Annotated in this window: 107 protein-coding genes (2 of these 107 cut by a window edge); 92 read left to right on the top strand and 15 right to left on the bottom strand. The window is 35.3% G+C overall.

Translation table 11 applies throughout. The features are described 5' to 3' along the window. The 22 genes from prfA to BP18_RS02195 all read left to right on the top strand — a co-directional run. Positions 1–720, top strand: partial view of a peptide chain release factor 1 gene (prfA, locus tag BP18_RS02300; RefSeq protein ID WP_007720731.1) — the 3' portion only. Its footprint begins 357 nt before the window's first position; 720 of the gene's 1,077 nt are visible here — the last part of the coding sequence; its start codon lies off the left edge, out of view; it ends in the stop codon at positions 718–720. Beyond that, complete coding sequence (gene prmC / locus BP18_RS02295; RefSeq protein WP_029276522.1) at positions 710–1,558, top strand: peptide chain release factor N(5)-glutamine methyltransferase; 849 nt, start codon at positions 710–712, stop codon at positions 1,556–1,558. The genes prfA and prmC overlap by 11 nt, the downstream gene beginning before the upstream one ends. Before the next feature lie 61 nt (positions 1,559–1,619). Then, on the top strand, positions 1,620–2,639 hold the full coding sequence (locus tag BP18_RS02290) for an L-threonylcarbamoyladenylate synthase (protein ID WP_407921343.1): 1,020 nt from the start codon (positions 1,620–1,622) through the stop codon (positions 2,637–2,639). Between the two features lie 63 nt (positions 2,640–2,702). Then, on the top strand, positions 2,703–3,947 hold the full coding sequence (locus BP18_RS02285; RefSeq protein WP_029276526.1) for a serine hydroxymethyltransferase: 1,245 nt from the start codon (positions 2,703–2,705) through the stop codon (positions 3,945–3,947). Positions 3,948–4,073: 126 nt separating this feature from the next. After that, positions 4,074–4,703 (top strand): uracil phosphoribosyltransferase, encoded by a 630-nt coding sequence (upp, locus tag BP18_RS02280; RefSeq protein ID WP_007720720.1) that lies wholly within the window; start codon positions 4,074–4,076, stop codon positions 4,701–4,703. Positions 4,704–5,471: 768 nt separating this feature from the next. Beyond that, positions 5,472–6,215: a F0F1 ATP synthase subunit A gene (gene atpB / locus BP18_RS02275; RefSeq protein WP_007720715.1), complete on the top strand. Its 744-nt coding sequence runs from the start codon at positions 5,472–5,474 to the stop codon at positions 6,213–6,215. A gap of 68 nt (positions 6,216–6,283) precedes the next feature. Beyond that, complete coding sequence (gene atpE / locus BP18_RS02270) at positions 6,284–6,496, top strand: F0F1 ATP synthase subunit C (protein WP_007720713.1); 213 nt, start codon at positions 6,284–6,286, stop codon at positions 6,494–6,496. Positions 6,497–6,602: 106 nt separating this feature from the next. Continuing rightward, on the top strand, positions 6,603–7,118 hold the full coding sequence (atpF, locus tag BP18_RS02265; protein ID WP_051669211.1) for a F0F1 ATP synthase subunit B: 516 nt from the start codon (positions 6,603–6,605) through the stop codon (positions 7,116–7,118). Next, the gene (gene atpH / locus BP18_RS02260; RefSeq protein ID WP_029276531.1) at positions 7,105–7,647 is read left to right on the top strand and encodes an ATP synthase F1 subunit delta; all 543 of its coding nucleotides are present in this window, start codon (positions 7,105–7,107) and stop codon (positions 7,645–7,647) included. Before atpF ends, atpH begins: the two co-directional genes overlap by 14 nt. 24 nt (positions 7,648–7,671) lie before the next feature. Further along, the gene (gene atpA / locus BP18_RS02255) at positions 7,672–9,219 is read left to right on the top strand and encodes a F0F1 ATP synthase subunit alpha (protein WP_029276533.1); all 1,548 of its coding nucleotides are present in this window, start codon (positions 7,672–7,674) and stop codon (positions 9,217–9,219) included. A 15-nt stretch (positions 9,220–9,234) separates the two neighbouring features. Further along, entirely contained in the window at positions 9,235–10,149 is a 915-nt protein-coding gene (locus tag BP18_RS02250; protein WP_029276535.1) for a F0F1 ATP synthase subunit gamma, read from the top strand. An 18-nt stretch (positions 10,150–10,167) separates the two neighbouring features. Next, on the top strand, positions 10,168–11,574 hold the full coding sequence (gene atpD / locus BP18_RS02245; protein ID WP_029276537.1) for a F0F1 ATP synthase subunit beta: 1,407 nt from the start codon (positions 10,168–10,170) through the stop codon (positions 11,572–11,574). 13 nt (positions 11,575–11,587) lie between these two features. Further along, the gene (locus tag BP18_RS02240) at positions 11,588–12,010 is read left to right on the top strand and encodes a F0F1 ATP synthase subunit epsilon (RefSeq protein ID WP_007720699.1); all 423 of its coding nucleotides are present in this window, start codon (positions 11,588–11,590) and stop codon (positions 12,008–12,010) included. A 277-nt stretch (positions 12,011–12,287) separates the two neighbouring features. Next, the gene (locus BP18_RS02235; protein WP_007720697.1) at positions 12,288–12,521 is read left to right on the top strand and encodes a DUF1146 family protein; all 234 of its coding nucleotides are present in this window, start codon (positions 12,288–12,290) and stop codon (positions 12,519–12,521) included. A gap of 139 nt (positions 12,522–12,660) precedes the next feature. Beyond that, positions 12,661–13,971 carry a UDP-N-acetylglucosamine 1-carboxyvinyltransferase gene (murA, locus tag BP18_RS02230; RefSeq protein WP_035050208.1) on the top strand — a complete coding sequence of 437 codons (1,311 nt, stop codon included), beginning with the start codon at positions 12,661–12,663 and terminating at the stop codon, positions 13,969–13,971. Between the two features lie 260 nt (positions 13,972–14,231). Next, a complete protein-coding gene (gene mreB / locus BP18_RS02225) occupies positions 14,232–15,224 on the top strand; it encodes a rod shape-determining protein MreB (protein ID WP_007720690.1) in 993 nt (330 codons plus the stop codon). A 28-nt stretch (positions 15,225–15,252) separates the two neighbouring features. Beyond that, complete coding sequence (locus BP18_RS02220) at positions 15,253–15,456, top strand: DNA-directed RNA polymerase subunit beta (protein ID WP_007720687.1); 204 nt, start codon at positions 15,253–15,255, stop codon at positions 15,454–15,456. Positions 15,457–15,554: 98 nt separating this feature from the next. After that, entirely contained in the window at positions 15,555–15,947 is a 393-nt protein-coding gene (locus BP18_RS02215) for a hypothetical protein (protein ID WP_029278381.1), read from the top strand. Between the two features lie 200 nt (positions 15,948–16,147). Next, positions 16,148–16,483 carry a single-stranded DNA-binding protein gene (locus BP18_RS02210; RefSeq protein ID WP_029278383.1) on the top strand — a complete coding sequence of 112 codons (336 nt, stop codon included), beginning with the start codon at positions 16,148–16,150 and terminating at the stop codon, positions 16,481–16,483. A 401-nt stretch (positions 16,484–16,884) separates the two neighbouring features. Next, positions 16,885–17,754, top strand: coding sequence for a 3D domain-containing protein (locus BP18_RS02205; RefSeq protein WP_035050206.1), 870 nt, complete (start codon positions 16,885–16,887; stop codon positions 17,752–17,754). A gap of 185 nt (positions 17,755–17,939) precedes the next feature. Beyond that, positions 17,940–18,656, top strand: coding sequence for a response regulator transcription factor (locus BP18_RS02200; RefSeq protein ID WP_029278441.1), 717 nt, complete (start codon positions 17,940–17,942; stop codon positions 18,654–18,656). Beyond that, complete coding sequence (locus tag BP18_RS02195) at positions 18,653–20,059, top strand: ATP-binding protein (protein ID WP_407390754.1); 1,407 nt, start codon at positions 18,653–18,655, stop codon at positions 20,057–20,059. Before BP18_RS02200 ends, BP18_RS02195 begins: the two co-directional genes overlap by 4 nt. A gap of 84 nt (positions 20,060–20,143) precedes the next feature. Here BP18_RS02195 and BP18_RS02190 read toward each other — a convergent pair whose 3' ends face one another. The 3 genes from BP18_RS02190 to BP18_RS02180 all read right to left on the bottom strand — a co-directional run bounded on the left by BP18_RS02190 (position 20,144) and on the right by BP18_RS02180 (position 23,832). Next, positions 20,144–20,710 (bottom strand): hypothetical protein, encoded by a 567-nt coding sequence (locus BP18_RS02190; RefSeq protein ID WP_007720671.1) that lies wholly within the window; start codon positions 20,708–20,710, stop codon positions 20,144–20,146. Positions 20,711–20,740: 30 nt separating this feature from the next. Next, positions 20,741–21,496 carry a hypothetical protein gene (locus BP18_RS02185; RefSeq protein WP_007720669.1) on the bottom strand — a complete coding sequence of 252 codons (756 nt, stop codon included), beginning with the start codon at positions 21,494–21,496 and terminating at the stop codon, positions 20,741–20,743. 182 nt (positions 21,497–21,678) lie between these two features. After that, positions 21,679–23,832: an LTA synthase family protein gene (locus BP18_RS02180; RefSeq protein WP_007720668.1), complete on the bottom strand. Its 2,154-nt coding sequence runs from the start codon at positions 23,830–23,832 to the stop codon at positions 21,679–21,681. 291 nt (positions 23,833–24,123) lie between these two features. Between BP18_RS02180 and BP18_RS02175 the strand changes: the two genes are divergently transcribed. Beyond that, entirely contained in the window at positions 24,124–24,762 is a 639-nt protein-coding gene (locus tag BP18_RS02175) for a VanZ family protein (RefSeq protein WP_007720666.1), read from the top strand. Between the two features lie 368 nt (positions 24,763–25,130). On the opposite strand, the gene BP18_RS02170 is transcribed toward BP18_RS02175, so the two are convergent. After that, positions 25,131–26,240 (bottom strand): diguanylate cyclase, encoded by a 1,110-nt coding sequence (locus tag BP18_RS02170; RefSeq protein WP_035050203.1) that lies wholly within the window; start codon positions 26,238–26,240, stop codon positions 25,131–25,133. A 442-nt stretch (positions 26,241–26,682) separates the two neighbouring features. On the opposite strand from BP18_RS02170, the gene BP18_RS02165 reads away from it, so the two are divergent. The 7 genes from BP18_RS02165 to ybaK all read left to right on the top strand — a co-directional run bounded on the left by BP18_RS02165 (position 26,683) and on the right by ybaK (position 32,257). Next, positions 26,683–26,988 carry a hypothetical protein gene (locus BP18_RS02165; RefSeq protein ID WP_007720662.1) on the top strand — a complete coding sequence of 102 codons (306 nt, stop codon included), beginning with the start codon at positions 26,683–26,685 and terminating at the stop codon, positions 26,986–26,988. Continuing rightward, complete coding sequence (locus tag BP18_RS02160; protein ID WP_007720661.1) at positions 26,989–27,195, top strand: helix-turn-helix transcriptional regulator; 207 nt, start codon at positions 26,989–26,991, stop codon at positions 27,193–27,195. It begins immediately after the preceding gene. A gap of 173 nt (positions 27,196–27,368) precedes the next feature. After that, the gene (locus BP18_RS02155; protein WP_007720659.1) at positions 27,369–28,280 is read left to right on the top strand and encodes an EamA family transporter; all 912 of its coding nucleotides are present in this window, start codon (positions 27,369–27,371) and stop codon (positions 28,278–28,280) included. Positions 28,281–28,723: 443 nt separating this feature from the next. Beyond that, complete coding sequence (locus tag BP18_RS13000; protein ID WP_081835490.1) at positions 28,724–28,864, top strand: DUF3953 domain-containing protein; 141 nt, start codon at positions 28,724–28,726, stop codon at positions 28,862–28,864. Positions 28,865–29,583: 719 nt separating this feature from the next. Continuing rightward, a complete protein-coding gene (locus BP18_RS02145) occupies positions 29,584–29,919 on the top strand; it encodes a hypothetical protein (protein ID WP_007720655.1) in 336 nt (111 codons plus the stop codon). Between the two features lie 491 nt (positions 29,920–30,410). Next, positions 30,411–31,589: a class I SAM-dependent rRNA methyltransferase gene (locus tag BP18_RS02135; protein WP_007720651.1), complete on the top strand. Its 1,179-nt coding sequence runs from the start codon at positions 30,411–30,413 to the stop codon at positions 31,587–31,589. Positions 31,590–31,768: 179 nt separating this feature from the next. Next, entirely contained in the window at positions 31,769–32,257 is a 489-nt protein-coding gene (gene ybaK, locus BP18_RS02130) for a Cys-tRNA(Pro) deacylase (RefSeq protein ID WP_007720649.1), read from the top strand. Positions 32,258–32,384: 127 nt separating this feature from the next. Here ybaK and BP18_RS02125 read toward each other — a convergent pair whose 3' ends face one another. Together BP18_RS02125 and BP18_RS02120 are read right to left on the bottom strand one after the other, a co-directional pair. Continuing rightward, complete coding sequence (locus tag BP18_RS02125; RefSeq protein WP_007720648.1) at positions 32,385–32,933, bottom strand: 5' nucleotidase, NT5C type; 549 nt, start codon at positions 32,931–32,933, stop codon at positions 32,385–32,387. A 21-nt stretch (positions 32,934–32,954) separates the two neighbouring features. Beyond that, the gene (locus tag BP18_RS02120) at positions 32,955–34,226 is read right to left on the bottom strand and encodes a BaiN/RdsA family NAD(P)/FAD-dependent oxidoreductase (RefSeq protein WP_029276746.1); all 1,272 of its coding nucleotides are present in this window, start codon (positions 34,224–34,226) and stop codon (positions 32,955–32,957) included. Positions 34,227–34,418: 192 nt separating this feature from the next. Here BP18_RS02120 and BP18_RS02115 point away from each other — a divergent pair, with 192 nt between their 5' ends. The 4 genes from BP18_RS02115 to BP18_RS02100 all read left to right on the top strand — a co-directional run bounded on the left by BP18_RS02115 (position 34,419) and on the right by BP18_RS02100 (position 40,911). Next, positions 34,419–35,276 (top strand): GRP family sugar transporter, encoded by an 858-nt coding sequence (locus BP18_RS02115; RefSeq protein WP_007720646.1) that lies wholly within the window; start codon positions 34,419–34,421, stop codon positions 35,274–35,276. Between the two features lie 33 nt (positions 35,277–35,309). Next, entirely contained in the window at positions 35,310–36,686 is a 1,377-nt protein-coding gene (locus tag BP18_RS02110; protein ID WP_007720645.1) for an amino acid permease, read from the top strand. Positions 36,687–36,884: 198 nt separating this feature from the next. After that, entirely contained in the window at positions 36,885–37,586 is a 702-nt protein-coding gene (locus BP18_RS02105) for an ABC transporter ATP-binding protein (RefSeq protein ID WP_007720644.1), read from the top strand. Between the two features lie 13 nt (positions 37,587–37,599). Then, on the top strand, positions 37,600–40,911 hold the full coding sequence (locus BP18_RS02100) for an ABC transporter permease (protein ID WP_035050200.1): 3,312 nt from the start codon (positions 37,600–37,602) through the stop codon (positions 40,909–40,911). A gap of 370 nt (positions 40,912–41,281) precedes the next feature. Here BP18_RS02100 and BP18_RS02095 read toward each other — a convergent pair whose 3' ends face one another. Beyond that, on the bottom strand, positions 41,282–41,785 hold the full coding sequence (locus BP18_RS02095; RefSeq protein ID WP_029276749.1) for an FUSC family protein: 504 nt from the start codon (positions 41,783–41,785) through the stop codon (positions 41,282–41,284). 158 nt (positions 41,786–41,943) lie between these two features. Here BP18_RS02095 and BP18_RS02090 point away from each other — a divergent pair, with 158 nt between their 5' ends. From BP18_RS02090 to BP18_RS12520, 8 genes are all read left to right on the top strand, one after another. Beyond that, a complete protein-coding gene (locus tag BP18_RS02090; protein ID WP_029276751.1) occupies positions 41,944–42,906 on the top strand; it encodes an aromatic acid exporter family protein in 963 nt (320 codons plus the stop codon). A 228-nt stretch (positions 42,907–43,134) separates the two neighbouring features. After that, entirely contained in the window at positions 43,135–44,280 is a 1,146-nt protein-coding gene (locus BP18_RS02085; protein ID WP_007720640.1) for an ABC transporter substrate-binding protein, read from the top strand. Positions 44,281–44,362: 82 nt separating this feature from the next. Then, the gene (locus tag BP18_RS02080) at positions 44,363–45,241 is read left to right on the top strand and encodes a branched-chain amino acid ABC transporter permease (RefSeq protein ID WP_029278471.1); all 879 of its coding nucleotides are present in this window, start codon (positions 44,363–44,365) and stop codon (positions 45,239–45,241) included. Between the two features lie 9 nt (positions 45,242–45,250). After that, entirely contained in the window at positions 45,251–46,225 is a 975-nt protein-coding gene (locus BP18_RS02075) for a branched-chain amino acid ABC transporter permease (protein ID WP_029278469.1), read from the top strand. Then, positions 46,222–46,995 (top strand): ABC transporter ATP-binding protein, encoded by a 774-nt coding sequence (locus tag BP18_RS02070; protein WP_007720637.1) that lies wholly within the window; start codon positions 46,222–46,224, stop codon positions 46,993–46,995. The genes BP18_RS02075 and BP18_RS02070 overlap by 4 nt, the downstream gene beginning before the upstream one ends. A 2-nt stretch (positions 46,996–46,997) precedes the next feature. Further along, a complete protein-coding gene (locus BP18_RS02065) occupies positions 46,998–47,702 on the top strand; it encodes an ABC transporter ATP-binding protein (protein ID WP_029278468.1) in 705 nt (234 codons plus the stop codon). A 3-nt stretch (positions 47,703–47,705) separates the two neighbouring features. Then, entirely contained in the window at positions 47,706–48,365 is a 660-nt protein-coding gene (locus BP18_RS02060; protein ID WP_029278467.1) for a CBS and ACT domain-containing protein, read from the top strand. A 259-nt stretch (positions 48,366–48,624) separates the two neighbouring features. After that, complete coding sequence (locus tag BP18_RS12520) at positions 48,625–48,795, top strand: hypothetical protein (protein WP_155860452.1); 171 nt, start codon at positions 48,625–48,627, stop codon at positions 48,793–48,795. Here BP18_RS12520 and BP18_RS02055 read toward each other — a convergent pair. Continuing rightward, entirely contained in the window at positions 48,787–49,746 is a 960-nt protein-coding gene (locus tag BP18_RS02055) for an IS30 family transposase (protein WP_035050197.1), read from the bottom strand. The two genes, BP18_RS12520 and BP18_RS02055, sit on opposite strands and share 9 nt — an antisense overlap. Before the next feature lie 68 nt (positions 49,747–49,814). Here BP18_RS02055 and BP18_RS02050 point away from each other — a divergent pair, with 68 nt between their 5' ends. From BP18_RS02050 to BP18_RS02040, 3 genes are all read left to right on the top strand, one after another. Further along, positions 49,815–49,976 (top strand): hypothetical protein, encoded by a 162-nt coding sequence (locus BP18_RS02050; protein WP_156097216.1) that lies wholly within the window; start codon positions 49,815–49,817, stop codon positions 49,974–49,976. A 29-nt stretch (positions 49,977–50,005) separates the two neighbouring features. Continuing rightward, on the top strand, positions 50,006–50,923 hold the full coding sequence (locus BP18_RS02045) for a glycosyltransferase family 2 protein (RefSeq protein ID WP_231549413.1): 918 nt from the start codon (positions 50,006–50,008) through the stop codon (positions 50,921–50,923). Positions 50,924–51,538: 615 nt separating this feature from the next. Then, positions 51,539–52,516 (top strand): DUF1002 domain-containing protein, encoded by a 978-nt coding sequence (locus BP18_RS02040; protein ID WP_029277088.1) that lies wholly within the window; start codon positions 51,539–51,541, stop codon positions 52,514–52,516. A 324-nt stretch (positions 52,517–52,840) separates the two neighbouring features. Here the strand turns inward: BP18_RS02040 and BP18_RS02035 are convergent, their stop codons facing one another. Then, positions 52,841–53,809: a Gfo/Idh/MocA family protein gene (locus tag BP18_RS02035; protein WP_029277086.1), complete on the bottom strand. Its 969-nt coding sequence runs from the start codon at positions 53,807–53,809 to the stop codon at positions 52,841–52,843. Positions 53,810–54,015: 206 nt separating this feature from the next. Here BP18_RS02035 and BP18_RS02030 point away from each other — a divergent pair, with 206 nt between their 5' ends. Next, entirely contained in the window at positions 54,016–54,537 is a 522-nt protein-coding gene (locus BP18_RS02030) for a hypothetical protein (RefSeq protein ID WP_029277084.1), read from the top strand. Between the two features lie 215 nt (positions 54,538–54,752). Further along, the gene (locus BP18_RS02025; RefSeq protein WP_029277082.1) at positions 54,753–55,208 is read left to right on the top strand and encodes a VOC family protein; all 456 of its coding nucleotides are present in this window, start codon (positions 54,753–54,755) and stop codon (positions 55,206–55,208) included. Between the two features lie 350 nt (positions 55,209–55,558). Here BP18_RS02025 and BP18_RS02020 read toward each other — a convergent pair whose 3' ends face one another. Beyond that, a complete protein-coding gene (locus BP18_RS02020; protein ID WP_029277080.1) occupies positions 55,559–56,572 on the bottom strand; it encodes a PTS sugar transporter subunit IIC in 1,014 nt (337 codons plus the stop codon). A 140-nt stretch (positions 56,573–56,712) separates the two neighbouring features. On the opposite strand from BP18_RS02020, the gene BP18_RS02015 reads away from it, so the two are divergent. The 5 genes from BP18_RS02015 to BP18_RS01995 all read left to right on the top strand — a co-directional run bounded on the left by BP18_RS02015 (position 56,713) and on the right by BP18_RS01995 (position 62,558). Further along, positions 56,713–57,504 carry a M15 family metallopeptidase gene (locus tag BP18_RS02015; RefSeq protein WP_029277078.1) on the top strand — a complete coding sequence of 264 codons (792 nt, stop codon included), beginning with the start codon at positions 56,713–56,715 and terminating at the stop codon, positions 57,502–57,504. Between the two features lie 44 nt (positions 57,505–57,548). Continuing rightward, positions 57,549–58,184, top strand: a complete 636-nt coding sequence (locus BP18_RS02010; RefSeq protein WP_029277076.1) for a glycoside hydrolase family 73 protein — start codon at positions 57,549–57,551, stop codon at positions 58,182–58,184. A 143-nt stretch (positions 58,185–58,327) separates the two neighbouring features. Beyond that, positions 58,328–59,041: a beta/alpha barrel domain-containing protein gene (locus tag BP18_RS02005; protein WP_035050194.1), complete on the top strand. Its 714-nt coding sequence runs from the start codon at positions 58,328–58,330 to the stop codon at positions 59,039–59,041. Further along, a complete protein-coding gene (gene pbp4, locus BP18_RS02000; RefSeq protein ID WP_231549412.1) occupies positions 59,007–61,109 on the top strand; it encodes a penicillin-binding protein PBP4(5) in 2,103 nt (700 codons plus the stop codon). The genes BP18_RS02005 and pbp4 overlap by 35 nt, the downstream gene beginning before the upstream one ends. A gap of 102 nt (positions 61,110–61,211) precedes the next feature. Further along, the gene (locus BP18_RS01995; RefSeq protein ID WP_029277070.1) at positions 61,212–62,558 is read left to right on the top strand and encodes a hemolysin family protein; all 1,347 of its coding nucleotides are present in this window, start codon (positions 61,212–61,214) and stop codon (positions 62,556–62,558) included. A gap of 201 nt (positions 62,559–62,759) precedes the next feature. Here the strand turns inward: BP18_RS01995 and BP18_RS01990 are convergent, their stop codons facing one another. Then, positions 62,760–63,455 (bottom strand): hypothetical protein, encoded by a 696-nt coding sequence (locus tag BP18_RS01990; RefSeq protein WP_007720620.1) that lies wholly within the window; start codon positions 63,453–63,455, stop codon positions 62,760–62,762. 353 nt (positions 63,456–63,808) lie between these two features. Between BP18_RS01990 and BP18_RS01985 the strand changes: the two genes are divergently transcribed. The 17 genes from BP18_RS01985 to BP18_RS01905 all read left to right on the top strand — a co-directional run bounded on the left by BP18_RS01985 (position 63,809) and on the right by BP18_RS01905 (position 86,579). Further along, positions 63,809–64,384, top strand: a complete 576-nt coding sequence (locus tag BP18_RS01985) for a xanthine phosphoribosyltransferase (protein WP_007720619.1) — start codon at positions 63,809–63,811, stop codon at positions 64,382–64,384. Between the two features lie 170 nt (positions 64,385–64,554). After that, a complete protein-coding gene (locus tag BP18_RS01980; protein WP_029277068.1) occupies positions 64,555–65,112 on the top strand; it encodes a DUF2179 domain-containing protein in 558 nt (185 codons plus the stop codon). Between the two features lie 145 nt (positions 65,113–65,257). Next, positions 65,258–66,379 carry a 5-(carboxyamino)imidazole ribonucleotide synthase gene (purK, locus tag BP18_RS01975; RefSeq protein ID WP_007720617.1) on the top strand — a complete coding sequence of 374 codons (1,122 nt, stop codon included), beginning with the start codon at positions 65,258–65,260 and terminating at the stop codon, positions 66,377–66,379. A 15-nt stretch (positions 66,380–66,394) separates the two neighbouring features. Beyond that, the gene (gene purB / locus BP18_RS01970; RefSeq protein WP_007720615.1) at positions 66,395–67,693 is read left to right on the top strand and encodes an adenylosuccinate lyase; all 1,299 of its coding nucleotides are present in this window, start codon (positions 66,395–66,397) and stop codon (positions 67,691–67,693) included. A 229-nt stretch (positions 67,694–67,922) separates the two neighbouring features. Next, positions 67,923–68,822 carry a DMT family transporter gene (locus BP18_RS01965; protein WP_007720613.1) on the top strand — a complete coding sequence of 300 codons (900 nt, stop codon included), beginning with the start codon at positions 67,923–67,925 and terminating at the stop codon, positions 68,820–68,822. Between the two features lie 350 nt (positions 68,823–69,172). Further along, positions 69,173–69,823, top strand: coding sequence for a GntR family transcriptional regulator (locus BP18_RS01960; protein WP_007720611.1), 651 nt, complete (start codon positions 69,173–69,175; stop codon positions 69,821–69,823). Between the two features lie 239 nt (positions 69,824–70,062). Next, entirely contained in the window at positions 70,063–72,315 is a 2,253-nt protein-coding gene (gene pcrA, locus BP18_RS01955; protein ID WP_007720608.1) for a DNA helicase PcrA, read from the top strand. Between the two features lie 215 nt (positions 72,316–72,530). Continuing rightward, entirely contained in the window at positions 72,531–74,552 is a 2,022-nt protein-coding gene (gene ligA / locus BP18_RS01950) for an NAD-dependent DNA ligase LigA (RefSeq protein ID WP_007720606.1), read from the top strand. A gap of 4 nt (positions 74,553–74,556) precedes the next feature. Further along, entirely contained in the window at positions 74,557–75,666 is a 1,110-nt protein-coding gene (locus BP18_RS01945; protein ID WP_007720602.1) for a CamS family sex pheromone protein, read from the top strand. A 349-nt stretch (positions 75,667–76,015) separates the two neighbouring features. Next, positions 76,016–77,527, top strand: a complete 1,512-nt coding sequence (gene fadD / locus BP18_RS01940; protein ID WP_007720597.1) for a long-chain-fatty-acid--CoA ligase FadD — start codon at positions 76,016–76,018, stop codon at positions 77,525–77,527. Between the two features lie 336 nt (positions 77,528–77,863). After that, positions 77,864–79,069: an acyl-CoA dehydrogenase FadE gene (gene fadE / locus BP18_RS01935; RefSeq protein WP_007720595.1), complete on the top strand. Its 1,206-nt coding sequence runs from the start codon at positions 77,864–77,866 to the stop codon at positions 79,067–79,069. A 34-nt stretch (positions 79,070–79,103) separates the two neighbouring features. Beyond that, entirely contained in the window at positions 79,104–80,399 is a 1,296-nt protein-coding gene (locus BP18_RS01930; RefSeq protein ID WP_029277065.1) for an acetyl-CoA hydrolase/transferase family protein, read from the top strand. Positions 80,400–80,435: 36 nt separating this feature from the next. After that, on the top strand, positions 80,436–82,694 hold the full coding sequence (gene fadB / locus BP18_RS01925) for a 3-hydroxyacyl-CoA dehydrogenase/crotonase FadB (protein ID WP_029277063.1): 2,259 nt from the start codon (positions 80,436–80,438) through the stop codon (positions 82,692–82,694). 62 nt (positions 82,695–82,756) lie between these two features. Continuing rightward, a complete protein-coding gene (locus BP18_RS01920; protein ID WP_007720584.1) occupies positions 82,757–83,944 on the top strand; it encodes a thiolase family protein in 1,188 nt (395 codons plus the stop codon). Between the two features lie 144 nt (positions 83,945–84,088). Then, positions 84,089–85,000 (top strand): LysR family transcriptional regulator, encoded by a 912-nt coding sequence (locus BP18_RS01915; RefSeq protein WP_007720581.1) that lies wholly within the window; start codon positions 84,089–84,091, stop codon positions 84,998–85,000. Positions 85,001–85,017: 17 nt separating this feature from the next. Beyond that, entirely contained in the window at positions 85,018–86,100 is a 1,083-nt protein-coding gene (locus BP18_RS01910; RefSeq protein WP_231549411.1) for an acyl-CoA dehydrogenase family protein, read from the top strand. A 53-nt stretch (positions 86,101–86,153) separates the two neighbouring features. Further along, complete coding sequence (locus BP18_RS01905) at positions 86,154–86,579, top strand: PaaI family thioesterase (RefSeq protein WP_007720576.1); 426 nt, start codon at positions 86,154–86,156, stop codon at positions 86,577–86,579. A 78-nt stretch (positions 86,580–86,657) separates the two neighbouring features. Here BP18_RS01905 and BP18_RS01900 read toward each other — a convergent pair whose 3' ends face one another. After that, a complete protein-coding gene (locus BP18_RS01900) occupies positions 86,658–87,398 on the bottom strand; it encodes an alpha/beta fold hydrolase (protein WP_007720574.1) in 741 nt (246 codons plus the stop codon). A 208-nt stretch (positions 87,399–87,606) separates the two neighbouring features. On the opposite strand from BP18_RS01900, the gene gatC reads away from it, so the two are divergent. The 10 genes from gatC (at position 87,607) to BP18_RS01850 (ending at position 98,068) form a co-directional block, all read left to right on the top strand. Further along, positions 87,607–87,912 carry an Asp-tRNA(Asn)/Glu-tRNA(Gln) amidotransferase subunit GatC gene (gene gatC, locus BP18_RS01895; RefSeq protein WP_007720571.1) on the top strand — a complete coding sequence of 102 codons (306 nt, stop codon included), beginning with the start codon at positions 87,607–87,609 and terminating at the stop codon, positions 87,910–87,912. A 1-nt stretch (position 87,913) separates the two neighbouring features. After that, positions 87,914–89,368, top strand: coding sequence for an Asp-tRNA(Asn)/Glu-tRNA(Gln) amidotransferase subunit GatA (gatA, locus tag BP18_RS01890; RefSeq protein WP_029278353.1), 1,455 nt, complete (start codon positions 87,914–87,916; stop codon positions 89,366–89,368). A 15-nt stretch (positions 89,369–89,383) separates the two neighbouring features. Then, positions 89,384–90,814 carry an Asp-tRNA(Asn)/Glu-tRNA(Gln) amidotransferase subunit GatB gene (gene gatB / locus BP18_RS01885; RefSeq protein WP_007720564.1) on the top strand — a complete coding sequence of 477 codons (1,431 nt, stop codon included), beginning with the start codon at positions 89,384–89,386 and terminating at the stop codon, positions 90,812–90,814. A 30-nt stretch (positions 90,815–90,844) separates the two neighbouring features. Beyond that, the gene (locus BP18_RS01880; protein ID WP_007720562.1) at positions 90,845–91,900 is read left to right on the top strand and encodes a diacylglycerol kinase; all 1,056 of its coding nucleotides are present in this window, start codon (positions 90,845–90,847) and stop codon (positions 91,898–91,900) included. A 308-nt stretch (positions 91,901–92,208) separates the two neighbouring features. Continuing rightward, positions 92,209–93,585, top strand: a complete 1,377-nt coding sequence (gene rlmD / locus BP18_RS01875) for a 23S rRNA (uracil(1939)-C(5))-methyltransferase RlmD (RefSeq protein ID WP_007720561.1) — start codon at positions 92,209–92,211, stop codon at positions 93,583–93,585. A gap of 199 nt (positions 93,586–93,784) precedes the next feature. Then, a complete protein-coding gene (locus BP18_RS01870) occupies positions 93,785–94,444 on the top strand; it encodes a DNA alkylation repair protein (protein WP_007720559.1) in 660 nt (219 codons plus the stop codon). A 307-nt stretch (positions 94,445–94,751) separates the two neighbouring features. Further along, on the top strand, positions 94,752–94,901 hold the full coding sequence (locus tag BP18_RS12700) for a hypothetical protein (protein WP_007720557.1): 150 nt from the start codon (positions 94,752–94,754) through the stop codon (positions 94,899–94,901). Positions 94,902–95,560: 659 nt separating this feature from the next. Further along, on the top strand, positions 95,561–96,640 hold the full coding sequence (locus BP18_RS01860) for a S66 family peptidase (RefSeq protein WP_007720550.1): 1,080 nt from the start codon (positions 95,561–95,563) through the stop codon (positions 96,638–96,640). Between the two features lie 387 nt (positions 96,641–97,027). Then, complete coding sequence (locus BP18_RS01855) at positions 97,028–97,747, top strand: pseudouridine synthase (RefSeq protein ID WP_029278350.1); 720 nt, start codon at positions 97,028–97,030, stop codon at positions 97,745–97,747. Positions 97,748–97,786: 39 nt separating this feature from the next. Beyond that, complete coding sequence (locus BP18_RS01850; RefSeq protein WP_007720544.1) at positions 97,787–98,068, top strand: DUF503 domain-containing protein; 282 nt, start codon at positions 97,787–97,789, stop codon at positions 98,066–98,068. Positions 98,069–98,272: 204 nt separating this feature from the next. On the opposite strand, the gene BP18_RS01845 is transcribed toward BP18_RS01850, so the two are convergent. Beyond that, positions 98,273–99,112 carry a glycosyltransferase family 8 protein gene (locus tag BP18_RS01845; RefSeq protein ID WP_007720541.1) on the bottom strand — a complete coding sequence of 280 codons (840 nt, stop codon included), beginning with the start codon at positions 99,110–99,112 and terminating at the stop codon, positions 98,273–98,275. Between the two features lie 221 nt (positions 99,113–99,333). On the opposite strand from BP18_RS01845, the gene BP18_RS01840 reads away from it, so the two are divergent. The 4 genes from BP18_RS01840 to BP18_RS01830 all read left to right on the top strand — a co-directional run bounded on the left by BP18_RS01840 (position 99,334) and on the right by BP18_RS01830 (position 101,548). Then, a complete protein-coding gene (locus BP18_RS01840; protein WP_007720539.1) occupies positions 99,334–99,756 on the top strand; it encodes a VOC family protein in 423 nt (140 codons plus the stop codon). 235 nt (positions 99,757–99,991) lie between these two features. Next, entirely contained in the window at positions 99,992–100,162 is a 171-nt protein-coding gene (locus BP18_RS12515; protein ID WP_007720535.1) for a hypothetical protein, read from the top strand. A gap of 32 nt (positions 100,163–100,194) precedes the next feature. Beyond that, positions 100,195–100,623: a DUF1801 domain-containing protein gene (locus tag BP18_RS01835; RefSeq protein ID WP_007720527.1), complete on the top strand. Its 429-nt coding sequence runs from the start codon at positions 100,195–100,197 to the stop codon at positions 100,621–100,623. A gap of 55 nt (positions 100,624–100,678) precedes the next feature. After that, on the top strand, positions 100,679–101,548 hold the full coding sequence (locus BP18_RS01830; RefSeq protein ID WP_007720524.1) for a DegV family protein: 870 nt from the start codon (positions 100,679–100,681) through the stop codon (positions 101,546–101,548). A gap of 260 nt (positions 101,549–101,808) precedes the next feature. Here BP18_RS01830 and BP18_RS01825 read toward each other — a convergent pair whose 3' ends face one another. Then, entirely contained in the window at positions 101,809–103,158 is a 1,350-nt protein-coding gene (locus tag BP18_RS01825; RefSeq protein ID WP_029278348.1) for an MATE family efflux transporter, read from the bottom strand. 222 nt (positions 103,159–103,380) lie between these two features. On the opposite strand from BP18_RS01825, the gene BP18_RS01820 reads away from it, so the two are divergent. From BP18_RS01820 to BP18_RS01800, 5 genes are all read left to right on the top strand, one after another. Beyond that, positions 103,381–104,643, top strand: coding sequence for a mechanosensitive ion channel (locus BP18_RS01820; RefSeq protein WP_029278346.1), 1,263 nt, complete (start codon positions 103,381–103,383; stop codon positions 104,641–104,643). A 332-nt stretch (positions 104,644–104,975) separates the two neighbouring features. After that, positions 104,976–106,466, top strand: a complete 1,491-nt coding sequence (locus tag BP18_RS01815; RefSeq protein WP_029278344.1) for a DUF1538 domain-containing protein — start codon at positions 104,976–104,978, stop codon at positions 106,464–106,466. After that, positions 106,459–107,127, top strand: a complete 669-nt coding sequence (locus BP18_RS01810; RefSeq protein WP_007725195.1) for a P-II family nitrogen regulator — start codon at positions 106,459–106,461, stop codon at positions 107,125–107,127. Before BP18_RS01815 ends, BP18_RS01810 begins: the two co-directional genes overlap by 8 nt. A gap of 344 nt (positions 107,128–107,471) precedes the next feature. After that, positions 107,472–108,596 carry a carbohydrate kinase gene (locus BP18_RS01805; protein ID WP_007725192.1) on the top strand — a complete coding sequence of 375 codons (1,125 nt, stop codon included), beginning with the start codon at positions 107,472–107,474 and terminating at the stop codon, positions 108,594–108,596. 93 nt (positions 108,597–108,689) lie between these two features. Further along, positions 108,690–109,193, top strand: a complete 504-nt coding sequence (locus BP18_RS01800) for a signal peptidase I (protein ID WP_231549410.1) — start codon at positions 108,690–108,692, stop codon at positions 109,191–109,193. Between the two features lie 772 nt (positions 109,194–109,965). Here BP18_RS01800 and BP18_RS01795 read toward each other — a convergent pair. After that, a complete protein-coding gene (locus tag BP18_RS01795; protein ID WP_029277029.1) occupies positions 109,966–111,285 on the bottom strand; it encodes an IS1380 family transposase in 1,320 nt (439 codons plus the stop codon). A 178-nt stretch (positions 111,286–111,463) separates the two neighbouring features. Between BP18_RS01795 and BP18_RS01790 the strand changes: the two genes are divergently transcribed. The 4 genes from BP18_RS01790 to BP18_RS01775 all read left to right on the top strand — a co-directional run. Beyond that, positions 111,464–112,114 carry a hypothetical protein gene (locus BP18_RS01790; RefSeq protein WP_007725185.1) on the top strand — a complete coding sequence of 217 codons (651 nt, stop codon included), beginning with the start codon at positions 111,464–111,466 and terminating at the stop codon, positions 112,112–112,114. Positions 112,115–112,236: 122 nt separating this feature from the next. Further along, positions 112,237–114,069, top strand: coding sequence for a hypothetical protein (locus BP18_RS01785; RefSeq protein ID WP_007725182.1), 1,833 nt, complete (start codon positions 112,237–112,239; stop codon positions 114,067–114,069). A gap of 286 nt (positions 114,070–114,355) precedes the next feature. After that, positions 114,356–115,033, top strand: a complete 678-nt coding sequence (locus BP18_RS01780; RefSeq protein WP_231549409.1) for a hypothetical protein — start codon at positions 114,356–114,358, stop codon at positions 115,031–115,033. Between the two features lie 183 nt (positions 115,034–115,216). Next, positions 115,217–115,343: the beginning of a metallophosphoesterase gene (locus tag BP18_RS01775; protein ID WP_029276775.1), read on the top strand. Its footprint extends 719 nt past the window's final position; 127 of the gene's 846 nt are visible here — the first part of the coding sequence; it begins with the start codon at positions 115,217–115,219; the stop codon falls past the right edge of the window.

Genomic DNA, 115,343 nt, shown 5'->3' with positions numbered 1-115,343 from the left:
GGAGACGAAGCACAGTTATTTGCTGGTACGCTATTTAATATGTATCAAAAATACGCTGATGCGCAAGGTTGGAAGACAGAAGTGTTAGATGCCAACATTACGGGTATCGGTGGATACAAAGAAATTACTTTAATGATTACTGGAGACAATGTTTATTCTAAATTGAAATATGAAAATGGCGCTCACCGTGTTCAACGTGTCCCATCAACGGAATCGCAAGGCCGTATTCATACATCCACAGCAACGGTAGTGGTTATGCCGGAAGCTGAAGAAGTTGAATTAGATTTACCTGATAAAGATATTCGGACAGATATCTATCACGCAAGTGGAGCTGGTGGACAGCACGTTAATAAAACAGCTTCTGCCGTTCGTTTGACGCATTTACCTACAGGGATTGCTGTCGCAATGCAAGATGAACGTTCGCAAATCAAAAACCGTGAGAAAGCGATGAAAGTATTGCGTGCTCGAGTATACGATCATATCCAACAAGCTGCTCAAAGCGAATACGATGCTGAACGAAAATCAGCTATTGGAACAGGGGATCGTTCAGAACGAATTCGGACGTACAATTACCCACAAAGTCGTGTAACTGATCACCGGATTGGTTTGACGATTCAAAAATTAGATCAAATTCTTTCTGGTAAATTAGATGAAATTATTGATGCGTTAGTTTTGAATGAACAAACAGCTAAAATGGAGCAATTGCAACATGAAGAGTAAGACAACGTATAGAGAAGTCCTGAAATGGGCTTCTTCTTTTTTAGAAACTTGTAAGAGAGAGCCCATTGCTGCAGAACTTTTACTAAGAGAACGCCAAAACTGGTCTAAAACAGACGTTATGCTGCATTTAAATGAAGAGATTCCTTCTGAGGTGAAGCATCAACTATTAAAAGACGTATCTGATCATGGCTCAGGAATACCCGTTCAACAGATAGTCGGGTATGGATGGTTTTACGACCGTAAGTTTAAAGTAACAAAAGATACCTTGATTCCACGACCTGAAACGGAAGAAATCGTGGATATTTTTTTGAAGGAAACCAGCATAAATCAAAAATTAGCGGTTTTGGATATTGGAACGGGAACAGGAATCATTGGCATTACGATCAAAAAAGAACGTCCACTTTTTGATGTCACTGCAACGGATTTGTCTTCTAAAGCATTGAAAGTGGCTAAAGAAAATGCGGAATCATTAAGTGCCGATGTACGGTTGTTAGAAGGCGATTTAACAGAACCAGTAAAAACGGAAACATTCGATGTTATTATTTCGAACCCGCCTTACATTTCAACTGATGAAGTTGGTTATATGGATGAAAGTGTTCTGCATTACGAACCACACTTAGCTTTATTTGCAGAAAACAATGGGTTAGCCATTTATCAAAGATTAGCTAAAGAGACGCCAGCTATTTTGAATCCTGGCGGAGAAATCTTATTGGAAATTGGATTTAAACAAGGAAAAAGTGTTCAGGAAATATTTCAACAAGCTTTTCCCAAGGCTGAAGTGACCATTGGAAAAGATATGAGTGGAAATGACCGATTGATTCGCGTTAAAACTTTCTAAAAAGAGTTAATACTAGCAACTAAATAAAATAAGTTTTCTTGAAATGAACGGAGGAATGATTGTGGAAACTATTATATATCGACCTTCAGAGGTGTTAAAAGCTGCTCTCAAACTGCAACAAGGTGAATTGATTTCTTTTCCCACAGAAACCGTTTATGGATTAGGAGCAGATGCCACAAATGAAGCGGCAGTAAAAAAAGTTTATTCAGCAAAAGGTAGACCGAGTGATAATCCACTAATCGTGCATGTCTCAGCAATCGAAGAAGTTGAGCAGTATGTAGTGGAAGTGTCTGAAGTAGCTAGTAAATTGATGGAAACGTTTTGGCCAGGTCCATTGACATTGATTTTCAAAGTTAAGGAGCAAGCTTTTGCACCTACTGCTACAGCTGGCCTAGACAGTGTGGCAATTCGTATGCCGGATAACGCATTAACCTTACAGCTGATTCGTGAAACTGGAAAACCTCTTGTTGGACCAAGCGCCAATACTTCTGGTAAACCAAGTCCGACAACTGCAGAACATGTTTTCCATGATTTAAAAGGAAAAATAGCAGGTGTGTTGGATGATGGCGAAACAGGGGTAGGGCTAGAATCAACCGTTTTAGACGTGACAGATCCAGCTAGACCCACAATTTTAAGACCAGGAGCGACAACTAAAGAAGCCTTGGAAAAGATTATTGGAACCGTCTATGTCGATCGCCATTTGATATCAAGTGACGAAGTGCCTAAAGCTCCCGGTATGAAATACAAGCATTACAGTCCGAATGAAGCCGTAGTAATTGTTGATGGGAAGCATGAAGTGTGGCAAAAAGCTATTGAAACCTATCAAAAACAAGGCGAAAAAGTTGGGCTGTTGGCAGAGCAAGCAATCGTTGACCACTTTCAAAAGAATGTGAGTGCAACCTATTCTTTAGGTGAAGATAAAAATGTCAAAGATGCTGCAAGATTGTTATACTCAGGACTAAGGTATTTTGAAAAAACAACTGCAACCGTGATTTTAGCTCAAGCTTATGCCGAAAATGGGTTAGGTGAAGCTTATATGAATCGGCTTAAAAAGGCAGCTGGGAATCATTTTTTTGAGTAACAGTAAAATAGCAAGATGATAAAGTAAGTGGATGTTAAAACTATTGAAGGATGTGGCCGGTAGATGAAGAACGATAACTATTTTGATAAAGAGGTATTCGATGCTATTGAAAAAGAAAGCAATCGTCAAGAGCAAAACATTGAATTAATTGCCTCAGAAAACTTTGTATCTGAAGCTGTACTAGCAGCCCAAGGAAGCATTCTAACCAATAAATACGCAGAAGGTTATCCTGGAAAAAGATATTATGGTGGCTGCGAATTTATTGATGTTGTTGAAAATCTGGCTATTGAACGTGCGCAAAAACTTTTTGGAGCAGACTATGTTAATGTTCAACCCCATTCAGGTTCTAGTGCAAATATGGCTGCTCTTAACGCTATTTTGACTCCTGGAGATACTGTATTAGGAATGGATTTAACACATGGCGGACATCTAACGCATGGGTCACCGGTAAACTTTAGCGGCAAAACTTATGATTTTGTTTCTTATGGTGTAGAAAAAGAAACAGAACAAATCGATTATGAAGTGATTCGAGCTTTAGCTGTTGAACATAAACCAAAATTAATTATTGCTGGAGCGAGTGCTTATTCTAGAAAAATTGATTTTGCACGATTTAGAGCAATAGCAGATGAAGTTGGAGCATACTTAATGGTTGATATGGCTCATATTGCTGGATTAGTTGCGGCAGGATTACATCAAAATCCCGTTCCGTATGCAGATATCGTCACTACAACTACGCATAAAACCTTAAGAGGACCACGTGGGGGTATGATTTTAGCTAAAGAAAAATACCGTAAAGCACTAAATAGTGCTATTTTCCCTGGAATTCAAGGTGGACCATTAGAACACGTTATTGCAGCTAAAGCTGTTGCCTTTAAAGAAGCATCTGCTCCAGAGTTTAAAAGTTATGCTGCTCAAATCATAAAAAATGCTAAAGCAATGGAAACCGTTTTAAATGCGTCTAAAGGTCATGTAATCAGTGGCGGAACAGATAATCACTTATTGTTATTTGATGTAACAAACTTTGGTTTGAATGGCAAAGAAGCAGAAGTACTCTTAGACAAAGTTAGCATTACTGTTAATAAAAATACGATTCCGTTTGAAACCTTAAGCCCTTTTAAAACAAGTGGAATTCGAATTGGGACACCTGCTATTACCACACGTGGGTTTGACGAAGAAGATTCTAAAAAAGTTGCAGAACTGATTATTGAAACATTGACAGCTAATGGGGATATTGAAAAAATGACCGCTATTCAAATGAAAGTTCATCAATTGACAGCTGACCACCCTTTATACGAGTCAAAAATGTAAAAAACTTTTAAAAAACAAAGAAGTAAGTAAAATATAAAAGAAAAGGGTCAAAAAGGTAGCACTAAGCGCGAATATCCTTTACAATAGAAATGTTTGAAAAATAATAAAAAATGAGGGCTGAATATAATGTCGAAAGTTCAAGTTATGGATCATCCATTGATTCAACACAAATTAACCATTCTTCGCGATAAGAATACCGGTACGAAAGACTTTAGAGAAGCAGTTAATGAAATTGCACGCTTGATGGCATTTGAAGTTTCTAGAGATATGCCTTTACAAGATGTAGAAATTGAAACTCCTTTAGTAAAATCGATTCAAAAAGAATTAGCTGGTAAAAAAGTTGCGATTATTCCAATTCTAAGAGCTGGATTAGGTATGGTTGACGGAATGTTAGATTTAATTCCTGCAGCAAAAGTTGGACACGTAGGAATGTATCGTGACCATGAAACATTAGAACCGGTAGAGTATTTTGTTAAATTGCCATCTGATATCAATGAACGTCAATTATTAGTGGTTGACCCAATGCTTGCCACAGGTGGATCAGCTATTGCAGCGATTGATTCATTGAAAAAACGTGGTGCTACAACGATTAAATTTGTCTGTCTAGTCGCAGCTCCAGAGGGTGTAGCAGCTTTAGAACAAGCACATCCTGATGTAGAAATTTATACGGCAGCATTAGATGAACGTTTAGATGAAAATGGCTACATCATCCCAGGTTTAGGTGACGCTGGCGATCGATTATTCGGTACAATGTAATACCAATAACAGAACAATTATATTTTACTTATAAGTGATACTAAAAAAAGTTTTGAACCCGAGTACTTTCGGTTCAAAACTTTTTTTTATTTATCTTTAGTAAGAGAACTTAAATTATAAAAAAATAACGAAATTATCATTCCATTCATTTTATTTAATGGATTTAAATGAAAAGCACAAAACTAATTAAATGAAATGACAAAAATGAGTAGGTTGTATTTTGCTTTTAGAAAACAAATACATATATCAAGGTATTTAAATAGGAAAAATAGCAAAAAAAGCGGATTTAGTGAAGGAAATAACAAATAAAAAAACTGATTAATATATTAAGACATAAAATAGCACCTTGAATTTGTCATTTGGATAAATGAGAATTAGACGAGAATGAAATTTGTCTAGTCAAAAAAACGTTCAGATTTTAGAATTTGAGCGATAATATTAATAGGGAAAACCGTTGAAAACGTTTAGTAGTAGTGATTTAATGAAAAATAAAATTGTTTTTCATTTTCTTTTGTATTTTAAATCGAATGGTGGTATGATAGCAAATGCCAGTGAAAAAAGAGAATTTATTTTAGGGATTAGTCAGTATTTTTTACATTCTAAAATGAATCGAAGTACATTTTACTTAATCCATTTGAATAGGAAAGAAAGCTAGTATATGCTAAAATGAGCATGTGAAATTAGTCGAAACAACAGTTTTCGCAAGACGTGTTTTTTAATTTCGCTGTTTGCAATTATAGATTTTAATTATGGAAAGAGGTGAACGTTGTGGATCACGAAAATCCGATTGTTACATTGTTTGGTTTAGATTTTAATGTCACCAATACAATCGTAACAGTATCAGCGTGCGTGATTGTGTTCTTGATTGCGTTTATTTGTACGAGAAATTTACAAGTAAAGCCAACGGGGAAACAAAATTTTATAGAATGGGTGGTTGATTTTACTGGGAGTATCGCTTCAAGTGCGATGTCCAAGAAACAATCAGAAAAATTCAGGCTATTAGGTTTTACTATTTTAACCTTTGTATTTGTTTCAAATATGATGGGACTGCCTCTAATGCTGATAATTGATGATTACCAAATGTGGAAAAGTCCGACTGCTGATCCAGTGATTACATTAACACTAGCAGCTATGGTAATCGTTATGACACATTATTTTGGAGTGCAAGAACAAGGAGTCAAAAACTACTTCATGAATAGTTTTGTTAGACCGGTTCCTTTCTTATTTCCAATTAAAATTTTTGAAGAGTTTACAAATACGTTAACTCTAGCTTTACGTCTTTATGGAAATATTTATGCAGGAGAAATATTACTTGGATTAATAGCTTCATTAGCTCAAAGCAAAGGAATATTCACTTGGATAGTTGGAATTCCTTTGGAAATGGCATGGCAAGGATTCTCCATATTCATCGGAAGCATACAAGCTTTTGTTTTTACAACATTGACGATGGTTTATCTTTCCCATAAGGTTGAACACGAAGAGAGTACAGAGCATACAAAAGAAGCATCTTAAGTTAATCAAACTAAGAACAGTTATTGAAGAAAAAATAAAATGATATTTATATAGGAGGAAAATGAATTATGGGTTTAATAGGAGCAGCAATCGCAGTAGCAGGTGCAGCAATAGGAGCAGCACTTGGTTCAAGTAAAGTTGTAGCAAAAACAATCGAATCAATCGCACGTCAGCCAGAAATGAAAGGTCAATTACAAACATTAATGTATATCGGGGTTGGTTTAGTAGAAGCCATTCCAATCATGGCAGTTGTTATCGCCTTTATCTTAGTTTTCCAATAAAAATAATTAAAATAATGAACGTTCAAAATTAACAGGTAGAGGAACACTAATCTCTCTGCCTGTTCTTTTAAAGCAACATTAAGGTTTAGGTGAAGGAGTGTGGGAAATGGGTAGTCCAATGGTTATAGGACAAATAACAGCTGGAGATTCAATCGTTACTTTAGTCTCATTTTTACTATTAATGCTGGTACTGAAGATGGTTGCTTGGAAACCTCTAATGGCAATGATGGAAAAAAGAGAACAGTTGATTGCAGGAAATATCGATGATGCTGAAGCAAAAAAGCTAGAGGCAGAGCGGTTACTTAAAGTGCAACAACAACAACTAGAAGATACACGTAACAGATCAAGTGCTATTATTGAACAAGCCAGAGATTCAGCTGACAAATTGGAAAGAGAACAATTGGCAGCTGCTAAAGCAGAAATAGCTCGATTAAAAGAAGAAGCAAAAAAAGCAATTGAGTTAGAAAGAAAACAAGCTTTGGCAAGTGCACAAAATGATATCAGTCGTCTTTCTCTTGATATTGCAGAGAAATTGATTGGAAAAGAATTATCTAATGAAGGGCATGCTGAATTGATAGAAGAGTATATTGAAAGGTTGGCGAATAGTAATGAAATTAAATAGAAATATGAACAATCGCCAAATTGCAGATACTTTTTATCAAGATTCTAAAGAAAAAGGCACACTTGAAGTTGCATTTGATAATATGATGGATGTTCGTCAAGTTTTAGAAGAAGTTCCTAATTTAGGATCAATTTTAGTAGATCCTCGTTTAGAAAAATACAAACGAGATCACATTCTTTCAGACTTAATTAAACAGTTTGGGATAAATACGCAAAGCTTTTTTCATATGCTGTATGATTACAATTTAATTAGTGATATTCGAGATGTCGTAAATGAATTTGAAAAAATTTATGATTACAAGAATAGAACAGTTGTTGCTAAAGTTTTTACGGCAGTCGAATTAACGGATGAACAAAAGGAACGTTTAATAGACGTTATGAAACAAAAATTAGATGCCAAAAAAGTATTATTGCATACTATTGTGGATAAACATGTTTTAGGCGGAGTCGTTATTGAAGCTGAAAGTCAAGTTTATGATGGCAGTATTCGTTCTAACTTAGAAGCATTAGAAAAGCAATTGATTCGATAAAAGAAGTTATGAGGTGAGTTATTTATGGGCGTAAAAGCAGAAGAAATTAGTTCACTAATCAAAAAGCAAATTGCGAGTTATCAAAGTGAATTAGTGATAGATGAAGTAGGAACAGTTAGCTACGTAGGTGATGGAATAGCTCGTGCTTATGGATTAGAAAATGCGATGTCAGGAGAACTGTTGGAGTTTGCTGATGGTACTTTTGGTATGGCACAAAACTTAGAAATAAACGATGTAGGGATTATAATCCTTGGAGAATTTACTGGTATTCGTGAAGGCGACATCGTTAAACGTACCGGTCGCATCATGCAAGTGCCTGTTGGAGAAGCAATGATTGGGCGTGTTGTAAATCCTCTTGGACAACCAATTGACGGTTTGGGAGAAATTGTTACAACTAAAACTCGTCCAATTGAAGCTGAAGCTCCAGGAGTAATGGATCGTCATTCAGTTAATGAACCGTTACAAACAGGTATCAAGGCAATTGATGCATTAGTACCTATTGGTCGTGGTCAACGTGAATTGGTTATTGGTGATCGTAAAACTGGGAAAACTAGTTTAGCAATTGATACGATTTTAAACCAAAAAGGGCAAGATACAATTTGTATTTATGTAGCAATTGGACAAAAAGAATCGACTGTCCGTAATCAAGTAGAAACATTGAAAAAACATGGCGCAATGGATTATACAATTGTAATGACAGCAAGTGCATCTCAGCCTGCTCCATTGCTTTATATCGCTCCTTATGCTGGATCTGCTATTGGGGAAGAATTTATGTACAACGGCAAACACGTATTGATTATTTTTGATGATCTAACTAAACAAGCCGCTGCTTACCGTGAATTGTCTCTCTTATTGCGTCGTCCACCAGGTCGTGAGGCTTATCCTGGGGATGTCTTTTACTTGCACTCACGCTTATTAGAACGTGCAGCGAAACTGAGTGATAAACTAGGTGGCGGTTCGATGACCGCTATTCCGTTTGTTGAAACTCAAGCAGGAGATATCTCTGCGTATATTCCTACAAATGTTATTTCTATTACCGATGGACAAATTTTCTTAGAAAGTGATTTGTTTTATTCAGGTATTCGACCAGCTATTGCAGCTGGACTGTCTGTTTCCCGTGTTGGTGGGGCAGCTCAAATCAAAGCAATGAAAAAAGTTGCTGGAACATTACGTTTAGACTTAGCGAGTTTCCGTGAATTAGAAGCCTTTACTCAATTTGGGTCAGATTTAGATGCAGCCACTCAAGCTAAATTGAATCGTGGCCACAGAACAGTAGAAGTTTTGAAACAAGGATTACACCAAACTATAAATGTTGAAAAACAAGTCATTATTCTATATGCTCTAACACACGGTTTCTTAGATTCAGTACCCGTTAGCGAATTAAGTCGATTTGAAGATGAATTGTATGATTTCTTAGATAATCAACATGCTGAAATTTTAACTGAAATCGTTGAAACTAAAGATTTGCCAAGAACAGAAAAATTGGATGCTGTTATCAATGAATTCATTACTAATTTTTTCACTAATTATATTGACTCTTCAACCGATACAAACAGTGGACAAACCAATTAAAGGCGGTGAAGAAGAATGACAGCCTCTTTAAATGAAATTACAAAAAAAATAAGTTCAACAAAAAAGACAAGTCAAATCACCAATGCTATGCAAATGGTATCAGGTGCGAAATTATCTAAAGCTGAAGATACAGCTGCTGGATTTCAAATTTATTCTCAAAAAGTAAGAGAAATCGTGACTCATTTAGCTCATAATCAACTTGCTTTAATTGAAAATAATATGATAGGCACAAATTCTCCATCTAATATCGACTTTCATGATATGTTGGTAGAACGTCCAATCAAAAAAACTGGATATATCGTTATCAGTTCAGATAAAGGGTTAGCTGGTGGGTACAACAGTTCAGTCATTAAATCAACAGTTGATATGATTACTAGAGACCATACTTCTCCAGAGGAATACGTATTTATGGCAGTTGGTTCAACAGCTGCTGATTTCTTTAAAGCCAGAGGAATGAATGTTGCATATGAGTTGAATGACATCAGTGACCAGCCTTCTTTTGAAGAAGTACGGACGATTGCCAGAACAGCAACAGAGATGTACAAAAATGAAGTTTTTGATGAGTTGTACGTTTGCTACAATCATCATGTAAATACCATTATGTTCCAGTATAGAGCAGAAAAAATGTTGCCACTATCAGATTTAGATGTGGCAGAAACAAAAGAGTACAAAAAAGATTATATTTATGAACCTTCTAAAGAAGAAATTTTAGATATTATATTGCCACAATATGCTGAAAGTTTAATATACGGAGCTATTTTAGATGCTAAAGCAGCTGAACATGCCGCGCGTATGACAGCTATGAAAGGCGCAACAGATAATGCTAAGACTATTATTGATGATTTAACAATTCGTTATAACCGTGCTCGTCAAGCTGCTATAACAGAGGAAATTACAGAAATCATTAGTGGTGCTTCAGCGTCTAAGTAAGTGAATGGAGGAAAATGAATGAGTATTGGTCATATTGTTCAAGTTATAGGACCTGTTGTGGATGTAGAGTTTCCCATAAACGATACTATGCCTGAAATAAATAATGCTCTCATTGTTGAAAAAAACAAGAGTGAAAATCAAACAGTTGTCTTAGAGACAGCACTATTGTTAGGAAATGGCGTTATTAGAACGATTGCAATGGAATCAACAGATGGATTACAACGTGGTATGAGTGTTATTGACACTGAAAAATCTATCTCTGTCCCCGTTGGTGAAGAAACGCTAGGACGTATGTTTAATGTTTTAGGAGAAACAATTGATCAAAAAGAACCATTCCCAGAGGACGCAAAACGTCTTCCAATTCATCGCAATGCTCCTACATTTGATGAATTAAGCAGCAATACTGCAATTCTTGAAACTGGAATAAAAGTTATCGATTTATTAGCTCCTTACTTAAAAGGTGGGAAAATCGGACTATTTGGTGGAGCCGGAGTAGGAAAAACCGTTTTAATCCAAGAATTGATTCATAATATTGCTGAAGAACATGGTGGAATATCTGTTTTTACAGGTGTTGGCGAACGAACTCGTGAAGGGAACGACTTGTATTTTGAAATGCAAGAGTCTGGCGTTATCAAACGTACAGCCATGGTGTTTGGTCAAATGAATGAACCACCTGGTGCTAGAATGCGTGTCGCATTAACTGGTTTAACAATTGCTGAATACTTTAGAGATGAAGTAGGACAAGATGTATTGTTATTTATTGACAATATTTTCCGATTTACTCAAGCAGGTTCAGAAGTATCTGCATTGCTTGGACGTATGCCTTCAGCTGTTGGGTATCAACCAACTTTAGCAACAGAAATGGGACAATTACAAGAACGAATTACTTCAACTAGCAAAGGATCTATCACATCTATTCAAGCTATTTATGTACCAGCAGATGACTATACTGACCCAGCGCCAGCAACTGTTTTCGCCCATTTAGATGCAACAACTAACTTGGAACGTAAATTAACTGAACAAGGGATTTACCCGGCGGTGGATCCATTAGCCTCAACATCTAGTGCGTTATCTCCTGAAATTGTTGGAGAAGAACATTATAAAGTGGCTACTGAAGTACAACAATTATTGCAACGTTACCGAGAATTGCAAGATATCATTGCTATTTTAGGGATGGATGAATTATCTGCAGATGAGAAAATTATTGTGTCTAGAGCTAGACGTATTCAATTTTTCTTATCACAAAATTTCCATGTAGCAGAAGCCTTTACAGGTCTACCAGGTTCATATGTTCCTGTTGAAGAAACTGTCCGTGGATTTAAAGAAATTATTGATGGACGTTACGACCATTTACCTGAAGATGCTTTCCGTAACGTGGGAAGAATTGAAGAAGTTGTAACAAAAGCAAAAGCAATGGGCTACTAGGAGGTGAAAATAGATGAGTGAAATGCAAGTGAATATTGTTACACCTGCTGGAATCGTCTACAATCACCGAGCAAAAAGAGTGATTGCTAAAGCAGTGGATGGAGAAATAGGTATTTTACCAGAACATACTCCTATCATCGTTCCTCTAACGATTAATTCTGTTCGAGTACAACGTGTTTCAATTGATGAAGAAGACTGGATTGCTGTAAACGGCGGAGTGATGGAAGTTAGAGATAATGTGTGTTCCATCATTGCAGATAGTGCCGAACGAGCACGAGATATCGATATCGAACGAGCTATGCTTGCTAAACAACGAGCAGAAGAAGAATTACGAAAAACAGAAGCCATTGAAAATAAGAACCATTCGAAACGTGCAGAAATTTCTTTAAGAAAAGCTGTCAATCGAATTACCGTGTCAAAACACACAAGGTTCTAATCTGAAAGTTAGAATAAAGCAGTTCGGCTGCGTTTATTCTAACTTTTTTTGTTAAGCTAAAATTATAGAAAAAAATTTTAGCTTAACAAAAAAAGTATTAGTGGAACGAAATGAACGAGATCACGTGTAAAAATGCCTAAACCACCTCGAAATTATTTTAACGACTTATCAACACTAAAGAACTTTAGTTATATTACAATTTGAAGACAAATTAAAGGTTTACTACCTTTTTTTATGGTAAAATTAATCAAAGTTAGTAGGAAAGAGGAAATATCAAATGAATTTTTTAGGCATGCAGTCTTTAATTACAATTGTTTCTCAACTGTTTTTTATTTTGCTTTCTTTCTGGGCTTTAAAAGGAGTACGAATAGAAAAAATAATTAAAAAAAATAATATTGGACAAGCTCGTATTCTTTATTTATTTGTGTCAATAACTATAGGATATGCAGTAAGCACTTTCTTTATGGACTTAATTTTAAATTCTAAGAATCTAATCTTTTTGTTTTATTAAGAATTAACTAATTTTGTTACAAAACATCTGTTAAGTTTGTACGTTCACCTAGCTTCGTGCTATAATATTAAATGTTGTCTTGTACTATTTACCTCACACAGTTGTGATAAAGGCAATGAAAATTTTGGAGGGATATTACATGGAAAAGATTGTCGTTCGAGGTGGGAAACACCTAACCGGATCAGTTAAAGTAGAAGGGGCAAAAAATGCCGTATTGCCTATTTTAGCTGCTACAATACTAGCAAGTAAGGGACAAAGTAAATTAACCAATGTTCCGATATTGTCTGATGTATTTACTATTAATGAAGTTTTAAGCCACTTGAATTTAACTGTTGACTTTGATCAAACTAAAAAAGAAATTATCTTAGACGCTACGAAAGAATTGCATTTTGAAGCACCGTTTGAGTATGTTAGTAAAATGCGTGCATCTATTGTTGTCATGGGACCTTTATTAGCTCGTTTAGGACATGCAAAAGTTGCTCTTCCAGGTGGTTGTGCCATTGGAACGCGTCCGATTGATTTACATTTAAAAGGATTTGAAGCAATGGGTGCGGAAGTTCATATCGAAAATGGCTATATTGAAGCATTTGCTGATCAATTAAAAGGAGCTCATATCTACTTAGATTTTCCAAGTGTTGGAGCTACACAAAATATTATGATGGCTGCTACACTAGCTAAAGGAACAACTACAATTGAGAACGTTGCTCGCGAACCTGAAATCGTTGATTTAGCTAACTTCTTAAATCGTATGGGAGCTAAAGTAATTGGTGCTGGTACAGAAAGTATCCGTATAGAAGGTGTAAGTGAGTTAACCGGTGTAGAACATAGCATTATACCAGATCGTATTGAAGCTGGTACATTCATGATAGCTGCAGCAGTTACTCAAGGAAACATTTATATTGAAGATGCTGTTGCTGAACACAATAAGCCATTAATTTCTAAATTGAAAGAAATGGGCGTTTTGTTTGAAGATGAGGCAAATGGATTGCGTGTTATTGGACCTAAAAAATTAAAGGCAACAGATGTAAAAACAATGCCACATCCTGGTTTCCCAACAGACATGCAAGCTCAGATGACGATTGCTCAAGTTTTTGCTGAAGGAACAAGTACGATGAAAGAAACCGTATTTGAAAACCGTTATATGCATATGGAAGAGTTGCGCCGTATGAATGCTGAATTTAAAGTAGAAGGCCAAACGTTAGTTATTTATGGACAAACGGAACTACAAGGTGCTGAAGTTGCAGCAACAGATCTTAGAGCAGCAGCTGCTTTAATTATTGCTGGTTTAGTTTCAAAAGGGTATACAAGAGTAACACATCTAGAATATCTAGATCGTGGATATTTTGAATTCCATAAAAAACTGCAAGCATTAGGTGCAGATGTGGAACGAATTGAAGAAACAGTAGAAAGTACAATGAAAGAAACAGAACTTGAAGGGTTATTTGTTTAATAAAATAGCTAATGATGAATTATGGACTAGACCTTATAAAGGCCATTACTTTAAAAGTAGTGCTTTATAAGGTCTATTTTCTTTGCGTTCTTCTGTTCCTAAGTAAATTTTTTTTAGAAAACGTTAAATTTAGTTAAATGTCTTAATTCTGCGTTTAAGATTGAAACGAGTTATGCTATAATAGTAAATTAGATGGCTACTTTATTTAAAAGAGAGTAGTCAATGATGAACGAACAAGAGCTTGAGAGGAGAAACAGGTAATGGCTAGAGATATAGGGATAGATTTAGGTACAGCCAATGTATTGATTCATGTTAAAGGAAAAGGCATTGTTTTAAATGAGCCTTCTGTCGTTGCAATCGATACTACAACAAAACGTGTTTTAGCAGTTGGAGAAGAAGCATACTTAATGGTTGGACGTACACCCGGAAACATTCGAGCAATTCGTCCATTACAAGGAGGAGTTATTGCTGATTTTGACATAACAGAAGCAATGCTAACTCACTTTATTAATAAATTAAATGTTAAAGGCTTCTTATCAAAACCAAATATTTTGATTTGTTGTCCTACAAATATAACAACAATTGAACAAAAAGCGATTATTGAAGCAGCTGAGAAAAGCGGCGGAAAAAATGTTTATCTTGAAGAAGAACCTAAAGTAGCAGCTATTGGAGCAGGTATGGATATTTTCCAACCAAGTGGAAATATGGTCATCGATATTGGTGGAGGTACAAGTGATATTGCCGTTCTTTCAATGGGCGGGATTGTAACTAGTCGCTCATTAAAAGTAGCTGGAGATCAATTGGATAATGAAATTACACAGTTTGTTAAAAAAACTCATAAGTTATTGATTGGTGAACGGACAGCTGAAACAATCAAAAAAGAGATTGGTACAGTTTTTCCTGGTAAACGTGATGACTCAATGGAAGTTAGAGGTCGTGATATGATTACTGGTTTACCTAGAACAATCACAATTACTTCAGATGAAGTTCAAAAAGCTACAGCTGAATCAATGATGATGATTGTTCAACAAGCTAAAGACGTTTTAGAACAAACACCTCCTGAATTATCTGCAGATATTATTGATCGAGGAATAATTTTAACTGGTGGTGGAGCATTATTAGATGGTATTGATCAATTATTTTCAGAACAATTGAGAGTACCGGTATTTGCTGCTGAACAACCTTTAGATTCAGTTGCTTTAGGAACAGGAATCTTGTTAGAAAATATGACTAAGAAAAAACGTAAATTTTAACATTAGTTAATCAAAGTGAGGTAAGCCCATGACTAAAGAAAAAATAGGACTTCAAATTGCCACATTTATATTAAAAATTCTGCTTGTGATCGTTTTAATTGCTCTGGCTTTTATTATTGGAGCTATGATTGGTTATGGGGTATTAGGCGATGGAGATCCATTTGCTGTTTTTGAAAAAGAAACATGGGTACACATCTTTAGCTACTTTACAAAACCTACTATAGTTAACTAGTTTCATCCCTTGTACAAAATAAAATACTAAACACCTTGGAATTCTATTTTTCAGGGTGTTTTTTATCAAAAACACTATTTTTTTGGGAGAGGCTATCTATGTCCATTACAGTTGTACGGCGTACCGGTTTAATAGGAACTATATTGAAAATGACAATAAAAATAAATGGAGAAAAAGTCGCAAAAATAGCAAATGGTCAGACGTTAGAAGTGTCTATTCCTAACAATGTGGTTCAATTATGTGTTACACAATCTGGAGGCAAGAGTAATACCATAGAAGTTAAAGATGGTGAACAAGTTCAGATACAGTCCAATAAATGGAGTAATCGAATTTATGCCCTATACTATATTATTTTTACCATCGGCCTATTTGGTTCGAATCTATTATATAAGTCGATTGCTTTACCAGTAATGTTTGTGTTATTAATTGTGTTATTAATTGTTTTATTGTTTATTTTAAATGCTTTTCAACTGACTATTATAGAGGACTAAACAATCAATTAGCCGAAAATCGTTGAAAAAAGAGTCAGTTAATCAAATAGATATAGAAGTTTTCCATAGAATAAACAGCTTGAGAAATAAAGCTGTTCTAATCTAGGGAGACTTTTTTGTTTTTAAGGAGTACGCAAAAAAAGCAAATCAATCATAATTGCAGATAGTAAAAAAGAATACATTAAAAAGGAGGGAAAAAAATGAATACCATTGGATTAGTTGGACGTTTAGTGAGAGAAGTAGAACTGAAAAATATTGGGGAAGATAGAGTTGTAATCAATAATACGTTAGCAGTAGCAAAAAAAGTGAGAAAAGAGAATGGACCGCAAGCTGATTTTATTCCTATTGTTGCTTGGGGACAAGTGGCCAAATTGATGCAGCTTTATTGTGAAAAAGGGCATATGGTTGGTCTTACTGGAAGGATTCAATCAAGGTCATATGTCAATAAAGAAGAAGATACTATTTTTATCGTTGAGATGCTGGTAGAAGAAGTTCATTTTTTACAGAATAAAAAAATAGAGACAGTTGCAGGTTGAAAAAGAAGAAAGAAAGATTTGTTACAAAATTGTAATAAAACTCATTTTAGAAATAAAAGCTAGCAAAGTAAGGAAAAACAAGGGAAATAATGTTTTCTATTTGTAATATTAAAGAAATGAAGTGAAAAGTAGTAGGAATTATTGAACGAATCAGATGGGTTTATAATTAGAAAATAGAAAAGACTGAAATCTCGTATTATCGGTGTTTAAAATGAAAAATAGCTGAATTATGAGAGAAAAACTTCAAATGAAAAAAAGTTGAATATTCAGAATGATTACATTCATCTCAGTGAAAACGGTAATAAAAAAACCAGTGTTACAGATGTGTAATTTCAAAGTAACCTATGCCTATATCGTACATGATATGATATCTAGCGTACTGAATAGGAGGATATAATCCAATGAAAAAAATAGTTTTATCCATCATTGCTTTATTAACTTTAGCATTGGGAACAACTGGGATTACAAATGTTTTTGCTGCTCAAAATGAGAAAAAAGAAGACACATCAGAAAAAACTGAAATCAAAAAATCAGAAGAACGTGTAACAAATACTGGCGTAGATTCTTTAATAGAAGATAGAGAAAATAACGAATCAACTGTCCAAACATTAACAACAAATCCTATGTTTGAGGAGAGTGTTTTAGAACCGGTTAGTTTAGTGAGTAATGCTAACAAGACTAACGCCGAATCAAAAAATACTGTTAACTATATAATAAAAAATGGCGATACGCTTGTAAATATCGCTGAGGCTTTTAAAGTTGAAGTTAGTGACTTGGCTGAATGGAATGAGTCAGTAACACATGGTAACTCATTGCAGATTGATGAAATTATTAAAATAGAAACAGAATTAGATCCAGAATCGATTAGCCCTAAAAAGCTTACATGGGAAAAAGAAGAAATAAAAGAAAGTGAAGCAGCCCTTTCTGAAACGAAAATTGAAACAGAAGCAATAGAAGAAATGAGTACCAGTGCACTAAATGATTCAGCTGAAAAAATAACCGTAGTTGCTACTGCGTATAGCCGAAATCAACCTTCGTTAACGAATATAACGGCAATGGGAATCGATTTAAGCAAGAATTCTCAAGTTATTGCTGTGGATCCTACTGTTATCCCTTTAGGTACTAAAGTATACGTAGAAGGATATGGGGAGGCTATTGCAGGGGATACTGGTAGTGCAATCATTGGCAATCGAGTAGACTTGCATATGGAAAGCATAGATGCGTCATTTGCTTGGGGTATTCAAGAAGTCGAATTAACGATAATAGACTAATAGTGAAAGTGACTGGGATAACTGTCTCAGTCACTTTTTTAGTATGAGCAAATCCGTCTAGTCCACAATAAACTATTTTTGACTAAACAATGAAGTTTATAAGATGATTTTGCAAGTAGCTTTAGTTGCAGTTGCAAAAAGAGTATAATTGAGTAAAGAAATTCTATAGAGAAAGAAGGCATTCCATGAATATATTAATGATTGAAGACAATCAATCTGTGTGTGAAATGATGGAGATGTTTTTCATGAAAGAAGAATGGAAAGCAACTTTTATTCAAGATGGCAAAGAAGGGTTAGATGCGTTTCTAAATGATTCTGGCAAATGGGATTTAGTTATTTTAGATTTAAATTTACCAAGTTTGGATGGTATGCAAATTTGTCGCGAAATGCGTAAGGTTTCAAAAATAATTCCAATCATTATGCTGACAGCTAAGGATTCTGAAAGTGATCAGGTTATTGGGTTAGAAATAGGAGCAGATGATTACGTGACGAAACCGTTTAGTCCTTTAACTTTAATTGCGCGTATAAAAGCTTTATATCGCCGCGCAGATCTGATTCATGATGAAGCTGATAAATTAGAAGGTGAAGCATATGAAATCGAAACGAAATACCTTAAAATGGATAAGAGAACACGTCAAGCGATTCTATATGATAAACCAATAGAAAGCTTAACACCTAAAGAATTTGAATTGCTCTACACGTTAGCCAAAAGTCCAAGACAAGTTTTTTCTAGAGAACAATTATTAACAATTGTTTGGGATTATGAATATTTTGGAGATGAACGAACAGTTGATGCACATATCAAAAAACTACGTCAAAAAATAGACAAAACTGGGCCACAAGTCGTTCAAACAGTTTGGGGAGTGGGATACAAGTACGATGATTCCGGAATTTCTTCATGAGAATGAACTATTTTTATCAGCAAATGCTGGCTTTTTTTGCAGTCGTTATGACAGTCTTAATCATATTAGGATTCTCTTTTTTGCAATTTGCCCGTAATACGGCCTATCAAAGTACAGAAAAACAATTATTTGGCTATGCTGAATCCTTAATCGATGTGGATCTACAAACCGAGAAGATAGAAAATGGACAAATTATTTTGAAAAACCAAGGCGTATCGATTTTTGTATTTGATTATAAGGATGATATGATTTATCCTAGTACAACTAAGAAATACGTAAGCGGAATTTCGGATGGTGATCTGAACAAACTGAAAAATGGCGAACCTCTTACGTTATCACAAAGAAGTACGGACTTTTTTGGTAATCAAGTTGATACTGCCATAGTCTATCAACCTTTTTTTACACAAAGTACCGGTGAGTTCTCGGGGTTTATTGCTGTAAGTGCACCAATTAGTACAATTGAAGCTAGTTTAAAGGATATCCGAAACAATTTATTTAGTGCATTTGTTTTTTCACTTATTGGAGCAACAATTGCGAGTTATCTTTTTGCTAAATTTCAAGTAAGCCGAATCAATCGTATTAGGAGCGCCACGCACAAAGTCGCAAAAGGAGATTTTAATGTCCAATTAGAAAACAGGGAAATGGACGAATTTGATGATCTAGCGGCTGATTTTAATAGTATGGTCGATTCTTTGAAAAAATCGCAAGAAGAGATTGAACGTCAAGAGAATCGTCGGAGACAGTTTATGGCTGATGCTGCTCATGAAATGCGCACACCTTTAACAACAATCAACGGATTATTAGAAGGTATCGAACACGATATGATTCCAGAAAATCAAAAACAACGGAGCATTCAATTGATGCAAAATGAAACACGTCGCTTGATTCGATTAGTAAACGAGAATTTAGATTATGAAAAAATTCGTTCCAATCAAATTATTTTACAAAAGCAAACTTTCAATGCCTATGAAGTGTTGGAAATGATTGTAGAACAATTAGAAGTAAAAGCAAATGAGTCAGGTAATGAATTGATATTAGATTGCCCAACAGACTTATTAGTGTTTGCCGATTATGATCGCTTTTCTCAAATAATTGTCAACATTATCCAAAATGCGATTCAATTCACCGATAATGGTAAAATTAGTATTACAGGATATTCTGATGAAAATGAAAGCATCATAAAAATCAAAGATTCTGGGATTGGCATGTCCGCTGAAGAAGTAGAAAGTATATGGGAACGTTATTATAAAGCGGACGTTTCAAGAAAAAACACCAAATATGGAGAATCGGGTTTAGGTTTAGCAATCGTTCAACAATTGGTAACACTACACGGCGCAAGCGTTACAGTTGAAAGCTTACCAGGAGAAGGGACGACGTTTACTTTATCTTTCCCATTTGAATAAATAAAAAGTATCAGAATGCTGAAGAGGCATTCTGATACTTTTTTGAGTTTCTAATTTCTGGTATAATTAGTTGATTTAAGTTGATTAACTAATTTTTTTTGTGGAGTAAGCTACAGAATCCATTCTAAGCAAGTTTTCAATAGGCAAGAGTCTTACATCAGAAGTAAGAATGATAAAAGAACAACTAGTTGTTCTTGCAAATTCACGGAATAAAAACAGCCAATCTTGCTTATTAGAAGCTGATTCATGGCTGAGCCAATGGTCTACTAAAATAACTTTCCGATTGCACAATACAGTTAACTTTAATTGCAATTGAATTGAAAGTGTCACTGGCAATGCGCTAAAAGGTTGGTTGGCCAAATAATCAGGTATTTTCAGTTCCTCTAAAACTTCACTTACGACTAAATTAAGTTTTCTTTTGGTTTGATTAGGTGCTAAAGATAAAATAACTAGCATATTCTCTCTAATCGACAGATAGTCAATAAAAGTAGTGTCTTCAGCAAGCAAGTGTGGAAAATAACCTAATTGCCCATTTAGACGACTTATTAATGAAAGCTGTTCAAATGGATTAGCTAAAAAAGTATAGATTGTTTTAGGTTTAATCAAAAAAAAGTCATTATTGTTGTTTTTTTTATAAAAATTGTTAAACATCATGTATCCTCCTTAGTAATGACAGATAGATTAAGAAAGTTTACTTTTTCTTAGTGATAAAACAATATAATTTGGAATTCCGATGATCATGGCACTATATAAGTTAAGCATGATTAGGATTAAACAGCCAATTAGTGTATTAGTTTGCGAAAATTTGTTGTTTATAAATTCGCCTTTTAAAAATGGATTAACATTGAAGCGTGTAAAATTTTTGCTTTCAAAATCCGATGAAATGGTTCCTTCTTGAGAAGATTGGATCGAGGAATAATCTTCTAATTTTGATTGTAAAGAAGTAGCTTCAATTTGTGTAATCTGATTCATTATAGGGATTTTAAACAAACTATAACAGGCAAAAATAAGCAATAAAACACAATTTATCAAAAGTAATTGTTCCATTATTAGCTGAGCCGTTAATTTATAAACGCGTTCTCCCAACAAAAGATAGGATTGGTATTCCTTTTTTCTAGCTTGACTCAACCATAACTGAATCATTAGTACGATAAGAGTACCTACAAGAATGATTGAAAAAAAAATGTATCTGTAGTTCACGATATAATGAGTTGTAATCGATTCTAAGATTTTAAATTGTCGACTGTTGAATGAGACCTGTTGTGAGTCTAAAGAGGCTATAATTTTAGTTAACTGGACATAAGAATCAGAAAATTGCTTTATCAATAAAGCAAAGATAAAGGCAAAGATAAAATAAACTAGGTAAAAGCCAATCATAAGAATTGAAAAATAAGGATGACTCTGCAAGTGACGGTAAGCACGTTTAGCAATTGGCACTAAGAACTCTCCTTTCAACATGGTAGTTGATTATTTCTTTATTGTAATGATTAAATATGAAAAAACTGTGAAGCAATTGATAAGAGGATATGTTAGTTTAACGAATCAATAAAAAAAGGTTGAGACAAGTGCGTCTCAACCTTTTCGGTTTTCTCTATATAAATTTGTTTAGTTGGTGTTCTTTATTCTGTGACTTCAACATCTGGTGTTTCTGTTTCAGCGGGTAGGGATTCATCGACTGTTCTAGGCTTATCCGTTAACTCTGGAGCATCTGTTTTATATAAATCAATAGTTGATTTGTTACCGTTTTGACTGTAGATGCTTGTAGCTTTAGTTCCTAAGCTTTCATTGATAGCTTTCATACGCTGTAATTGATTACGGTAATCATAATCAGCAGGATCTGTAGTAACAAGACCTTCTGGAGTATAAAAACGCAATAAATCACTTGTTAAAATACTGTCAGATAAACTTAATTGTGTAGTCACATCTTCTCTTAGTTGTTCAACTTCTGCAAGTACCTCTTCAGAAGGATCTTCAATTAGAACACCTGTCTCGGTGTCATAAATACTTGAACCATCGACAGTATATTTAGGACTAACAAAATTCCCATCACGGAAAGCAACGGTCTGATCATGGTTTGGAGACAATAAGTCGGTTCCAAGTAGAATATTATCTTTTGTCTCAACACCTAATAAGTGTAATAGAGTAGGAAGGCTGTCTACTTGACCACCATATTGTGTATTGATTTTTCCGTTACCTGATCCAGGGATATGAATCATATAAGGAACTCTTTGGAGCATCGCATTATCATAACTTGACCAAGTTTCAGGGTCTTTACCTAATAACGGAGCAAGTGTTTCGTTTCTTGAATTAGAGATACCGTAGTGGTCACCGTAAAGAACAATGACTGAATTATCATACAATCCAGATTCTTTTAAATAAGTAAAGAATTCTTCGATTGCTTGATCCAAGTAATGAGCAGTTACAAAGTAGTTATCAATAGTATTATCTCCAGTTGTTGCAGCAGGAAATTCTACATTTGCTTCATCTAATGGATAAGGGAAATGATTTGATACAGTAATAAATTTAGAATAAAACGGTTGTGGCAATTGTTCTAAATATTGGACAGATTCTTTAAAGAATATTTTGTCTTTCATTCCATATTCTAAGGTGTTTTCATCAGTGAAAGAATAGGATTCATCATCGAAGAAATAATCAATGCCCATTGACTTATATGTGTTATCTCTATTCCAGAAAGAACCAACATTGCCATGAAACATGGCACTCGTATAACCTTTTTCAGCACCTAAAATTTGTGAAGCAGATTGGAAAGTATTGCTTTCTCCAACTTGTGTAAAGGCTCCACCTTGTGGTAAACCAAATAGTGAATTTTCAAGTAGCATTTCTGAATCTGAAGTTTTTCCTTGTCCCACTTGGTGGAAGAAGTTACTAAAACTTTGGGTATCGTTATTGTGGTAAATACTATTAATAAATGGTGTAACTTCAAGAGATTCACCAGTTTCAGTTTCTAGTTTATAATCAATTAAAAATTGTTGGAAACTTTCTAAATGTAAAAAAATAACATTACGATCTTCGGCGATGCCAAACATTTCAGCATCAGCTTCAGCAAAATGGTCATTAACATAAGTTAAGACGCCTTCAATATCAGACTCATCTGCATTAGCTTTAACTTGATTCGCTTGAGCGGTTTGGTAACCATCATAAGCGGTAAAAAAGTTTAAACCAAGATATTTAACAATATAATTACGGTCAAAAGTACGTGCTAGTAATTGAGGACGGTCACTTTCAGCTAACGCCAGGTTACCAGCAAGAAGTGTGAAACCGACAATCGTAGCTGCAAAAGCATAACGCTTTTTGAAAGGACGTGTATCCAATGTTATTTTCTTAGTAGCTAGTAAAACAATCAAGAGTAGAATATCGATCAGAAAAAGAAAATCAGTTGCATGTAATAATGCAAACGTACTTGCACCTAATCCACCTGAAACATTGCCAGCTCCTAAGATAGTACTGACTGATAGGAAATCTGAAAACTCTCTATAATAGAGAACATTCGAAAAGAACAAAATCGACATTAAAGTGTAGACAACTATCAAAGCAATATATGCTTTTTTTGAGCTCTTGAAGTAAAGAGCGATTGAAAATAATAGGATAGTTGTAGCAATTGGATTAATCAATAAAATAAATTGCTGCATGATTCCTTCTACACCAAGAGAGAACTCTGCTTGATACCCTATATATGTTTTAATCCAAAAAATGATTACAGCTAGAGAGAAAAATCCTAGCCTAGTTTGTAATAGTTTTTTTATGTTATTCACTGTTAAATCCTCCTTAAATAATGACCACAGTTTGTATAGTTTAATTGGAGAGATTTCAAGTAAGTTGAAAGTCTACCTTAATTCTACATCATTCTATATTTTACAATTAATTTACAACATAGTCAATTTTGCTCACTTAATTCGGGGGGATGATTTTCAGTCTAATATCTATGTATACCAAGGATAGTTGAGGAAAAAGTAAATTTTAAGTAAAATTTAGATACTTCGCACAAACAATTTTTTAAGAATGGGGTATAATAAAATGCAGTGATAAATGAGGAGGATTATTTAATGGTATTTTTGCAACCCCTCTTTGAATGGATTGAATCAATGTTTGGTGAAACAATCAATCATTTCCCTTTAATAGAATTAATTTTTTACAGTATTGACCAAACACTTTTCTATTTTATCTTTTGGTTCATAGGGCGTAGTATCATCCTTTATGTAAAAAAAAGGAAAAACAAACCAATAAAATGGCGAAGAGAAATAATTTTTAATGTTTTTATTTTCTATGTCCTTCTCTTGATTCATTTAACAGTCTTTCGTGAGGAGAATTCGATTGATAACGTATCAATCGTTTTACGTCCTTTAAGTGAAATTAATTGGATCCCATTCGTAGAGACCGCTAAATTGACTCAAGGAACCTCGTTGTTTGATTATTATTATAATCTATATGGTAATATTCTGTGGTTTGTTCCAATGGGATTTGGGGCAGCTTATTTAATGAAGAAAAAACACTCTTTTTTACGCGCATTATTTATTGGAATCGCCGTTTCATTTTCAATTGAAGCCATGCAATTTCTTTTCTACACAGGTATTTCAGATATTGATGACTTGATTTTTAATACACTTGGAACGATAATCGGGATTGGTTTATTTGAAATCAGTCAATGGGTATACAAAAAATGGCAAATAAGAAAAACACTTTAAAAAAGTGAAGTTATTTGAATTTTTTCAAATAATCGTATTTGCACTCTATTTGAAAGGCACATGCTATAGACTCATATCAGATGGATTGCAAATGATTCCAGACAAACAGATCAAGATGTTCCTAAAGCTGCAACTGAAGAGAAAATCAGAATAGAACAGTCACAAGTAAAAAAAGTTCTTTAGTCGTCTATTAAAAAATGAATAGCCGATTACAAGTATATTTGAAGTGAAGTTGTGTATTGCAGATCAAAATAAAAAAATAACCTTAATTTAATAAGGTTATTTTTTTATTTTATGTATTCTTTCTTTTACTATTATTTACATAAGACAACGTTTATATGTAAATAATAGTAAAAAGTTTAACATCGTTAATTAAAAACAGAATCAATAACTTGAGAGTAAGAACAAACATTATTTCGGCCACTATTTTTCGCTAAGTAAAGAGCTTGATCCGCATGGTCATAAATGTTGTCGAATTTTATTGTCGTATCATTGTAGGTTGTAATACCAATAGAAATGGTAATATGAATAGATTTGAATCCGTTCTGTAGGATAAAAAAAGAGTTCTCTACTATTTTTCTTAATGCATTTGCTTTTTCATATGCTTCTTTATGGTTACAGTCATTGAGTAAAACGGAGAACTCTTCTCCACCATTTCTAGAAATAATATCATTAGAATTTTGACTCATTTTTAAAATTTCTGCTAATTTTTTCAAAACTAAGTCGCCCTCTAAGTGACCATACTGATCATTTACTTGTTTAAAATGATCAATATCCAAAATCATAATCGAAAAATTTTCATTCGATTTTTCTAATTTATTTTTTGCTTTATTAAACTCAAATTCAAAACTACGAACATTATTTAGACCAGTCAATGGATCCGTACGAGAATGATATCTATTTTCTTTGAATATAATCTCAGTTTCAGTCAAGTAATCCATCATATAAACAGAGATGAGTCCCCCTAAAATACAGCTAATCCAGTAGGTTGATATTAAAAGTAAATTAAGTTCTTTGAGGTCTATAAGAATAACAGTCAATACTGTATAAACAGTATTGCTCAAAATGAGCATAACTGTAATGGAAACCCAACGATTTTTAATTTTTTTAAAACAATAATAAAAAATCATCCATGATGCAAGAATGAAAATAATATTACTAACTGAATATGCGTTTATACCTATCATAAATCTTGCAAAAATAATTAGAACAGCTGAACTAAGGACAGATAACCAATTTCCATAAAGAATAACTAACATGAATGGAACAATCCGAAGATCAATCATAGAATTTGTGCTAGCTTTAATACTAAAGTGCATTAAAATAGCAGCTAGAAGTCCGCTTAATACACCAATTACAATAGAGGTACTTACAGTTTTCATTTCGAAAGATTTTCTTTTAGCGAGTTCTTTATACAAAAACAGTGCAGTAATCAACACACATAAATTCAGAAAAAAACCATCATAAAATGATAACATCTTAATTTTCTCCTTTCTCTTCCTTTAATTTTTGTTTAGCTAAGACTACATATTCAGTTAAAAAATAGTTCCACTATTTAATTAATCAGATTCTTTTTAAATTTTTACATTTACCTTGTTAATAACAAATTTCGGAGTAGTCATGTACTTTTAGAATAGCTGATATAGTGTTTGTTTCGTATTTTTATTTTCTGTAGTTATTAAAAATTTAAGAACCCACGTCCTTTATACTAGTTTAAACAAAATGAAGTGCATTAGATAGACTAATAGTAGAAAATTTTCTAATATAATTAAATTTTTACACATTATTTTAAGTAATTTTATTTGTTGGTTAAAATATAATTAATTTCCTGAATATGTAAAAAACTTTGGACATTCTTTTGTTGTATGCTAAAATAATAATGTCAAACAGATTTGACATTATTATTTAGGAGGAATTTAATTGAACACACTTATTTTTCTATCATTTTTAATCTTTTTACTTATTAATGCAATTCTTATCATTCTTACCCTTATATCTTTACCAAAACTAGGTGATGAAAGAAAAAACTTTATAAAAATGAAAGCACAGTCGTATACATTCACAGTCGTAATCGGTATAATACTCATTCAAATTATAAAAAATACTTACCAAATCATTTGGAGAAATGGAGTTTTTGAAGGAATCAATCCATTGTCCCAGCTTACTACTATCTCTATTATTTATTTAATTTCATTATTGTTTTTCAAGAAGAAGTATGGTGCTTAAATGGAAAATCATATAAAAGAATTAAGAAAAATAGCACAATTATCCCAAGAAGAACTAGCTAAAATTTGCAAAGTATCTAGACAAACCATTAACGCTATTGAGAATGATAAGTATGATCCAACTTTACAATTAGCCTTTAATATAGCCTCAGTATTAGGAACAACGATTGACAATCTATTTATCAATAATGAAATAGTCAAAAAGTAGAAGGAACTGTTTTTATCATATATCTTAATAAGAAAGAGAGAGGAAAAATGCTTTCTTTTTCCATTAAAAATAATCAGGAAAATAAAAAGAAACGCGTACATTCAAAATTCTTAATATATGATTCTATCTAATCTCATGTATTAAAATACGCCAAAATTCAAAGAGGAGTAAGTATGTTTTATTTAATGTTAGCTATTATATGTAGTGCGTCTATTGCTCTTATGTTTAAATATACAGAAAATTCAAATGCAAATAGATATGTAATAACAAGTGCCAACTACTTTATCGCGGTTGTTATTAGTTTAGTTATGATTTTTTCTAACAAGCTATTTACTGGTATGACTCGTGAAATACCTTTTGCAAAAGATATTTCACTTCTATCCAGTAATAATGACTATATTTTAACTCCTTATTCCAGTATTTTATGGGGATTAATGGTTGGAGGAATATTCGGGTGCTTCTTTTTTCTTTCATTTGTATACTATCAAAAAAGTATAAAGGAAAATGGTGTAGGAATTTCAGGTACGTTTGCTAAACTCGGGATATTGATTCCAATGATTTTTTCAATCGTTATATGGAAAGAATTTCCTTCTACCACTCAATGGGTGGGAATTGCACTGTCTTTAGTTTCTATATTAATTGTTAATCTATCACAAAAGTCTCTTGAAAAATTTGATATTAAACCTACCATTATATGTTTATTTTTCTTTGGGGGTATGGCGGAGTTTTCAAGTAAAATCTATCAAAAGTATGCCTTAAATGATTATAAAGATGTCTTTCTTTTTGCATTATTCTTCGTGGCGCTCTTATTAAGTATTTTCTATACGGTTAGAAAAAAAGGAGCAATAACGAAAAAGGATATCCTAACTGGTTTTGCAGTAGGGATACCCAACTTATTTTCTTCTTATTTTTTAATCCTTTCATTAACTACTTTGAAAACTTCTGTAGTATTTCCAATTTATAGTGCCGGAAGTATCGTATTAATTAACATAGCTGGATTTTTTATCTTTAAAGAAAATATCACTAAAAAAAATCAGATAGCAATTATTTTAACTGTAGTAGCCCTTGTACTTATTAATGTATAATTTGATCAATAAAAAGAGCCACTTTAGATAAGAAAAAATTAAAAAAAGCTCAAAGTTTATTAGATAGTTTAATTTCTTTGGTATGACTATTAGCTCTACTATTGCAATACTAATTAGTATTATTTTCCATAAAACCCTACTTCAAACATTAAACAGTTAAAAGCAGATATTTATCAGATGAAAATGAAATTTAATACCATCATTAAGTAATGATTTCAGGGGGATTTAGGCGTTGAGTGAAATGAGAACTGTCTTACTTATTTATTGAATGGTAGAATTCTCTTATACAGATCTATTTGTTAGGTTATTGTGAAATCAGACTATAAAATAAGAAAGAAGGTTTTGTTCTGTTAAAAAAAATTACATATGTTTTATCAGCATTTGTTATTATCAGTGCATTATATGGACTCACTACAGGTACTAGCTCTGGATCACTCTCCATTATGTTATTCTTTTTAAGTTTATTGTCATTAGTTAGAGGAATAGAATCATTTCAAAAAAACAACCAATTAAGTGGCTGGATTAATATAGCAGTCTTTTTATTTCTTCTATTTGTAACTTTTCAAACATCTTTAGTATATTAGTGAAAAGCTTTTATCTTTTGAAATTTATTTCATGAATTATAGTTGGAAATTACACTAGTAATGAAATGATTATGTAGTAATGGATTTTTTTATGATTTCAATAATAAGGATAGATAACTCATGTTAAAACGTGTAACCGTTATTTTTATTTCTTCAAGCTTTTTATTTGTCTTATCAGAAATAGGGATTTATATAATTGGAAATATGATCAAGATTAAGAGAGAAGAACGTTTTTCAATACATACTCAATTAATGAGTGTAATAAAAAACAAACCAAAACAAATAATTTTTTATTTATTATGAACTAATCTACTATTTTTATAAAGTCCTCTATTAAGAGCTAACCCAAAATAGACTGTTACAAATTAGTGATTTCGGTGATCTTCCCGTGTCATTTATAAGTATCTAGCAATTCGATATTATAAAATGATTGTCTTAGGAGAATATAAATGATTAATTTCAAAAAAATATTGTACTAGCCCTAGCCTTATCTACTTTGCTATCAATTGGATGGAACCAAACAGCTAAAAAAGAAGAGGATAACTATTATTTTTACGCATTGAATTATATTGAAGGTGGTTCTTGTAAAACAAGTATTTACTTCTTTGTTTTTCCCATTTTTAAGTAAAGTTCCTTGCCTACGAATCAAGAACCTAATATGCGGATTTAAATATTTTTATAAATAATTACAAAATGAAAAGGTTTGAAAGGAGTTTAATATGTTTAATTTATTCGATTACGGTTGGCTTAATGTGGGTAGTTTAATTCTTGGATTAATTGCCTGGATTATTCCTACTGTTAATATTATGCGGCGCAATAAAAGAGGGAATAATCATTCAATCCCGACATTGTTAAGTATGAGTTCTTGTGCAGTTGCTTTGTGGTTTCAATTATCCTATAACATCTATTTAATTGAAATTAATGATTATTCAGCTCTTTTGGATACGGTAAGCACTTTAAAATGGGTCGCAGCAATCCATGTTTTTGTAACGATTAGTTTGAATGTCATTAGCATAGTTTTGAATAGAAGGGTCTTATCAAGATCATTCCGTTAGTTTGATAAATATAGTTTGCACAAATTGGAGAAGTGAAATGGTAAAAATATTCGGAAAAGAATGGGAGATAACTGCTCTTTTATATGGAATTACTTTTGTATGCAGTATTATCATTATAGTTTTGAATATCTTGTCTTTCATTTTATCAAAGAATAGTATTTTTAACTTAAATATGTTGACAGGAATTCTGTTATTCATTTCTTCTTGGCTAAATTTCAAAAAAAGAAAAAAGAATGACAAAGACTAGAAGCAATCCTTTTTATGTGTTAGAATAATCCATATTTTGTAGTGTATCCATTGCTCTTAAGTTTAAATAGATATGTAATAAATCTATTTTATATGAAATAGTTCTGTATGGTACAAAAGCAGTTAGTGAAGAATCCATCATTATTTATCCAAAGCTGTGTTTTTCTTATTTCTCTCACAGCTTATTTAACTCGTACTTATGGTATAATAAATAAAATAATGCAAAAAAAGGGGTATATATACTAGTGGAAAAATATAAATTAAAAAGACGAGCAACACAAATGGTTCGAGATGGATATCCGGTACTCTTAAAAGAAGATTTTGTTAAAGAACCGATTGAATCTGAAGGAACAGTAGTTGAACTTTTAGATGATAATAAAAAATTTGTTGCACGAGCTTATCTGGCTAAACAAAACAAAGGTGACGGGTGGATTTTAACGTTAAATGAAAACGAAAAAATCGATCAAAGTTTCTTTGAGCACTTATTTAAACAAGCTGCCGCAGAACGAGTTAGTTTAAAAGAAAATGAACAAACAACTGCTTATCGTTTCTTCAATGGTGAAGGTGATGGACTAGGCGGATTGACTATTGATATGTATGCGGACTATTATGTCTTCTCATGGTACAGTATAGGAATCTACAAACACCAACAAACGATTTTAAAAGCTTTTTTATCAGCTGTTCCAAATGTTAAAGGTGTTTATGAAAAAATTAGATATCAAAGCAAAACGAAACCAGAAACAGATCACATCTATGGCGAAGAAGCACCAGAACCGTTATTAATTAAAGAAAATGGGATAACTTATGCTACTTATTTAAATGATGGATTAATGACTGGGATTTTCTTAGATCAACGCAATGTTCGCAATAGTATTCTTGAAAATTATTCAATGGATAAAACTGTATTAAATACGTTTAGCTATACTGGAGCTTTTTCAGTTGCTGCAGCAATAGGTGGAGCGAGCCATACAACGAGTGTAGACTTAGCTAATCGCAGTCTAGAAAAAACAAAAGAACAATTTGAAGTGAACAATTTAGATCCTGAATTGCAAACAATACGTGTGATGGATGTCTTCGATTACTTTAGATATGCGATTCGCAAACAATTATCATTTGATACAGTTATTGTTGATCCACCAAGTTTTGCTCGTTCGAAAAAAAGAACATTCAGCGTGGCTAAAGATTATACAGCACTTTTAGAAGACATCATCGACATTACAAATGAAGATGGCGTAATCATTGCTTCAACTAATGCTGCAAATATTTCAACTGAAAGATTCGAGCAATTCATCGAAAACGCATTCGACAATAAAGGTATGTCTTATCAAATTTTAGAAAAACATACCCTTTCTGAAGATTTTAAAATTAATCCTCATTATCCACAAAGTGACTATCTAAAAGTCTATGTAATTCGTAAAGGTTAGTAGTTTTATACTTTTAGTTTAGATAGATGTATCTAATTAATTGCTTAAGACGATACTAGGGCTTTCACAAGGAAATTCAGCTATTCCGCAAGAAATTTTTTGAATTAGCCATACTATTTGACAAAAAAAATAGGTGAACAAGCTGAATTAAACTACTTTGAAAAGAAAGTAGGATACAAATGAAAAAAAATAAACTACAAAAGACCAATGCTATTAGATTATTGGAAAGCAATAATATTTCTTATCAAACGTATGAATTCCCTTGGAGTGAAGATCATTTAGGTGCTGAAGCAGTCTTTGACCACTTAACAGTACCCAAAGATTGGATTTACAAAACACTGGTAATCACTGGCGACAAGACAGGTGTGATAGTAGCGTGCATTCCGGGGACCAGCGAACTTGATTTGAAATCGTTAGCTAAAGCGAGCGGAAATAAAAAAGTTGAATTGCTGCCTTTGACAGACTTAGAAAAAACGACAGGTTACATTCGAGGTGGTTGCTCTCCAATCGGAATGAAAAAAGTTTTTCCAACTTTCATTTCGATCAAAGCTGAGAAAATGGATAAAATGATTGTTTCAGCAGGAAAAAGAGGCATGCAAATCGAAGTAAATCCAATTGATTTACAAAAGCTGATCAAAGCTGAATTTGTTGCTATTGAAGCAAATTAAAAGTAGAAAAAAAGCGTTAAACCATTTTTTAAAATGGTTTAACGCTTTTTTTTTTTTTACATTTTTGAAGCATTCGCAATAGGTATTGATCAACTTATTTTAAGAAAAACTAGCAAATAAATTACTATTAATCTTTAATCGACAAAAAATAATCACGGATGTCTTTCCAGTTATTCGCACGAATATAGCGTTCTTCAGTATCATTTAATGAATTAACAAAAAGAATCCCAGTTCCAGAAAAACGGTCTAATTGACGAATAGAATCATCAATCAAATAATCTGTGTGAACGATGCTTTTATCCCCACAAAAAATATAATGCTGAGGATCAATAAAATCAAAATGTTCTTGTAACCACTCATATTTAGCAGTAAAAGTCTTAGGCACATCCATAGCCGCTGTGGCGATGTATAAATCATATTTTTCTGCTAGCTCACGTAAGACAGACTGGCTGTCTTTCATGACTGGGATATTTCTGAAAAAAGTATAATTATTAATCAAAGGATAGAGCTCTTTTATGGTCGTTACTAAATCGAAATTTGGATTCTCAGCTAGGTAATCTTCAATCGTTTCAAAAGACAGATTGTACTCCTTTTTGAATAATTCAACAAAACTAATTTCCATATCTGCAATTACTTGATCCATATCAATCGCAATTTTCTTTTTCACTGCAACCATCCTTTCGCATTTCAAAATGAACTAATTTGCTAAAGCTACTTCAGCTGCATGCATACCGGCAATGCGACCAGTAATAAAAGCACCCGTGATATTGTAGCCACCTGTGTAGCCATTGTAATCTAAAATTTCACCAGTAAAGAAAAGACCGTTAGTGAACTTACTTTCCATAGTTTTCGGATTAACTTCCTTGGTATTGATGCCTCCACCTGTAACAAAAGCTTTTTCAATTGGCAAAGTACCATTAGCTGTAAAACGAAAATCTTTAATAAATTCAATAAATTGAGTGATTTTTTCTGGAGGGACTTGTTTTAATGGAGCATTTTCATCTAAACCTGCTCTAACCAGTGCAAATAGCAAATAGCGTTCAGGAACAAGGCCTTTCAAAGCATTTTTAGTGCTTTTATCTCCATCGTTTTTAATCAATTGTTGCAACTGTTGAGTCAACTCACCTTTGGATACATTTGGGAGAGCATCTAAACTCATCACAACTTCTTCTGATTTATCCCGTTTCATAGTCTGGTGAACAAACATAGAACAACGCAGCACTGCTGGACCAGAAATACCAAAGTGAGTGAAAATCATATCCATTTGATGAGTGATGACTTGTTTACCTTTTTTATTTAAAACACTTAAAGCGATGTCCCTTAAAGAAAGTCCTTGTAAGGTTTTATCTTGGATAAAACCTTCATCAGATAGAATAGGTGCTTCTGTTGGATAGAGAGGGTTAATCGTATGTCCAGCTTTTTTAGCCCATTTGTAGCCATCACCTGTTGAACCCGTTCTAGGCATAGCACGGCCACCTGTTGAAACAATCACACAACTTGCGTGGATGCTTCGTCCATCTTCTAGCAGTACTCCAGTTGCTTTTCCTTCATTAAATAATAAAGTATCAACCGGAGCATCTGTATAAATAGCAATTTTTAAACGATCCATAATCCCAATCAATGCTTCTAAAATCGTTCTAGACTTATCTGTTATTGGAAACATTCTGCCATGATCTTCTTCTTTCAGTACCACACCATTCGATCTAAAGAAGTCCATAATATCGTAGTTATCATATTGATGAAAAGCACTATATAAAAAACGACCGTTTCCAGGAATGTGTGCGATAATTTCTTCTTTATCACGGTTGTTGGTGACATTACATCTACCGCCGCCAGTTACGAGTAATTTACGACCAAGTGTTGTGTTTTTTTCAATTACGGCTACTTTTGCACCATGTTCTGCTGCAGAGATAGCAGCCATCATACCGCTAGTTCCTCCGCCAACTACTAATACATCATACTTTGTCATTTCTTTCATTGACCTCATTTCTACTAATCGCGTACATTCAAATTTTCTTCTCTTACTTTATCATATTCTAGCAGTTTCTTCCATAAACCTGTAAACTGTTTTGCAGATTCAAGAACTTTTCTTGTTAAGAATGCACTTGAACTGTTATGATGTACAAAGTGATGAAATAAATTGAAGAGGAAGATGGAAAAAATGGAAATTTTAATCGCACTGATTCCTGCTATAGCATGGGGCAGTATTGGATTAGTGAGTAATAAATTAGGCGGAAATTCGTACCAACAAACGGTAGGAATGTCAGCTGGAGCAGTTCTTTTTGCAATAGGGGCATATTTTGTTTATCAACCAATAATCGATATGAAAATTGTATTAGTTGGTTTATTATCAGGAGCATTGTGGTCAATAGGTCAAATGCAACAGTTCCAAAGTATGAAATTTATCGGAGTGTCAAACACTTTGCCAATCTCAACAGGATTACAATTAATCGTTAACACACTTGCAGGCGTACTTTTGTTTAGAGAATGGACAAGTACAAGAGATATTATTCTAGGGATTATTGCTATTATCATTTTAATTTTTGGTGTAACTTTCACAACGGTAACGGATAATAAAGAAGTGACTGACAATTCTAACGGACAAAAGAAATCAGGAGCTAAAGCACTGATTTTATCTACCATTGGATACGGATTGTATACAATCACCATAAATGCAGCTGGAGTAGATGCAATGGCTGTTATTTTACCTCAAGCTGTAGGAATGCTAATTGGGTCGTTGCTCTTTTCAGTTAAGCAAGACATCAAGAGCCACTATACGCTACGTAATTTGGTGACCGGACTAGTCTGGGCAACTGGGAATATCTTTATGTTGATTTCAATGGAAAAAGTAGGATTAGCCATCAGCTTCTCTCTATCACAAACCGGTATCATTATTTCTACATTAGGTAGCATTTGGTTCTTAGGAGAAACGAAAACCAAACGAGAATTCCGTTATATTTTATGGGGTTGTATTTTAGTCATTGTCGGTGGCGTTTTATTAGGTTATGTTAAATCATAGATAAATTTTATGAGCGGATGGGAATGTTAGCAGATGAATTATTTTAGAAAGAAACCATTGGAGACAATTGAAAAGCCAACTAATTTAAAAAGAGAGTTAAAAACGATGGATCTCATTTTACTAGGTTTAGGCGCAATTGTTGGAACAGGAATTTTTGTAATCACAGGAACAGCTGCTGCATTGACAGCTGGACCGGCTTTGATTATTTCGTTTATTATCGCAGCTTTTTCGTGTGTATTATCGGCCTTATGTTACGCGGAATTCGCTTCTCGAATTCCAGTGGCAGGTGGAGCATATTCTTATGGCTACACAGTTTTTGGTGAAATCATTGGTTGGCTAGTCGGTTGGTTAATGATATGTGAGTATTTACTAGCAAATGCTTCAGTAGCATCAGGCTGGTCAGGTTACATGAATGGTTTTCTAGATGGAATTGGCCTTGGATTGCCCATTGCATTGCGTTCTTCTTATAATGCTGAAACTGGATCTTATATTGACGTGATTGCTGTACTGATTACATTTGTCGTTACGTACATTGTGGTCCAAGGGGCTAAAAAAGCGTTGCGTTTAAATAATATTATGGTGTTTATAAAATTTGGTTTGATTGCGTTATTTATTGTCGTAGGCGTATTTTATGTTAAACCAGAAAACTGGACACCTTTTGCTCCTTTTGGCGTAAAAGGAATCGCATCAGGAGCGGCAGTCGTTTTCTTTGCTTTCCTAGGATTTGACGCTGTCAGTACGGCAGCAGAAGAAACCAAGAATCCACGTAGAGATATCCCAAGAGGAATCATCGGTTCACTTGGAGTTGCTACTGTTTTGTACATCGCAGTGACGTTAGTGTTAACGGGAATTGTTCCTTATGCACAATTAGATGTTAAAGATCCTGTTGCTTTTGCAATACGTTTTATTGGGCAAGATTTTATTGCCGGTATTATTTCTGTAGGAGCAATAGTAACGCTTTTAACTGTTCTCATCTCAATGACTTATGGATTAGGGCGTTTGATTTATGCCATTGGAAGAGATGGACTACTTCCAAAGAAATTGAGTAAAGTAGATACTAAAACAAAAGGTCCTAAATTTGCAACACAAATAGCTGGCACAGTCTCAGCTGTACTGGCTGGAATAGTGCCACTTGGCAAATTAGCAGAGTTAACGAATATTGTGACATTAATGATATTTGTGATTTTAGCTATAGGAATTATTAAACTACGCAAAGACTTCGGCGAACCAAAAGATGGAGAATTTAAAGTTCCGTTTGTTCCTATTTTCCCAATCGTTTCCATTGTCGTGTGCATTTACTTGATGATCCAACTGTCGTTATCGGTTTGGATTTCATTCGTTATCTGGTTAATTTTAGGTGTGATTTTCTATCTTACGTATGGGTATAACCATAGTGAATTGAATAAATAGGAAGTCTTTTTGTGACAGTTATAATAGTTGTAAAACAACGTAAGAAAAAAAGTCGGGGAGTGTTTTCCTCGGCTTTTTTCTCGCAATTTAGTTTTTATTAGTGTAAAATCTTATGAATTGAGTGTGGACTAAAGGTTTTATTTAACTTACTTTATGGTACACTTACTTAGAATTATTTTAAGAAATGAAGGTGCAAAAATGTCTTTTGTAGAGATAAAAAATGAATTTAAACGATACAAAATGGGTGAAACAGTCATTGCCGCAAATGATGGTATTTCATTTGAAATTGAAAAAGGTGAATTTGCAGTAATTGTCGGACCAAGTGGTGCGGGGAAATCAACCGTTCTAAATATCCTAGGTGGAATGGATACGGCAGATGAAGGACAGATACTCGTTGATGGAACAGATATTGCCCAATTTAATACAAAACAACTCACTCAATACCGTCGTGATGATGTTGGATTTGTTTTTCAATTTTATAATTTAGTCCCTAATTTAACAGCTATTGAAAATGTCGAATTGGCTTCGGAAATTTCTAGCAAAGCGTTAGATGCTCAAAAGGTTCTTGAAGATGTCGGCTTAGGCAAACGCTTAGACAATTTCCCAGCACAGTTATCTGGTGGGGAACAACAGCGGGTAGCCATTGCAAGAGCTTTAGCTAAACAGCCGAAACTTCTTTTATGTGATGAGCCAACCGGTGCTTTAGATTATGAAACTGGAAAACAAGTTTTAAAACTATTGCAGGATACTTGTAAAAATACGGGTACGACCGTTATCGTTATCACACATAATAAAGCAATCGCTCCAATGGCAGATCGCATGATTGAAATAAACAATGCAAAAGTACGTAATGTGACACTGAATGACCACCCTATGTCCGTAGAAGATATCGAATGGTAGAGGGGGAATAAAAGTGAAAAAGAAAGCACTATGGAAAGACATCTTTAAAGAGATGGGGAAATCAAAAACACGATTTCTATCTATTTTTATCATCATCACATTAGGAGTTGCCTTTTTCGCTGGAATTAAAGCGACTGGTCCTGATATGATTGATACCGCAAATCAGTATTATAACAAAACGAACCTGATGGATACAAAAGTGGTGTCTACATACGGACTAAATGACGATGATAAAAAAGCCTTAGAAAGCATCGAAGGCGCAGATGTAACCATGAGTTACAGTCAAGATGTTATTTTAGGAAATAGCAGTTTGGTTGCCAAATTAGTAAGCTACTCTTTGACTGAAGAAACCACACAAAATGATTACGTTGTGAAATCGGGACGTTTGCCAGAAAAAACTGGTGAAATTGCTTTAGATAATAAGAGCAGTATGACTAGTGCTTACAAAATTGGTGATACAGTCACGCTTTCTTCAGAAGAAGAAGAAACCAATTTAGAAGATTCGTTTGCTACAACAACTTTTAAAGTGGTTGGTTTTGTGAACAGTCCGCAGTATATTGAAAATTCTGCAAGAGGAACCAGTACAGTGGGAAAAGGAACCGTTGATGGATTTGCGGTTATCCCCAAAGAAGATTTTACGTTAGAGTTCTATACAGAAGCGTATCTGTCTTTTAAACAGAATGATTCACTTGTTTCTTATTCGCCAGAGTATGAGGACAATGTTGAAAATCAGATGGAACAAATCGAAAAAGTAGTTGAACAAAGACCAGAAGAACGCTTAGCCGAAATTCGTTCAGAAGCGCAAGCGAAAATTGATGACGGGCAAGCTGAAATCGATGATGCCAAGCAACAATTAGCAGATGGACAAAAAAAATTAGACGATGCTAAAGCTACATTGGATCAAGGACGTACTGATTATGCTGAAGGCAAAGCGACTTTAGAAACGCAAACAGCTAACGCCCAAGCCACAATCGATCAAAAACGCCAAGAATTAGAAGCTGGAAAAGTCGAATTAGCTGCAAAGGAAGCAGATTTAAAAGTAGCTCAAACGCAGCTTATTGATGCCCGTAATAATTTTGAAGCACAAAAAGTAACTGCAGAACAATCTTTAGCTAATGGAGAATCTTTTGTTGAAAATGCTAAAGCTATTTTAGCGGTTCCGATTGAAAGTGTGCCCGTTGAAAGTCAAACGAGCATCACTCAAGCAGCTACAGCTGTTGACTCATCACTGGGAGAAGCCTTTACGGGTTACTTTGCCGGAGTTGTTCCAAACAGCACGGTTTCAGCAGCGCTAAACGAAATTTCCGCTAATTTTGAAGAAACACGAGCGAAAATGGCTGCAGCAGATGCTGAACTAACAGCTAATGAAGCAAAAATGGCTCAAGGATTAGCGGATATCCAAGCGGCAAGAACAACGCTTGCTAATGGAGAAGCCCAATTAATTGAGGGTCAAGAGCAATTAAATCAAGAAAAAGCAAACGGCGAAGCTGAACTAGCTGCTGCGCTTGAAAAAATAACATCTGGACAAGCTGATTATGAAACAGCATTGGCCGAGTTTGAAACAAAATCAGCAGATGCTGAAAAAGAAATTGCAGATGGTGAGACTGAGCTTGCTAAAGCAAAAAAAGACTTAGAAACGTTAGAACTGCCTGAGTATTACGTACTAGATCGTTCAACGAATCCTGGTTATAGCGAATTCAGCGATAATGCAGACCGCATATCAGCAATTGCACAAGTCTTTCCCGTATTCTTTTTCTTGATTGCTGCATTAGTTTGTTTGACCACTATGACACGCATGGTAGAAGAAGAACGCTTGCAAATTGGAACATTAAAGGCTTTAGGGTATTCTAATTGGGATATTTCTAAAAAATTCTTAGTGTACGCTTCAGTAGCCAGTTTATTAGGTACCATTATTGGTTTAGTTGTTGGGTATCAAGTGTTCCCTAATGTTATCTTTAACGCGTATGGGTCAATGTATAATTTACCGTCCGTTCGTGTTACGTATTACCTTAGTTACGCTGTTATTTCTTTAATTGTGGCTTTGTTATGTACCGTTATGTCAGCTTACCTTGCGACACGAGTAGCTTTACAAAGTACACCAGCTACGTTGATGCGTTTAAAAGCACCCAAGATTGGGAAACGCATTTTATTAGAACGTATTCCGTTTATTTGGAATAATTTTGGCTTCATTCAAAAAGTAACTGCACGGAACCTTTTCCGTTACAAACAACGTATGCTGATGACTGTTTTAGGTGTTGCAGGATGTACAGCTTTGATTTTAACTGGATTCGGTATATCAGATTCTATTTCAGATGTGGCTGATTTGCAATATGGAAAAATCATGAAATACGATGCCATCGTTGCTCTAAATACAGATGCAAGTGATTCTGAAAAAGCAGACTATGATGAGGTAGTAGCCAATCAACCAGTTATTGATGAATCTTTGAAAGTTAGTCAAGAGAGTTATACAGTCGATGTTGAAGGAGTTAACACACAAACTGTAACTGTGTTTGCACCTGCAACAACAGAAAACTTTGAAGATTATGTTCTCTTAAACGACCGCACTTCTGGTCAAACGTATTCTTTGCCTGAAGAAGGAGTAATCATCAGTGAGAAATTAGCCGATTTAATTGACGTGGAAAAAGGAGATACTTTGACTTTGACTGATACTGATAATAAAGAAGCTGAAGTTGTTATAAAAGAAATCGTTGAAAATTATACTGGCCATTATGTATATATGAACAAAGATTATTATGAAACAACGTTTGGAAAATCACCAGAATACACAACTGAATTGTTGAACTATGGTGAAGGTAAAGTAGATGAAGAAGCATTAGGAGCTACATTGACAGAACAACCAAGTGTCTTATTGGTCAATTTTAGTAGTGACGTCAGTAAAGCATTTGAAGAAACGATGGGAAGTTTAGGAATTGTAACATTAGTACTAATCGTTTCAGCTGGATTATTAGCTTTTGTGGTGCTATACAACTTAACCAATATCAATGTTTCTGAACGCGAAAGAGAATTGTCTACTATTAAAGTATTAGGCTTTTTCGATAAAGAAGTGACCATGTATATTTATCGTGAAAATATTATTCTTACTTTAATGGGAATCGTTGTTGGATCGCTATTAGGAGTCTTGCTACACAGCTTCGTATTAGATACAGCCGAAATCGATCTCCTCATGTTCAGCCCAACTATTCAACCATTGAGCTATCTTTACTCAGCAATCATAACTCTTGTATTCTCAGGAATCGTTATGATCGCTATGCATTTCAAACTCAAAAACGTAGACATGATCGAAGCCTTAAAATCAGTAGATTAAAAAGAAAAGGATGCGAAGTTCGACGTCAAGGCTTGACAGAAAAATAAAGAATCTCGTAGAGGATGTTCCATCCTTGTAGAGATTCTGTTTTTTCCGAGAGCCTGTCGAACGTAGCTCAACTAAAAGGATGCGGATCACAGCTAAAAGGATGCGAAGTGTCTCGTTTATCTCCGTAGAAAAATAAAATAAAGCAATCTGTTTCTTTATTTCTTAAGAACAGATTGCTTTATTTTTTTCTCTATAAAAAGGTCGAGAAAATTGAATTAGAGCCCTTCTATACGACATTTTCAGAGAAAAGCACAAAGAAAATAAGAGGAATCCAAAATTGAAATGGACGCCTCTTATTTTTTTGGAAAAGTAGTTTAAACCATTAAGGTTGCAACGTATCAGTTGGTTTCGGTCCACCAGGAATGAGACGATTAACTGCGATAGCAATAAACGTTCCGATAAAGGTATCCAAAACACGAGCCAAAGCATAAAGCACGGTCTCGTTAGTTGGTATGCTAAAATAAATAATTAAAAAAGCAGCGCTAGCTCCGATAATTCCAGAATTGTAATTAATTCGGTCACAAAATACAATAATCAGAATGATGCCAAGAGGAACGCCAAACAATTCAATTAAGAAATCCAAGCCGATGAGTTGTTGGAGTAAAATGAGAATAGCAGCAAAAATAGCTCCAATGGAATTGCCGAAGATTCTGGTTTTTCCAAATTTTAAACTGGTCTGCCAATCTTCACGCAAACCAAAGACAGCTGCTAATGCGGCAATCATAGGGGGTTCTCTATCAAGCAGATGGAATAAAAGAATGCATAATCCTACCGCTATTCCTGTTTTTAATGTACGCATGCCTATGCGATAATTGCCAATTTTCATCTATATCCATCACTTTCTTAATGTAACATGTTAGTTTTTAGATTTACTGTGTCTAGTATTAATAATAGGGATAAGTAAATAAAATGCAAAGAAAAATTTTTAGTTTTGATAGAATTAGGGTACTATGGATTTAAAGATTATACCAAAGGAGTGTAAAAATGACGGTCTCTTTACGAGCAATAAAAATAGCCTTTGCGACAACTATTGCAATTTTAATCGCTCAGGCGTTTCAATTAGAATATAGTGTTTCAGCAGGAGTTGTGGCTATATTAAGTGTATTAGACACAAAAAAATCATCGGTTACGATAGCGATTCAACGTGTGGGATCAACGATATTAGCATTGGGGATAGCAACGATTCTCTTTCAATTGTTTGGATTTAACACGATTGTTTTTGGTTTATATCTTCTCATTTATATTCCTATAGCGTATAAACTCAATGTAGAAGTAGGAATAGCTCCATGTTCTGTATTGGTTTCTCATTTATTACTAGAACAAAGTACCTCTATTACTTGGCTTATGAATGAATTTTCATTAATGGTGATTGGTGTGGGAATTGCTATCTTATTTAATTGGTACATGCCTTCAAAAGAAAAGCAATTAGTAAAACTAAGAGATGAAATTGAAGAAAAAATGAGACATGTTTTAATGAACTTTTCTTTGGTATTGAAAAATGGGAGTTCAAATGAAAAAGGCGAACTTTTGATAAAAGAACTTTCAAAAGACTTGAAAACAGCAGAAAAAGTGGCTTATATGGAATCCAATAATCAATTATTAAGTCAATACGATGATTATATCATTCAGTATATCGACATGCGGCAACAGCAAGCTAAAATACTGGCAGAAATGTCGATGGACATTAGCGTATGTTCTTTACCAACCAAGCAAAATGAAATATTGGCTCAGTTGTTCCAACGGACGGCTGATCAACTGCATGAAAGCAATCCCGTATTAGATTTAACCGAAGATATTGAATCGCTGTTAACGGATTTTAGAATGAGTGATTTGCCTAAAACACGAGCTGAATTTGAAAATCGGGCAGCTTTATTTGTGCTTTTAAATGATTTTACGAGGTTTATTCAAATAAAAAAAGATTTTTATGAGCAACAAAAAAGTGAATGAAAGTGCTGAATAGGCAAAAAAAGGGTGGAGAACTATTCCATCCTTTTTTGTTTTTATAAACGATGAGAGAATGTTTTTTTAAATAACTTCAGATTACCATTGATTAAATATTCAGAATATTCTATACTAATTATTAATAAATCATTTTGTTATCTAATTTTAATGATTGGATAGGCGGAATTGTTTTTTTATTAACTAACGCAATAGCGTAAATTGGGGGAAAAGAAAATGAAAAAAAGATTGGTAATGGGAGTTGCAGCTCTTTCGCTATTGGCTACAGCATGTGGTGCTGGAAGTGGCAGCAATGCAGACGAAATCAAAATAGGTTCAATGTTTGAAAAAACAGGTGAGGTTTCAGCGTACGGTACTGCGGAAGCAAATGCAGTAAAGTTAGCTGTTAAAGAAATTAATGACAATGGTGGCATTTTAGATAAAAAAATTGATTTAGTTGAATACGATACAAAATCAGATAATACTGAAGCAGCTAGTATTGCAACAAAACTAGCTACGCAAGATGAAGTATCTATTATTGTAGGACCCGCAACGACTGGAGCGGTAAAAGCTTCCACGCCAGCTGTTACAAGAGCAGGTGTAAGTTTAGTCACTCCTTCTGGAACAGATGACAGTTTGACAATTGATGAAAATGGCAAAGTTCAACCAAATATTTTCCGGACATCATTCCAAGATTCATTTCAAGGGATTGCTTTAGCCGAATTTGCTACAAATGAATTAGGAGCTAAAAAAGCCTTAGTCATTGGCGATAGCTCAAGTGATTACGCATTGGGTTTAACCAAGGCGTTTGAAGGAAAATTTGATGGAGAAATCGTTGCAGAAGAAAATTTTACTGCTGATGACACTGATTTCAGTGCAATCTTAACACGTATAAAAGATCTTGATTTTGATTTCATATTCTTACCTGGCTACTACAATCAAGCAGGATTGATTATCAAACAAGCTCGTGAAATGGGAATCACGCAACCGATATTAGGTGCAGATGGTTTTGGGAACGAAGCATTACTTGAATTGGCAGGGGTTGACAATGTTGATGATGTTTATTATTCAGCTCACTACTCACCAAACAGTGAAGATGCTCAAGTGAAAGAATTTATTGCTGCATATAAAGCTGAATATGATGTAGACCCAGATATGTTTGCTGCTCTTGCATATGATACCGTTTATCTTGTAGCTCAAGCAATTGAAGCAGCTGACGATACAACACCAAAAGCACTGACAAAAGCTCTTGAAGACATTACTGAATTTGATGGCGTGACGGGTACATTCTCATTTGATGAAAATCACAATCCTGTCAAATCAACTTTAGTTATTGAATTACAAGATGGTGTAGAAGTAGGAAATACTGAAGTTACACCTTAATGACCTGTTAAACTAAAAAGGTGCAAAGCAAGTTCTTGCTTAGCACCTTTTAGTATTTAAAAATGAAAAGAGGTGCCATTTTATGGAAGCATTTTTACAACAACTGATTAACGGACTTTCTTTAGGAAGTATTTACGCCTTGATAGCATTAGGTTACACCATGGTTTATGGCATTATCAAATTGATTAATTTTGCTCATGGAGATATCTATATGGTAGGTGCATTTGTTGGTTATACAGCAATCAATACTTTGCACCTCAGTTTTTTTCCGGCGTTGATTCTGTCCATGGTTTTTTGTGCCATTTTGGGAGTAGCAATTGAACGAATCGCCTATAAACCTTTGCGTAATGCAACACGTGTGGCTGCTTTGATTACAGCAATCGGTATGTCCTATTTACTGCAAAATGGCATGATTTACTTAGTTGGTTCAGAAACCAGAGCTTTTCCACAAGTGATTAAGAATAAAGTATATGAATTTGCCGGATTACAAGTCAGTCAGACACAGATCATGATTTTTGCTACAACTATCATTTTAATGTTAGCTCTGCAACTCATTGTTCAAAAAACAAAAATGGGCAAAGCGATGCGAGCAGTCAGTACAGATGCAGATGCAGCTCGTTTAATGGGAATCAATGTCGATAATGTCATTTCATTTACGTTTGCACTTGGTTCTTCATTAGCAGGAGCAGCCGGCGTTTTAGTAGGATTGTATTACAATTCAATCGAACCAATGATGGGTTATGCTCCAGGATTAAAAGCCTTTATTGCCGCTGTACTAGGTGGGATTGGAATTATACCAGGGGCTATGTTCGGGGGATTTGCTATTGGAATCATTGAAACACTAGTCAGTGGATATGGCGGTTCATTAATCAAAGATGCAGTGGTTTACTTGATTCTAATTATTATCCTTATCTTCAAACCATCCGGATTGCTTGGCAAAAATGTAAAAGAGAAAGTGTAGGTGATAAGAATGAAACAATTCAATAAGAAAAACTTCGGTTGGCTCATTTTTATTGCAGCCATCTATATCCTCATTCAAGTAGGAACAGCCACTGGTATTATTAATGCTTTTTATGAAATAACATTGATGACGATTTTGATTAATGTCATTTTAGCAACGGGTTTGAATTTAATTATTGGCTTTTCAGGTCAATTTTCCTTAGGACATGCAGGATTTATGGCTATCGGTGCTTATTGTACCGGAGTTATCAGTATTAAATATCCAACTGTGTTAGGCCTTATGGGAGGACTCTTATTAGGAATCGCTATAGCCAGTCTAGTAGCTTTATTAGTTGGAATCCCTACATTAAGACTAAAAGGGGATTATTTAGCCATCGCTACTTTAGGAGTAGCCGAAATTATCCGGATCGTAATCTTGAATATGAATGATATTACAAATGGAGCGGCTGGGTTAAGCGGCATCCCATTTATTGCAAATTGGCAGATTACGTTTGCTTTTATCGTAATTTCTTTGATTGTGATCATGAATTACATCAAAAGCAGTCCTGGAAGAGCAACGATTTCTATTCGAGAAGATGAAATTGCAGCTGAATCTATGGGAATCAATACAACAAAATATAAAATCATTGCGTTTGTTTTAGGAGCAGCTTCTGCAGCAATAGCAGGTGGATTACATGCTTCTTATTTCAGCGTTATCCGTCCGGCAGACTTTACTTTTATGAAATCTGTTGATATTTTAATTATTGTTGTTTTTGGCGGATTAGGAAGTATGACCGGAAGTGTTGTTGCAGCTATCGTATTAGGCATTTTGAATGTTTATTTGCAGCCTTTTGGACAACTGAGAATGATTATTTATTCAGTTGCTCTAGTTGCAATCATGGTCTTTAGACCTTCTGGATTATTAGGAACAAAAGAATTTACGATTTCTGGATTATTAGATCGTAAAAGCAAAAAGAAATCTATGAAAGAGGGGGAAGCAGAATGAGCTTATTAGAAGTTAAACAATTGACCAAAAACTTTGGTGGGCTATCTGCTGTCTCTATGGTAAACATGCAATTGGAAGATAATGAATTAGTGGGGTTGATTGGTCCTAATGGGGCAGGGAAAACCACACTATTCAACTTATTAACAGGTGTATATGAACCAACTGAAGGAGTTATTGACCTCGAAGTAGACGGCAAGAAAACATCCTTGATCAAGCAAAAAACGTATGCTATCACTTCTATGGGATTAGGCAGAACGTTTCAAAATATTCGTTTATTCAAAGATTTGACTGTATTAGAAAATGTTTTGATTGGGATGCATGAAAAAAATAAAGTCGGCACAATTGCTAGCATCTTTAGAACGCCGGCATATTATGCAGCTGAAGAAAAAATGCGCATTGAAGCTCTTGAATTGTTAAAGCTGTTTAATTTAGAAACAAAAGTAGCTGAGTTAGCAAAAAACTTGCCATATGGGGAACAAAGACGCTTAGAAATCGTTCGTGCATTGGCCACTAAACCAAAAATTTTATTTTTAGATGAACCGGCGGCCGGAATGAACCCTCAAGAAACAGCTAGTCTGACTTCTTTGATTCGCCAAATCCAAAAAGAATTCAAAATCACGATTTTGTTAATCGAGCACGATATGTCATTAGTTATGGATGTATGTGAACGCATTTACGTATTAGAATATGGCAGAATGATCGCTCATGGAACACCTGATGAGATTAAAACCAATGAAGCCGTTATTAAAGCATATTTAGGTGGTGAGTAGACATGTTAAAAGTAAAAGATCTATCTGTTTATTATGGAGTCATTCAAGCGACTAAAGAAATCAATTTTGAAGTGAACGAAGGTGAAATTGTTTCATTGATTGGTGCTAATGGTGCGGGGAAATCAACGGTTCTAAAAGCGATTTCTGGTTTGCATCGTCCAAAATCAGGTGAAATCTTGTTTAAAGACCAACCCATCCAAAAAGAATCAACACGTAAAATTGTTCAGCTAGGTATTTCTCAAGTTCCGGAAGGACGCCATGTCTTTAAAGGAATGACTGTCATGGAGAATTTAGAAATGGGAGCTTTCCTTAGAAAAGATAAAAGTGAAATTCAAAAGGATTTGAAAATGGTATTTAACCGTTTTCCAGTCTTAGAAGAACGAAAAAAACAGGATACAGCCACTCTTTCTGGTGGGGAACAACAAATGGTTGCCATGGGCCGAGCATTGATGTCTAGGCCAAAATTATTGTTACTGGACGAGCCTTCAATGGGATTAGCACCTTTGTTCATTAAAGAAATTTTTAATATCATCGAAATGATCAATAAACAAGGAACGACGGTATTATTGATTGAGCAAAACGCAAAAGTAGCGTTAGAAATTGCGCATCGTGGATATGTTTTAGAAACTGGAAAAGTTGTACAAACTGGTACAGGAAAAGAGCTATTAGCAAGTGACGAAGTGCAAAAAGCTTATTTGGGAGGTTAAGAAATGGACGTAAAAAGTTATATGACAGCAACTGTCGTGACCGTTACAGAAGAGACCAAAGTCTTAGAGGCGCTTGATATTATGAAAGAAAATGATTTTCACAGGTTGCCTGTAGTGAGAAATGGACGAATGATTGGGTTAATTACACAAGAAATTATTCAAGAAAATTCCCCTTCTACAGCAACGAGCCTGAGTATCCATGAGATGAACTATTTGTTAACTAAAACTAAAGTTGGCGATATCATGCAAAAAAAGGTTCTTACTATTCAAGCAGATGATTTATTGGAAGAAGCTGCTGCTCGTATGAGAGACCAAGAAATAGGTGTCTTGCCGGTAGTAGAAGAGGAAAATAAAATTGTCGGTATCATTACGGATAAAGATATCTTTAGTGCTTTTATTGACATTATGGGGTACAACAATAAAGGCAGCCGTATTGTGATCGATATTCCAGAAGATCAACCAGGAATTCTGGAAGATATTACTAATATTTTAGCAGAAGCTCAAATCAGTATTCATCAAATAGCTGTTTATCGAAAAGACAATTTCACACAAGTGATTATCCAAATGGATAGTCCAGATACAAGCGCAATTAAAGAAATCTTAACGACAAGTGGCTATACGGTTAGTTCAGCAATTTATAAAGAAGGAAAAAAAGCTGAATAGTAGTGTAATAGCGTTGAAATAAAGTTGAAAAAAAGCCAATCAAGCCCAAAAATTAGAATTAATTTTTGGGCATGGTTGGCTTTTTTCTTAGTGTTAGGATAGGAGTGGACACTAATGAACAATTAAGATTCAAATAAATTTAGAATTTTCTATCCTAAAAGTTGGCTTTCGGTTATAGTAATGAAATAGTTGCTTTTTTATACATAATTGAGAACACAAAATCAAATGAAATAGATAAATAATAAAAGGGGATTTCTAAATGAAAAAAGGGTGGCTGATCGTTGGATTAGCAGTTGTTTTGATAGGTATTGGAGGAGGTGTTTTTTTTATGGGTCAACCAGGAAAAAATGTTCATATATCTGAAAATGGTCTTTCTTATGTAGCAAAGGTTGAGGGGAAAGATTTTTATATTTTTCGTTTGTCAAATTAAGTTAGACAGTTCCCACTCATTAATGTAATTTAAAAATACTTCTAACGGTGTCAGATACTGTAAAGATTTTCTTGGGATCTGATTTCTTACTGAAGCGACTGCAGAGACAAAAGATTGATCAACTTGGTTAAAATCCATTTCTTTCGGTAAACCGTCTTTTCGAAGCAGTCCATTAGAATGCTCGTTTAAAGCTCGCTGGGATGGAGTTCCTGGATCAGCAAAGTAAATAGCAACATCATTTAGATTACTAATGGTTTTCCAGTTGGAAAACTCTTTTCCACAATCAAACGTAATGGATTTGAAGAGATTTCTTGGAATACATTGGAACCAGTTGTTTATGGCTTCTTCAACATCTTGTGCTTTACGCCCATTGGGCTTCATAGTAATAATGGCTTTTGAAATCCGTTCAACCAATGTGATTACAGCACTTTTATGATGAATGCCAACAATAGTGTCTCCTTCTAGATGACCAAACTCGTCTTCAAATTGTGGATAATCCGTTAATCTTTCAGATATATTTCTTTTGAAAGCTTGTTTCCCTCGTTTTTCTTTATGACCGTTTGGTTTACGTTTTCCTTTCATAGGAAGAGTTGTTTGATCAAAGAGCCCTTGTTTGAACTGTCGGTACAAGGTGCGTGAGGAACAAGCGATGAACCTTTCTGCACGACCAATAATCACATCTGGAGTCCATCCTTGAGCAACCATCTTTTGAATATATTCTTGTTGGTCATTGGGTAAGGTAATAGGATGTCTACTGCAGCGCTTCTTATTTTCTTTGTATTGTTTAAAGTAATCAAGAGCCGTGTAACCTTTCCTTAGGAAAGTAACTACGTTATGAATCGTCTGACGTGAACGGCCAATGTAGGTGGCAATTTTCAAAACAGAAATTTTTTGATGGAAATAAGCTTCTATCATTACAAGTTCTTCAGTGGTAAGATGGGTGTAGGTCATTCGTGATCACTCCTATGTTTTCTTTGGTCGGAAATACATTTTGAGTGTACCACGAATGGCTTTTTTATTTGTCTAGCTTAATTTTACAATCGGCGATTTATAAAGATGGTGAATGGAAATCGACATTTTTAACAGGTGTCAACATGGGAGCAGCTAAACCTGGTACATTTTCGGGAGAGCTAGCTATCACAAAAGAAGAGTATCTACGTTGGTTTAAGCAGATGCCTTAAACGCAGGTATTAATACTTCTGTTTTTCCTTTGTTTTGTGCAATTGATGCAGACTGTATAATTGAAAAAGACGCATTATTACGTATTGTTTCGCCTTTTCTTAAACATGAAGAAACAGTTGCAGTTGGTGGAATGGTCCGTATTGCAAATGGAAGTGAAATAAAAAATGGGCAAATCGTTCAAACGAAGATCCCTAGAAAAATGATCGAACGATTCCAAGTGATCGAATACTTTCGAGCTTTTTTAACAAGTCGTATCGGTTGGCAACAATATAACGCATTGATGATTATTTCAGGAGCTTTCGGCTTGTTTAAAAAATCCGCTGTAGTAGATGTTGGAGGTTTCGAAAAGACAATAGGTGAGGATATGGAACTGATTCTAAGACTGCATAAGAAATTCCGACAAACGGGTCAACCTTACCATATTGACTTTGCTTCTGATGCAGTGTGTTGGACACAAGCCCCCGATAGTTATAAGGGATTAGAAAGCCAAAGAATAAGATGGCATAGAGGACTGTATGATTCTTTAAATAGACATAAAGAGATGATTGGTCGACCTAAATATGGAGTCGTCGGTTTAGCTTCTATGCCGTACTTCTTTCTGGTAGAGTTGTTAGGACCGGTTATTGAAATGATTGGTTATATTGTGATGGCTCTTGCCATTTATCTCGGTATTTTATCTTCATCAGTTATTTTCATTTTTTTGTTAACTTGTTTAATGGGTATCTTATTTTCATACTCTGCTATTTTATTTGAGGAAATATCGTATAAACGATATGGAAGTTTAAAGGATATTTTAATGCTGTTTGCAGTGAGTATTTTGGAACAATTTTATTACCGTCAATTAACGGTCTGGTGGAGAGTAAAAGCTTTCTTTAATTACAATAAAGGCAGTAAAAAATGGGGCACGATCGAACGTAAAAATTTTGATTCAGAAAAAAAGATGTAAAAAATAGGATTACTGAAATTCCTATTAGCTTAGCTAGAAATAAAAAGGTTCATTAAAAAAATAAAAAGTGACGAAACTTTGTCTAGTCAATTTATAGAATTGGAATAGGTGTGAAAAGACTAAGAACAAGCGGTTTATTGTTGGAATTAATTTGAAAATAAGTTGTTTTAAAAATCTTCCAGACAACTTTCTAAAAAAATAGAAAACTTTACTTGGACAACCCAATAATAGTTTGTTATCCTAAAGGTACATAGCAATCACATAAGCAGTTAACCTAACAATTTTTGGAACGTCAATTATTTAATTGACATCATTTCATGAAATTGCTTTGGAGGGGTAAGGCTTGCACATAATTTGGGGTGAAATGATTTGGGATAGAAATATCCTGAGTCATTTTTTTGTATGGATGATAGATTAAAAAGGTACTCTACTTTCCAGTGTGTATAGATGAAATTAATTGATGTTTACCATTTTGGAAGAATAGTTAGAAGCATCCACACTATTTGATGAAGAGCTATTAAGAAAAGCTTAGTTTTTTCTTAATAAGAATTGAGTATACTAAGCTTAAGCAATAATGAACCAAACCATAAAAAACAGGTCAAGGAGGAATTTAAAATGAATCAATTAAAAAAAATAAGTTTAACGGCTTTAACAGCACTGAGTTTGGTGGGAGCGTCAGTAGCGTTGTTGCCACAATCTGCTAGTGCAACTACGAATGGAATCGATACAACTGTTGTAGATGAAAAATGGGGAAAACCTACTTTTATCTATGGCGGAGGATTATCTGAAAGCCAAATAACTGAAACAGAAGAGTTATTAAATATTAAAAATCCAGAAAATGTAGCTGTCGGAAGTGTGACAGGTCAAGACTTGATCAATTATTTAGGTGAAGGATCAGGAAACACATCTAGCATGATCTCATCCGTATTGGTACAGAAACAAGACACTGGAGAAGGTGTCGATGTTGAAATTGTCACTCCAGAAAATATCAGTCAAATTACACAAGACCAATATGCAAATGCAGCAATCACTGCAGGAGTTAATGATGTGAAAATCGAGGTAGCAAGTGTCAGCAAGGTTACAGGAGAAAGTGCCTTAACAGGTATTTATAAAGCTTTTGACGTTAATGGGGAAGAATTAGACCAAGAGCGTATGGAAGTAGCACAGCAGGAATTAGAAACAACCAATGAGATTGCACAAGAAAATAACGGGAATGAAGAATTTGATACAGCCAAATTTGACCAAGCGATTATTGATATTAAACAAAGTTTAGCTGATTTGAAAGAACAACAAGGTGAATTAGCTACAAAAGAAGATGTTGAACGCATTATTAATGAAGCGTTAGAAAAAAATAACTTGCAAAATGCAGTTACGCAAGATCAAATTGATCAATTGATGGCTTTATTTGAAAAATACCAACAAACAAGTGCGATTGATTCTGCTGAAGTAAAAGAACAGTTGAAGAACTTGTCCAATACCGTTCAAGATAAATTTGGCGACGCTCTGCAACAAGCTGAAGATAGTGGATTAGTAGATAAAGTCGGCAACTTCTTTAGCCAAATATGGGATGCTATCGTAGGTCTATTTAAATAGGGCGTAACAATCCTTAACTCGATGAACTCAAAACCGATTTCCATTTGAGTAGGGGTAATAAACCTTAATTCGATGAACTCAAAACCGATTTCCGTTTGAGTAGGGGCAATAAACCTTAATTCGAACAACTCAGAAACGATTTTCATCTGAGTAAGGGCAACTAGCTTAATTCAACTAACTTAGAGTAGAATTCTAATGGGATTTTGCAAAGTTAAAAGGAAATGGAATTGTTGAACGATCCAGTAAGAGAAACATTTAAAAAATAAAAATCCAAGGATAAGTCTCTGTAACATAGGACTTATCCTTGGATTCTTTTTTGCAAATTTATTCGAAATCGTAATGAAGATCCCATTTGGTTCTCAATGTATCCATAATTTCCATTACATCATGGGTAAGGGTAAGTGAAGGATCTGGGCGATTTGATAAAATTAGATTAGTAATATCGGCTATTTCATAATTCATAGCTTGTTTTGTATCGCCAGCTTCAATCGTTTCTACTGAACCATCTGGACGGGTTAACGTCGCTTTTTCTGCACGTGGGAAATCATTGACTGTGAAAAAACCATTCTCAAATGCAACGATTCCTATTTTAGGCATTTTAGCTCTAAAGGTAAGCGTAATGGCAGCTAGTTCATCATGGTCATTTTTTAATAGAATACCCGATTGCTCATCCACACCTGTTTCGTAAAAATTCATGGTCGTGTGAATTTCATGTGGTTGGCTAGTCAAGAAAAAGCGGGTAAAAGATAAGGCATAAATTCCGATATCCAGTAAAGCCCCACCAGCAAGATCTTTATTGAAAAAGCGGTTTGTTGGATCTTCTTCTTTTAAACTTCCAAAAGAGACTTGGATCATTTTTAATTTACCAAGTGATCCTTCTTGAGCGATTTCTTTTAGCTTATGGTAAAGCGGCATGTGGTAAATAACCATTGCCTCAGATACAATAAGATTTTTTTCTTCAGCTAATTTCATAGCTTGCGCTAACTGATTATTATTCATCGTAATAGCTTTTTCGGATAAAACGTGTTTGCCGTGTTCTAAACTTTTCAAGATCAAATCAGCATGATGGCTATGCGGTGTAGCAATATAAACAACATCAATGGATGGATCAGCTAATAATTCTTCGTATGAGCCATATGATTTTTTGATTCCGTGTGTTTCAGCAAATGCAGCTGCTTTTTTAATATTTCGTGAACCCGCAGCATAAAGTACGGCATTATCAACATTGAATGTTTCAGCAAATTCATTTGCAATTTGTCCTAAACCTAAAATTCCCCAATTTAACTTTTTCATGGAAAGCCTCCTGAAATTTATTTAAACGTTATCAAAGCTATTTTACCATTGAAAAACAGTTGTGGGAACGAGGAAAGTAGTTTGATTTTCTTTTTCTAATAAAAGATAAAAGTATAGGCATACAATTTGAAAGTTAACGTAATAGGTGTAAAATAAAGGTAGCACTTATTTAAAATTATTCATTAATTGGAAGGGGAATGATGAACATGCATGAAGCATTAGTAGAAATTGTTTTAGGAGCTATAAAGGAGCAATACGTTAGCGAAAAAGCTTTTTACACCGCTCAATTAGGCATCACACCACAAAGTTGGGACCGCTGGAAAAAAGGCAACCAAGGACTGAAACCTGAAAATATGGAAAAGATTTCTCGGTTGTTTACTGAATACGAATGGATGCTGGTACAAAAAGTTTGCCGAAAAGCTACATTTTTTCCAGAAGTTAAAGCCAATCCCGTTAACGAATATTTAGCTATCAAATTTCATGTAGCACAAAAATGGGTGAACAGCGGTACAGCCGAGCTAGAATTTAAAAAAGAAACCGAAGATCGAATAATGGAACATCACCGCAAACAGAATACAACAATCCTTATCATTGAGAACGGGTATGATTTCTGGAGCTACAAGGACATCATTGAATTGCGTTTACCTGGAATCATCCAACAACAAATAAAAACAGACAAACCAAACCTTTTAGAGTGGTTCAATAAAAATATTCAGGATACGCAATGATCTGAAAGTAAGTTAAGATAGATAATTTATCAGATTATGCTTTAATTAGTTCACTCATGATAAAATCGGTTGGGGTAGGTTATTAGTTACATCTAGCTTGATCTTTAATATACTCTGTTTTAAGAATTCGTTGATTTTGAAACGCTTTCTTTGACCACAGCAATGAGATACTTTATTCTTAAGCTGTTAAATAGATAAAGAAAGAAGGGCTCCGTATGTTAATTGATTCTTATCCGTATTTATTATTTAATGGTAATGCAGAAGAGGCATTGAGCTTTTATGCAAAAGTTTTTAAAGCAGAGATTTTAGATATCAGCAAATTCAAGGATATGCCACAACACCCAGATAACCCCATACTGCCTGATGAAATACAAAATAAAGTGATGAATGCAACATTGCAGCTTACAAATGGAAGTTATTTGATGTTTTCTGATAACCCGCTTGAAGGCGAAGCTGGTTATCAGCAAGGCAATAACATATCTGTCACTTTAGTTTATGAAACAAAAGAGGAAACTCGTGAGGTTTTCGACCAATTGAAAGTAGATGGGAAGATATCGATGCCACTCGAAGAAACATTTTGGAGCCCATTATATGGAAAGGTTGTTGATCAGTTTGGAGTTGAATGGCAGATTTCGACTTTTGTGCCAGGCATGATGGACAAAGCTGAATAAACCGATTGGAAAAGAATTAATATGGATAAAACGTCTAGTAAATGGAAAATGATAGAAAGTTTGTTTGTTTCCTATTGTTTTTTTTTAATACTAGCAAATAAGATAACTAAAAAAGAAGAGTGTGGGACAAAAAGCGTTTAGAACCGAATCTTCTAACGCATACCTTATCGCTAATGCGAATAAATCCGCAAGAGCTATGGCAACGGGAACGAATACGCGCAGTAGGGTCATCGACCATCGAGCATTATTCGTGAAGTGGACGTCGGGTCTGTTTTTTTGGAGCACGTTTTAGAATAAACATTCGCATATAGGAAAGAGGCTGGGATTTTTGTCCCAGCCTCTTCTTTTAATTAAATCGTAATTTTTAACTCATGGGGTTTTAACAGATTTGATTTGATCAGAAATGGCTTGAACAAAAGACTCAATAAAGCCGGTAAAACAAGTACTACAAAAAGATACGAAAGTGTAGCAGCGAGTCCTTGAGAAGAGGCGATTCCAAAAATGGCTACTAAAGCACATAGCCCCATGCCCGCAATCTCAGCAGAGGCTTCTAAATTAAAGACTAGAACCCCTAAAGGAGCTAAGATTGTTCCCAACATTAAGGGGAATAACGCAACTTTGGGATGTCTAATGATATTCCCAGTTTGCAGTTTTGGGGTAATAATCAATTGACCTAAAAATGTTCCAGCATCATTATCCTTCAGACTGAGAAAGGCAAAAACAGTAAACTGGACGCTGCATCCAATTAAAGCAGCTGCACCAGCAGAGCCATCAAGTTGCAAAGCGAGAGCAATGGCAGCTGATGAAGCTGGTGACAAAATCAACATACCGAAAACTAAGCCTAAAACCATTGAAGATAAAAGAGGATAACCAGCGACAGAAGAAGTAATCAATAATGAGACGGAATTTAACATAAAAGCTATAGGCGAAGATAACGTGAAGCCTATTAAACCGCTGATTAGTATACTTGCAAAAGGGACAAGAATCATATTGAAACGCGTTTTATTAAATAAAAAGGTACCAATGATAATTGCAATAGCAATAGCTAACAAGGCTCCAACGGGTTCCCCACTTTTTAAAGTAACTGCACCATTTGTAAAAGCATACGCGCGACCGCCAATAACTCCTGCTGCTGTGGCACTCAGCATAGTTAGAATATCTGTTTTCAAATAATAACTGATCCCAATACCCAGTCCAGGAATCAATAGTGTTTTTGTGACAGCGCCGATAGTAACGAGTGTTGAGAAGCCTATTAGCTCTCCAATGCTTTGGATTAATAGTCCAATACCTAAAGTAACCACAACTGCTGCAGCAATACCTTGAGATGCTTTGTAGAGCTGATCTGTGAATGTGTCTTTTTTCATTTGTAAACCTCCAAAAGATTTCCTGTTAACCTTATTCTCTATTAATGTTATTATAAAGGAGTGAAATCAAAAGTACACTATCTTAAGAATTAAAGATATTTTTTGATGCAATCCAAAATTAGAATGGAGTCTTTAAAATAATGAATAAAAAATTAGCCTTACTATTGATAACAACTGGTATCTTAGGAGGGTGCGAACAATTCAATCAAGAATCTGTCTCACAATCTAGTCAAGCTTCTGAAACCAGTTCTTCCATTGATACTCTAACTCCGGAAGAAAAACAAAAGTTAGCAGAAGAGGCTGAACATCAAGCTATGCTAGATGCTTTACCAGCTGTTTCAACAGAGGATTGGAATTTAGAACTAGTTAACAATTGGACAAAAATAGATGAATCGATTGAAAGACCCTTAAAGGCATTGCCAAATGGATTATTAGTGGATGAACGAATTATTGAAGATTATACGGCTATGACGAATGCTGGGAAAGAAGCTGGTCATGAGATTGTTGCTGTTTCAACTTATCGTTCGGTTGAGTTGCAAAAGACAAATTACAATAATAGTGTGCAAAAGTATCTAAATGAAGGACATTCTCGAGAAGAAGCGGTTAAATTAACAGAAGATTACATTGCTATCCCTGGTGGAAGCGAGCATCACACCGGATTGGCTGTTGATGTAATGGATACAGAATGGGTAAAAACAGGCAAAGGTCTTATCGCTGAATTTGATACTCAAGCATCGCAAAAGTGGTTAGTTGAGCATGCGGCTGAGTATGGTTTTGTCCTCAGATTTCCTAAAGGTAAAGAAGAAGAGACCGGCATTGAATATGAATCATGGCATTTTCGTTATGTTGGAAAAGAAAATGCAGCTTATATGAAAAAATATGATTTGTCTTTAGAAGAATACATTGCTTTATTAGAAGAAGCTGGCAAATAAACTTATTTTTTTACTCCTGTATTTTCATTGAAAGGAAGAAATGTGTGCCACTAAAAAAACAACCAAAAAATCGGTATAAAACAGTGAAACGTATTAAACATCAACGAATAACGCCTAGCTATTTCTTAATGATGCTCTTTGTCATTGTCTTTATCTTTATTGGGACTCTTTATTTCTTAGCACAAGAAACAGCTGAGGTTCAGGTATCTCAAGACGAACCTGTAGAAGAGCAGTTTATTGTCCAAATCGCTGATTACGCCCAAGTGTTGCAAAAAAAATACGGCGTTTTACCGAGTATCAGTATTGCTCAAGCGATACTTGAATCGGATTGGGGTACTAGCGAACTTTCCATAAAAAACAATAATTTTTATGGAATTAAAGGCAGCAGTTCCGAACCGATTGTTACAATGACGACCAAAGAGTTTGTCGACGGTGAATGGATCGAAGTCCACGCAGATTTCAGAAAATACACTACATGGCAAGAATCAATGGAAGATCATTCTGAATTATTCACTAAAGGAACAACTTGGAACGGGGACCAATACGCTAAGGTTTTAACCTCAAACGATTACAAAGAAGCGGCTTATGCTTTACAAGAAAGTGGCTATGCCACAGATCCTGACTATCCAGAAAAACTAATTCGTTTGATTGAGCAGTATGACTTGAATCAGTATGATTAATAATGAGAAGGGGGTTTTTTCTTTAGAGTGAACCCCGTTTTTATTATCCAATAAGAAATCGCTTTATTTATTGCAGAATGATAGCAATTAAAGCAGACATTCGTTAAAATAAATACTATGAAACTAACTAATGAGGTGAAAATATGGAAGAAAAAAAAGGATCTCCAAGTATCACGACTGATTTAAGAAAGCATTATGTTGCGGTCCCAGAAATTATTGATACAGCCAGCGGCATTATTATAAACGGAAAAAGATTTCGCTCACTCATTTTTACAACTGATATTGCTATTATTATGAATAACGACGCCGATGCAGTCATCGCAGTCTATCCATTTTCACCTCATCCTGCTATTATTCAAGGAATCACGACCGTAGCAAGTATGCCTGTTTTAGCTGGAGTAGGTGGAGGCATTACCAATGGGCATCGTTCAGCGAATATTGCTTTATTTGCGGAATCACATGGCTGCATTGGTGTCGTCTTAAATTCTCCTACACCAAAAGAAACCTATCAGGAAATTGATCGTTTAGTGGATATCCCAATCATATCAACAGTTGTTTCAGAGTTTACGGATATCCAAGGAAAATTGGATGCAGGCGTTGATATCTTAAACGTCAGCGGAGCAGCTCGAACAACGCATATTGTACGTGAAATTCGTAAGAAATTTCCCAAAGTGCCGATTATTGCAACAGGTGGTCCAACAGAGGAAAGCATTAAAGCAACAATTGCAGCTGGTGCTAATGCGATTACGTATACACCGCCAAGTAATGGGAAATTATTTAGTGAACTAATGAAAAAATACCGTAACCAAGAAGAAACGTTATATGAAGTACAACAAGAATCTGAAGAAGAAAAATAAAGTAAAAGCAGGTGTAAAAATGAGGAATTCAATGAATAAAAAAGGCAAGAAACTTCCTTTATGGGCTATCATTAGTATTGTAGTTGCTCTGCTTGCAGTGATAGGTGGAGGCATCTACGGGTATACAGTTTGGGCTGAAGCTAGAGATGAAAAAGCGGCTCAAAAAAAGGCAGATACATTTATTGCGGCCTTAGAAAAACAAGATTATACTGCCATGAGCAAAGTGGTTTCTGAAAAATCATTGACCGCTATTGATTACACAAAAGAATCAATGATAGAACGCTATGAAACAGTGTATGGCGGTGTAGGGGCTGCAGAATTAAAGGTTTCCGAACTGTCTCTTACACAAGAAAAGGGAGCAGATCACTACACGCTCTCGTATAAGGTGAATATGGAGACGGCTTTAGGGAAATTAGAAGAAAAAAATTACGAAACGACTGTGTCTAAAGTTGCAGATGATTATCAAGTCGATTGGAACACACACCTTATTTTTCCAGATATGGAGCCAACAGATAAAATAGCAATCACAACAACTGTAGGTGAAAGAGGCGATATTTTAGATAAAAATGGTTCGCCATTGGCAACAGAAGGTACATCTTGGCAAGCAGGTCTGCAGCCTTCCACTTTAGGTGAAGGAGAACAAAAGACATCAACTTTACAAAAAGTAGCTGAAACATACGACGTTAAAGTAGAAGAACTGGAAAAACTTTTAGAACAAGGATGGGTAACCCCTGATAGTTTTGTACCATTTAAAGGAATGGCTCAAGATGCAGAACTGCCACAAGTTCCTGGCGTACTTTACCAAGAAACAATGGCTCGTACGTATCCTCTAAATGAAGCAGCTTCACATTTGATTGGCTATGTTGGAGAAGTTTCGGCTGAAGATATCGAAAAAGATCCAACGTTAAGAACGGGAGATGTTATCGGCAAGTCGGGTTTAGAAGCCACTTATGATGATCGGTTAAGAGGTCAAAAAGGTGGACGCATTGAAATCCAAACAAGCGATGGCGAATTAAAAACAGTCTTACAAGAAACGGAAGTTAAAAATGGAGAAGACATTACGTTGACCATTGATACTGACATCCAAAAAGCTGCTTACGATCAATTAACAGGAGAAAGCGGTTCAGCCGTTTTCATGAATCCAACGGACGGAAGTTTGCTAGCTTTGGTCAGCACACCTTCATATGATGCAAACTTGATGTCAAGCGGCATTAGTTCGGAAGAATATCAAGCATACGTTGAGGATCCAAAGAGTCCATTTTTGGCTCGATACGCTTCTGGATATGCTCCAGGTTCAACGTTTAAGGTGATTACAGCAGGCATTGGCCTAGATGCTGGGACCATTATTCCTACAGAAACGCAAAAAATTGAGGGATTATCTTGGCAAAAAGATGCTTCTTGGGGAGATTACAAAGTTACCCGCGTGAAAGACAATCCTAGTGTGAATTTGGCAGATGCGTTTGCCTATTCAGATAATATTTATTTTGCACGAGAAGCACTTGAGATGGGTGCAAAAGTGTATCAAGATGGACTAAAAAACTATATATTTGGTGAAGATTTGAAATTGCCAATTGCAATGAACCCTGCGCAGATATCTAATAGTGGCACATTGGATTCAGAAGGCCTTCTGGCAGATACAGCATTTGGTCAAGGAGAATTATTGCTTAATCCTATTCAACAAGCCGTTTCATATACTCCATTTGCGAATGGTGGCAAGCTTGTTTATCCTAAACTGACAGCAGATCAAGAAACAGCCGAGTCTAAGCAAGCAGTTACACCAGAATCAGCAGCAATAATCAAAGAAGATTTAGTTCAAACAGTCGAAAAAGCGTACGGTTCTTCTCACAAATTAGCTGTTATTGATAAACAAATTGCAGCTAAAACGGGTACTGCTGAAACAAAAGAGTCTGAAATAGAAGGTGAAGATGCTGAAACAAACGGATTCTTATTGGCTTTTGATGCTGAAAATAGCAGTTATTTGATGGTAGCAATGATTGAAGGGAAATCTAGTGGTTCGGTGATTGATGCAATGCTTCCAATGCTTGAAAAAATGGACACATTCCAATAAGAATAACTGTTCTGTAAAATCACAGTTGAAAATAGTTTTAAGAAATGGTATATTATTTCTACTTTGTAAAAAATCAGAAAAATTTAAAGGAGACAATGATAAATGAATTCAGACCCCGATAGTCAGTCGATGATAGGACAGATATTAATTATCGTTATATTGACAGCTGTTAATGCATTTTTTGCATCAGCGGAAATGGCATTTGTATCAATAGATCAAGGGAAAATAAGAGAAAAGGCAGCTAAAGGCGATAAAAAGTCGTTGAATATTTTGAAACTGCTAAGCAATTCAGATAACTTCTTAGCTACTATTCAAGTAGCGATAACCTTGGCAGGATTCTTTTCAAGTGCATCAGCAGCAACCAGTTTTGCAACTCGCCTCGAACCTTATCTATCAACTATTCCAGGGGGAGCACATATAGCAACTGTTGTTGTAACGATCGTACTATCTTATATAACCCTTGTTTTTGGGGAATTATATCCAAAACAAGTTGCTTTACAAAAAGCTGAAGAAGTTGCTCGTGCTACTTCTGGCACCATTCTAGTAGCACAAACAATAACTAAACCTTTTGTAAAATTACTTTCATTCTCAACAAATATTTTAAAGAGACTGACTCCAATCGATTTTACGGAAGAAAAAGAAAAAATGACACGTGATGAATTTCGCGCATATTTAGAACACAGTCAAATTGCGGGTGCAATAGATCCAGATGAGTTCACAATGCTAAAAGGGATCTTATCAATGGATACTAAAATGGCTAGAGAAATCATGGTCCCACGTACAGATACGTTTATGATCGACTATAAAGAAGGTAGCGCAGTGAATATTCCTCAATTATTGGATATTCCTTACTCGCGTGTTCCTGTTTATCTCGAAGATAAAGATAGCATTATAGGAATTGTACATGTGAAGAATTTGTTGAAAGCTTCTCGAACAACTAAAATTGACGATATTGACTTGAAAGATATTTTAAATGAACCTCTATATGTTCCAGAAACCATTCATATTGACGACTTATTGTATGAACTAAGACGAACACGCAATCAGTTAGCGGTATTAAACGATGAATATGGTGGAGTAGTCGGAATTGTGACATTAGAAGACTTACTGGAAGAAATTGTAGGAGATATTGATGATGAGTACGATGAAACGTATAACATGATTGAAAAAGTATCTGAAAGTATTTATTTAGTCGATGGTTCGACTCAATTATCAAAATTCAATGAATATTTCGGAACTGAGATAGAGTCAAATGATGTGGATTCAATTGCTGGTTACTTTATTACACAATACGGAAATATTCCTCAACCAGGTGATAATGCAAATGTTGAATATGAAAACTACTTGCTTAAGTCCAATAAAGTAGAAGGATCACGTCTTGTTAGTCTTTATGTTGAACGATTAAACACAACAAATGATGATGAAGAGAATGAATCTCAAGGAAATTAAAGTTGACCTCCAGAATGGGAAACCTTCTGGAGTTTTTTTGTCGGATAGGACTAGTTTTTCAGATAAGATAAATACTGGAGAACTCTTTAATAAGAAGCACAAGTTATTGTAAAATGCCTTAGATTAGATTTGTTAAAAGCAAAAAAAGGGACCTCGCCTATTTAAGACGCTGTACCTTTTTGCAGTATGAGTAATGATTCGTTATTCTTCTATAGAGAATGATTCAACTGATGGAGCTTCTTCAACCGGTGGTTCAGGTTTTGTTTCTTCCGGAATAGTAGGCTGTTCTGTTGGTATTTCAGGTTCAACAGGTTTTGTGGAGTCAACGGACTCTGGTACTTCTACTGGCGCTGGAGTTGATTCTGCTGGTTTTGGCTTTGTAGACTCTTTTATAGCATCTGTCGGTTGTTTAGGAGTAGTCGTATTGCTTTGATTCTTTTTAGGCGTGCTATTTTTCGTTGGCGATTTTGAGCTCTTGGGCGTGCTGTAACTATCATTTGAGTATGTAGGTGAGTACGTACTAGATTCATATGCAGCAGTATCTTTAGAATCGTCAGCAGCACTATCGCTTTCGACAACTTCTTCAGTTTCTGCTAATTCAGTTGTTTCTTCTTCAATTTCATTTTTTTCATGATGATCGCTTAAGAAAAATAAATCTGAGTTTTTTCGAGAAACATTCCCTTTATTCTCTATGTCAGTTATTTTTGGGCTTTCTTTTGATTCGACAACATCAGACTCAACTTCAACAATCGATGTCTTTGATTCAGTTACAGCAAGACTATTTGACCAAGGTTTCTCTTGGTTCATACCCATACCAATTACTACAATAAGAATAATAACTAAAATGCCCAAATACCAATAGTGTTTAATCAGTTCAAATAAACTTTTATTGCGCATAGTAAACTCCTTTCCTAAATCGCTTTGATTCAATAGTATAACATTCTCAATTGAAATTCTAGTTTATTCAATGAAATCAAAGCGGTTAGTATTTTTTAATGAACTAATTTCGAATGAAGCTAAACCAATTCATAGTGATTAAACGAATTATAATGATCAATGTGTATTAATTGTTCGTTCAAACTCCTTCTTATGCAAATAGCCTGCTAAAATAATTGACCTTTTTAGTCGAAAAGCGTATATTAAATTAGAATGGCTGACTATTCAAGGTCTTTTTCTTTGCTTATGAATCAATAAGTAATGAAAGAGCCTTTTAATTTGTACTTAAATATTAAGAAAAAAGGGTGGATTACATGAAAGAATTAGAAGAACGAATTTTAAAGGATGGCAATGTTTTAGAAGGAGAGGTATTAAAAGTTGATAACTTTTTAAACCATCAAATTGACCCTAAACTTATGCAATCTATTGGAAATGAGTTTGCTAAACATTATGCGGATAAAGGCATCACTAGAATTGTAACCATCGAATCTTCAGGAATCGCACCAGCTGTTTTCGCAGGACTGGCTTTAGATGTTCCGGTAGTCTTTGCACGGAAACAAAAAAGTTTAACGTTGACAGATGATTTATACTCTACAGATGTGTATTCCTTTACTAAAAAATCGACAAGTACGATTGTGATTTCAAAGAAATTTCTTGAAAAAACCGATCGTATTTTGTTAATAGATGATTTTTTGGCTAATGGACAAGCCGCAAAAGGGTTAATAAAATTATGTAATGAAGCACAGGCTGAAGTAGTTGGCATCGGTATCGTGATTGAAAAATCTTTTCAAATAGGCCGTGAATTACTTGAAGAAGAAAACTACGACGTCTATTCTTTAGCGCGTATTCGTGCATTTGAAGAAGGGCAAGTAAAATTCGTAGAGGAATAATTTCAATAAAAATACGATGATAAGCTGCTTTAAAAGTAGAACGATTGCTTTTTGAGCAGCTTACAAACTAAAGTGCTGGAGTTACCAGTTGTTTTTCTTGCTATTTGAATAGATTTTGATAATGTTAGACTGAGTATGAAAAAATTAGTTAACGGTCAGGAGAGAAAAAAATGGAAGTTGATGTACCATTTCTATTGTTAATATTTGTTATAAATGTTGTTTACATTTCGTTGAATACAATTCGCTTTATGTTGACTATGAAAGGTTATCGCTTATCGGCCTCACTTGTTTCTATGGTTGAGGTAACGATTTATGTGGTTGGTTTAGGTTTAGTTTTAGATAGTCTAGATAACTATGTTAATCTTGCGGTATATGCCTTGGGATATGGAGTCGGAATCGCGTTAGGAATAAAAATTGAAGAGTTTTTAGCTCTTGGATATATTATGGTTACAGCTATTGTTCCAGATATGGAAACTAAAATGCCTGAAGAATTGCGTGAGTTGGGATACGGTGTAACAGCTAGTCTGGCATTTGGTCGTGAAGGAGATCGAATGGTCTTGGAAATCTTGACACCTAGGAAAACGGAACGCAAATTATATAAACAAATCAGTGAAATTGAACCCAAAACGTTTATTATTTCTTATGAACCTAAGTACATCAATGGCGGTTTTTGGACGAGAAAAGTAAAAAAACGCCGAAAAGAAATTAGAAATGACGAACAAAAATAAGGCTATCCAATTTGGTTGGAAATTCCAGTATAAACACCGAACGAAAGTTTCGAATGTTGTCAATGACAGATGGGCAGATAACTGCTAAACTAAGAATGAGTAGCTGAAAAAATAATACAAATCATTTTAGAAGGTAGTGATAATTTTGTCTAATCTAATTAGTCCAGGGAAAATGATTGGAATCATTGGCGGCGGAGAAATAGCACGCATGATGGCTTTATCTGCTAAAAAGATGGGCTATCGTATCGGAGTGCTGGATCCAGAAAAAGACTCTCCAGCAGCTCAAGTTTCAGATTGGCAAATGATCGCTCAATATGATAACCAAGAAGCATTGATGGATTTTGCTATGAAATGTGATGTGATCACGTACGAATATGATAACATTGATGCAGATGCGATCACAAAAATAAAAAAAACTGTCTCTGTGCCCCAGGGTGCTGAGTTATTATCGATTACGCAAGATCGATTGTTAGAAAAAGCTTACTTAGAAGCGAGCAATATCAATCTTGCTCCTTATGAGACTATCGTTACAATTGAAGATATAAAAGGTGCAATAGATGGAATTGGATTTCCCTGTGTCTTAAAAACAATTAGTGAACGGCATAATGGAAAAGATCGGTTTGTTCTGCAAAGTGAAGAGGATATATTAAAAGCGGCTTATCTGTTAAAAAGAGGAACTTGCGTATTGGAAGCTTGGATTCCATTTGAGCGTGAACTCTCTGTAATGGTCGTTCGTAACCAAGCTAATCAAGTAATCGTGTTTCCGGTAACCGAAAACATCCATCGTGATAGGACCTTACATGAAAGTATTGTACCGGCTCGCGTCAATCATTACGTTGAAGAAGAAATAGAACGAATTGCTCGGACAATGGCTGAAAAACTTGAACTGATAGGTGTTTTAGGAATTGAGATGTTTATCACTTCAAGTGGGACACTTTACGTGAATGAACTTATTCCAAGGCCTCATCACTCAGGCAATTACAGTATGGAAGCTTGTTCTTTGTCACAATATGATGCGCATATTCGTGCAATCTGTGGCTGGCCTTTGCCTGAAATGGAATTGCTTTCTCCAGCAGTTATGACAACTATTTTAACTGAACATGAGGAAGCAGCAAAAGTTCAGATCCAGTTGAAACCGAATTGGAATTTTTATTATTATGGCAAAGACAATGCAAAAAAAGGTCAAAAAATTGGACATATCACAGTATTAACTAAAGATGTAGAAAAAACATTAGCTACAATCGCAGATACTGGAATTTGGAAATAAGGAGTTTATAAAATTATGATAGAACGGTACACAAGGCCGGAAATGGCTGCTATTTGGTCGGATGAAAATCGCTATAACACTTGGTTGGAAGTAGAAATTTTAGCTGCCGAAGCATGGGTTGAACTTGGAGAATTGCCTAAAGAAGATGTGGAGAAAATCCGTGCGAATGCTTCATTTGAAGTGGATCGTATTTTAGAAATAGAAAAAGAAACTAGACATGATGTAGTAGCTTTTACGCGCGCTGTTTCTGAATCATTAGGCGAAGAACGCAAATGGGTTCACTATGGCTTAACCAGTACGGACGTTGTAGACACTGCTTATGGGTACCAATTGAAACAAGTGAATGATGTATTACGCCTAGATTTGCAAAACTTTTTAGAAATCATTGGTGAAAAAGCCAAAGAACATAAAATGACTGTTATGATGGGGCGGACTCACGGTGTACATGCCGAACCAACTACTTTTGGGTTGAAATTAGCTTTATGGTACTCAGAAATGAAACGCAACATTGAACGGTTTGAACATGCAGCAAAAGGCGTTGAAGCTGGAAAAATAAGTGGAGCTGTCGGAACATTTGCGAATGTACCAACTTTTGTTGAAAAATATGTTTGTGAACATTTGGGAACGAGAGCGCAAGAAATTTCAACACAAGTCCTTCCGCGGGATCTACACGCCGAATATGTTGCTACTATGTCTTTAATCGCAACGAGTATTGAAAAATTTGCTACTGAAATCCGGGGGTTGCAAAAATCAGAAACGCGCGAAGTTGAAGAATTTTTTGCAAAAGGTCAAAAAGGATCATCAGCTATGCCGCATAAACGCAATCCCATTGGTTCAGAAAATGTAACGGGCTTAGCTCGTGTAATTAGAGGACACATGATGACAGCTTATGAAAATGTTGCATTGTGGCATGAACGGGATATTTCACATTCATCTGCAGAACGCATAATTCTACCTGATTCAACGATTCTATTAAATTATATGTTAAACCGTTTTGGAACAATTGTTAAAAATCTAACGGTTTTTCCAGAAAATATGAAACGCAATATGGATGCGACGTATGGCTTGATTTATAGCCAACGCGTGCTGCTTAAACTGATTGATAAAGGAATGAGCCGTGAAGCTGCTTATGACCTGATACAACCAAAAACAGCTACTGCGTGGGATGAACAAGTATTGTTCCGTCCATTGCTTGAAAAAGATGAAAACGTAATGGCTGTCTTGTCAAAAGCAGAGTTAGACGATGCATTTGATTACCATTATCACTTAAGAAATGTAGATGAAATTTTCCAAAGAGTAGGCCTAGGCGACTGAAGCATTGGGCCGAATGGAGCGCATAGGTTAGTCGATAAGCCAAATTAAACAAGAAAAGTAGCAAACTAAAGTAGAAAAAGCATAGGGATTTTTATCTTCCTATGCTTTTTCTACACAATTTATTAAAAAACGCGCTCATTTGATTAATGAATTTGTATATTAGTCAAACGGTACATAACAAATGCAGAGCGCTCAGTACATCAAATAACAAAGGATGGGAGGGTGGAAAATGGGAATAGAAAAGTTGAAAGTTGTAATAGCTATGCTGTTATTTGGGTCGATTGGATTGATGGTTAAAAATATCGAACTGACTTCAAGCGAGATTGCGCTGTATCGCGGTTTATTGGGTAGTTTGTTTCTATTGTTTTTTTTGCTTCTAAAGAAAAAGAGCGTCTCGCGTATAGCACTAAAAAGTAATGCAAAAGTACTAGTTATTTCTGGAGCTGCGATTGGCTTAAATTGGATTTTATTATTTGAGGCATACAACTATACAACGATTGCGAACGCAACGTTAAGTTATTATTTTGCTCCAGTGATTGTAATGGTTATTTCGCCTTTTTTCTTAAAAGAAAAATTACTACCAAATAAAGCAATTAGTATATTAATAGCGATGCTGGGAATGTTTTTAGTCGTAGGAATAGGAACACAAACCAGTGGAGAATATACACATTCTGTAGGAATCTTATATGGTTTAGGTGCAGCTGTTTTATATGCAAGCGTCATGATGTTAAATAAATTGGTGAAAGATATGTCAAGTTTGGAAAGTACAATGATTCAATTGATGGTGGCTTCTGTGACATTGGCTCCTTATGTTTTAGTCACGCAAGGGTTCGATCTAGTAGAGATTTCTGTTACATCGATTCCTTATCTACTTGTTTTAGGAATCGTTCATACAGGACTAGCTTATGTCTTATATTTTTCGGCCATGCAATACTTGAAAAGCCAAACAGTCGCTCTTTTGAGTTACATTGATCCGGTTGCTGCAGTCGTGATGTCTGCTCTGTTTTTAGGAGAAAACATGAACGGCGTGCAAATTTTTGGAGGTATGTTAATCCTGAGTTCGACCTTCATTGGAGGATTGAACTGGCCAAATAAAACCTCTTTGGAAATAAAAGAAAAGATAGAGTAAAAAGACAAACAAAATAGTTGTTTGTCTTTTTAGTGGTCTATTCAACTATTGAAGGCCCGCTTGTTAAAGCGGACCTCAGGATGGGGTCTTTACAGTATAGAAAAGTAAAGAAAATAGTTTCTGTTTGGTACTCTTTTAGTATAACAATCTTGTATAAATTTTATGTAAATAGTGAGTAGTGGTTAAGTAAATTTTAGAGTTAATTGAAAAAAATTGGTATGGGTGCTTCAAAAACTTGAAGTCAGGTACGATAAAATCTATAATTGATACAAGTATATTAAAAAAAGTGGATTTCATTCTTCTGGTATAGACAGAAAACAAAAATAATAAAAACAGGCAGGTGAATAAAATTGTCTAAACCAAAAAAACTAGAAGATGCAGCTTACCAATACAGTAAAGATCAGATACTGACCAAACAATGGTTGCCTCAAACGCACATTACAGAAATTGGTCTATCTAAAAAGTTAGGTATCAGCCGGACGCCGATTCGACAAGCCTTTCTGAGATTAGAAGAAGAAGGATACATAGTAATTGAGCAAAACAAAGGGATAAGAATTCGCGAAAATCAAATTTCGCTACAAGGATTTCAAGAACGATTAGAATTTATGGAGTTGATTTTAATTGATTACTTGCATTTTTTGCAAATCAAAGAAATTCAATTTGATACAGACTCTTTGGAAAAGCTAGTGGATCAAATTAGACAGTTGACGGATGTAAAAGAACTAGGGAAATTTTCAGTTGTTGAATTTGAGTATTGGAAAACCTTTTATCGTTATGCTAAAAACAGCTATACAACAGCTTTGTTTTTGGACACGTTCAGAAGTATAAAAGGACAAACGAATGAAGAAATCAACGAATATATGCAACTCAGCCAGCTCACAAAAGTAAAACATTTTAATCAGATAGTCATTTTTTTGAAAAATGGTGAGTATGCTTTAGCCAGAAAAGAAGTGCGTATTTTAATTAATCAACTTAGTTTAATTACAATTCAAGGGATTTAATAACAACTGCAACCTAAGCAGGATAAAAAGAAAAGAGATTCTTTTTTTGGAGAATCTTTTTTCTTTTTTACTTTCTTAATTTGAAACTGTTCATTTACTACTCGAAGACCCTTTATTTGTGGTAATATTATCCTTGAGAAATTATGCGAAATTTAAAGAAATTTTGCTAGACTAGTGAAGTCCGTATCCTATTTTTAGAATAGAAATATAGGATGTTAGATGAGAGAGGATGTAAAAAATTGGTAGCACGAGATAATTTATTAAATGGAATGAATCCAAAACAAAAAGATGCTGTTGTCTGCACGCAAGGCCCGCTTTTGATTATGGCAGGTGCAGGAAGTGGAAAAACACGAGTCTTAACACACCGTATTGCCTACTTAATCGAAGAAAAAAACGTGAATCCATGGAATATTCTAGCGATTACTTTTACAAATAAAGCCGCTAAAGAAATGAAAGAACGGGTAACTCGTCTTATGAAAGAAGGCGGAAGCGATGTTTGGGTCTCTACTTTTCACTCAATGTGTGTCCGTATTTTACGACGCGATATCGATCGCATTGGTTACACGAAAGCCTTTACGATTAGCGATCCGAGTGAACAGCAAACATTGATGAAACGCATTCTAAAAGAACGAAATATCGATCCTAAAAAATACAATCCTAGAGCTATTTTAGGAGAAATCAGCAATGCTAAAAATGAATTGGATACACCAGAAGACTACCGCAAAAGAGCCGGAAGCTTTTTTGAAAAAATCGTGGCAGATTGTTACGATGATTACCAAAGAGAGTTACGTCGCAATCAAGCGGTCGATTTTGACGATTTGATCATGTTGGCAATTCGTTTATTCAAAGAAAGTCCTGAAACATTAGACTATTACCAAAATAAATTTCACTACATCCATGTTGATGAATACCAAGATACGAATGAAGCACAATACACTTTAGTAAATATGTTAGCTGAAAGATTTAAAAATCTTTGCGTTGTTGGGGATGCCGATCAAAGTATCTACGGCTGGCGCGGAGCGAACATGGAAAACATTTTGAATTTTGAAAAAGATTATCCTGATGCAACGACTGTTTTGTTGGAGCAAAATTACCGTTCAACTAAATTTATTTTACAAGCAGCCAATGATGTAATCGGCAATAACTCAAAACGTAAAGTCAAAAAACTTTGGACAGATAATCATGATGGTGAAAAAATTACGTATTATCGTGGACAATCGGAAGGCGACGAATCGCGGTATGTCATTTCTAAAATTCAAGAAGAAATGAAAGCCAATCATTACAATTATGGTGATTTTGCAGTTCTTTACCGGACCAATGCTCAGTCTCGTGTTATTGAGGATAGCTTGTTAAAATCAAATATACCTTATAAAATGGTTGGTGGTCACAAATTCTACGACCGTAAAGAAATTAGAGATGTTTTAGCTTATCTGCGTTTAATCGCCAATCCTGATGACAATATGAGTTTTGAGCGAGTGGTCAATGTCCCTAAACGAGGCATTGGTCCCGGAACAATTGAAAAACTTAGAACTTCTTCCAATCAATACGACTGGTCCCTTTTAGAAACAGCACTAAACGTTTCCATTACACCTATTTCTGGCAAAGCTGCTAATGAGCTTGAGGCATTTGGTTTCATGATGAAAGATTTGCGCCAAATGCAAGAATACGTTCCGGTAACGGAATTAGTCGAAGAAGTTTTAAAACGTAGTGGCTACCAAAAATCATTAGAATTAGAACGCACACTTGAATCTGAAACACGTTTAGAAAATATTCAAGAATTTTTGACGGTAACACAACAATTTGAAAAAGAAAATACGGAAGATAAATCCTTGTTGACGTTTTTAACAGATTTAGCACTGGTTTCTGATTTGGACAATTTAGAAGAAGAACCTCAAAGTGAAGTAACCTTAATGACGCTTCACGCAGCCAAAGGATTAGAGTTCCCAATTGTTTTTCTTATAGGACTAGAAGAAGGAATCTTCCCGTTGTCACGTTCAATGATGGAAGAAGATCAACTAGAAGAAGAACGCCGTTTAGCGTATGTTGGAATTACACGTGCAGAGAAAAAATTATATATTACAAATGCTTACTCACGGGTTTTATATGGCCGTACACAAAGCAACTCGGCTTCTCGTTTCATCAATGAAATTACCGATGAAGTTTTAGAATTAGGCAATCCGCAAACAATGAATACACCATTTAGCCGTTCACCATTCAGTTCAACGACTAGTTCTATGCAACGCAATCAAGCAACAAGAGCAACTAGTCAACCTTATAAGGCTCCAGTAACAAGTAAAATGTCAAGCGGAGCTGACAAATTAGGCTGGAATGTTGGCGATAAAGCTGTTCATAAAAAATGGGGTCTGGGAACAGTTGTCAAAGTTACCGGTGCAGCAAATGACCTCCAACTCGATATCGCCTTTAAAGAACAAGGCATCAAACGCCTACTAGCAGCTTTCGCACCAATCGAAAAACAGCAGGATGCGGAGTGACCCTGAAAGACACACAGTAAAAACAGGGAATCACAGAGAAGATGTTTCATCTTCGGCGGGATTCATCTTTTTTACAAAGTGTCTGGGTCACGTAGCTCAACAACAAGGTGCGGAAAACGACGCTTAGTCTCAATTATAGGATGCGTAACTTCCTGTTTAGATACGCTGTTTAACAAAAAAATGAATAAATCTAAAGTACGAAAGGAATTAGGGGTATGTCCACACAAGACTTTGAATCTGCGAAACAACGGGTTTTCGACTTGCGAACATTATTAGATAAATATAGTTATGAATATTATGTAAAGGATACACCATCTATACCTGATGCAGATTACGATAAGTTGTATCATGAATTAGTAGCTTTGGAGGAAGAATTTCCAGACTTAATCAGCAATGATTCGCCAACACAACGCGTTGGTGGAACAATTTTGCCTGGGTTTGAAAAAGTGGTTCATGAAGTACCAATGTTAAGTCTCGGAAACGCATTTAACGAAGGCGACTTGCTTGATTTTGACCGACGCATCAAAAAGCTAACTGATAAGCCTTTTAGTTACATTTGCGAATTAAAAATCGACGGTTTGGCTGTTTCGTTAAAATATGAGAAGGGCAAATTAGTTCGTGCAGCAACACGTGGAGATGGGACTGTTGGCGAAAATGTGACTCAAAATATTCGTACCGTTAAATCGGTTCCGTTGCGTTTGAAGAATGCCTATTCAATTGAAGTACGTGGCGAATGCTATATGCCCAAAGATTCGTTTATTAAATTGAATCAAGATCGAGAAGAAAATGGCGAAGCTATCTTTGCAAACCCACGCAACGCAGCAGCTGGTGGCTTGCGCAACTTGGATACTAAAGAAACAGCTAAACGAAATTTAAATACTTTTCTATACACAGTTGGCGATTTTGGTGAACTAACGGCTATCAGCCAAGAAGATGCCCTCCACCAACTAGACGAATTAGGTCTTCGTACTAATCAAGACCGCAGAGTGTTCCAAACGATTGAAGAAGTGTGGGCCTACACGCAAGAATTTCAAGAGAAAAGAACTGCTTTGCCCTATGAAATCGATGGAATTGTAATCAAAGTAAATGAATTTGACGTGCAAAAAGAAGTTGGGTTCACTGTTAAAGCGCCTAGATGGGCTATTGCTTACAAGTTTCCAGCAGAAGAAGCTCATACAGTAATACGCGATATTGAGTGGTCAGTTGGCCGTACGGGTGTTGTGACGCCAACGGCTATCATGGATCCTGTTCAATTAGCGGGTACCACTGTCCAAAGAGCAAGTCTCCATAATGAAGATTTGATTCATGAGCGAGATATTCGTTTGCTAGATACCGTTGTTGTGCATAAAGCAGGCGACATTATTCCAGAAGTCACTCGTGTTGTTTTGGATGAACGTCCGGAAGAAAGTCAGCCCTATCTGATTCCTACCCATTGTCCAGCTTGTGACAGCGAATTGATCCATTTGGAAGAAGAAGTCGCATTGCGTTGCATGAATCCAAAATGTCCAGCACAAATTACAGAAGGATTGTCTCATTTTGTTTCTCGAAATGCGATGAATATTGACGGATTAGGTATCAAAGTATTGCTGCAAATGTTTGAAAAAGAGATGGTCCATGATGTAGCCGATTTGTATACATTAACGTTTAATCAATTGGTTACTTTAGATAAAATTAAAGAGAAATCAGCTAATAATTTATTGACGGCTATTGATGCTAGTCGCAGCAATTCGTTAGAAAGACTGTTATTTGGCCTGGGAATTCGTCATGTTGGAGCCAAGGCTGCCAAATTAATTGCTGAACGCTTTGAAACGATTGAAGCTGTACAACAAGCTGAAAAAGAAGCTATCATAGCGATTGAAGGCATTGGAGAAATCATTGCTGACAGTGTGGTTGCTTACTTTAGTTTGCCAGAAGTAACGGAACTGATTCAGGAATTGAAAAACAGCCAAGTCAACATGACTTATTTGGGCAAGAAAAAAGAAGAAGTCGCAACAGTTGATTCTTATTTCAATGGGAAAACGATTGTATTAACAGGAAAACTCACTCATTTTACCCGTGAAGAAGCCAAAGAACGAATTGAGAATCTTGGTGGAAATGTGACTGGGAGCGTTTCTAAGAAAACCGATTTGGTTGTTGCGGGTGAAGAAGCTGGCAGCAAATTAGATAAAGCTGAATCGCTGAATATTCTTGTCTGGGATGAAGATCAGTTGCTGAAAGCATTAGAAGGAGAGGAATAAGTAAATGAACAAAAAAGCAATCGCCTTAATGGCTGTTTGTGCATTTCTGTTAAGTGCTTGCCAAACGGAAGACCCGAATACCAAAGAAAAAGAAACGGTTGGTAAAGAAATAGAAACAACAAGCCAATTATCAAATGATTACTACAGTGCGATCATTACGGATGGTGCCTACCAAACTAGTTTAAATAGAGGAATAACATTAGGTTTAAATTCAAACGTGAATTTAAAGGCTTTTGAAACTGGATTAATGGATTTGTCGCAAAAACACTACGCAACAGATACTTATTACTTTCAGGAAGGCCAATACATCGACGCGGATACTACCAGTAAGTGGCTAAGTCGTGTAAGTGAAGAAAATCCAGAAGGGTTAAATCCAGAAGACAATGGAGATGTGGAACCAGATGGACGAAATCCCATTTATTTAGATTCATTGTTGGAGCAAGATTATATGATTAAAAAAGGTGATGGATTTGAATTAGGTGGAATCTCTATCGGTTTGGCTATGAATAGTGTCGATTACTACACAAAAAAAGAGTTCGGATCAGAATTTGAAACAAAAATCTCAAAAGAAGAATTATTAGCTGAAGGGCAAAAAATGGCTGATAAAATAGTCCAACGATTAAGAAAAACTGAAGGCATTGGAAATATTCCAATCGTCGTGGGTATATTTGAACAATCAACGAAAGACAATTTAGCTGGCGGTGTATACATTTCAGAAGCAATTAGTGAAGAAGGGTCAACTAGTTTAAAAGATTGGAAGTCAATCAATCAAAAGAAACTTATTTTCCCGACTAGTGGAGAGGAAAGCAATGAGTTATCTAGTTTCCAAAATTTCAAAGCAGAGATTGAAAACTTCTTCCCCAACTTAAGTGGAGTAACAGCAGAAGCACTTTATACAGACAATCAAATTATGAGTATGAAAGTATCTATCAACACACAATTTTATGGAGAAAGTGAAATAATTGCCTTAACTCAACATGTTGCGGAGAAAGCCTCCTCATTCCTATTGCCAAATATTCCAATTGAAATCACGATAGATTCAATAAATGGAACCGAAGCCTTCCTATCCAGAGAAGCAGGGGAAACCGAATTTTACTCACACGTATTTGATTAGGATGCGAAACGACCTCGATAGACACGCAGTAAAAACAAGGAATCACAGAGAGGATGTCCCATCCACGAAGAGAGTACGCTTTTTCCGAAAGCCTGTCGAACGCAGCTCAACTTAAAGATACGGAGTTTGTTGAAAAAAGGCAGCGAGAAAATATTCTCGCTGCCTTTTTTTTTCAATAATAGAGCCAAATTGGTCTATCTTAAGGTGTAAAATAAGTTTCATAGTGAAATAGATTTTCTAGATTAAGGTAAGGAAAAATAAAATACTATTAGACAAACAAAAAAAGTCCTGTTATGATAACGTTATATAAGCGCTTACACAAAATGATGAATTTTGTGGAGGGATAGAAGTGAATTTAGATTGGATAAAAGTGCGTTCGTTATTGACGCCCGATAGAATAGCTTTGGTCGACCCGATAAAAAACAGCGAGTGGACATACAAAGAGGTAAATGTTCGCGCTGAGAACTTAGCACATTACTTGAAGAAAAATGGTGTGACAAAAGGAGACAGAGTCGCACTCTATGCTCCAAATGATATTAGCTACTTTGATGTTTTGCTTGCAAGTATAAAAATAGGCGCTATTTTTATTCCATTGAATTGGCGTCTTAAACCAATCGAAATTAAAAAAGTAGTGGAAGACGCACAGCCTAAAGTCATTTTACATGCTAGTCAAATTAGCAAACGCTTGTCTCTCGTAGACGCTGCTTTGCTGTCGCTTGATGTAGACAGTAAAGAGTACAATGAAATTTGTGAACATCCAAATCATGTACCATTTCTTTCTGAATCGATAGAGCTAGAGTCGCCAGTTATGCTAATTTATACTACTGGAACGACCGGTGACCCAAAAGGTGCAATCATTACACATAATGGCATGGTTAATAATTCAATGAATACAATTATCAGTTGGAATATTACGCATGAGGATATCACGATAGCTAGCGCTCCAATGTTTCACATAGCTGGAATTTCCGGTATGATTATCCCGCTGATGTTGATTGGTGGAAAGGTCATTATCGATCGGTACTTTGATGGAACAAACACAAATGAAATGATCAAACAATATAAGCCTACCATGCTGTTTATGGTCCCAACGATGTATTATGGATTGATTAGCGCAACGAATTTCCATAAAGACAACTTAGCAAGTGTGCATACATTTGTGGCTGGAGGTTCTCCACCGCTCAAAGAAGTGGTCAATTATTTTGTGAGTGAAAAATTGCCTCTGATTAACTCTTATGGATTGACAGAAGTTGGTCCTAATAATTTCAAATTAATGAGTGAGACGGCTTTGCAGCACCCATTTAGTATTGGATACCCAAGCTTCTTCGTTGAGGCGAAAATCGTAAATGATCAGGACGAAGAAGTGGAGCAAGGACAAATTGGTGAGCTGTTACTGGCTGGCCAGCATACTTTTGCGGGTTATTGGCAGAAACAAGAAGAAACAGCTAAAGCTTTTTTGGGAGACTTTGTCAGAACAGGCGACTTAGCCAAAAAGGATGAAAATGGACTTTTTTATATTGTTGATCGAAAAAAAGAAATGATCATTACTGGTGGAGAAAATGTATTGCCTTCTGAAGTGGAAAGAGTGTTAAATGCTCATCCTGCTGTGAAGGACTCTGTCGTCGTAGGATATGAACACCCAAGATACGGTCAATCTGTTGGAGCAGCAATCATTTTTAAGGATAAAGAACGAAGTGAAGCAGAGTTAGATCAATATATGACGGATAATTTAGCAGGATATAAAACACCAAAACACTATCTTTTTGTAGATGTTTTTCCAACTAATTCGGTCGGGAAAACAGACAAAAAAGAAATTATTCGGCTATTAAATGAATGGACAACAGTAAAAACGATTAACTAAAAAAAGAATGAAGAGTATCAAAGTAAGGTGCATCTAATTTTCAATAAGATGCTAACCACTAATCTTTGAGTGCTCTTTTTTTTGTGGAAAAAATTAACGTCCAACATTTTGGGTAATTCAATTTTGTTTAAAGCACTTAAATCGGTTGTCTAGTAATTTATTCAACTAAATTTAAAATTAGTTAGTGTACAGAAACCCTTGATAAGACTACCCTTTCAAGCTGTTATTAAAAATGCTAATGTTTGGTATTACGAATTGTAATTAGAAAAATCAAAGGATGGCTATTACAATAACAATGTAAGCGCTTATATAATAAATAATAGGGAGTGTCAGAAGATGGAAAATAGAGAACAAGTATTAAAGGAAATGTACCCAGAGGATATTTTGAAATTTTCAGAAAAATTGACAGATGGAGAAATTGAAGTGTTACAACGCGTACGTAAAGCGGTAAACGAACACTTGAAACCAGTCATCAATGATTACTGGAAAAGAGGCGAATTTCCAACTGAAGAATTCAAACATGTAGCAAAAACCGGACTAATAAGTGATCCTGTATTGTTTGAGAATCAACCGAACCGATTTACGTGGGGAAATACGTACTTCTTATTCTTGGCATATGATTTGTACAAGTTTGATGCTTCGATTGCCACATTCTTTGGCGTACATGCTGGACTTGGCTATTTTTCTTTCTTATTAGGCGGCAGCCCAGAACAACAAATGAGATGGTTGCCAAAACTTCAAAATTTTGAATTACAAACGTGTTTTGCTTTAACTGAACCTGAACATGGATCTGATACAGCTGCAGGATTAGCAACTACTGCACGTCGTGAAGGAGACAAATGGATCATCAATGGAGAAAAACGTTGGATTGGTGGAGCTAGTTCAGCTGATTTGATTCCAGTATATGCGAGAGATTTAGAAGACAACAAAGTGAAATGTTTCATCGTAGAAAAAGGACAAAAAGGGTTAAGCGTAGATGATATTGATGACAAAATCGCTTTAAGAATCGTTCAAAACGGAAACATTCATTTGGACAATGTGGAAGTGTTGGAAAGCAACCGTCTACAAAATATCAACGGATTCAAAGATGTAGCTAAAATATTGTATGCCACACGTGCTGGAGTAGCTTATGCTGGTGCCGGAATGATGGCTGGATCTTTAGCAGCAGCTCTTGAATACACAACAACTCGAGTTCAATTTGGTAAACCAATCGCAAGTTTCCAACTGGTTCAAGAAAAATTAGCAAGAATGCAAGGAAATGCGGTCACTGCATTAGCTTTGAGTGCTCGGATTGCTGAACTACAAGAAAGAGGCGAGTACAGTGAAATCAATGCTTCTCTTGCCAAGATGAACAACTCTTTACGCTTAAGAGAAACGGCTGCACTGGGACGTGAAGTTTGTGGTGGAAACGGGATCACTCTTGAACGAAATGTCGCAAGATTTTTCTGTGATGCAGAAGCTATCTACTCTTATGAAGGTACTCATGAAATGAATTCATTGATTATGGGACGCAAATTAACAGGGATATCTGCTTTCGTTTAATTGAACAAACTGAGAAGATTGGAAGGTGTAAAGAATGTCTTTTAAAGATGACTATCAAGCAAAAATAAAAAGCTTAGCTGAAGCTGCTGCACAAATTCAAAGCAATGAAAGAATCATGTCAAACCCAGTTGCTGCGATGCCAATTTCATTAATCACTGCTATAACAAAGCGATACAAAGAATACGAAAATGTTACTTTGTACTCGGCATTTGTGATTCACCCATTTGATTTCTTTACTAACCCAGAAGTTGCTGAAAAAATTAGATACCATTCTTTCTTTATGGGACCACTAGAACGTCAGTTGGTTTCATACGGAACCTTTTCTGTAGATCCAGTCAACTTTTCTAACTTGAACTTGTTGATTGAACAACGCATAAAACCAACGACATTTGTTACGACGGTTTCTGAAATGGATGAAGAGGGTTACTTCAACTATGGGCCAATGGGAGTTACCATTGGTGAGGTCAGCAGCAAGGTAGCTCAAAAAGTTATTATCCAAGTAAATAAAAATGTACCAAAGGTCAATGGGACTCAGAATAAAATTCATATTGATGACGTGGATATCATTGTTGAACAAGATGAACAGTTACTTGAAATTCCAGAGACGCCTTCTAGCAATATTGATAAAAAAATTGCTGAATGTATCGTTCCACATGTAAAAGATGGTTCAACCATTCAAATCGGATTTGGTGGTTTGGCAAATGCTGTAAGTTATGGATTAGATAGCAAAAAAGATTTGGCTGTTCATACTGAAATGATTACAGAATCTATGGTGTATTTGACTGAAAAAGGCGTAATTACTGGACCAATCCGAGGCGGTTTTGCGATGGGGACACGTAAATTATATGATTTCAGTGGAGACAATGATCAAATTAGTATTGAACCATTGCACTTAGTCAATGATCCTTCTAGAATTGCTCAAATTGATAACTTTGTTTCAGTTAACGGATGTTTGATGGCTGATTTAACTGGGCAAGTCGTTTCAGAAGGAGCCGGTACACGATTCATCAGTTCAGTTGGAGGAGCAAATGACTTTGTACGTGGAGCAACCAAATCTAAAGGCGGTCAAAGCTTTATCTGCTTGCCTTCTACAAATAAAAATGAAAAAACCGGTGAAGTGACCTCGAATATCATGATGTCATTCCCACCAGCAACTCCGGTAACCGTTCCGCGCGCTGACGTTCAGTACATTGTGACTGAGCATGGAATCGCTGATATGTTCAATAGAAGTATTGAAGATCGTGTTGAACAAATGATTTCAATCGCAGATCCAGAATTCAGAGATGAATTAAGAACACAAGCCATTACTGCAGGATTCATTAGAAAATAAGTCGTTATCATTAACTTTAGTTTTGGAGGTATTGGAATGAATATAAAAAAAGCAACAGTCTTAGGCGCGGGAACAATGGGCGCTCAAATTGCAGCCTTACTAGTTAACGCGGGTTTGAAAGTTAAGCTTTTAGATATTGTATTGGATAAAGAAGATAAAAATAAATTGAGTAAAGGGGCATACGATAGAATTACTCACCCTAAAAAAAGTATGTTATACGATGCTAAATGGAGTAAAAATCTAACATATGGCAACTTTGAAGATGACTTAAAAGTAGGTGACAACTCAGATATCTTTATTGAAGCCGTTACTGAAAAATTGGATATTAAACATGGACTATGGCAAAAAGTATCTCAAATTGCGAAAGAAGATGCGATTCTTGCTACCAATACGTCTAGTATTCCAATCGGTGCTATTGCAAAACCACTTCCAGCAGAAGCAAAAGCAAGATTTGTAGGCGTTCATTTCTTCAATCCACCGCGTTACATGAAGCTAGTTGAGATTATTCCTCATAAAGCAACTAATCCTGTTGTAGTAGAGAATTTGAAAACTTTTATTTCAACCGTTTTAGGTAAAGGGGCTGTTGATGCCAACGATGTGAGTGGATTTGTTGCTAATAGAATTGGAACTTATTCTGCTTCTGATATTGCGTATCGCGCAGAACAACTTGGTTTATCTATCACTGAGGTCGATGCTCTTACAGGACAAGTACTTGGACGTCCTAAGACAGGAACCTTCAGATTGTTAGACATGGTAGGAATCGATATTGGTTACTTTGTAACAAAAACAATGATGGCTAATCCAGAAGAAGCTGCCTACTTCAAAATGCCCAAATTGGTTGAGAAGATGGTTGCACTGGGCAATTTAGGAGATAAAACGAAACAAGGTTTCTACAAAAAAGACGGTCGAAAACGCTTGGTATTTGATGTAGAAAGTGAAACGTATGTTGAACCCAAACCAGTTGAATTAGCTATCTTAAATGAATTTGGGCGTGATTTGACAAAAAACTTAACAACAATTTTTGAATCTGAAGATAAAGTCGGCATTTTCTTATGGGAAACGCTACGTAACTTGATGTATTACTCAGCCATCAATGTTCCCAAAGCAACGAATGACTACATCAATATAGACCGTGCTATGGTCTGGGGCTACAACTGGAAAGTTGGACCGTTCCAATTGTGGGATATGATGGGGCTAGATAGAGTAAAAGACAGAATGGCAAAAGAATTAGGCGAATTGCCAGAATGGATTAAGGAGCGCAACGAACCTTTCTACCAAAAAGGTCAAAGCATCAGTCCAGCGTCTAATCCAGAAGATTTTGCTCATAAACAAGTATGGAAAACAGAAGATTCAGAACTGTTCGCAACTGAAGACAACTTCTTGATGCTAGCAATGAGAACACCAAACAATACAATCACTATTGGATTCGAAGGCGATATTGTTAAAGCTGTTGATGTATTGGAAAACGAAGATTACAAAGGGTTACTGCTTTACTCAGATGGCCCACAATTTAGTGTTGGTGCAAATCTCTATTACATGAAAATGGCTATTGACCAAAATATGGTTGACACTGAAACCCGTAAAGGATCTGAACTATTCCATGAAGCCGTTAGACGCATGAAATTTGCAGCTAAGCCAATTGTGACAGCTGTAAAAGGAAGAGCACTTGGTGGCGGAGCAGAATTAGTGATGGCTTCACCATTTGTAGTGGCTGCTGCTGAATCATATATTGGATTAGTCGAACCAGGTGTTGGTTTGATTCCTGGAGGTGGAGGTTTAGCTGAACTAGCTGACCGCGTGTACCGTCAGGATGTATCAAGAGCCGATAAATTGCGTCAATTGGGCGACATTTTGACGAAAGTTTCAATGGGACATGTAACGATGAGTGCTTATGAAGCCCAAAAAATTGGATTCTTGAAAGAAACCGATATGATTATTCAAAATGAAGAGCTTGTATTTGAAGCAGCATTGCAGATGTTAAAACTGAAAGCAGCTTACAATTATATTCCAAACAACTTAGTTGAATACGAAGTGCTTGGAAGCGACTTTAAAGCTGTTGCAGCTGCACAAATTGATTCGCTCGTTGATGGACATTTTGCTTCTAAATATGATGGAGTCGTCACGGCAGCTATCGCAGATGTATTAGCAGGTGGAAATGTTCCTTTAGGGACTAAAGCCAATCAAAAATGGCTTCAAAAACTCTCAGAAGACAACTTTGTCACATTGAGTAAGAATGAAAAAACGTATGAACGCATCGTATACATGCTAGAGAAAAAGAGACCATTAAGAAATTAAACTTATACTATGGAGAAAAAGTAGGATGATTTTTCCGAGTACGCAGAAAGGATTGGAGTATAATGCAAGAAGCTTATATCGTAGCATATGGAAGATCAGCTGTAGCAAGAGGTAAAAAAGATGGGGCTTATTTTTACGATAGACCTGAAGATATTGCTGCACAAGTTTTAAAAGGCGTTATTGAAAAAGTAGAAGGTGACTTTGATCCTGCTTTGATTGAAGATGTCATTGTGGGGTGTTCAACGCCAGAAGGTCTCCAAGGAAACAATATTGCACGTACCATCGCTCTTAGAAGTGGACTTTCCACAAAAGTAGGTGGACAAACAGTAAACCGATTCTGTTCTTCAGGGCTTCAAACCATTGCTACTGCAGCAAATGCAATTATGGCAGGTCAAGCAGATGTATTGGCAGCAGGTGGGATTGAATTCATGAGTTCTACTCAAATGGGTGGAAGCGAACCGACAAATAGCCCGTATTTACAAGAAAACGGACCAAAGATCGGTATCCCAATGGGCATGACAGCTGAAAATATTGCTGAAAAATACCATGTGTCAAGAGAAGAGCAAGATCAATTTGGTGTAGAAAGTCATCAAAAAGCCTATAAAGCTCAAACAGAAGGCCGCTTTGAAGAAGAAATTATTCCAGTAGAAATTCACCGTGTGAAAACGACTGGTGATGAAGTTGAAGTGACGACTGAACTATTTGATCAAGATGAAGGCATTCGTCCAAATACAACTAAAGAAGTTTTAGGCAAATTGCGTACTGTTTTTAAAGCAGACGGTAGCGTAACAGCAGGTACGTCTTCTCAAGTTAGTGATGGAGCTGGGTTTGTGATTCTAATGTCTGGTGACAAAGTCAAAGAATTGGGCATCAAACCCATTGCGCGTTTCGTTTCCTTTAATATTGCGGGTGTTGACCCTAAATATATGGGAATTGGTCCAGTCTACGCAGTACCTAAAGCTTTAGAATTAGCGGGCTTGAAATTGGATGATATCGACTTGATTGAATTCAACGAAGCGTTCGCAGCTCAAGCGATTGCTTCAATGAATGAACTAGGCATGAACCGTGACATCGTGAATGTTAACGGCGGTGGAATTGCATTAGGACATCCATTAGGTGCAACGGGAGCGATTTTGACCGCCAAACTATTGGGTGAAATGGCAAAACGTCCTGAGACCAAATATGGTATGGTTACTATGTGTATTGGAATGGGAATGGGAGCAGCAGGAATTTTTGAATATTTGAGGTAAAATTGATTTAAATAAAAATTGAGTGTTTTTACTCCCACATTAATTAAGAATTCTTAATGTGGGAGTATTTAATTTGATGTATAATTAAGTTGTACAGGTGACTCGTTCACTCACTTATATACGAATTTTTGTGAGGAGGAGAATATGAAATTAGATATTGCACAACTTAATTATTTCATTGCTATCGTAGATGCAAATTTAAATCTGACATTAGCAGCACAAAATATTCATGTTACACAATCAGCATTGAGTCAGTTTATCATTAACTTTGAAAAAGAAGAAAGTTTGCAGCTTTTCCATCGAAAAAATGGCCGGTTGACTGGACTAACGACTAGTGGAGAAAAACTGTATGATCAAGCTTTAGAAATTGTTGGGAAACATGAAAATCTCCATGAAATGTTGCGGCAAGAAGCTCAAATTCAAGAAGGAATAGTTCGTCTTGGCATATCGACTATTATCCTGCGTCTTTTTTTCACCAAGTTTATTCCCGAATTTATGATGACGAATCCAGGAATCAAGATTGAAATTATTGAAGCAAACAACGATGAACTCGTAACAATGCTGAATGAGAATCGCATTCATGCTGCTGTTTTGGTTGACTCAACTAAATTGCATAAAGACAAATTTGAAAAACATGTATTGGCATTGTCTGAAATAACAGCTTTTATGCACCCAAATCATCCATTGGCTAAAGAAGAGAAGTTGAATTGGAGGATGTTGGACAATCAATATGTGGCCACCTTTAATAAAGGTTTTGCGACTCATACAATGGTGATGGATAAATTGAAAAAAATGAAGTCTCATGCAAAAGTATTGATTACCTCTGATTCATGGGATTATATGGTCGAAGCGACGACGCGCACGACTCTGATAGCGTTACTCCCGACTGCCAGTTTTAAAAAGTATTACAATTACTTAGACAATATTGGGGTAGTAGAAAAACACTTTCATGATCCCATTGATTACACACCTGTAGTCTGTTTCCCGGTAAAGAAAAAATACAATCCAATCGAAAAATTTGTTTATGATTCTTTTACTAAGGAATTTTCAAGATGAGAACAGGAGCGTTGAATGTGAATATCATTAATTCTTGCACAGAAGATCTCAAAGGGTACCTCGGTCAAGAAATAGCGAAAGACACGATTGCTCGTCCATATACCTCTGAGGATTTTCGAAAATGGGAACATTATTTTAAAGAAAAAGGATTGTATAAAGAAATTGCTGAAAAGGAAATCGCTGAAGAAACAATACCAGCATTAGGCGAATTTATTTACACTCTTTCACAGTACTTTCCTACTTTAGCGTGCTATTTTATGAGTAAAATTTTATTTGGAATCCTAACCTTAAAATTTTCTACGACGGATAGACAAAAAGAAATGTACTTAGCTAAACTAATAGAAGGAAATTTATTTGCGACTTTTGCCAGTAAAGAACTAGAATCGGGTTTTGAACTCAAAAGAATGCAAACGGTTGCACGTAGGAAAAAGGAGCGTTGGGTAATTAATGGAGTAAAAGAAGACGTTGTCTGTACTGAGGACGCTGATCTTTTTCTTATGCTTGGGAAGATTGATGTTCCTTTTCAAGCAGAAGACCAGTATGGGCTGTTTTTATTAGAAAAGAATATGCGCGGTATTACGGTTAATTATGATGAAAGTAAAAAAAGCGAAAGTCCTTTACGTACGGCTACTCTTACGATGAAAAATTTAACGGTGGGAGAAGATCAATTTTTAGGCAGTCTACAAAACCAATACAAAGTATTCAATCAAGTTCTTGATTTTTGGAATCTTTTATTAGCCTCATTGTTGTTGGGTAGTACACGAGCTGTATTTGATCAAGGACTTGAGCACGCGCTAGAAACGAATCGTTTCGGACAACGTTTCATGGATGCACCTTACATCCGACAACAATTTGCTCAATATAAAACGGAATTAGAAGTCACTGAACATTATTTTTTCTTCATACTTCAGCAAGCAGAACTTCAAACAATAGAAGTAACCCAATTAAAATTTAAAGCTATGGCAGTGTCAGAAGAAATAATTAACGGTATCCTTGGTATCTTTGGATTTGCCACACTACCAACTGATAATGTTTTGAGGAGATACAAGAGTATTTCTGAAGCAGCAAATTCCGTGGTGAATCACCTGATTTTTATTTGAAAAAAATTAGTAAGCAATGGACAAAATTACCATCATGAAAGTAGGTTATTTTTATGGATCAAACTTATGAAAAAAGAAAAAATGAAAACCAATCCTTTTTAAAGGCACTTGGCGGAAAGTTGGAACATATTGAGACAGGAAAAGCTGTCCTTTCTTTGAAGAGAGAAGAATGGTTGACGCAACATTTAGGATACTTTCACGGCGGAGTGGTTACGACGTTGGCTGATTCGGCCGGAGGAGCAGCAGCAGTCACGATTGTACCGGAAAATTACCAAGTTGTGACTTCTGAGTTGACCATGCATTTCCTTCGACCAGCAGTTGCAGATGAACTAATTGCCACAGCCCAAGTAATCAAGCCTGGAAAGCAGTTAATTATTGTCGAAGCATCTGTCACAGACAAAGCAACTGGAAAGCTCATTGCTAAAGCAACCGGTACATGGGTTCCAGTCAAAATAGAAGACGCTATGTTTAAGAAATAGAGGTACATGCGAGATTAAAAAATTAACACAATAAAACAAAAAATGCGGCTAGGATAATATTCCCTAGCCACATTTTTTTTACATCAATTCATGAACAAAAAATGACGTTACTTCTCGCATTGTGTTTGTTTTTACCAAATGAACTTCGTCTTCGTCTGTAAAGTAGATATTTGACAGATTTTTTTGTTCCTCTGCAAAATCAGCAACATGTTGGTACGGTACAATTTGGTCTTGTTTTCCATGCCAAATGAATAAAGGTCGGCCTTGCAAAGTTTCAGGGCGTAGCGATAAATCATAATTTGGGATCCAGTTCAATAAGTCATAATAGTCTTGTGGCAAGTAGCGCTTTAATTTTGCAGCATGCTCCACAATTCGTTCTTGGTAAGCCAGTAATTTGGGCGAACCCATCACACAAGCTGCTGCTTTAATTTCAGGATGATGGGTCAATAAGGCACATGTCGTAATGCCGCCCATCGATGTTCCACCAACCCCAATCACGTCATCCACAAATCCGATTTTACGAAAATAATCAATAATAAAACCGAATTCAAATAAATTCGTTTGAATACTTTGCCAAAAAGTTAAAGAAGGAATTTTTGAAACGGGCTGTTTTCTCGCTCCGTGATTCATAGCATCAGGCAACAAAACGCGGAATCCTTGCTGGGCTAAATAGCGTGCTTGCGTCAAATTTAATTCTTTTGATGATTGCCAGCCATGATAATAAACAATCAGCGGCAATAGATCATTTCGCTTCTTCCTTGGGACGACTTCCAATAACGGTATAGTTCCTAGTGTTCTTTTACGAATGGTTATTTCCAATTTATCCACCTCGCAGCTATCATATCAAACTAGTAGGATTAAGTGAATAGATTAGCACAGGTCATATTTTTTTGTTTTTTAATAAATAGACTTTCATTTATTTTTAAGCAAAGTAAATTCAACGTACAGCAGATAAGTGGTTTATGGTATTATAGTAAGGGAGTTTGAACTAAGATAAATTATTCAAAGAAAGCGAGTGAACAAACCGATGGCTATTACTGAAGAGGACGTAAAACACGTCGCAAAATTAGCAAAACTAGAAATTAGCGATAAAGGCATTGCTCAGTTTACAAAACAAATGGATGCAATCATAGATATGGTTGAACAATTAGATGAACTAGATACTGAAAATGTACCGGTAACAGTTCATGGTTTACGTACTTACAACGTGATGCGTGAGGACAAAGCCGTTCCAGGAACAGACCGCGAATTGTTGTTTAAAAACGTTAAAACTGAAAAAGATGGCTTAATTAAAGTTCCTGCAATAATGGAAAATGGGGAGGCAGGCGCGTAATATGAATATCACTAACTATACAGTCGAAGAATTGCATGACATGCTTGTCAAAAAAGAAGTGACGGCTCAAGAAGTAGTAAAAGCTGTATTTGCTCGCATTAATGAAACAGAAGAAAAAATTGGTGCGTTTATTACATTAACAGAAGAAGAAGCTCTTGAACAAGCACGCAAAGTAGACGAAGAAGGCATCAATCCAATAAATGTGCTTTCAGGTATACCGATTGGAATCAAAGACAACATCATCACAGATGGCACACGTACGACCGCAGCTAGTAAGATTTTGGAAGACTTTATTCCAATTTATGACGCGACGGTTACGAAAAAAATAAAAGAAGCAACTATGATTCCAGTTGGGAAATTGAACATGGATGAATTTGCGATGGGCGGAAGTACTGAAACGTCTTATTACAAAAAAACACGTAATCCTTGGAATCTTGATAAAGTCCCTGGTGGTTCTTCAGGCGGCTCTGCTGCAGCAGTTGCAGCCGGTCAAATACCAGTGTCTTTAGGTACGGATACGGGTGGATCAATCCGTCAACCAGCAGCCTTTACTGGTATCGTTGGGATGAAACCAACTTATGGCCGTGTATCACGTTTTGGATTGATTGCTTTTGGATCAAGTTTAGACCAAATTGGACCATTTACGCGTACAGTTAAAGATAACGCATTAGTTCTGAATGCTATTAGCGGACATGATGCGAATGACTCTATGAGTTATGAAGGAGCTGTTCCAGATTTCACTGCGGGTATTGAAGCAGGCGTTAAAGGAATGAAAATTGGTGTTCCAACAGAATACTTGAATGAAAAAGGCTTAGAAGTAGGCGTTAAAGAAGCGGTTCTTAAAGCTATCGAAACGTTCAAATCATTAGGGGCAATTGTTGAAGAAGTTAGCTTACCGCATTCAAAATACGGTGTGCCAGCTTACTATATCATCGCGTCTTCAGAGGCTTCGTCAAACTTGCAACGGTTTGACGGCGTTCGCTATGGGTACCGTTCAACAGAAGCTAAAACACTTGAAGAAGTTTTCGTTAAATCACGTACAGAAGGTTTTGGAATGGAAGTTAAACGCCGTATCATGCTTGGAACATTCTCATTAAGTTCAGGGTTTTATGACGCTCACTTTAAAAAAGCTGGACAAACCAGAACGTTGATCAGACAAGACTTTGATAATGTGTTTAAAGAGTATGATTTGATTTTAGGACCAACAACACCGACTACAGCCTTTGGAATCGGTGAGCAAATTGATGATCCAATTGCGATGTACCTAAGCGATATCTTAACAGTACCAGTTAATTTAGCAGGCGTACCAGCTATTTCTATTCCTTGTGGTTTTTCAAATGACCTGCCAGTTGGTTTGCAATTGATTGGGAAACATTTCGATGAACAAACAATTTATAAAGCAGCTTATGCCTTTGAACAAGCGACTGATTTCCATAAAGAAAAACCAAATTTGTAGGAGGAGAGAATCGATATGAACTTTGAAACAGTAATCGGACTTGAAGTCCACGTAGAATTAAAAACCGACTCAAAAATGTTCTCACCTGCTCCAGCTCATTTTGGTGCAGAACCGAACACAAATACAAACGTTATCGACTGGGGTTATCCAGGAGTTTTACCCGTTATCAATAAAGGCGCGATTGAATTTGGAATGAAAGCTGCTTTAGCGTTAAACTGTGAAATCTCAACGGATACCAAATTCGACCGTAAAAACTATTTTTACCCGGATAATCCAAAAGCTTATCAAATCTCGCAATTTGACCAACCGATTGGACATGACGGCTGGATTGAAGTTGAAGTTGAAGGTAAGAAAAAGAAAATCCGTATCGAACGCGTTCATTTGGAAGAAGATGCTGGGAAAAACACTCACGGGACAGATGGCTATTCTTACGTGGACTTAAACCGTCAAGGAACACCATTGATTGAAATTGTATCAGAAGCCGATATGCGCTCACCTGAAGAAGCCTACGCCTATTTAGAAGCAATCAAGCAAATTATTCAATACACAGGCGTTAGTGATGTGAAAATGGAAGAAGGTTCAATGCGTTGTGATGCAAATATTTCAATTCGTCCAATTGGGCAAGAAAAATTTGGGACAAAAACAGAATTGAAAAACTTGAATTCATTTAACTTTGTTCGTCGCGGATTAGCTTTTGAAGAAAAACGCCAAGAAAAAGTTCTTTTATCTGGCGGAGTGATTCAACAAGAAACTAGACGGTACGATGAAGCGACTGGAGACACTCTTTTGATGCGTGTCAAAGAAGGTTCAAGCGATTACCGTTATTTCCCAGAACCGGATCTACCAAATATTGTCATTGATCAAAAATGGATTGATCGTGTGAAAGAAACAATTCCAGAAATGCCGAAAGATCGCCGTATTCGGTACATCAGTGAACTGGGATTGCCGGAATATGATGCAATGGTTTTAACTGCGACAAAAGAAATGTCTGATTTCTTTGAAGGTACACTAGCCAATGGAGCAGATGCAAAACAAGCTTCTAACTGGTTAATGGGTGAAGTTTCAGCTTACTTGAACAGTGAAAAACTTGAATTGCATGATACTCAATTAACAACTGAAAACTTAGCTGGCATGATCAATTTGATTGCCGATGGAACCATCAGTTCGAAAATAGCGAAGAAAGTATTCCGCGAATTGATTCTAAAAGGTGGAGACGCTCAAGGAGTCGTTGAAGCTAATGGATGGGTACAATTAAGCGATCCAGCTAAACTGTTACCGATTATCAATGATATCTTAGATAAAAATGAACAATCCATTGAAGATTTTAAAAATGGAAAAGACCGTGCTGTCGGTTTCTTAGTTGGACAAATCATGAAAGCCACTAAAGGACAAGCTAACCCAGGAGTCGTCAACAAGTTATTGAATGATGAATTGAGCAAACGCTAAAAATTGGAGTGATAGTAAAGGAGTAATTTTATGCGAGCAAGAGTGATTTATAATCCCACTTCGGGTCGTGAAATGGTGAAAAAAAATCTAGTCGAAATCTTACAAGTTTATGAAGATGCAGGATACGAAACGAGTGCATATGCGACAACACCGAAACCGCATTCTGCTCAATTTGAAGCTGAAAGAGCTGCAAAAGCTGGCTTTGATTTGATAGTGGCAGCAGGCGGAGACGGAACAATTAATGAAGTCGTAAACGGAATAGCTGGATTGGACAAAAGACCAAAGTTGGCTATCATCCCTGCTGGAACAACAAATGATTACGCTAGAGCTTTACACATTCCGAGAAACAATTTAGTAGAAGCTGCAAAAATTATTCAAAAAGATCAATCGTTCTTCATGGATGTGGGCGAAGCTGTAATGGGAGAAAATTTGTCTTACTTCATAAACATCGGCGGCGGTGGCATGCTGACCGAATTAACGTACGATGTTCCGTCACAATTAAAATCAGTCTTTGGGTACTTAGCCTACTTTGTTAAAGGCGCGGAAATGTTGCCACGGATTAAACCAATCCCCATGCATATTGAATACGATGATGGCATATTTGAAGGAGAAGCTACCATGTTTTTAGTAGCTTTGACCAATTCCATCGGTGGATTTGAACAGATTGCCCCAGATGCTTTATTGGATGATGGGAAATTCACACTTATTATCGTAAAAACATCTAATTTGGCAGATATGATGTATTTAGTAGCTCAAGTCTTAAATGGCGGAAAGCATATTACGAATTCAAAAATCATTTACAAAAAAACAAGCAAAATAGTTGCCCGTTCCGGCGACTTCTCTAAAATGATGATCAACTTGGATGGCGAATACGGTGGCGATGCACCGGTTACGTTTACAAACTTGCATCAACACATTGAAATCATTGCATCCACAGCTGATCTCCAAAAAGCAGTGGAACAAAAAGATGCAGCTGCTGAAGATGTAGAAGATGCTTTTATCAAAGAGGTTGAAGAATTGACCAACAGCGATATTAATGGAGACGGTGAAGTTTATTCGTCAAAAAAAGAAGCAAATGAGAAATAAAGAAAAAACTTTGAATTAAAACAGCTTTTCTTGTATAATTGTAAGTCAGTACTCTATTTCGAAATTGTGAGAACTGGAAGAAACCTTTTCAGATAGCTAAAAAGGTTCTATTATTAGGTAGATTAGACTCATTAGATAACAACGTATTTTATTCCCATCCTGTTTTAGCCGGTCGAGTCAGGAACACTCCCAGTTAAGTGGATGATAGAAAGTATCAAATATCTGGCGTACTAACTGACGAAGAATAGTCAATTGCAGATTATTCAAACATAAGACACTAAACAAGGTCATTGAAGGGAGATTTTTTTATGAAAATAGATAAAGTAGTACCAGTTAAAAAGAATGAAAAACACACCGTTAAAATTGAAGACTTAACACATGAGGGTATGGGGGTAGCAAGAATCCAAGGCTATTCATTATTTATTGAAAATGCTTTACCTGGTGAACAAGTTGAAGTGAAAATTCACAAAACTGGGAAATCTTTTGGTTATGCAAAAGTAATGAACCGTTTGAACTCAAGTGAAGACCGTGTAGTCATTCAAGATGAAAATTATACGCGTGTAGGGATTACGCCGTTGCAACACATGAGATACCCAGCACAATTAAACTTTAAAAAACAACAAGTTATGAACAGTATGCAACGTATTGCAAAATTACCAGAAGTACCGGTATATGACACGATTGGGATGGCTAATCCATCAGGTTACCGTAACAAAGCGCAAATACCCGTACGTAAAATCAACGATAAATTGACAACGGGCTTTTTCCGTAAAAATAGTCATGAAGTCATTCCAATGGAAAACTTCTACATCCAAGATCCTAAAATTGATGAAACGATTATTGCAGTCCGTGATATCATGCGTGAATATGGTGTTAAACCATACAACGAAAATGAAAACACTGGGAACTTGCGTCACATTATCGTTCGTCGTGGTTATTACACTGGGGAAATTATGATTGTATTAGTAACGAGAACAGCTAAATTGTTCCCAACAAGCAAAATCATTCCAGATATTATTGAAGCCATTCCAGAAGTTGTCAGCATTGTACAAAACGTTAACCCTAAACATACGAACGTAATTATGGGTGATGATGCTATTGTTTTATATGGCGAAGACAAATACAAAGACACATTGTTAGGTAACACGTTTGAGATTTCTCATCGTTCATTCTACCAAGTGAATCCACAACAAACAGAAAAATTGTATCAAACCGTTTTAGATTTCGCTGAATTAACAGGTGAAGAAACCGTTATTGATGCTTATAGTGGAATTGGTACGATTGCATTAACATTAGCTAAAAATGCTAAACATGTTTATGGAATTGAAATAATTGAGCCAGCAGTAGTAAATGCTAAAGCAAATGCGGAACTAAACAATATTGAAAATGTAACATTTGAAGCAGGTGCTGCTGAAGAAGTTATGGTTCAATGGAGTGAAGAAGGACGCACAGCTGACTTATTAGTTGTTGACCCTCCTCGTAAAGGTCTTGAAAAAGAATTTACTGAAGCCGTTATTGCAATGAAACCAACAAAAATGGTTTACGTGAGTTGTAACCCAGCAACATTAGCACGTGACTTAGCTTTACTTACAGAAGGCGGATATACAGTTAAAAAAGTTCAACCTGTAGATCTTTTCCCTCAAACCACTCATGTGGAAAGTGTTGCATTACTAGTTCGTGACTAAATATTAAATTGCTGAACACTCCATTCTAACGAATGGGGTGTTTTTTTCTTACTAAATCTTTTTAATGATTTAATAGGAATTTTTTATGGAATAGACGGATTTGCTAGTAAGTTTTAAACATCAAGCTATTTATTGTGAATGGAAATCAAATGATTTATACTATTTATAATGAATACAAAATGATTGAGAGGATAGTCTTATGGATAAATATTTGTTTATAAAAGATCAATTTGAACAAATTGAAGATAAAGCTAAGGCTGAATCGATGGAAAAGTATATGAGAAATCAGTTTCGTTTTTATGGTGTACCATCTCCAATAAGAAAAGAAGTTTATAAATCATTTATCAAAGAAGAGAAAATGACTAAGACTATTGACTGGAATTTTCTTGATAAATGTTATGAAGATGAGCATAGAGAGTTGCACTATTTGGTGTTGGATTATTTGATTGCTTTGAATAATTATCTTACTTATGAGGATATACCCAAAATAACGAACTATATTAAAGTAAAACAATGGTGGGATACGATTGATTTTTTTAATAAGATTATTGGAAATATAGGTCTTAGAAATAGCAGGGTCGACAGTTTAATGTTGGAATGGTCTGAAGATGAAGACTTTTGGGTAAGAAGATTGGCAATCAACCATCAACTTGGCAGAAAAGAAAAAACAAAAACAGAATTGTTAGAAGAGATTATTACGAACAATTTTGGAAGCGATGAGTTCTTTATCAATAAGGCAATTGGCTGGAGCTTGCGAGATTATTCCAAAGTAAATCCTGAATGGGTAAGAAGCTTCATTAACAAGCACTCTGGTGAAATGAGTAACCTAAGCATAAGAGAAGCAAGCAAGTATATCTGAACAACTCATTCTAAAGGATGGGTTGTTTTTACTTTATAAGGTCAGAAAAGAGTTTAAATAATATTGAAGGTTAGAGAATACTCTAGTTAGATTACTAGACATAAAAACATCAATAAAGGATTTCTAAAATAGTTAGTCAATTTTGATGAAAAACAATTTAACTTTAAAAAGGCTACAAACGTTGCTACAGCAAAGGCGCAACTGATGGTTGCTAACGTGTAAACGAATAAGTGCTTTTTATATTCAGCAATTTCATAGATAATTTTGTAAGAGGGAATTTTTATAATTGTTTATGGAGGAGTTTAAGGTGAAAAGAATAACAAAATCTCAAGGGTATCAAATTTCAGCTACTTTAATTTTTGGTATCGCAATTTTTGAAGTATTAACCCAAAAAATTGGATTAGGATATATATTAATCCTGATTGGCTATTGCCTACTTCGCAAATCAGATTTGTAGAAATAAAGGCTCATTCAAAATTTAATAAACGGTCAAAAAAATAAGATGCATAATGGTTATCTGAAATATAGGTAATAAGAAAACTGTCAGCTAGGAGAGAGTAGCATATGATTAATCAACTAAGGAAAAAGGGAATAGCTAGCTCTATTAGTATGGATGGGAATACTATTTTTTTGTATTAATGATTAGTGAACAGTATTAAAATTTTAATCAGGTTCGAGTACTTCTGATTCTTTTTTGTTGGATAGGAAGTTGGTCTACAAAATAGTTTATTTACTAAGAAGAAAAAAATAGATGGTGAAGAAATTAGACGAATTGAAAAAAAAAAAAGAAATTTATAGTTGGTTTATTACTAAGACTAATTTTATAATGAGAGTATACTAATATAGAGGTGTAAAATGATTGAAGAATTTGTAGATTCTATACTATTAATTTTAAGAGTGATCTTGTCTCTTCTGTTAACGACTATTACGCAAAGTCATATGCCACAATTAGATTTTTTAACCGTAGGCCCTGATATTTATTCTTGGAGCTATTTTTTAATACTTTATTGTGGTTACTTTTTTATTGTGTCTAAAGTGATTTCATATCTTTATGATATAGATTGAAATTATTTTGATAGCAGCACTAGTGCAAACAAAATTTCTAGGAGGGAACTCATGAGAAAACCCCATGCTCTAAAAAAGGGAGACAAAGTAGCCGTAATAAGCCTTTCAAGCGGGATTCTAGGTGAAGAATCCTGTGCCCACCAACTTAATTTAGGAACAAAACGGTTAGAAGAATTAGGGTTAGAAGCTGTTTTTATGACAAATACACTTAAAGGAACAGAGTATCTAAGAGATCATCCAGAGGCGCGAGCCCAAGATCTTAAAGACGCTTTTCAAGATACAACGATTAAAGGGATAATAGCAGCGATTGGAGGCGACGATACCTACCGTTTACTGCCGTACCTATTTGAAGATACAGCGTTTATACATAATGTTCAAGAAAATTCAAAATTATTTACTGGCTTTTCTGATTCGACGATCAACCATTTGATGTTTTACAAATTAGGAATGGTTTCCTTTTACGGACCTAGTTTTATTACAGACATCGCAGAATTGGCTACTGAATTATTGCCTTATACAAAAAAGACTTTACAAAGTTATTTAAAAGGTCATGAACAAAAAGAAATCTATTCAAGCCCATTCTGGTATGAAGAGCGGAGTGATTTCTCCAAAAAAGCCTTAGGAAAACAGCGTGTGCAACATACTGAAAAGCATGGCTATGAGGTTTTACAAGGAACTGGAGTCTTTTCAGGTTCATTGCTGGGTGGGTGCATAGAAAGTTTCTGTGATCTATTAGTTGGAGAACGGTATCCAGATGAAGCAGAAATTTGTAAAAAATATCAACTCTTTCCTTCAATAAATGAATGGAAAGGAAAAATTTTATTTCTAGAAACCAGTGAAGAAAAACCGACTCCTGGTGTATTAAAGAAGATGTTGGAAACCTTAAAAGAAAACGGGATTTTTTCTGTCATCAACGGATTGATCATTGGTAAACCACAAGATGAAGCTTACTACGAAGAGTATAAGAATATCTATCTAAATGTAATAGACGATGAAAAGTTGCCAATTTTGTATAATGTTAATTTCGGTCATGCTTATCCAAGATGTGCATTGCCTTATGGAATAAAAGCAACTCTGAATCTAAATGAAAAAACCATTCTACTAGACGAGCCATATTTTCAAAAAAACTAAGAACTCAACTAAACAATTAACAGATGCACTACTAAATGGGTATTGAGGCATTTATTGTCTTGATTCCTATTTTTTTAGGCTGCATTTCATTTGAAAGTAATGTGCACGTTACAGTGGAGGGGGCATTGGGCTCCACTGTAACATGGAAAAGCGTTGCACGAACAAGTGACGAGTTAAATTGTTGTCACTGTATCATGGAAGTAGGTTGCATGTTACAGTGAAGCAGAAAAACCAGCTCACTCTATCAAGCAATCCCAAAAAAAGACCGTAAAAAACCGTTTAGTTAATTAATTTTGCACATTGACAAGCTAAGGGGTTGTACCGTATTCTATAGCTATAAAACATAAGAAGAAGTTGCGATACAGAAGAAGTAGAAGGAGCAAGAGGATGCGGTTAGATAAATTATTATTTGAAACAGGGTTTGGTTCACGCCGTACAGTCAAACGACTACTCAAAAGCAAGCAAGTTCAAGTGAACGGCCAGACGATTATGGTGGATAGTCTTAATGTAGATCCGCAAATGCAAGAAGTGACCGTTGCTGGAGTACCTATCGATTACCAGCCACATGTCTATTATATGTTGCATAAGCCAGCAGGCGTGGTTAGTGCAGTGTCCGATGCGGTGAATCAGACAGTTATTGATTTAATTGAACCTTCACAACGCGTGCCAGGTTTATTTCCAGTGGGACGTTTAGATAAAGACACAGAAGGATTGCTTCTGTTGACCAATAATGGACAATTGGGTTATCAATTGTTGATTCCAAAAAAAGAAGTGACTAAATGCTATGAAGTCGTGGTCAATGAACGAGTAACAGATGACGACCAATTAGCCTTCACGGCGGGCATTGTTTTTGACGGAGGTGTCATATGCAAGCCAGCTCAGTTGACCATTCTTAGTCAAAGTGACACTGAAAGCAGAGTGTTATTGGAAATTAGCGAAGGCAAATTTCATCAAGTGAAAAAGATGTTTTTATCTGTTGGGAAAAAAGTTATTTACCTGAAACGACTTTCAATGGGTCCTTTGCAGTTAGATAAAACATTGTCGCTGGGATCTTACCGTCCCTTACATGCAGAAGAGTTAGTAGCTCTAAAACCATATTTTAAATAATACATTGAGACTAACGGTGCGAAGTAAAGGAGACTAACTATGATTATCTTGGGTATGAAAGTATCATTTCTCATTTACAACTCTTATTCGTTAAAAGATAAACGCAGTGTAATAAAGAGCATTATTAAAAAATCTCAAAATAAGTTCAATGTCAGTATTTCTGAAGTTGAAGCTCAAGATACGTTGAACCAAGGTGTATTGGGAATAGCTGTAGTGAGCAACAATCGTAAGTTGAGCCAACAAATATTGGATCAAGTAATCCAAGAGATTGAAGACAACGGAGAAGTTGAAATCCATTCCATTGAACGAATAGAACTCTGAGGATAGTACGATAAAATTTTACAAATAATGTCCGTATGTTACATAAACCCCATTTAAGTTCTATAAATTTACGCATACGGAACGTGCTTAATCCAATTGTAACTACCATGAGGATTAACAATAATTGATGAGTTTAGTAGAAATATTTGAACAATCAAAAAGAGGAACAAAGGAATCTAACCGTCCTTTGTTCCTCTTTTAATTTTAGTCCTCTTCCATAGGAAAGGGCGTTTCAGCTCGAACATTTAAATACTCATCACGGAAAGGGTGATCCGACTCACTTTGCCATGGTTTGACATGACCGCTATAGTGAATCAAAGCGGGTTCATTACGAGCTTCTGTGTATTCTAGGTTCCCAATTTTAGTTGGGTGTTTTTTTTCTTTCGTGATAATGTAGGCTTGTGCATTCCATCTAGGATGAAGAACCAACCAGCGGTCATGCAAAATAGCATTCAGCGCATCTTGGTCGTGGAATCTTAACTCATCTGAATTTTCAGTAGCAAATTTTAGCACTTGCTCAGATATCTTTTCTGCGCGCCACTTTTCAACATCAATAATCATCATACCAGAATTAAAATAAGTATTTGACTCAGCGTCAATTTCCATTGCATCTAATCGGGCATGGAAACCAGCATCTTCAACGGCTGCTAATAAGTTGTCACCTAAATCGATGTTCCAAATATTTTCAATATCTTCCTTAGCAATGATATCGCAATCCAAATAAATAGCTCGTTTAATAACGGTATGTTTAAGGTAGTTAGGAATCGCAATTCTGAAGTAAGCCGTTTTAGGAATACGGTCGCTTTCTACCATATCTTCAAATTTGAGCGTATCAATTTGCAAATAGCTTATCGAAGCATTGTATTCATTTATCATGCGGTTTAGAGCATCTTTAGAGGTCAAAGATATATTGTCGTCGATCACATAAAAGTTGATCTTTGTTTCGTCTTTTTTTGTTTTTAAAATCGATAAAAATAATGTCGCTAAATGAGGCACAAATCCGTCATCTGTAGCTGAAACAATTGTAATATCTTGATCAATCATAGTGTTTTCTCCTTTATAAGCACAGAACTAATGGGTTCTTTTGTGCCAGTTAATAGGTAATGAGTGATTTAAGCATAAGCTTTTGCTGCCAAATAATCAAACAAAACGCCTAGCTTATGGTAATAGACCAAGGAAATATGCAAAACAGCTGTTTGGTAAAAGAGCAATATTACGAGTATACTGATAATGAATAAATTATCCAAACAAAGGAGGTGTGAGAAATGACGGTTGGAGTGCAAGCGATATATATGAATTTACCGGTTAAGGATCTTACGAAATCGATTGCTTTTTTTAGTGCACTTGGATTTGAGTTCGATGAAAATTTCAAAGATGACAAAGGTGCGAGCTTAATTATTAATGAATCAATTTTTGTGATGCTGTTAACAGAAGCATTTTTTACGAGTTTTACCCATCTGGGAATAGCCGATACTTCAAAGGAAAATGAAGTGATTATTGCTATCCAAGTGGAATCAAAAGAAGTAGTTGATGAATTATTGACCAAAGCTATTAACAATGGAGCAGTAGACAAAACAACTAAATTAAGTGACGAAGAAGAAGCTATGATGTACTATCGCCGTTTTAAAGATCTAGACGGACATCTATGGGAAGTCATGTATGCAGATATGAGTGGAATGCAAGCTTAAGTATCAAATGAAGAGGCATAAGAAGTTAAATCTCTTATGTCTTTTTTGCCGATTTTACGAATGGATTGAAATACGGTAGAATAGGACTAAACGGTAATGAAAGAGTTACTTGATAATTACAGCTTTAACGAATGGACCATCGCCACATATGGCTGATGATGTGACACTCAACTTACCCGATTAACTTGTTTCTTCTATTATAAGTAAAGCTATAAGTAAAGCGGTTTCCTCTAAAATGAATAAAGACTTAAAAAATAATGATTCTCTCTTTTTAAGACAAATGAAAAAGACGCAAAAAATTTATGGAACAGATCCTCTCCAACATTTGGTTTCAGTCTGTGCTAACTATTTTACTCAATCGTTGACTGTTGAAGAGGCACTAAAACTGAAAAAAACAGCACAATAAATAAAAAGGAAGACGAATGAGGGGGCTTTAAAATGGCTGAAAATAAACTGCAAGAAACAGCAGGAAATGTTTCAAAATTTGTAGAAGAAATTGAAGACGAGAAGAAGCGTCAAGATGCACATCAGTTGATTCAATTATTTAGTGCAGAGACAGGTTATGAACCTAAAATGTGGGGAGCGAACATTATTGGTTTTGGTCGCTATCATTACAAATATGCAAGCGGTCATGAAGGGGATGCTGCTCCAATTGGCTTTTCCCCTAGAAAAGCGCAAATCAGTATTTATCTTTCTCAACCAGAAGACGAAATAAGAGAAGAAAAGCTTAGCCGATTAGGTAAGCATAAAATGGGAAAAGGTTGTTTGTACATTAAAAAAGTTTCTGACATTGATCCAGCTGTATTGAAAGAGTTAGTACAAGACAGCGTTAACTACATTAAAAAAACTTATCCTGATTCAAAATAAGGGTTAGCATAAAAAAAGTTGTTTGGTAAATTTAAGAAGATAAGGTGAGAGAAAATTGACAAAATTAATGATTGATACAACGTGTGATCAAAACTTAGAAATGGAGCAGCAGTATGATTTTGATGTTATTCCTCTGAGCATAACGTTAGAAAATCAAACGTATTTGGATGGTGAGGAAATAACAGTAGACGCAGTTTACGAAGCGATGCGCTCAGGAGTAGTGCCAAAAACGTCTCAAATTTCGTATGAATCTCTTACGAAAGCAGTAGATAAAAATATTCTAAAAAATGAAGATATGATTTATCTGACTTTTTCATCAGAAATGTCTGGAACGTATCAATTTGCTTACCAGATCATTGAAGAATACAAAAAGACTAACCCCGAGCGGAAAATTGCGTTAATCGATTCAAGAGGTGGAGCTGGCGGAGGAGCTTTGATTGCGCTGCAGGCTTTAAAAATGATTGAAGCTGGTGAATCGTTTGAAAAAGTTGTTAGCCAAATGGAATGGAATATCGAACATGTCCACTATAAATTCACCTTAAGAGAATTAGATTGGCTGGTTAAAGGCGGACGTGTGAACAAAACGGCTGGCTACGTAGGAACAGCGCTGAATATCAAACCTTATTTAACAATCAAAGATGGCTTTATACAATTGAGCAAACTCGTTCGTGGGGAGAAAAAGCTCTACAAGAAACTAATTGACGATGTGAAACAAGGGGCCGACAACTTTAAAGATCAAACCATTGGCATTAGTCATGGCGATGATGAAGAAACAGCTAGGAAAGTTGAAGCAATGATTAAAAAAGCACTACCAGATTGCCAAACGCAAGTATTTAGAATTGGTGCAGTGCTTGGAACGCACATTGGAATCGGCGGTATTGGTGTCTTTTACTTTGATGAACGCCCAGAATGGTATCAAAACTAAAAATAGTTCACTCTTTTCGGATTGCACGATAGAGTGAACTGTTTTTTTTGCGTCACTGTATCGTGCAGTCGGGTTCCATGATACAGTGAGACCACGTTCATGCGTCACTTGTTTGTGCAAGACCTGTGCAGGATACAGTGAAACCAAATTTTCTCTCCACTGTACCATGCAAACTGCCGGTCGGCTTCAGCGACATAGCTAACTATACAAAAAAAGACTCGAGACAACTTGAAGAAGTTATCTCGAGTCTTTTTGTATGATTAAAGCGGGTGTTGAGTTGTTTTGAACTGACTTTTTAAAAAGATAAAGGTAACTACAAACGCCAATCCCTCAGCAAGCGGAACAGATACATAAATCCCATTAAGTTCGAAAATAGGAGACAGGATTAAAATTAAAGGAATCAAAAAGATGATTTGGCGGGCTAAATTTAAAAAGCTGGCCAATCGCACTTTTCCGACAGCTTGAAAGTAACTAGCCCAAACAATTTGGATACCAACTAGTGGGAAAGCAGCGGTCCATATGCGAATAGCGTTGACACCTAAGTCAACAACGGCTGTTTCTTGGTTAAATAAGGTAATGACAAATTCAGGATAAAATTGAAAAACCAAGAAACCAATAGTACTGATGATTCCACCAATAATGCTGGCTATTTTCAACGCTTCTTTTACACGGTCGGTTCGATCCGCACCTGTATTGTAACTGATAATGGGTTGCAGACCTTGAATCAACCCAGAAACCATCATAATAATGATAGTTGTTGCACTGGTGATGATTCCCGCAACGGATATGGCGATATCTCCGCCATATGCAACTAAACTGGCATTGATGACAATATTCAGTACACTATTAGCAATTTGAAGTAAGAATGCTGGTATGCCAGTAGTTAAAATGTCTTTTACATAAGCTGCCTTTAGTTTCATATTTTGAATGGCCAATTGAACATTGGCTTTAGGTCCTAAGAAATAAGCAAGTTGCCAAGTCATCGAAAGAAATTGACCACCAATTGTTGCATAAGCAGCTCCTTTCATACCCCAACCCATTTGTACGATAAAGATGTAATCAAAAATGATATTAAATCCAGCACCAATCATCATACTGATCATGGAGTTGCGTGGATTTCCATCTGCTCTTGAAAAATTGTTCAAGGCCATCGCGACACTTTGGAAGACAGCACCATATAAAATGACGCTTAGGTAATCTGTAGCATAAGGCAGAACAGCACTGCTGGCACCTAGGATACGTAAGATAGGTTCGATAAAAACGTTCCCTAAAATCATAAAGAGCAGTCCAGCCATGATAGCTAATGTTACTCCGTTTCCTAAAAAGAATTTAGCTTTTTCATTTTCTTTTTTACCCAGACTAATGGAGAAACGAGTCGATCCTCCAACACCTACCATTAAGGCAAATGCCAGTAAGACTAATGTCACCGGGTATGTAATAGAAACAGCAGCTAATCCCATAGAACCTAATTCCGGATCATTCCCAATAAAAATACGGTCAACGATGTTATAAATAGCATTAACCAACATCCCAATAATGGCTGGTATTGAAAACTCTGCTAACAGTTTTGGAATAGAATCTGTTTCGAGCCGATTTTTATTAATAATCATGCACCTTCTTTTCAAAAAAATTGTGTAAACACTCGTTAAAATATAACAATGATAGGAGTTTAAGTCAATGGAAAAAGTCTTTTAAATGTTGGTAAGATAGGAATGTTAACTTTTTTGTGTGGAAAACAGTTAATTGACAATGCGTATTATTTTGTTTAAAAAATTACATCAGCTATACTAATGAGTGTAAAGACACATTATAAAGAAGAGGAGATGTTGAGTATGAACAATGTAACAAATTCATTTAATTCTGGCTTAAATTCTTTTTTTGATTTTCTGCCAACACTTTTAGGAGCTATCTTGCTATTATTACTTGCATGGATTATTGCTACAGTAGTTAAAAAGGCTGTTCAAAAAGGATTGAAAGCAGCCGGATTTGGCAAACTATTAACTAAATGGGGTGTATCGAATTCGCAAGAACAAGCGGATAAAACCATCGACTCCTTAGCACAAGTCCTTTATTTCTTAGTATGGTTATTATTCTTACCAGGTATCTTAGGCATGTTGGGACTAGATGCAGTCGCTCGACCAATTTCTAATATGTTTGATACGGCTTTGAACTTCTTGCCTAACTTGTTCGCAGCTATCGTCATCATTGCTATTGGAGTAATTGTGGCTCGTTTTGTTAAAAATCTCGTTTACAACTTAGCTTTAACATTAGATGTTGATAAATGGGTATCTAAACTTACAAGTTCTAAAACAGATATAGATGCAACACCAAGTGCTAGCCAAAAGAGTACAATGGCTAAAGTATTAGGAAACATTGTTTATATTATTATCTTGATTCCAATCGTTACGATTGCTTTAGAAACATTGAATATTGACTCGATTTCTCGTCCAATCGTTGGCGTATTAAACCAAGTTTTAGCGGCTATTCCAAATATTATTGTAGCGGTAATCTTATTAGCTGTTGGAATCGCTATTGCTAAATTTGTTGGTGAATTGTTAACTGATTTACTTTCAAGTTCAGGTATCAATAACTTAACAAGATACGTGAAAAATTCAGGAAATATGAATTTTGATTTAGCTAAGATTATTGGCCAAATTGTTGCTGTCGTTATTGGTGTGTTCTTCTTAGTTGAAGCTTTAAATGTATTAAACTTAAAAGTCTTAAACACTATTGGTCAAGCAATCATCGCATACTTGCCACTTGTTCTTAGTGCTTTAATCATCTTAGGAATCGGTGTTGTAGGTGGAACTGCATTAGGAGGATTAATCAAAAAATCAACTGGGAATAAATTTGCTGGTGAAATTTTGAAATATATCTTAATCGTTCTCTCTGTATTCATGGCATTAGATCAATTACAATTTGCTACAAGTATTGTTAACTTAGCCTTTATCTTAATCTTGGGTGCGTTATCTGTTGCCTTTGCCATTGCGTTTGGTATTGGCGGACGCGACTTCGCTAAAAGTCAATTGGCTAAATTAGATAGAAAAATGGATAAAGAAAATAATTCATCAAATGATCAAGGTCCTACTTTATAAACAAGTCAATTGATAAAAAGTCGAACTTCTAATCTAAGAAGTTCGGCTTTTTTTATTTTCCCACACAAACTGTCTAGTAAAGAATGGAAAAATACAAGAATTCAGATTTTATTTAAGGTTAATTTTATGTTACACTTAGAATATGCTGATACAGTGGGTACTTGCATGGATGGTTGATGAAAGCAAAAAACTGTTTTAAATCAAACTATTGGGTCTTCAGATATATAATAAAAAAGAGGGTTTGTTCCTAATCAATCATCTTTTTGTTTTCTTCAGCAATTCTTACCATGTATAAGCTAAATTACCAAAATAAGGAAGGAAGTGTCGTTTATTTGAATATACTTACAGAAAAATTTAAAGAAGTTTTACTCTCTGTTTTACCAATTGTTGTGATCGTTTTAATTTTACATTTCACTATAGCGCCACTTGAAACCAATTTATTGTTACGTTTTTTATTAGGTGCTTTATTTATTGTTGTTGGATTAGCCATTTTTTTACTGGGAACCGATATAGGAATTAGCCCGATTGGAACGAACTTAGGAAAAGGCATCGCCAAGAGCAATAAAGTTTGGATTGTCGCTATTGCAGGAGTCGTACTAGGATTCTTCATCTCAATAGCTGAACCCGATCTGCACATTTTAGCGAACCAGATCGCCGATGTGACTGGAGGAGCAATTCCGAATATGAGCATCTTGATTTATGTTTCTATTGGAATTGCAGTAATGATGACAATTGGATTGCTGCGTATTGTATTTAATATTCCGTTGTACAAATTACTAACTGGAATTTACACTGTCATCTTTTTACTAGCTTTATTTACATCAAATGAATTTTTAGCAATCGCATTTGATGCTTCAGGAGCAACTACAGGTGCGCTAACGGTACCTTTTATGTTGGCTTTAGCATTAGGTGTATCAAATTTGAAAAAAAATGGAAAAGCATCTGAAAAAGATAGTTTTGGTTTAGTGGCTATTTCTTCTTCAGGAGCCATTATCGCAGTAATGTTGATGAATATTTTTGGGAAACAAGATGAACTTTCCGGCAGTTTAGCAGTAGATTTAACGGGAACTGAATCGGTTATTGCACCATTTATTCATCATTTCCCTATTATTATGAAAGAAATATTGATTGCTTTAGTCCCTATTGTTTCTATTTTCTTGTTGTATCAATTCTTTTTCTTGAAATTATCGAAGAAAAAGCTAGCTAAAATTATGAAAGGTGTCCTTTACGTTTTCATTGGTTTAGTTATTTTCTTAGTTGGGGTAAATGCTGGTTTCATGGAGGTCGGAAGTGTGGTAGGATATACAGTAGCGGCATTGGACAGCAGTATTTTTGTCTTGATTGTTGCTTTCGTACTAGGAATCGTAACCATATTAGCTGAACCAGCTGTTTATGTTTTAACTCATCAAATTGAAGATGTAACAAATGGCTATGTAACAAGAAAAGTTGTTCTGACAGCCTTATCTATTGGTGTTGGATTAGCGGTTCTGTTATCTATGATTCGTATCTTAGTTCCAGGCTTACAATTATGGCACTTCATTTTACCAGGATACATTTTGGCTATTGGATTGATGTATGTCACGCCAAAAATGTTTGTCGGAATGGCATTTGATGCTGGTGGAGTAGCTTCTGGACCAATGACAGCAACCTTTATTTTAGCATTCGTTCAAGGAGCAGCTGAATCAATCGAGGGAGCAGATGTCTTATTAGACGGATTTGGTATGATTGCAATGGTGGCTATGATGCCAATTATTACTTTAGAAATACTTGGTATATTATTTAAAATTAAATCTCGTAAGGGAGGACTCCACGCGAATGAGTAATACAGTAATTGAAGGTATAGACTATGATTTGCTTTTCTTAGTTGTCAATAAGGGTGTAGGTAGTAGAGCCTTGCAAATTGCTAAGAAGACGGGTGTATCAGGAGGAACCGTTTTTCGAGGTTTAGGCACAGCATCAAATTCAGCATTAAAGTTTTTTGGTCTGGAAGAAGTAAGAAAAGAAATTTTAATGATGGCTGCTCGAAAAGATACAGCTGAAGAAGCATTGGAAGCATTAACTGAAAAATTACAATTAAAAAAAAGAAATAGAGGAATTGCATTTACGATCCCTCTTGCAAACTTATTAGGAAACCGGAATTGTGTCTATAATCAAGATGCTCACGGCAGAAAGGTTGAGGATAATATGCATCAAGCTATATTTACGATTGTTGATCGTGGTCAAGCAGAAGAAGTTATTGACGCGGCTGTTGCAGCTGGGTCTCAAGGAGGAACGGTTATCAATGCCCGTGGTTCTGGGAGTCACGAGACAAGCCGACTTTTCTCAATGGACATCGAACCAGAAAAAGAAGTCGTAATGATCCTTACAGAACAACACACAACAGATGCTGTAGTGGCATCAATTAGTAACGCACTAAAAATTGAACAACCCGGAAACGGCGTACTCTTCACAGTAGACGTAACCAACACAAGAGGCCTATTTTAATAAGGATGCGGAGTTCGGCGTTTAAATTTAACTATTTTAAAAGCAAAAAAACCAATTTATTTTAAGATAAATTGGTTTTTTTGCTTTTTTTATTGAATACTGAAGAAAAGTAAATTGAAAATAAATGCTATGTAGACTAATATATTAAGTATAGTTTGAGTTCGATATTTAAAGTTTCTTCAAAAGATGTGTTACTACATAAAGAGAACCATATGAAATGCTATCTGATATAAGATGGTTTATAATAACTATTAAGGAAGTTACAACTTAGAAAATTAAGAAATGATTATCTTTTTGAAAGAATAGCAAAGTAGGAAGAAGCAATAAGAGAGGAATAAACACTTATGGGTCTTAATGAGAAAGAAAAGTTAATTTTAGAATCAATTCGTGAGAATCCTTTTATACCGCAACAAGAATTGGCTGATACAATTGGGCTGTCTCGTTCAGCTACGGCCAATCTTATTTCAGGACTTGTGAAAAAAGATTATTTGTTGGGGAAAGCTTATGTGTTAAATGAAGAAGAACCCATCATTTGTATTGGTGGAGCGAATATCGATCGACGGTATTTAGTTAAAGATACTTTGATTCAAGGAACATCGCATAACGTACAATCGCGTACAAATGTTGGGGGAGCTGCACGTAACGTTGGAGAAAATTTAGGCCGTTTGGAAGATAAAGTCATGCTGTTTTCTGTAGTTGGAAATGACGTAGAAGGCAAAATGATTGAGAGCCATTCAGAACATTTTATGAATATTAAAGCGGTTGATACGATTGAAGGTTGCCCTTCAGGAACATTTATGGAGGTAATCGATAAAAATGGGGATATGGTCTTAGGTTTAGCAGAAGTCGATATCTTTGATAGAATGACACCTGAATGGCTTAATAAACATCTTTCGGTATTGAAACGCTCAAAATATATCATCATAGATTTGAATTGTCCCAAAGAGACTATTGAATTTATAAATGGATACGCCATTAAATATAATATTCCTGTTGCTTTATTAACTGTCTCAGTTCAACGTCTAGTTAATCTTCCAAGTTATTTAGATGGAATAAGAGTAATAATTACGAAGCATAACGAAACTGCAACTTATTTTGATATGACTATTGATACAGATGAAGACCTTAGAAGTGCTGTGAAAAAATGGTTAGACAAAGGGCTTGAAAACGTTGTTATCTCAAAAGGAAGTACCAAAGTTGCTTTTGGCAACCAGGAAAAAGGAATCCATATCATCAATTATTCAAGTAATCGAGATGACCACTACAATTGGGGTATAAATGAAGCCTTTTGTGCGGGTGTCATTCATAGTAGATTTCAAGGAAAATCCCTCATTGATAGTGTAGCTGTAGGATTGACGAATGCTTACTATACGTCTAATTCATTGTATGTTGTTCGACCAAACTTATCTAAAAACCAATTAGAAAATGAATATCATGCAAGTATAGAAAACGATATTTTTTACGAATAATTCGTGACTTTTGTTTGCTTTAGAAAAACCGAGATAGATTTACTAGATAAGATATGCTATCTTTAATGAAATATGAAGATGGTGAGGAATCAAATGATGAAAACGATTAAATTTATTGGAACAACACTAGTCGTAATAGTGGTATCTATTTTCGCAGTAATTGCCGGAATTAGTTTCTTCTCTGCTCCAGATAGCAGTGGATTATTTGGCTATAAAGGCTACACAGTAGTAAGTGGAAGTATGGAACCTAAAATAGCAGTTGGAGATTTTATTATTGTTGAAACGGATCCTTACGAGGAGGTTGAAATTAAAGATGTTGTGACCTTTGAATACAATTCGGAAATTGTTACCCATAGAGTTGTAGATAAAACAGAAGAAGGATTAGTCACAAAAGGGGATGCTAATAACATCCAAGACCAAGGTTTTGTGACAGAAGATTCTTATATAGGTATCAAAAAAATACGGATACCTTATTTTGGTTATATCATTACTTTTTTACAAAAACCAATTGCATTTGCTATAATTGTTGCTTTAATGGGTGTCTATCTTATTTATCTTTACCTTTATCCGACAAAAGAGGAAGACGAGAAAGAGTGATTTTAAATAAACAACTGTTTGCTAAAAGCAGAATTATCGAACTGTCACAAATTTGACAAAAAAATATTTATGCAAGATAAAACGTATTTATTAAATAGAAAGTGGATAAAGTTATCCGCTTTCTATTTTTTTGTTTGTTTTTTTAAGTAGTGTTCTAGGGCAGTACATAAAATTAATAGTAAAAACACTGAATTATTTAGTAAATTCCAATAAATATTAACAAATACAACCATATTTCTATAAATAAAACATTATTAGTTAAATAATGTAAAATTTAAGCTATTTTTATACATGAAATATACATATTATTCTTTTTTTAGTTAAACAAATGTTATTGATTTGTTTAAAATCATAAGTATTTTCACACAATATTATAACATATCAATTTAAAACGCCATCACAATGCAATTTGTTTGATTATCAAATTAAAAAATATTCTAAATAGAGCAAACTAAAGTTATATCTTAATAGATGCATATTTACAATTTTGAATAAAAACTATATTGATTGACTTAATTTTTATCCAGTACTATAGTTACGAGTGTTGAAATATAAGAAAATAATTAAAAGCCTGAATAATTCATAGATCTAATTTTTTTGGGAAAATAACGTTTATACATCGATTTGAGTTGAATTTTCTTTTTTCAACCGGTTTGTACTTGCGAAAACAGATTTCCTTTTGTTTTTTTAACGAAGATAGGGAATCTGGAGCTGTTTTTGGGCGCACGAATCCCTTGGTGATTCCATGTCTTTTTAAAAGCTGATTGCTATTTTACACTTGCCAACTGAGTTGCTGGATTTTGTCCAGTAACTGATAAAACAAGTCTTGATAGACATGGGAGGAGCTCATCCGTAAAAGCAATCTACGGCCACTGCGGACTAATTTACCCGCGACCTTGAACAGGCGGAGCCGCAATGTGTCGACTTGGAATGTCGCTTCCTTTTCAGGTAGACATATGGTCTTCATGAAGTTGACCAGGTTGTAAGCCAACAGGCTTACCATCATCCGTGCATGATTTTCCAAGAAGCTTGAGCTATCCGTCTTGTCGAAATAGAACCCATTTTTTGCTTCCTTGATGAAGTTCTCCATGGTGCCGCGTTTATGGTAAATCTGGAAGATGGTTTTCGCGGATAGTTCCTCGTGAAAATTAGTGACCACGTACTCGTGACTGAACACCAGCTGATTCGATTCCCGAGTCGATTTGATACAGATTCGACGTTTTTGGGACCAGCTATTGGCTTGATAGAACGCGGAATAGTAGTGGACTTCCCTTTCCTCCCAGGGATGGTCGTCCCCAACCAGGACAAAGGTTTCCGCTAGTTTTTCCACGACTTTATTTGATTTCAGGCGGATGACATAGAAACTTTCGTTGGATTCACACGTATCATAGACCTCGGGCGTCGCAAAGCCGCTGTCTCCCCGGACCAAAATATCAGTGCAGGGAAGGACTTGACGGTAATGTATGAGCATCGGTGCCAGAAAATCTTTTACACCTTTTGACGTATACACATTTCCAGAACGAAGTTCTGCTTTCAGAAAGTCTCCCGTAAGGCCATCGAAGGCTACCAACGGATGATAGCCCTGTGTGCCGTAATGGGCATTGTACTCAGTCTTTTCTTGATTCCCGAACGTATCCGAATGTGTGGAATCTAAATCGATGATCATTTGGGTATTGTTCCGTTCCATGCGGACCTTGTCCAGCATGGCTTGGTTCAGTTCCTGGAACTGTGCAATGTTCTCCTCGCTGATCCGGTCCCAGAAGCGGGATAGCGAGGCCTGGGAGGCGATGGCTTCCTTATCCAAAACCAACCGAAAAATGGGATCTTCCTTCAAGAGATTGGCGGATGAATCTGCGGAATATCCGGCAATCAACTGGAAGAGCAGCTGTTCGAGCAGGGAGATGTTGTCATGAGTCCAATAAATACGGTCCTCATTGAAGTGGAGGAATTGCTTCGCGAACGAATAAAATCCAAGCGAATTCATGAATTCCTTCACCAAGATGAGACCGGCATCTGACGAAAGATTACCACCGGTGTTTGACACCACCATTTTAGAGTTGAATTTTACGTGTTTTTCCTGTAATGTAGCCATTGAGAGAACCCCTTTCTTGGTTTAGTTTAGACACTTTAACCATAGCAGATTGGGGTTCTTTTTGTACACCCAAAGGGTGCGGTAAAAGAAAAGAAGAACCGTGCGTTAATAAGCTTTTAATAGAGTTTCAGAAATTCTATGAATTATTCAGGAAAAGATAACTGGAGGAGAATATAAAATGAAAAAAACATCAAAAAGCAGAATGAAAAAATTACCAATCTTATTAGGAACGTTATTAATCATCAGTGTAGCAGCATACGGAACACGTGCTTTCTTTTCAAATAGTGCTGATATACAAGGAGATATTCAATTGTCATTGGGTGATGTAAAAATTTCAACTGAAAATACAACTGATTGGAAATATGAACCAATTGCTACAACAACATCTAAACTAGATGTAAATGATAAATTAGGTGCAAATGTTGCTTCAGATGGTTCTATTGCAGATGCTGGAAATATTACAAATGTTCGACCTGGTGATTCATTTACAAAAACGTATATTATTGAAAATACAGGTTCACTTGATACAAAGGTGAATTTGAAATTAGCAAATATACCAGTTCCACTTTCATCAGTTAAAAATGATGTTAATTATTCAGATGGTCCGTTTACAATCAAAATACATGATTTAGAAGAAAATTTTAACCTTGAAGGTAAGAAAGATGGAATAGTTGATAAAAAAGAATTTACAGTAACTATTACTGTTGATCCAACTGTTGCCGATTCATATAACCCTTCACATAAAGAATTTCTTCCAGGTAATAAAACTACTGTAAATTATTTAAAAAATGTATTTAGCGTGAACGCTGTACAAACAAATAAAAAATAAAATGAAATAAATTTTAATAATGGATATATTAAAAGATGCTAGACTTTCGAGAAAACGGTTAGGAAATTATCTAATCGTTTTTTCTTAAGAAATTTTTTTATAAAGTAAGGGGGAGATTAGATATGAAAAAATTAAAAACTTGTTTAATTGTTTTAATTAAGATCAGTTTGATTTGTTCGGTTTTTTTTGTACTATCTCCTTCGTCAAAAGTACAAGCAATATTTAGTGACACAGCAAGTGTAAGTATGGGTATCAAATTAGAGTTAGGTACAGTAAGTTTAGTAACAAAGGACACCTCTAATATTACTGCTGCAAGTTTTACTGAAGGTGATTCTATTTTAATTGCTTCAAGTAAACTGGTAAATGAGGGTAGTTTATCCGCGAAGTTAGGCTATAAGGTCAATATAACAAAAGAAAATGGAGCAACAGTGACTTCTGCGGAACTAAAAGATACTTCAGTAACCATTAATTTTGGGACTGTAGCGAAAGAGGTAACTGCAAGTTCAGCATCTTTAAATACAAACAGCTTCATCTTTGCTAAAGACTCAAATAGTAAAGAAGTAATCCTGGAACCTAATTCAAAAGGTGAAATGCCTATCAAAGTGAGTTATAAAAGTACTGCTCCTACAAAAGATGAAAAAATAAAAGTTAGCGTCACGTTCAGATTGATTCAAGCAAATGCAGTAAATGCAAATGATCAACTGTTTTCTGATGAAGAAATATTAGAGAACACAGTTAGGCTTGTTCCAAAAACAAATGAAGAAAAAAGTTATTGGCCAGATAAAAGTACTTTTGTAGAAGCTATACATGGAAAATATAGTTATAGTTTAAAAAATATGAAAATGCTGTTTAGTGAAACCTACAATAGTTTTAATTCAACAACAAGGGATATCAAGAATTTGAATAAGGCTACTTTATACATTCAATTACCAGATAATGTACCCTTAACAACTACAGTTACTAAAAATAATGGTACAAAAGAAAACAAACCGACATATATTATTTCTCAACTGTCCACAGGTAATGAAGCTATCAAATCTAAATCTATAGAACTGAATGAAGAGCATCATGGCATAGTTATCACTTTTGAATTGGACGAAAGTTATTCCTACGATCCATCTAATTCGGATTCTTCCCTTAATTATGCAAATAAAGACAGGTTCGAACTAAGTTTAAATATTGAGATTCAAAAATATGGCATGTATGAAAACCAAAAATACGGTTATTATGACAATTCACATACTTATGATCAATTTTTTGCTACACGATTAGTTTTAAGTTCTGATTTAGTTTTACCTATAAATGGTGCGTATACGAAGTATGCTCAATTGCCAATTAAATTAACGAAAGATAAAGTGAATTTGACTTTTAAAAGATTTAATACAACTAATCCTGAATCGGCAGACCCTATAAACTTCAAAGATGTTCAAATTAATGCAAAAGATATTGGCATTGAAGTACAAGGAGGAAAGGAGAAACAAATAGTTTCTTTGCTAAATCCGGATAAGACATTCTCTTTGTGGTTAATGTCTAACGAAACATTAAATAATGCTGTCTTGAATGTAAAAATTACAGGAGATACAGGCAATACATTGATCATATCTCGAAAACTAATAAATGAGATTAAATCTCAATCTACAAATATGAGGTCAATGAAAGTTCCTTTAGTAGAGGAAAATAATAGTCAACAAATAGATACGAAAATCGCTGAAGAAGAACAAAGTTCATCAGCAAAAAGCTCTTTGACAAGTGATTCAAAAGGTGAAACTTCAGTTGAGAAAGTTACTGAAGAAAAAGTTACTGAAGAAAAAGTTATTGAAAAAACAAAAGAAGTTGAAGAAGACATTAATTCATCAGTTGTTGAGAGTACTGCTGAATGGAAAGAAAAAAATATTACTACTAAAGAAAAATTAGATGAATCTGCCACTGAAGCAAAACAAGAGATAAATAATTAAAAAATGCAAAAAAAGAGAACTAGACGAATTCGTCTAGTTCTCTTTTTTTTGCATTTTTTTTTAAATAAGACTTAATAAATAAAACTTTATGCCGATTATAGTAGTAATAGATAAAAATCTTGACATGATATTTCAATAAATGTAAGGGCTTCATTGTATAAAAATGATGTTAATATCCCGTTTAAACAAAAAACGCGACATTTTAAGCAAAAAGTAGTATATTTTTTGTATATAATAAATTAAAATTAGATAAGAGAAAGTGGTGTTTTTTATGAGAGTTTCTACTATGCATACTCCTACAAATAAAAAGAACACAATTTACCTTCGTTTAAGTTTAGTTGTACTATTTGGATGGATCCTATTCTTATCAGGATATATGTTTCACCCTATTTATGTTAAGGCAATGGATGGATTAGCCAGCGCTTATCATACAACTTTTTCATCAAAACAAGTGGAAAAGAAAGAACCTTATATGGCTGTTTTAACTCCTGGCAGCACAGAAAAAGAATTAATAGAAAAAGTAAAAGCTTTGAAAAAAGAAAAGAATCAAGAAATAACGGCTTTAAGCTACAAAGATTCGACTCTACAAACTGAAGTACCTAACGCTGAAAAAAAATTAAACTATAAAGCCGAAACAACAAGTGAAGGAATAAAAATGAGCAATTTTTACCACAATGAAAATGCGCTATCTGATACTGCGCTTTCTAGTAAATGGGATGTGAGTAAGAATAATTTTGACTTAATGAGTGGAGTCCTTACGATTCAGCTAAAAATTGAAGACGACTTGAGCACATTGGATATTTTGACTCAGTCGAAAGGTCTAATAGGATTGCTAATGACCTATAATGCTGAAAAAGAAATCAGCTCGATTGATCTTGAAATAAAAAGCGGCAAAGAAAATTATTTCTTTGATTCCAATAAATTAAACACATTAGTAAGTACGAAAATGATTTATTTTAACTAACAGAATGATTCCGATTCATTCAATGAAGAGAAGCGGAATCATTCTGTTTTTTTATGCTAACCATTCGTTAGTAACCGTTTTACTTAGAAAACTATGATACAATAAGACTAACTTATTATAGTGAACAAATCAGCTGAAGCAGCTAAAGGCAATTCGTTTTAGCTTGGTCAAGGAGGAATACGTATGTCAGGATGGACAATAGTAGGTATAATCGTAGCAATTGTATGTATTATCATTCTTTATTTATATTTACAAAATACACAACTACAACGAAAAAAAATTGAAATACAGCTCCCTTTTACAGAGAATA

Origin of the sequence: Carnobacterium jeotgali MS3 (genome assembly GCF_000745125.1) — a bacterium.
Classification (GTDB): domain Bacteria; phylum Bacillota; class Bacilli; order Lactobacillales; family Carnobacteriaceae; genus Carnobacterium_B; species Carnobacterium_B jeotgali.
This window is presented reverse-complemented; position numbering and strand designations above follow the sequence as displayed.

What these genes read in the sequence shown, in the direction of transcription:
- BP18_RS02160 (WP_007720661.1), top strand. Translation starts at nt 26,989, where the DNA reads ATGGAAAATCATATAAAAGAATTAAGAAAAATAGCACAATTATCCCAA.
- atpD (WP_029276537.1), top strand. Translation starts at nt 10,168, where the DNA reads ATGAGTATTGGTCATATTGTTCAAGTTATAGGACCTGTTGTGGATGTA.
- ybaK (WP_007720649.1), top strand. Translation starts at nt 31,769, where the DNA reads ATGAAAAAAAATAAACTACAAAAGACCAATGCTATTAGATTATTGGAA.
- pbp4 (WP_231549412.1), top strand. Translation starts at nt 59,007, where the DNA reads ATGAAGTACAACAAGAATCTGAAGAAGAAAAATAAAGTAAAAGCAGGT.
- BP18_RS01780 (WP_231549409.1), top strand. Translation starts at nt 114,356, where the DNA reads ATGCATACTCCTACAAATAAAAAGAACACAATTTACCTTCGTTTAAGT.
- BP18_RS02005 (WP_035050194.1), top strand. Translation starts at nt 58,328, where the DNA reads ATGGAAGAAAAAAAAGGATCTCCAAGTATCACGACTGATTTAAGAAAG.
- BP18_RS02030 (WP_029277084.1), top strand. Translation starts at nt 54,016, where the DNA reads ATGCATGAAGCATTAGTAGAAATTGTTTTAGGAGCTATAAAGGAGCAA.
- atpF (WP_051669211.1), top strand. Translation starts at nt 6,603, where the DNA reads ATGGGTAGTCCAATGGTTATAGGACAAATAACAGCTGGAGATTCAATC.
- BP18_RS01795 (WP_029277029.1), bottom strand. Translation starts at nt 111,285, where the DNA reads ATGGCTACATTACAGGAAAAACACGTAAAATTCAACTCTAAAATGGTG.
- ligA (WP_007720606.1), top strand. Translation starts at nt 72,531, where the DNA reads ATGTCCACACAAGACTTTGAATCTGCGAAACAACGGGTTTTCGACTTG.
- BP18_RS01785 (WP_007725182.1), top strand. Translation starts at nt 112,237, where the DNA reads ATGAAAAAATTAAAAACTTGTTTAATTGTTTTAATTAAGATCAGTTTG.
- BP18_RS02095 (WP_029276749.1), bottom strand. Translation starts at nt 41,785, where the DNA reads ATGAAAATTGGCAATTATCGCATAGGCATGCGTACATTAAAAACAGGA.
- BP18_RS02210 (WP_029278383.1), top strand. Translation starts at nt 16,148, where the DNA reads ATGAATACCATTGGATTAGTTGGACGTTTAGTGAGAGAAGTAGAACTG.
- BP18_RS01845 (WP_007720541.1), bottom strand. Translation starts at nt 99,112, where the DNA reads ATGATTGATCAAGATATTACAATTGTTTCAGCTACAGATGACGGATTT.
- BP18_RS02115 (WP_007720646.1), top strand. Translation starts at nt 34,419, where the DNA reads ATGGAAATTTTAATCGCACTGATTCCTGCTATAGCATGGGGCAGTATT.
- atpE (WP_007720713.1), top strand. Translation starts at nt 6,284, where the DNA reads ATGGGTTTAATAGGAGCAGCAATCGCAGTAGCAGGTGCAGCAATAGGA.
- gatA (WP_029278353.1), top strand. Translation starts at nt 87,914, where the DNA reads ATGAATATCACTAACTATACAGTCGAAGAATTGCATGACATGCTTGTC.
- BP18_RS13000 (WP_081835490.1), top strand. Translation starts at nt 28,724, where the DNA reads ATGTTATTCTTTTTAAGTTTATTGTCATTAGTTAGAGGAATAGAATCA.
- BP18_RS02090 (WP_029276751.1), top strand. Translation starts at nt 41,944, where the DNA reads ATGACGGTCTCTTTACGAGCAATAAAAATAGCCTTTGCGACAACTATT.
- BP18_RS01945 (WP_007720602.1), top strand. Translation starts at nt 74,557, where the DNA reads ATGAACAAAAAAGCAATCGCCTTAATGGCTGTTTGTGCATTTCTGTTA.
- mreB (WP_007720690.1), top strand. Translation starts at nt 14,232, where the DNA reads ATGGCTAGAGATATAGGGATAGATTTAGGTACAGCCAATGTATTGATT.
- BP18_RS02200 (WP_029278441.1), top strand. Translation starts at nt 17,940, where the DNA reads ATGAATATATTAATGATTGAAGACAATCAATCTGTGTGTGAAATGATG.
- BP18_RS01805 (WP_007725192.1), top strand. Translation starts at nt 107,472, where the DNA reads ATGGGTCTTAATGAGAAAGAAAAGTTAATTTTAGAATCAATTCGTGAG.
- fadB (WP_029277063.1), top strand. Translation starts at nt 80,436, where the DNA reads ATGAATATAAAAAAAGCAACAGTCTTAGGCGCGGGAACAATGGGCGCT.
- BP18_RS02035 (WP_029277086.1), bottom strand. Translation starts at nt 53,809, where the DNA reads ATGAAAAAGTTAAATTGGGGAATTTTAGGTTTAGGACAAATTGCAAAT.
- BP18_RS01860 (WP_007720550.1), top strand. Translation starts at nt 95,561, where the DNA reads ATGAGAAAACCCCATGCTCTAAAAAAGGGAGACAAAGTAGCCGTAATA.
- BP18_RS02190 (WP_007720671.1), bottom strand. Translation starts at nt 20,710, where the DNA reads ATGTTTAACAATTTTTATAAAAAAAACAACAATAATGACTTTTTTTTG.
- BP18_RS02085 (WP_007720640.1), top strand. Translation starts at nt 43,135, where the DNA reads ATGAAAAAAAGATTGGTAATGGGAGTTGCAGCTCTTTCGCTATTGGCT.
- BP18_RS01930 (WP_029277065.1), top strand. Translation starts at nt 79,104, where the DNA reads ATGTCTTTTAAAGATGACTATCAAGCAAAAATAAAAAGCTTAGCTGAA.
- BP18_RS02060 (WP_029278467.1), top strand. Translation starts at nt 47,706, where the DNA reads ATGGACGTAAAAAGTTATATGACAGCAACTGTCGTGACCGTTACAGAA.
- BP18_RS01790 (WP_007725185.1), top strand. Translation starts at nt 111,464, where the DNA reads ATGAAAAAAACATCAAAAAGCAGAATGAAAAAATTACCAATCTTATTA.
- BP18_RS01820 (WP_029278346.1), top strand. Translation starts at nt 103,381, where the DNA reads ATGAACAATGTAACAAATTCATTTAATTCTGGCTTAAATTCTTTTTTT.
- BP18_RS01840 (WP_007720539.1), top strand. Translation starts at nt 99,334, where the DNA reads ATGACGGTTGGAGTGCAAGCGATATATATGAATTTACCGGTTAAGGAT.
- BP18_RS02020 (WP_029277080.1), bottom strand. Translation starts at nt 56,572, where the DNA reads ATGAAAAAAGACACATTCACAGATCAGCTCTACAAAGCATCTCAAGGT.
- prmC (WP_029276522.1), top strand. Translation starts at nt 710, where the DNA reads ATGAAGAGTAAGACAACGTATAGAGAAGTCCTGAAATGGGCTTCTTCT.
- BP18_RS01880 (WP_007720562.1), top strand. Translation starts at nt 90,845, where the DNA reads ATGCGAGCAAGAGTGATTTATAATCCCACTTCGGGTCGTGAAATGGTG.
- BP18_RS02145 (WP_007720655.1), top strand. Translation starts at nt 29,584, where the DNA reads ATGTTTAATTTATTCGATTACGGTTGGCTTAATGTGGGTAGTTTAATT.
- BP18_RS01990 (WP_007720620.1), bottom strand. Translation starts at nt 63,455, where the DNA reads ATGCGCAATAAAAGTTTATTTGAACTGATTAAACACTATTGGTATTTG.
- BP18_RS02175 (WP_007720666.1), top strand. Translation starts at nt 24,124, where the DNA reads ATGGTATTTTTGCAACCCCTCTTTGAATGGATTGAATCAATGTTTGGT.
- BP18_RS02250 (WP_029276535.1), top strand. Translation starts at nt 9,235, where the DNA reads ATGACAGCCTCTTTAAATGAAATTACAAAAAAAATAAGTTCAACAAAA.
- BP18_RS02195 (WP_407390754.1), top strand. Translation starts at nt 18,653, where the DNA reads ATGAGAATGAACTATTTTTATCAGCAAATGCTGGCTTTTTTTGCAGTC.
- BP18_RS02215 (WP_029278381.1), top strand. Translation starts at nt 15,555, where the DNA reads ATGTCCATTACAGTTGTACGGCGTACCGGTTTAATAGGAACTATATTG.
- BP18_RS02205 (WP_035050206.1), top strand. Translation starts at nt 16,885, where the DNA reads ATGAAAAAAATAGTTTTATCCATCATTGCTTTATTAACTTTAGCATTG.
- BP18_RS02055 (WP_035050197.1), bottom strand. Translation starts at nt 49,746, where the DNA reads ATGACCTACACCCATCTTACCACTGAAGAACTTGTAATGATAGAAGCT.
- BP18_RS02120 (WP_029276746.1), bottom strand. Translation starts at nt 34,226, where the DNA reads ATGACAAAGTATGATGTATTAGTAGTTGGCGGAGGAACTAGCGGTATG.
- rlmD (WP_007720561.1), top strand. Translation starts at nt 92,209, where the DNA reads ATGAAAATAGATAAAGTAGTACCAGTTAAAAAGAATGAAAAACACACC.
- BP18_RS02235 (WP_007720697.1), top strand. Translation starts at nt 12,288, where the DNA reads ATGAATTTTTTAGGCATGCAGTCTTTAATTACAATTGTTTCTCAACTG.
- BP18_RS02110 (WP_007720645.1), top strand. Translation starts at nt 35,310, where the DNA reads ATGAATTATTTTAGAAAGAAACCATTGGAGACAATTGAAAAGCCAACT.
- BP18_RS01800 (WP_231549410.1), top strand. Translation starts at nt 108,690, where the DNA reads ATGATGAAAACGATTAAATTTATTGGAACAACACTAGTCGTAATAGTG.
- BP18_RS01980 (WP_029277068.1), top strand. Translation starts at nt 64,555, where the DNA reads ATGGAAGTTGATGTACCATTTCTATTGTTAATATTTGTTATAAATGTT.
- BP18_RS01965 (WP_007720613.1), top strand. Translation starts at nt 67,923, where the DNA reads ATGGGAATAGAAAAGTTGAAAGTTGTAATAGCTATGCTGTTATTTGGG.
- purB (WP_007720615.1), top strand. Translation starts at nt 66,395, where the DNA reads ATGATAGAACGGTACACAAGGCCGGAAATGGCTGCTATTTGGTCGGAT.
- BP18_RS02015 (WP_029277078.1), top strand. Translation starts at nt 56,713, where the DNA reads ATGAATAAAAAATTAGCCTTACTATTGATAACAACTGGTATCTTAGGA.
- atpH (WP_029276531.1), top strand. Translation starts at nt 7,105, where the DNA reads ATGAAATTAAATAGAAATATGAACAATCGCCAAATTGCAGATACTTTT.
- BP18_RS02025 (WP_029277082.1), top strand. Translation starts at nt 54,753, where the DNA reads ATGTTAATTGATTCTTATCCGTATTTATTATTTAATGGTAATGCAGAA.
- BP18_RS02220 (WP_007720687.1), top strand. Translation starts at nt 15,253, where the DNA reads ATGACTAAAGAAAAAATAGGACTTCAAATTGCCACATTTATATTAAAA.
- BP18_RS01905 (WP_007720576.1), top strand. Translation starts at nt 86,154, where the DNA reads ATGGATCAAACTTATGAAAAAAGAAAAAATGAAAACCAATCCTTTTTA.
- BP18_RS01995 (WP_029277070.1), top strand. Translation starts at nt 61,212, where the DNA reads ATGAATTCAGACCCCGATAGTCAGTCGATGATAGGACAGATATTAATT.
- gatC (WP_007720571.1), top strand. Translation starts at nt 87,607, where the DNA reads ATGGCTATTACTGAAGAGGACGTAAAACACGTCGCAAAATTAGCAAAA.
- BP18_RS02170 (WP_035050203.1), bottom strand. Translation starts at nt 26,240, where the DNA reads ATGTTATCATTTTATGATGGTTTTTTTCTGAATTTATGTGTGTTGATT.
- BP18_RS01855 (WP_029278350.1), top strand. Translation starts at nt 97,028, where the DNA reads ATGCGGTTAGATAAATTATTATTTGAAACAGGGTTTGGTTCACGCCGT.
- gatB (WP_007720564.1), top strand. Translation starts at nt 89,384, where the DNA reads ATGAACTTTGAAACAGTAATCGGACTTGAAGTCCACGTAGAATTAAAA.
- BP18_RS02070 (WP_007720637.1), top strand. Translation starts at nt 46,222, where the DNA reads ATGAGCTTATTAGAAGTTAAACAATTGACCAAAAACTTTGGTGGGCTA.
- BP18_RS02285 (WP_029276526.1), top strand. Translation starts at nt 2,703, where the DNA reads ATGAAGAACGATAACTATTTTGATAAAGAGGTATTCGATGCTATTGAA.
- BP18_RS12515 (WP_007720535.1), top strand. Translation starts at nt 99,992, where the DNA reads ATGAATAAAGACTTAAAAAATAATGATTCTCTCTTTTTAAGACAAATG.
- BP18_RS01810 (WP_007725195.1), top strand. Translation starts at nt 106,459, where the DNA reads ATGAGTAATACAGTAATTGAAGGTATAGACTATGATTTGCTTTTCTTA.
- BP18_RS01920 (WP_007720584.1), top strand. Translation starts at nt 82,757, where the DNA reads ATGCAAGAAGCTTATATCGTAGCATATGGAAGATCAGCTGTAGCAAGA.
- BP18_RS01985 (WP_007720619.1), top strand. Translation starts at nt 63,809, where the DNA reads ATGAAAGAATTAGAAGAACGAATTTTAAAGGATGGCAATGTTTTAGAA.
- BP18_RS12520 (WP_155860452.1), top strand. Translation starts at nt 48,625, where the DNA reads ATGAAAAAAGGGTGGCTGATCGTTGGATTAGCAGTTGTTTTGATAGGT.
- BP18_RS02080 (WP_029278471.1), top strand. Translation starts at nt 44,363, where the DNA reads ATGGAAGCATTTTTACAACAACTGATTAACGGACTTTCTTTAGGAAGT.
- fadE (WP_007720595.1), top strand. Translation starts at nt 77,864, where the DNA reads ATGGAAAATAGAGAACAAGTATTAAAGGAAATGTACCCAGAGGATATT.
- BP18_RS02240 (WP_007720699.1), top strand. Translation starts at nt 11,588, where the DNA reads ATGAGTGAAATGCAAGTGAATATTGTTACACCTGCTGGAATCGTCTAC.
- BP18_RS01850 (WP_007720544.1), top strand. Translation starts at nt 97,787, where the DNA reads ATGATTATCTTGGGTATGAAAGTATCATTTCTCATTTACAACTCTTAT.
- BP18_RS01835 (WP_007720527.1), top strand. Translation starts at nt 100,195, where the DNA reads ATGGCTGAAAATAAACTGCAAGAAACAGCAGGAAATGTTTCAAAATTT.
- BP18_RS02155 (WP_007720659.1), top strand. Translation starts at nt 27,369, where the DNA reads ATGTTTTATTTAATGTTAGCTATTATATGTAGTGCGTCTATTGCTCTT.
- BP18_RS01825 (WP_029278348.1), bottom strand. Translation starts at nt 103,158, where the DNA reads ATGATTATTAATAAAAATCGGCTCGAAACAGATTCTATTCCAAAACTG.
- BP18_RS02105 (WP_007720644.1), top strand. Translation starts at nt 36,885, where the DNA reads ATGTCTTTTGTAGAGATAAAAAATGAATTTAAACGATACAAAATGGGT.
- upp (WP_007720720.1), top strand. Translation starts at nt 4,074, where the DNA reads ATGTCGAAAGTTCAAGTTATGGATCATCCATTGATTCAACACAAATTA.
- BP18_RS02125 (WP_007720648.1), bottom strand. Translation starts at nt 32,933, where the DNA reads ATGGTTGCAGTGAAAAAGAAAATTGCGATTGATATGGATCAAGTAATT.
- BP18_RS02065 (WP_029278468.1), top strand. Translation starts at nt 46,998, where the DNA reads ATGTTAAAAGTAAAAGATCTATCTGTTTATTATGGAGTCATTCAAGCG.
- BP18_RS01915 (WP_007720581.1), top strand. Translation starts at nt 84,089, where the DNA reads ATGAAATTAGATATTGCACAACTTAATTATTTCATTGCTATCGTAGAT.
- BP18_RS01870 (WP_007720559.1), top strand. Translation starts at nt 93,785, where the DNA reads ATGGATAAATATTTGTTTATAAAAGATCAATTTGAACAAATTGAAGAT.
- murA (WP_035050208.1), top strand. Translation starts at nt 12,661, where the DNA reads ATGGAAAAGATTGTCGTTCGAGGTGGGAAACACCTAACCGGATCAGTT.
- atpA (WP_029276533.1), top strand. Translation starts at nt 7,672, where the DNA reads ATGGGCGTAAAAGCAGAAGAAATTAGTTCACTAATCAAAAAGCAAATT.
- BP18_RS02040 (WP_029277088.1), top strand. Translation starts at nt 51,539, where the DNA reads ATGAATCAATTAAAAAAAATAAGTTTAACGGCTTTAACAGCACTGAGT.
- BP18_RS02075 (WP_029278469.1), top strand. Translation starts at nt 45,251, where the DNA reads ATGAAACAATTCAATAAGAAAAACTTCGGTTGGCTCATTTTTATTGCA.